99 protein-coding genes, 2 tRNA genes, 1 pseudogene and 1 other annotated feature (1 of these 103 cut by a window edge) are annotated in these 111,814 nt (G+C 68.3%); of the genes and pseudogenes, 47 read left to right on the top strand and 55 right to left on the bottom strand.

What is annotated here, in order from left to right:
* Both queG and C8P69_RS16205 read right to left on the bottom strand, forming a co-directional pair.
* Positions 1-743, bottom strand: the 5' portion of a protein-coding gene (gene queG / locus C8P69_RS16210; RefSeq protein WP_245902094.1) for a tRNA epoxyqueuosine(34) reductase QueG. The gene continues 379 nt to the left of window position 1, outside the view; only the first 743 of its 1,122 coding nucleotides appear in the window; the start codon lies at positions 741-743; its stop codon lies beyond the left edge, outside the window.
* The gene (locus tag C8P69_RS16205) at positions 740-1,432 is read right to left on the bottom strand and encodes a glutathione S-transferase family protein (RefSeq protein ID WP_108178584.1); all 693 of its coding nucleotides are present in this window, start codon (positions 1,430-1,432) and stop codon (positions 740-742) included. Before C8P69_RS16205 ends, queG begins: the two co-directional genes overlap by 4 nt.
* Before the next feature lie 277 nt (positions 1,433-1,709).
* Between C8P69_RS16205 and C8P69_RS16200 the strand changes: the two genes are divergently transcribed.
* Positions 1,710-2,513, top strand: a complete 804-nt coding sequence (locus C8P69_RS16200) for an undecaprenyl-diphosphate phosphatase (protein WP_108178477.1) — start codon at positions 1,710-1,712, stop codon at positions 2,511-2,513.
* A 4-nt stretch (positions 2,514-2,517) separates the two neighbouring features.
* Here C8P69_RS16200 and C8P69_RS16195 read toward each other — a convergent pair whose 3' ends face one another.
* Both C8P69_RS16195 and C8P69_RS16190 read right to left on the bottom strand, forming a co-directional pair.
* Positions 2,518-3,480 carry a complex I NDUFA9 subunit family protein gene (locus C8P69_RS16195; protein ID WP_108178476.1) on the bottom strand — a complete coding sequence of 321 codons (963 nt, stop codon included), beginning with the start codon at positions 3,478-3,480 and terminating at the stop codon, positions 2,518-2,520.
* A gap of 96 nt (positions 3,481-3,576) precedes the next feature.
* Positions 3,577-4,050, bottom strand: coding sequence for a YqaA family protein (locus C8P69_RS16190; RefSeq protein ID WP_108178475.1), 474 nt, complete (start codon positions 4,048-4,050; stop codon positions 3,577-3,579).
* 120 nt (positions 4,051-4,170) lie between these two features.
* On the opposite strand from C8P69_RS16190, the gene C8P69_RS16185 reads away from it, so the two are divergent.
* Positions 4,171-4,521: a MarR family winged helix-turn-helix transcriptional regulator gene (locus C8P69_RS16185; RefSeq protein ID WP_108178474.1), complete on the top strand. Its 351-nt coding sequence runs from the start codon at positions 4,171-4,173 to the stop codon at positions 4,519-4,521.
* Between the two features lie 30 nt (positions 4,522-4,551).
* Positions 4,552-5,424 carry a C40 family peptidase gene (locus tag C8P69_RS16180; protein WP_108178473.1) on the top strand — a complete coding sequence of 291 codons (873 nt, stop codon included), beginning with the start codon at positions 4,552-4,554 and terminating at the stop codon, positions 5,422-5,424.
* Here C8P69_RS16180 and C8P69_RS16175 read toward each other — a convergent pair.
* The 9 genes from C8P69_RS16175 to C8P69_RS16135 all read right to left on the bottom strand — a co-directional run bounded on the left by C8P69_RS16175 (position 5,421) and on the right by C8P69_RS16135 (position 14,674).
* Positions 5,421-6,113, bottom strand: a complete 693-nt coding sequence (locus C8P69_RS16175; protein WP_170118271.1) for a DsbA family protein — start codon at positions 6,111-6,113, stop codon at positions 5,421-5,423. The genes C8P69_RS16180 and C8P69_RS16175 overlap by 4 nt on opposite strands.
* Before the next feature lie 77 nt (positions 6,114-6,190).
* On the bottom strand, positions 6,191-8,284 hold the full coding sequence (locus C8P69_RS16170; RefSeq protein WP_108178471.1) for a methyl-accepting chemotaxis protein: 2,094 nt from the start codon (positions 8,282-8,284) through the stop codon (positions 6,191-6,193).
* 129 nt (positions 8,285-8,413) lie between these two features.
* The gene (locus C8P69_RS16165) at positions 8,414-9,364 is read right to left on the bottom strand and encodes a 2-hydroxyacid dehydrogenase (protein WP_245902078.1); all 951 of its coding nucleotides are present in this window, start codon (positions 9,362-9,364) and stop codon (positions 8,414-8,416) included.
* A gap of 2 nt (positions 9,365-9,366) precedes the next feature.
* Positions 9,367-10,995 (bottom strand): ABC transporter ATP-binding protein, encoded by a 1,629-nt coding sequence (locus C8P69_RS16160; protein WP_108178469.1) that lies wholly within the window; start codon positions 10,993-10,995, stop codon positions 9,367-9,369.
* The gene (locus C8P69_RS16155) at positions 10,992-11,447 is read right to left on the bottom strand and encodes a type II toxin-antitoxin system VapC family toxin (protein WP_108178468.1); all 456 of its coding nucleotides are present in this window, start codon (positions 11,445-11,447) and stop codon (positions 10,992-10,994) included. The genes C8P69_RS16160 and C8P69_RS16155 overlap by 4 nt, the downstream gene beginning before the upstream one ends.
* Positions 11,448-11,666: a hypothetical protein gene (locus C8P69_RS16150; protein WP_108178467.1), complete on the bottom strand. Its 219-nt coding sequence runs from the start codon at positions 11,664-11,666 to the stop codon at positions 11,448-11,450.
* Between the two features lie 20 nt (positions 11,667-11,686).
* Positions 11,687-12,853: an ABC transporter permease gene (locus C8P69_RS16145; RefSeq protein WP_108178466.1), complete on the bottom strand. Its 1,167-nt coding sequence runs from the start codon at positions 12,851-12,853 to the stop codon at positions 11,687-11,689.
* Positions 12,854-12,856: 3 nt separating this feature from the next.
* Positions 12,857-13,951 carry a microcin C ABC transporter permease YejB gene (locus tag C8P69_RS16140; RefSeq protein ID WP_108178465.1) on the bottom strand — a complete coding sequence of 365 codons (1,095 nt, stop codon included), beginning with the start codon at positions 13,949-13,951 and terminating at the stop codon, positions 12,857-12,859.
* Between the two features lie 63 nt (positions 13,952-14,014).
* Complete coding sequence (locus C8P69_RS16135) at positions 14,015-14,674, bottom strand: aspartate/glutamate racemase family protein (RefSeq protein WP_108178464.1); 660 nt, start codon at positions 14,672-14,674, stop codon at positions 14,015-14,017.
* Between the two features lie 71 nt (positions 14,675-14,745).
* Here C8P69_RS16135 and hydA point away from each other — a divergent pair, with 71 nt between their 5' ends.
* The gene (gene hydA / locus C8P69_RS16130; protein WP_108178463.1) at positions 14,746-16,227 is read left to right on the top strand and encodes a dihydropyrimidinase; all 1,482 of its coding nucleotides are present in this window, start codon (positions 14,746-14,748) and stop codon (positions 16,225-16,227) included.
* A gap of 222 nt (positions 16,228-16,449) precedes the next feature.
* Positions 16,450-18,498 (top strand): M3 family metallopeptidase, encoded by a 2,049-nt coding sequence (locus tag C8P69_RS16125; RefSeq protein ID WP_108178462.1) that lies wholly within the window; start codon positions 16,450-16,452, stop codon positions 18,496-18,498.
* Between the two features lie 13 nt (positions 18,499-18,511).
* Here C8P69_RS16125 and C8P69_RS16120 read toward each other — a convergent pair whose 3' ends face one another.
* The gene (locus tag C8P69_RS16120; RefSeq protein WP_170118270.1) at positions 18,512-19,339 is read right to left on the bottom strand and encodes a S1 family peptidase; all 828 of its coding nucleotides are present in this window, start codon (positions 19,337-19,339) and stop codon (positions 18,512-18,514) included.
* Positions 19,340-19,679: 340 nt separating this feature from the next.
* Here C8P69_RS16120 and C8P69_RS16115 point away from each other — a divergent pair, with 340 nt between their 5' ends.
* Both C8P69_RS16115 and C8P69_RS16110 read left to right on the top strand, forming a co-directional pair.
* Entirely contained in the window at positions 19,680-20,345 is a 666-nt protein-coding gene (locus C8P69_RS16115; RefSeq protein ID WP_108178460.1) for a response regulator, read from the top strand.
* Between the two features lie 170 nt (positions 20,346-20,515).
* Positions 20,516-21,490 (top strand): MBL fold metallo-hydrolase, encoded by a 975-nt coding sequence (locus C8P69_RS16110; RefSeq protein WP_245902077.1) that lies wholly within the window; start codon positions 20,516-20,518, stop codon positions 21,488-21,490.
* A gap of 40 nt (positions 21,491-21,530) precedes the next feature.
* Here the strand turns inward: C8P69_RS16110 and ypfJ are convergent, their stop codons facing one another.
* Positions 21,531-22,427: a KPN_02809 family neutral zinc metallopeptidase gene (gene ypfJ, locus C8P69_RS16105; RefSeq protein WP_108178458.1), complete on the bottom strand. Its 897-nt coding sequence runs from the start codon at positions 22,425-22,427 to the stop codon at positions 21,531-21,533.
* Between the two features lie 312 nt (positions 22,428-22,739).
* Between ypfJ and C8P69_RS16100 the strand changes: the two genes are divergently transcribed.
* The 4 genes from C8P69_RS16100 (at position 22,740) to C8P69_RS16085 (ending at position 26,867) form a co-directional block, all read left to right on the top strand.
* Positions 22,740-23,816: a site-specific DNA-methyltransferase gene (locus tag C8P69_RS16100; protein ID WP_108178457.1), complete on the top strand. Its 1,077-nt coding sequence runs from the start codon at positions 22,740-22,742 to the stop codon at positions 23,814-23,816.
* A gap of 101 nt (positions 23,817-23,917) precedes the next feature.
* Entirely contained in the window at positions 23,918-24,916 is a 999-nt protein-coding gene (locus C8P69_RS16095; RefSeq protein ID WP_108178456.1) for an efflux RND transporter periplasmic adaptor subunit, read from the top strand.
* The gene (locus C8P69_RS16090) at positions 24,913-26,148 is read left to right on the top strand and encodes an ABC transporter permease (protein ID WP_108178455.1); all 1,236 of its coding nucleotides are present in this window, start codon (positions 24,913-24,915) and stop codon (positions 26,146-26,148) included. The genes C8P69_RS16095 and C8P69_RS16090 overlap by 4 nt, the downstream gene beginning before the upstream one ends.
* A complete protein-coding gene (locus C8P69_RS16085) occupies positions 26,145-26,867 on the top strand; it encodes an ABC transporter ATP-binding protein (protein WP_108178454.1) in 723 nt (240 codons plus the stop codon). Before C8P69_RS16090 ends, C8P69_RS16085 begins: the two co-directional genes overlap by 4 nt.
* 4 nt (positions 26,868-26,871) lie before the next feature.
* Here C8P69_RS16085 and C8P69_RS16080 read toward each other — a convergent pair whose 3' ends face one another.
* From C8P69_RS16080 to groES, 5 genes are all read right to left on the bottom strand, one after another.
* Positions 26,872-28,428 (bottom strand): TRAP transporter large permease, encoded by a 1,557-nt coding sequence (locus C8P69_RS16080; protein ID WP_170118278.1) that lies wholly within the window; start codon positions 28,426-28,428, stop codon positions 26,872-26,874.
* Positions 28,429-28,442: 14 nt separating this feature from the next.
* Positions 28,443-29,129 (bottom strand): TRAP transporter small permease subunit, encoded by a 687-nt coding sequence (locus tag C8P69_RS16075; RefSeq protein ID WP_342750204.1) that lies wholly within the window; start codon positions 29,127-29,129, stop codon positions 28,443-28,445.
* 97 nt (positions 29,130-29,226) lie between these two features.
* Positions 29,227-30,351, bottom strand: a complete 1,125-nt coding sequence (locus tag C8P69_RS16070; protein WP_108178452.1) for a TRAP transporter substrate-binding protein — start codon at positions 30,349-30,351, stop codon at positions 29,227-29,229.
* A gap of 384 nt (positions 30,352-30,735) precedes the next feature.
* Positions 30,736-32,373: a chaperonin GroEL gene (gene groL / locus C8P69_RS16065; protein WP_108178451.1), complete on the bottom strand. Its 1,638-nt coding sequence runs from the start codon at positions 32,371-32,373 to the stop codon at positions 30,736-30,738.
* Between the two features lie 55 nt (positions 32,374-32,428).
* Complete coding sequence (groES, locus tag C8P69_RS16060; RefSeq protein WP_108178450.1) at positions 32,429-32,719, bottom strand: co-chaperone GroES; 291 nt, start codon at positions 32,717-32,719, stop codon at positions 32,429-32,431.
* Positions 32,720-32,936: 217 nt separating this feature from the next.
* On the opposite strand from groES, the gene C8P69_RS16055 reads away from it, so the two are divergent.
* The 3 genes from C8P69_RS16055 to C8P69_RS16045 all read left to right on the top strand — a co-directional run bounded on the left by C8P69_RS16055 (position 32,937) and on the right by C8P69_RS16045 (position 36,452).
* Positions 32,937-33,440, top strand: coding sequence for a MarR family winged helix-turn-helix transcriptional regulator (locus tag C8P69_RS16055; protein ID WP_108178449.1), 504 nt, complete (start codon positions 32,937-32,939; stop codon positions 33,438-33,440).
* 129 nt (positions 33,441-33,569) lie between these two features.
* Complete coding sequence (locus C8P69_RS16050) at positions 33,570-35,900, top strand: putative bifunctional diguanylate cyclase/phosphodiesterase (RefSeq protein ID WP_108178448.1); 2,331 nt, start codon at positions 33,570-33,572, stop codon at positions 35,898-35,900.
* 66 nt (positions 35,901-35,966) lie between these two features.
* Positions 35,967-36,452 carry a PaaI family thioesterase gene (locus C8P69_RS16045; protein WP_108178447.1) on the top strand — a complete coding sequence of 162 codons (486 nt, stop codon included), beginning with the start codon at positions 35,967-35,969 and terminating at the stop codon, positions 36,450-36,452.
* Positions 36,453-36,593: 141 nt separating this feature from the next.
* On the opposite strand, the gene C8P69_RS16040 is transcribed toward C8P69_RS16045, so the two are convergent.
* From C8P69_RS16040 to C8P69_RS16030, 3 genes are all read right to left on the bottom strand, one after another.
* The gene (locus C8P69_RS16040) at positions 36,594-37,457 is read right to left on the bottom strand and encodes a DMT family transporter (RefSeq protein WP_108178446.1); all 864 of its coding nucleotides are present in this window, start codon (positions 37,455-37,457) and stop codon (positions 36,594-36,596) included.
* Positions 37,454-38,245, bottom strand: a complete 792-nt coding sequence (locus tag C8P69_RS16035; RefSeq protein WP_108178445.1) for a sulfite exporter TauE/SafE family protein — start codon at positions 38,243-38,245, stop codon at positions 37,454-37,456. The genes C8P69_RS16040 and C8P69_RS16035 overlap by 4 nt, the downstream gene beginning before the upstream one ends.
* Before the next feature lie 221 nt (positions 38,246-38,466).
* Entirely contained in the window at positions 38,467-38,799 is a 333-nt protein-coding gene (locus C8P69_RS16030) for a DUF1127 domain-containing protein (RefSeq protein WP_108178444.1), read from the bottom strand.
* A gap of 200 nt (positions 38,800-38,999) precedes the next feature.
* Here C8P69_RS16030 and C8P69_RS16025 point away from each other — a divergent pair, with 200 nt between their 5' ends.
* Complete coding sequence (locus C8P69_RS16025; protein WP_108178443.1) at positions 39,000-39,881, top strand: LysR substrate-binding domain-containing protein; 882 nt, start codon at positions 39,000-39,002, stop codon at positions 39,879-39,881.
* 446 nt (positions 39,882-40,327) lie between these two features.
* On the opposite strand, the gene C8P69_RS16020 is transcribed toward C8P69_RS16025, so the two are convergent.
* Complete coding sequence (locus C8P69_RS16020; RefSeq protein WP_108178442.1) at positions 40,328-41,698, bottom strand: glutamate--cysteine ligase; 1,371 nt, start codon at positions 41,696-41,698, stop codon at positions 40,328-40,330.
* Between the two features lie 263 nt (positions 41,699-41,961).
* On the opposite strand from C8P69_RS16020, the gene C8P69_RS16015 reads away from it, so the two are divergent.
* From C8P69_RS16015 to hisS, 3 genes are read left to right on the top strand one after another with little or no spacing between them, the layout of a single operon-like run.
* Positions 41,962-42,624 (top strand): hypothetical protein, encoded by a 663-nt coding sequence (locus tag C8P69_RS16015; RefSeq protein WP_108178441.1) that lies wholly within the window; start codon positions 41,962-41,964, stop codon positions 42,622-42,624.
* The gene (locus C8P69_RS16010) at positions 42,621-43,343 is read left to right on the top strand and encodes a polysaccharide lyase family protein (protein WP_108178440.1); all 723 of its coding nucleotides are present in this window, start codon (positions 42,621-42,623) and stop codon (positions 43,341-43,343) included. The genes C8P69_RS16015 and C8P69_RS16010 overlap by 4 nt, the downstream gene beginning before the upstream one ends.
* A 33-nt stretch (positions 43,344-43,376) precedes the next feature.
* Positions 43,377-44,861: a histidine--tRNA ligase gene (gene hisS / locus C8P69_RS16005; RefSeq protein WP_108178439.1), complete on the top strand. Its 1,485-nt coding sequence runs from the start codon at positions 43,377-43,379 to the stop codon at positions 44,859-44,861.
* A gap of 187 nt (positions 44,862-45,048) precedes the next feature.
* On the opposite strand, the gene C8P69_RS16000 is transcribed toward hisS, so the two are convergent.
* The 9 genes from C8P69_RS16000 to rpsT form a co-directional block, all read right to left on the bottom strand.
* A complete protein-coding gene (locus C8P69_RS16000) occupies positions 45,049-45,345 on the bottom strand; it encodes a GIY-YIG nuclease family protein (RefSeq protein ID WP_108178438.1) in 297 nt (98 codons plus the stop codon).
* Positions 45,346-45,581: 236 nt separating this feature from the next.
* On the bottom strand, positions 45,582-46,202 hold the full coding sequence (locus C8P69_RS15995) for a trimeric intracellular cation channel family protein (RefSeq protein ID WP_108178437.1): 621 nt from the start codon (positions 46,200-46,202) through the stop codon (positions 45,582-45,584).
* 6 nt (positions 46,203-46,208) lie between these two features.
* Entirely contained in the window at positions 46,209-46,823 is a 615-nt protein-coding gene (grpE, locus tag C8P69_RS15990) for a nucleotide exchange factor GrpE (RefSeq protein ID WP_108178436.1), read from the bottom strand.
* Positions 46,824-46,914: 91 nt separating this feature from the next.
* On the bottom strand, positions 46,915-47,937 hold the full coding sequence (locus tag C8P69_RS15985) for a 2-dehydropantoate 2-reductase (protein ID WP_108178435.1): 1,023 nt from the start codon (positions 47,935-47,937) through the stop codon (positions 46,915-46,917).
* 10 nt (positions 47,938-47,947) lie between these two features.
* Positions 47,948-48,856 carry a bifunctional methylenetetrahydrofolate dehydrogenase/methenyltetrahydrofolate cyclohydrolase FolD gene (folD, locus tag C8P69_RS15980; protein ID WP_108178434.1) on the bottom strand — a complete coding sequence of 303 codons (909 nt, stop codon included), beginning with the start codon at positions 48,854-48,856 and terminating at the stop codon, positions 47,948-47,950.
* 5 nt (positions 48,857-48,861) lie between these two features.
* On the bottom strand, positions 48,862-49,980 hold the full coding sequence (gene dnaN / locus C8P69_RS15975; protein ID WP_108178433.1) for a DNA polymerase III subunit beta: 1,119 nt from the start codon (positions 49,978-49,980) through the stop codon (positions 48,862-48,864).
* 148 nt (positions 49,981-50,128) lie between these two features.
* Positions 50,129-51,532 carry a chromosomal replication initiator protein DnaA gene (gene dnaA / locus C8P69_RS15970; RefSeq protein ID WP_425440764.1) on the bottom strand — a complete coding sequence of 468 codons (1,404 nt, stop codon included), beginning with the start codon at positions 51,530-51,532 and terminating at the stop codon, positions 50,129-50,131.
* A gap of 136 nt (positions 51,533-51,668) precedes the next feature.
* Positions 51,669-52,115 (bottom strand): rhodanese-like domain-containing protein, encoded by a 447-nt coding sequence (locus tag C8P69_RS15965; protein WP_108178431.1) that lies wholly within the window; start codon positions 52,113-52,115, stop codon positions 51,669-51,671.
* Between the two features lie 741 nt (positions 52,116-52,856).
* Complete coding sequence (gene rpsT, locus C8P69_RS15960) at positions 52,857-53,123, bottom strand: 30S ribosomal protein S20 (RefSeq protein WP_108178582.1); 267 nt, start codon at positions 53,121-53,123, stop codon at positions 52,857-52,859.
* 226 nt (positions 53,124-53,349) lie between these two features.
* Between rpsT and C8P69_RS15955 the strand changes: the two genes are divergently transcribed.
* The 5 genes from C8P69_RS15955 to C8P69_RS15935 all read left to right on the top strand — a co-directional run bounded on the left by C8P69_RS15955 (position 53,350) and on the right by C8P69_RS15935 (position 58,599).
* Positions 53,350-54,267 carry a DMT family transporter gene (locus C8P69_RS15955; RefSeq protein WP_170118269.1) on the top strand — a complete coding sequence of 306 codons (918 nt, stop codon included), beginning with the start codon at positions 53,350-53,352 and terminating at the stop codon, positions 54,265-54,267.
* A 526-nt stretch (positions 54,268-54,793) separates the two neighbouring features.
* Positions 54,794-56,362 carry a 2-isopropylmalate synthase gene (locus C8P69_RS15950; RefSeq protein ID WP_108178429.1) on the top strand — a complete coding sequence of 523 codons (1,569 nt, stop codon included), beginning with the start codon at positions 54,794-54,796 and terminating at the stop codon, positions 56,360-56,362.
* Positions 56,363-56,372: 10 nt separating this feature from the next.
* A complete protein-coding gene (locus tag C8P69_RS15945) occupies positions 56,373-57,287 on the top strand; it encodes an ROK family protein (protein WP_108178428.1) in 915 nt (304 codons plus the stop codon).
* Positions 57,288-57,386: 99 nt separating this feature from the next.
* Positions 57,387-57,462 (top strand) — tRNA-Lys (locus C8P69_RS15940).
* Between the two features lie 276 nt (positions 57,463-57,738).
* Positions 57,739-58,599 (top strand): helix-turn-helix transcriptional regulator, encoded by an 861-nt coding sequence (locus tag C8P69_RS15935; protein WP_170118268.1) that lies wholly within the window; start codon positions 57,739-57,741, stop codon positions 58,597-58,599.
* A 16-nt stretch (positions 58,600-58,615) separates the two neighbouring features.
* On the opposite strand, the gene C8P69_RS15930 is transcribed toward C8P69_RS15935, so the two are convergent.
* Entirely contained in the window at positions 58,616-59,395 is a 780-nt protein-coding gene (locus C8P69_RS15930; protein WP_245902076.1) for a DUF1365 domain-containing protein, read from the bottom strand.
* Complete coding sequence (locus C8P69_RS15925; protein ID WP_245902075.1) at positions 59,392-60,735, bottom strand: NAD(P)/FAD-dependent oxidoreductase; 1,344 nt, start codon at positions 60,733-60,735, stop codon at positions 59,392-59,394. The genes C8P69_RS15930 and C8P69_RS15925 overlap by 4 nt, the downstream gene beginning before the upstream one ends.
* A 143-nt stretch (positions 60,736-60,878) precedes the next feature.
* Between C8P69_RS15925 and C8P69_RS15920 the strand changes: the two genes are divergently transcribed.
* Genes C8P69_RS15920 through C8P69_RS15905 form a run of 4 tightly spaced genes read left to right on the top strand, consistent with a single transcriptional unit; the run spans position 60,879 to position 63,970 of the window.
* Complete coding sequence (locus C8P69_RS15920; RefSeq protein ID WP_245902074.1) at positions 60,879-61,499, top strand: sigma-70 family RNA polymerase sigma factor; 621 nt, start codon at positions 60,879-60,881, stop codon at positions 61,497-61,499.
* On the top strand, positions 61,496-62,128 hold the full coding sequence (locus C8P69_RS15915) for a ChrR family anti-sigma-E factor (protein ID WP_108178425.1): 633 nt from the start codon (positions 61,496-61,498) through the stop codon (positions 62,126-62,128). Before C8P69_RS15920 ends, C8P69_RS15915 begins: the two co-directional genes overlap by 4 nt.
* A complete protein-coding gene (locus C8P69_RS15910; RefSeq protein ID WP_245902073.1) occupies positions 62,125-62,934 on the top strand; it encodes a DUF1295 domain-containing protein in 810 nt (269 codons plus the stop codon). Before C8P69_RS15915 ends, C8P69_RS15910 begins: the two co-directional genes overlap by 4 nt.
* Before the next feature lie 4 nt (positions 62,935-62,938).
* Positions 62,939-63,970: an SAM-dependent methyltransferase gene (locus C8P69_RS15905; RefSeq protein ID WP_108178424.1), complete on the top strand. Its 1,032-nt coding sequence runs from the start codon at positions 62,939-62,941 to the stop codon at positions 63,968-63,970.
* A 7-nt stretch (positions 63,971-63,977) separates the two neighbouring features.
* Here the strand turns inward: C8P69_RS15905 and C8P69_RS15900 are convergent, their stop codons facing one another.
* On the bottom strand, positions 63,978-64,391 hold the full coding sequence (locus tag C8P69_RS15900; RefSeq protein ID WP_108178423.1) for a DUF2177 family protein: 414 nt from the start codon (positions 64,389-64,391) through the stop codon (positions 63,978-63,980).
* A 174-nt stretch (positions 64,392-64,565) separates the two neighbouring features.
* Here C8P69_RS15900 and C8P69_RS15895 point away from each other — a divergent pair, with 174 nt between their 5' ends.
* Positions 64,566-67,376: a bifunctional diguanylate cyclase/phosphodiesterase gene (locus tag C8P69_RS15895; RefSeq protein WP_108178422.1), complete on the top strand. Its 2,811-nt coding sequence runs from the start codon at positions 64,566-64,568 to the stop codon at positions 67,374-67,376.
* A gap of 85 nt (positions 67,377-67,461) precedes the next feature.
* Here C8P69_RS15895 and C8P69_RS15890 read toward each other — a convergent pair.
* Both C8P69_RS15890 and secA read right to left on the bottom strand, forming a co-directional pair.
* A tRNA-Ala gene (locus C8P69_RS15890) sits at positions 67,462-67,537 on the bottom strand.
* 112 nt (positions 67,538-67,649) lie between these two features.
* Positions 67,650-70,436, bottom strand: coding sequence for a preprotein translocase subunit SecA (secA, locus tag C8P69_RS15885; RefSeq protein ID WP_108178421.1), 2,787 nt, complete (start codon positions 70,434-70,436; stop codon positions 67,650-67,652).
* 391 nt (positions 70,437-70,827) lie between these two features.
* On the opposite strand from secA, the gene C8P69_RS15880 reads away from it, so the two are divergent.
* The 3 genes from C8P69_RS15880 to C8P69_RS15870 all read left to right on the top strand — a co-directional run bounded on the left by C8P69_RS15880 (position 70,828) and on the right by C8P69_RS15870 (position 74,433).
* Positions 70,828-71,739: a peptidylprolyl isomerase gene (locus C8P69_RS15880; RefSeq protein ID WP_108178420.1), complete on the top strand. Its 912-nt coding sequence runs from the start codon at positions 70,828-70,830 to the stop codon at positions 71,737-71,739.
* 181 nt (positions 71,740-71,920) lie between these two features.
* Positions 71,921-73,312, top strand: a complete 1,392-nt coding sequence (locus tag C8P69_RS15875; RefSeq protein ID WP_245902092.1) for a lipopolysaccharide biosynthesis protein — start codon at positions 71,921-71,923, stop codon at positions 73,310-73,312.
* A complete protein-coding gene (locus C8P69_RS15870; RefSeq protein WP_108178418.1) occupies positions 73,309-74,433 on the top strand; it encodes a GNAT family N-acetyltransferase in 1,125 nt (374 codons plus the stop codon). Before C8P69_RS15875 ends, C8P69_RS15870 begins: the two co-directional genes overlap by 4 nt.
* A gap of 3 nt (positions 74,434-74,436) precedes the next feature.
* Here C8P69_RS15870 and C8P69_RS15865 read toward each other — a convergent pair whose 3' ends face one another.
* A complete protein-coding gene (locus C8P69_RS15865; protein ID WP_108178417.1) occupies positions 74,437-76,053 on the bottom strand; it encodes an AMP-binding protein in 1,617 nt (538 codons plus the stop codon).
* A 105-nt stretch (positions 76,054-76,158) separates the two neighbouring features.
* Positions 76,159-76,599, bottom strand: coding sequence for a DUF4267 domain-containing protein (locus C8P69_RS15860; protein ID WP_108178416.1), 441 nt, complete (start codon positions 76,597-76,599; stop codon positions 76,159-76,161).
* A gap of 96 nt (positions 76,600-76,695) precedes the next feature.
* Here C8P69_RS15860 and C8P69_RS15855 point away from each other — a divergent pair, with 96 nt between their 5' ends.
* Entirely contained in the window at positions 76,696-77,277 is a 582-nt protein-coding gene (locus C8P69_RS15855) for a TetR/AcrR family transcriptional regulator (protein ID WP_108178415.1), read from the top strand.
* A gap of 19 nt (positions 77,278-77,296) precedes the next feature.
* Here the strand turns inward: C8P69_RS15855 and C8P69_RS15850 are convergent, their stop codons facing one another.
* A complete protein-coding gene (locus tag C8P69_RS15850) occupies positions 77,297-79,273 on the bottom strand; it encodes a protein meaA (RefSeq protein WP_108178414.1) in 1,977 nt (658 codons plus the stop codon).
* Positions 79,274-79,359: 86 nt separating this feature from the next.
* Positions 79,360-79,614, bottom strand: a complete 255-nt coding sequence (locus C8P69_RS15845; protein WP_108178413.1) for a GlsB/YeaQ/YmgE family stress response membrane protein — start codon at positions 79,612-79,614, stop codon at positions 79,360-79,362.
* Between the two features lie 290 nt (positions 79,615-79,904).
* On the opposite strand from C8P69_RS15845, the gene ccrA reads away from it, so the two are divergent.
* Complete coding sequence (gene ccrA / locus C8P69_RS15840) at positions 79,905-81,182, top strand: crotonyl-CoA carboxylase/reductase (RefSeq protein WP_108178412.1); 1,278 nt, start codon at positions 79,905-79,907, stop codon at positions 81,180-81,182.
* Between the two features lie 133 nt (positions 81,183-81,315).
* Here ccrA and C8P69_RS15835 read toward each other — a convergent pair whose 3' ends face one another.
* Complete coding sequence (locus tag C8P69_RS15835) at positions 81,316-81,621, bottom strand: DUF1330 domain-containing protein (RefSeq protein WP_108178411.1); 306 nt, start codon at positions 81,619-81,621, stop codon at positions 81,316-81,318.
* 165 nt (positions 81,622-81,786) lie between these two features.
* Between C8P69_RS15835 and C8P69_RS15830 the strand changes: the two genes are divergently transcribed.
* From C8P69_RS15830 to pheT, 6 genes are all read left to right on the top strand, one after another.
* Positions 81,787-82,104: a hypothetical protein gene (locus C8P69_RS15830; protein ID WP_108178410.1), complete on the top strand. Its 318-nt coding sequence runs from the start codon at positions 81,787-81,789 to the stop codon at positions 82,102-82,104.
* Positions 82,105-82,281: 177 nt separating this feature from the next.
* Complete coding sequence (gene rpmI, locus C8P69_RS15825) at positions 82,282-82,482, top strand: 50S ribosomal protein L35 (protein WP_108178409.1); 201 nt, start codon at positions 82,282-82,284, stop codon at positions 82,480-82,482.
* 49 nt (positions 82,483-82,531) lie between these two features.
* Positions 82,532-82,897: a 50S ribosomal protein L20 gene (gene rplT, locus C8P69_RS15820; RefSeq protein ID WP_108178408.1), complete on the top strand. Its 366-nt coding sequence runs from the start codon at positions 82,532-82,534 to the stop codon at positions 82,895-82,897.
* Between the two features lie 111 nt (positions 82,898-83,008).
* A complete protein-coding gene (locus tag C8P69_RS15815) occupies positions 83,009-84,067 on the top strand; it encodes a Rieske 2Fe-2S domain-containing protein (protein WP_108178407.1) in 1,059 nt (352 codons plus the stop codon).
* Between the two features lie 62 nt (positions 84,068-84,129).
* Positions 84,130-85,212, top strand: a complete 1,083-nt coding sequence (gene pheS, locus C8P69_RS15810) for a phenylalanine--tRNA ligase subunit alpha (protein WP_108178406.1) — start codon at positions 84,130-84,132, stop codon at positions 85,210-85,212.
* Between the two features lie 13 nt (positions 85,213-85,225).
* Complete coding sequence (pheT, locus tag C8P69_RS15805) at positions 85,226-87,643, top strand: phenylalanine--tRNA ligase subunit beta (RefSeq protein WP_108178405.1); 2,418 nt, start codon at positions 85,226-85,228, stop codon at positions 87,641-87,643.
* 294 nt (positions 87,644-87,937) lie between these two features.
* On the opposite strand, the gene C8P69_RS15800 is transcribed toward pheT, so the two are convergent.
* Positions 87,938-88,528: an isochorismatase family protein gene (locus C8P69_RS15800; RefSeq protein ID WP_108178404.1), complete on the bottom strand. Its 591-nt coding sequence runs from the start codon at positions 88,526-88,528 to the stop codon at positions 87,938-87,940.
* 158 nt (positions 88,529-88,686) lie between these two features.
* On the opposite strand from C8P69_RS15800, the gene C8P69_RS15795 reads away from it, so the two are divergent.
* Positions 88,687-90,069: a leucyl aminopeptidase family protein gene (locus tag C8P69_RS15795; RefSeq protein WP_108178403.1), complete on the top strand. Its 1,383-nt coding sequence runs from the start codon at positions 88,687-88,689 to the stop codon at positions 90,067-90,069.
* 248 nt (positions 90,070-90,317) lie between these two features.
* Here C8P69_RS15795 and C8P69_RS15790 read toward each other — a convergent pair whose 3' ends face one another.
* From C8P69_RS15790 to C8P69_RS15755, 8 genes are all read right to left on the bottom strand, one after another.
* Positions 90,318-91,958, bottom strand: a complete 1,641-nt coding sequence (locus tag C8P69_RS15790; protein ID WP_108178402.1) for an acyl-CoA synthetase — start codon at positions 91,956-91,958, stop codon at positions 90,318-90,320.
* A 100-nt stretch (positions 91,959-92,058) separates the two neighbouring features.
* Positions 92,059-92,922, bottom strand: a complete 864-nt coding sequence (gene olsB, locus C8P69_RS15785; RefSeq protein WP_245902091.1) for a l-ornithine N(alpha)-acyltransferase — start codon at positions 92,920-92,922, stop codon at positions 92,059-92,061.
* Between the two features lie 214 nt (positions 92,923-93,136).
* Positions 93,137-93,415 (bottom strand): hypothetical protein, encoded by a 279-nt coding sequence (locus C8P69_RS15780; protein WP_108178400.1) that lies wholly within the window; start codon positions 93,413-93,415, stop codon positions 93,137-93,139.
* Between the two features lie 86 nt (positions 93,416-93,501).
* Positions 93,502-95,001: a phosphomannomutase/phosphoglucomutase gene (locus tag C8P69_RS15775; protein ID WP_108178399.1), complete on the bottom strand. Its 1,500-nt coding sequence runs from the start codon at positions 94,999-95,001 to the stop codon at positions 93,502-93,504.
* Between the two features lie 197 nt (positions 95,002-95,198).
* Positions 95,199-96,305 carry a DUF2336 domain-containing protein gene (locus C8P69_RS15770; protein ID WP_108178398.1) on the bottom strand — a complete coding sequence of 369 codons (1,107 nt, stop codon included), beginning with the start codon at positions 96,303-96,305 and terminating at the stop codon, positions 95,199-95,201.
* Positions 96,306-96,461: 156 nt separating this feature from the next.
* The gene (locus tag C8P69_RS15765; protein WP_108178397.1) at positions 96,462-96,683 is read right to left on the bottom strand and encodes a hypothetical protein; all 222 of its coding nucleotides are present in this window, start codon (positions 96,681-96,683) and stop codon (positions 96,462-96,464) included.
* A 97-nt stretch (positions 96,684-96,780) separates the two neighbouring features.
* On the bottom strand, positions 96,781-97,416 hold the full coding sequence (locus C8P69_RS15760) for a response regulator transcription factor (RefSeq protein ID WP_108178396.1): 636 nt from the start codon (positions 97,414-97,416) through the stop codon (positions 96,781-96,783).
* 132 nt (positions 97,417-97,548) lie between these two features.
* Positions 97,549-98,493: a DMT family transporter gene (locus C8P69_RS15755; RefSeq protein WP_108178395.1), complete on the bottom strand. Its 945-nt coding sequence runs from the start codon at positions 98,491-98,493 to the stop codon at positions 97,549-97,551.
* A gap of 184 nt (positions 98,494-98,677) precedes the next feature.
* Here C8P69_RS15755 and C8P69_RS15750 point away from each other — a divergent pair, with 184 nt between their 5' ends.
* The 3 genes from C8P69_RS15750 to C8P69_RS15740 all read left to right on the top strand — a co-directional run bounded on the left by C8P69_RS15750 (position 98,678) and on the right by C8P69_RS15740 (position 101,794).
* Positions 98,678-99,493 carry a chromate resistance protein ChrB domain-containing protein gene (locus C8P69_RS15750; RefSeq protein WP_108178394.1) on the top strand — a complete coding sequence of 272 codons (816 nt, stop codon included), beginning with the start codon at positions 98,678-98,680 and terminating at the stop codon, positions 99,491-99,493.
* A complete protein-coding gene (gene chrA / locus C8P69_RS15745; protein WP_108178393.1) occupies positions 99,490-100,806 on the top strand; it encodes a chromate efflux transporter in 1,317 nt (438 codons plus the stop codon). The genes C8P69_RS15750 and chrA overlap by 4 nt, the downstream gene beginning before the upstream one ends.
* 163 nt (positions 100,807-100,969) lie before the next feature.
* Entirely contained in the window at positions 100,970-101,794 is an 825-nt protein-coding gene (locus C8P69_RS15740) for an SDR family NAD(P)-dependent oxidoreductase (protein ID WP_108178392.1), read from the top strand.
* A gap of 48 nt (positions 101,795-101,842) precedes the next feature.
* On the opposite strand, the gene C8P69_RS15735 is transcribed toward C8P69_RS15740, so the two are convergent.
* Positions 101,843-103,045 (bottom strand): penicillin-binding protein activator, encoded by a 1,203-nt coding sequence (locus C8P69_RS15735; RefSeq protein ID WP_245902072.1) that lies wholly within the window; start codon positions 103,043-103,045, stop codon positions 101,843-101,845.
* 344 nt (positions 103,046-103,389) lie between these two features.
* Between C8P69_RS15735 and rsmI the strand changes: the two genes are divergently transcribed.
* From rsmI to C8P69_RS15715, 4 genes and pseudogenes are all read left to right on the top strand, one after another.
* Positions 103,390-104,301: a 16S rRNA (cytidine(1402)-2'-O)-methyltransferase gene (gene rsmI / locus C8P69_RS15730; protein ID WP_108178577.1), complete on the top strand. Its 912-nt coding sequence runs from the start codon at positions 103,390-103,392 to the stop codon at positions 104,299-104,301.
* A complete protein-coding gene (locus tag C8P69_RS15725; RefSeq protein WP_108178391.1) occupies positions 104,298-104,675 on the top strand; it encodes a YraN family protein in 378 nt (125 codons plus the stop codon). The genes rsmI and C8P69_RS15725 overlap by 4 nt, the downstream gene beginning before the upstream one ends.
* Positions 104,676-104,687: 12 nt before the next feature.
* On the top strand, positions 104,688-105,626 hold the full coding sequence (gene gshB, locus C8P69_RS15720) for a glutathione synthase (RefSeq protein ID WP_108178390.1): 939 nt from the start codon (positions 104,688-104,690) through the stop codon (positions 105,624-105,626).
* A 281-nt stretch (positions 105,627-105,907) separates the two neighbouring features.
* Positions 105,908-106,744, top strand: a pseudogene (locus tag C8P69_RS15715) (YifB family Mg chelatase-like AAA ATPase); the annotation flags it as partial.
* A gap of 523 nt (positions 106,745-107,267) precedes the next feature.
* On the opposite strand, the gene C8P69_RS15710 reads toward C8P69_RS15715, so the two are convergent.
* Both C8P69_RS15710 and C8P69_RS15700 read right to left on the bottom strand, forming a co-directional pair.
* Positions 107,268-108,761, bottom strand: a complete 1,494-nt coding sequence (locus C8P69_RS15710) for a sensor histidine kinase (protein ID WP_170118267.1) — start codon at positions 108,759-108,761, stop codon at positions 107,268-107,270.
* 1,730 nt (positions 108,762-110,491) lie between these two features.
* Positions 110,492-111,720, bottom strand: a protein-coding gene (locus C8P69_RS15700; protein ID WP_108178576.1) for an IS3 family transposase whose coding sequence is annotated in 2 segments (ribosomal slippage) — positions 110,492-111,429 and positions 111,429-111,720 — 1,230 coding nt in all. Because the reading frame shifts where the segments join, the coding sequence is not laid out codon by codon here.
* Positions 111,323-111,439: a sequence feature (AL1L pseudoknot), on the bottom strand. It overlaps the preceding gene by 117 nt.
* Positions 111,721-111,814: the final 94 nt, after the last annotated feature.

The following is a 111,814-nucleotide window of genomic DNA, read 5'->3' as shown; positions in this document are numbered from 1 at the left end:
GCGGCGAGGCAGTCGTCGCAGCCATAGATGCGGTTGCCCATGGCCTTGCGGAATTCGCGGGGGATCGGCCCCTTGTTCTCGATGGTGAGGTAGCTGAGGCAGCGCCGGGCATCGAGCGCATAGGGGCGCGGGAAGGCGGCGGTCGGGCAGATGTCGAGGCAGGCGCTGCAGGAGCCGCAATGGTCGCGCTCGGGCGCATCCGCGGCCATGTCCAGCGTCGTCATGATGGCGCCGAGGAAGAGCCATGAGCCAAAACCGCGGGAGACGAGGTTGGTGTGCTTGCCCTGCCAGCCGAGACCGGCCGCGGCGGCGAGCGGCTTTTCCATCAGGGGTGCGGTGTCGACGAAGACCTTGAGTTCGCAGCCCGTCTCCTCGGCGAGCCAGCGGCCGACCGCCTTCAGCCGCGCCTTGATGACCTCGTGGTAGTCGTCGCCGCGGGCATAGACGGAGATGAGGCCGGCCGTGCGGTCCGACAGGCCGTCGAGGGGGTTCTCGTCCGGCCCGTAATTGACGCCGAGCATGACGAGCGACCGCCCCTCGGGCCAGAGCACGCGCGGGTCGCCGCGACGCGCGGCGGTCTCGGCCATCCAGGCCATGGAGCCGTGATGGCCGGCGGCGATGGCCTCGGCGAGACGAGGGGCGGCGTCAGGGACCGAATCGGGCGTGGTGAAGCCGATGGCGTCGAAGCCCTCGGCGCGGGCGCGCTCGGTGATGGCCGCCTTCAGCGCGGCCGGGTCGCTCAGAAGTCGAGATCGGCGTAGGTCGCGCTCGGCTGCATGCCGACCACGCGGTCGTTCAGCAGCGCCCGGAAGCAGGGGCGCGACTTCACCCGTGCGTACCAGTCCCTCGCCGCCGGTTCTTCGTTCCACGGTACCTCGCCCAGATAGTCGACCACCGACAGATGCGCCGCGGCCGCAAGGTCGGCATAGCTCAGGGCCGCGCCCGCGAGCCAGTCGTTGCGGGCCGCCAGCCAGCCGATATAGGCGAGATGATAGCGGATATTGGCGCGGGCCGCGCGCAGGGCGGCGGTGTTCGGCGCGCCGCCGCCGTGCTCGGCGGGAATGAAGCGCTTGTCGATCTTCTCCTCGACGAGGAGGGAGGAGACCTCTTCGAAGAACTTGCCGTGGAACCAGCGGGTCAGGCGCCGCACCTCGATGCGCGCCACGAGGGCCTCCGGCATGAGGCGGCGGTCCGCGGGCCCGTGATCGGTGTCTTCCAGCCAGGCGGCGACGCCGTCGGCGCCGACGACGGCGACGCTGTCGGCCAGTTCCAGCACCGGCGCCGTGCCTTCCGGGTTCATTCGCAGGAAGTCCTCCTGCCGCTCCCATGGCCTGGCCTCGACGAGATCTGCCTCGACGCCCCGCTCGGCGAGGATCAGCCGGACGAAACGCGAATGCGGGCAGAAGGGTCGGTGATGGAGGATCGGGTTCATGCGCTCCAGGCCGGGTGGACCCGCCTTGGACAGGTCCCAGATGGTTTTTCCATGACGGGAGTGGAGGCGGGTGAATAGCCGCGCGGGCGCGCCGCGACAACCATGCTGTTCGCCTGTCCGTGTTCACGATCCGTCATGGTTGATGAAGGGTGAAGGCCCCGGCCAGCCCCCCTGGCCTCTCCGCAGTTTCCCTGATCATCATGCTTAACCGAACGTGAAGGGAGCCGCGCTTATCTGGCGGGACGGCCGGCCTGCGAGGCGCGCCGCGGAGGATGCGATGGACATCGTCAATCTCGCCAAGGCCCTGGTTCTCGGTGTGGTCGAGGGCGCGACCGAGTTCATTCCGGTCTCCTCCACCGGCCATCTCATCCTCATCGGCCATTTCCTCGGCTTCCAGTCGACAGGCAAGACCTTCGAGGTGCTGATCCAGCTCGGCGCCATCCTCGCCATCCTGCTGGTCTATTTCACCCGCCTGCTCGGCGTGGTGCTGTGCCTTCCCACCGATGCCTGGGCGAGGCGCTTCGTCGCCTCGGTGCTCATCGCCTTCCTGCCGGCGGCCCTGCTCGGCGCGGTGCTGCACAGCCGCATCAAGGCGGTGTTCGAGCGGCCCGACCTCGTCTGCGTGGCGCTGATCCTCGGCGGCATCGTGCTGCTCGTCGTCGACCGGCTGAAGCTCGAGGCGCGCGAGGACAATGCCTTCCGCTTCTCGCCCATGCTGGCCTTGAAGATCGGCCTATGCCAGTGCGCGGCGCTCTTTCCCGGCGTATCGCGCTCGGGCGCGACGATCGTCGGCGCGCTGCTGATGGGCACCACCAAGCGGGCGGCTGCGGAATTCTCGTTCTTCCTCGCCATGCCGACCATGGCGGGCGCCTTCGCCTATGACCTCTACAAGAACTACAAGGTCCTGGACTTCGCGGACGTGTCGACCATCGCCGTCGGCTTCGTCGCCGCCTTCATCTCCGGGCTCTTCGTCGTGCGCTTCCTGCTCGACTATGTCAGCCGGCACGGCTTCGGGCTCTTCGCCGTCTGGCGGATCGTCGTCGGCGCGGCCGGGCTTGCCGGCCTCTATTTCATCGGCTGAGGGATCAGCGCGCCGGTTCGGCGAACTGGCCCTGCTTGCGGAAGCGCCACAGATAGCCCGGGACGATGGCCTCCACCGATTGCGGGTGGATGCCGAGCCCCTCGAGGGTGCGGCCCTCGGCCTTGGCGGCCTCGCTGACCACGTTGTCGGACTTCAGGAGCTCGACCTGGTCCTCGGTCAGCATGGGCTTGGGCAGGAGCTGCAGCAGCTTGGCCTGCAGGCGGGCGAGGCCGAAGGGCAACGGCACCAGCAGGCGGTTGCGCTGGGTGGTCTTCAGCACGAGTTCGAGGAGCTCGCGGAAGCTCTTCACCGCCGGCCCGCCGAGTTCGTAGGTGGCGCCGGGCTTGGTGCGGCCGTCGACGGCGGCCATGACAGCGTCCGCGAGGTCGCCGACGAAGACCGGCTGGAACTTGGTCTCGCCGCCGCCGACCAGCGGCAGGACGGGCGACATCTGCGCCATGGCAGCGAAGCGGTTGAAGAAGTCGTCCTCGGGGCCGAAGACGATGGAGGGCCGCAGGATCACCGCATCGGGAGCGGCCTCGCGCACGGCGGCCTCGCCCGCCGCCTTGGTGCGGGCATAGAGCGCGGCGCTGTCGGCATCGGCGCCGATGGCGGAGATGTGGATGAGGCGGGCCCCGGCCTCAGCTGCCGCGCGGGCGACAGCGGCAGCGCCGCGGGCCTGGACGGAATCGAACTTCTGACGGCCGGTCTCGTAGAGGATGCCGACGCAATTGATGACGATCTCGGCGCCGGCGACGGCCTGGCGAACGGAATCGGGATAGCGCAGGTTCGCCTGCACGGCGTGGATCTGGCCGACAGCGCCGAGCGGCTGCAGGTGGCCGGCAAGATCGGGACGGCGAACCGCGACGCGGATGCGGAAGCCGCGCTTGGCCAGCGCGCGCACGACGTGCCGCCCGACAAATCCCGAACCGCCGAAGACGGTGACGAGCCGGTCGAAGGTCTGCATCGCAATGCCTCTTGCAGTCACGGGGAACGGGCCGTGATTAGTCGATTTCGGGGGGGAGGTACAGGGGCGGGCGCGCAGGGCCGGGCGCCGTTGAGGTCAGCTCCACCAGGCGATCAGGCCGGCGGCCGCGGCCCAGATGGCGGCATAGCGCAGGGTTCGGGCAAGGCCGGTGATGAGCGCCGTCGGCAGGGCGGGATAGCGCGCCATGCCGGCGACGAGGGTGATCGGATCGCCGATCACCGGCATCCAGCAGAGCAGCAGCGTCGCCCAGCCCCAGCGCTGGAACAGGCCGGAGGCGCGCGCGAAGCTTTCGGGAGGCAGACGAAAGCGCCGCATCCAGGCATGGCCGGCCTCGCTGTCGGCGCCGCGGGCGATCTGCGTGCCGATCCACCAACTGGTCATGCCGCCGGCAGTGTTGAAGATCGCGGCCACCAGGAAGAGCGCGAAGGGGCTCGCCGTCCCGGCTGCCAGCAGCGCGACGAAGACCGCTTCCGACCCACCGGGCAGGAGCGTTGCCGCGGTGAAGGCGGCGAGGGCCATGGTGGCGAGGCTGGCGAGGTCTGCGACCAAGGCGGGCTCCGGATTAACCCTCGCCTCATGCCACGCCCTGTCGCGCTTGCACAGGCGGCATGGTGGCCGTTTAATACGGGTCCGTAACGAGTTCCCCAAGCGTCAGCGGTTCGCGTCTCCATGGCCGTCGTGTTGCGCCCGTCTCAGGCGATGAAGCTGATGCACGAGGTGTCGCTCGCCCTCGTGCAGGACGGCGAGGCCGACCTGTCGTCGCGCCAGCTCGCCATCCTCCTGACCATCTATCTCGAGCCGCCGCCCCACCATGTGCGCGACCTTGCCCGCAAGCTCGGCGTGACCAAGCCGGTCATCACTCGCGCCCTGGACAGCATGGGAAAGCTCGACCTCGTCTCCCGCCGCCGCGATGAGAACGACCGCCGCGACGTCGTCATCCAGCGCACGGTGGCCGGCGCGCTTGCCGTCGAGCGGCTCGGCGACCTCGTCGCCGCCAAGGCCGCGGCGCTCCCCCCGTGAGCCGTTAACGGCTTCGTGCTACGAGGCGCCATGACCTTCACGCTGCCGCCCGGCCTCGACCGCCGCCTGACGCCCGCCCGTGCCGACCTCGCCGCCGCGCACCTGCGCGGGCAGGTGGACAGCGCCCGTTTCGTCGAGGGACGGCCGATGCGCACCGGCTTTCCGGTGGTGCCGCTGGCGCCCTCGCGGCTGATGAATGCCGCCCGCGACACCGAGTTCCTGCTCGGCGAGGAGGTCACCATCTTCGACGAGGATGGCGGCTTCGTCTTCGTCCAGTCCGACCGGGACGGCTATGTCGGCTATGCGGTGGCGGGCGCCTTCCGCCCGCGGGCCAAGCCCGCGACGCACCGCGTGGCGGTGATGCGGACCCATCTTTATCCCGGCCCCAGCATCAAGCTGCCGCCGACCTTTGTCCTTCACCGCAACAGCCTGCTCACCATCGAGCGCTTCACCGACGCCTTTGCCGTGACCGACACGGGCGCCCACGTGATCGCCGCGCACCTGAAGCCGGTCGCCGAGGTGGAGCCGGACTTTGTCGCCGTCGCCGAGGACTATCTCGGCTCGCCCTATCTGTGGGCCGGACGCACGAGTTTCGGGCTGGACTGCTCGGGCCTCGTCCAGACCGCCTTCGAGGCCTGCGGCATCGCCGTGCCGCGCGACACCGACATGCAGGAGAAGGCGATCGGCGAGCCCGTCGCCTTCGACGGCGACGTCACCGTCCTCCGCCGCGGCGACCTCATCTTCTGGAAGGGCCATGTCGGCATCGTCTCGGGACCGGACGAACTCCTCCACGCCAACGGCCACCACATGATGGTCGTGAAGGAACCGCTCTCCGGCGCCATCGCGCGGATCCGCGAGAAATCCTATGGCGAGGTCACCAGCGTCAGGCGGCCGGCTGCTTAAGCGCAGACGGGTTTGTCGCAGTCGCGGACGGCGGCGACGATCCGCTCCATGGTCGGGCGGCCGGGCCAGCCGATGACGGCGGTGCCGGCGATGAGCCAAGAGGGCGTCGCGGCGAGATTGGTGGCATTGGCAAGGCGGACAGCGTCGGCGATCACGCGGCCGGTCTCGGGCCGGTCGGCGACCTCCTCGACCTGACCTCGGTCGAGGCCGAGGTCCGCGGCGAGCGCCAGGGCCCGCCGTCCGTCGAAGACGCCACGCATCGCCATCGAGGCGGCGTGGAAGGCACGGGCCTTGTCCTCGCCGCCGAGCTGCTTCACCGCATATTCCACCCGCGCCGCCTGGACCGAGGGCAGGCCAAGGCTGGGGGCGTTGACGAGCGAGACGGCAAGATCCCGGTCGCGCTCGGTCATGCGCTTCACGTCCATCGCGGCGCGGCGGCAGAAGCTGCAGTTGGAATCATAGACCTCGATCAGCGTCAGGTCGGCCTCGCGCGCGCCGAGCAGCACGGCATTGTCGAGCGCCATGATCTCGGTCTGCAGCTCGACGGGAACGCGGAAGTTCTGCACCTCGCGGCCGTCGGGGCCGGCGATCGGATACCAGGCGTCCTGGGCGCCCGCGCCGCGGTTGAACGCGGGCACGACGAGGCCGGAAAGGCCGGCGAGCAGGGCGGTGCGGCGCGAGAGGGTCATGCGGCGTTCCGAAAAGAAAAGCGGCCGCACCATCGTGGAGCGGCCGCCTTCAGGACAATCAAGCCTGCGTGAGGGCGTCAGGCCGCCTTCACCGTTTCGATGAAGCGGGCGACCTCGCGCTGCAGCACCTCGCTGTCGCGGGAGAGCGAGCGGGCGGCGCTCAGCACCTGGCTCGAAGCGGAGCCGGTCTCGGCCGCGCCGGCATTGACGCTGGCGATGTTGCTGGCGACCTCGGCGGTGCCCTGCGCCGCCTCCTGGACGTTGCGGGAGATTTCCTGGGTCGCGGCGCCCTGCTGCTCGACCGCAGCGGCGATGGCGGCTGCGACGCCGGAGATGCGGTCGATGGTCGTGCCGATCTCCTTGATGGCGACCACCGAGTCCTGCGTCGCGGCCTGCATGGCGCCGATCTGGGCGCCGATCTCCTCGGTCGCCTTCGCCGTCTGGGTGGCGAGCTGCTTCACCTCCGAGGCGACGACGGCGAAGCCCTTGCCGGCCTCGCCGGCGCGGGCAGCCTCGATCGTGGCGTTCAGCGCCAGCAGGTTGGTCTGCTCGGCGATGGCGGTGATGAGCTTCACCACGTCGCCGATGCGGGAGGCGGCCTGAGTCAGCTGGGCGATGCGCTGGTCGGCCTTCTCGGCCTGCTGCACCGCTTCCGCCGACATGCGGCTCGACTCGGCGACCTGGCGGCCGATCTCGTGCACCGAACTCGCCATCTCCTCGGCTGCGCCGGCGACCGACTGGACATTGGCGGAGGCCTCCTCGGAGGCCGAGGCGACGACCACCGACTGGGCCTGGGTGTTCTCGGCGGTGCGCGAAAGCAGGGTGGCGGCCGATTCAAGCTCGCCCGAGGCCCGCGAGACCGTCTCGACCACGCCGCCGACGGCGGCCTGGAAGCTGTCGGCGAGCTGCAGCATGGCGGCGCGGCGATCGGCGGCGGCGCGGGCCTCCATGGCGCCCTGCTCGGAGCGCAGGCGCTCGGCCTCGATCATGTTGTCGCGGAAGGTCTGCATGGCGCCGGCCAGCGCCCCGATCTCGTCGCGGCGGGAGACGAAGCGGCTCTCGACGCTGGTGTCGCCATTGGCGAGACGCAGCATCGAATCCTTGATCTCGGTGAGCGGCCCGACGACGCGGCGCGCCATCAGGACGAGGGCGGCGACGGCGAAGGTCAGGGCGAGGGCGAGGGCGCCGAGCTGCAGCATCAGGCTGCGGAAGGCGGTGTCGCGGACGTTCCGCGAATGGCTGCCGGCAACATCGAGGGCGGCGTCGGCGGCGGCGAGGATCGTGCCGAGCTTCGGCACCGCCATCAGCGACCACTGGTTGGCCGTGAAGGCCGGCTGCTGCTTGGTGATCAGCGCGTTCAGCGTGGCGAGCCGGACCTTGGCGAATTCCGCCTCGAGGAAGCCGGAGCGGGCCTTCTGCATGGCCTCGGCGAAGCTCGGCGGCAGGCTGAGGCCGCCGGCGATCGCCTCGACGGAGGCCCAGGACGTCTCCATGCGGGTGACCAGCGTGGTGTAGCCGACGAGCGGGTTCTCCGGCAGCGGCAGCCCCGCGAGCGGGTTCGAGATGAAGACCGACACGTCGCCGGCGGCCTGGCGGGCGTTCCAGGCGTGCTGCTTGATCTCCATGAGCTGGTCGATCAGCGGATCGTCCAGCTTGATCAGGCGGGTGAGGTCGGTGGACAGGCGGTCGAGGAGGTTGATGGCGCCGTCGGTGAGGGTGAAGAACTCCTCGGCGATGCCGGCGCGGCGCTGCGGCCGTGGCTGCGCCATGGCGCGGGCCGTTTCCTCGTGCATCTCGGTCAGGCGCTTGATGGTGCGGTCAAGCTCGGAGACCGCCGCGGCGGCGCCGGGATAGTCGATGGTGCGCAGCGTCGCGAGCGCCGAGCGCAGGGCCGGCATCTCGGCCTCGCGGTGCGGAGCGATGGTCCGCGGCACCGTCGGGTGCACCTCGTCCAGCATCAGGGCGCGGCGGGAATTGGAGCGGTCGACGCGCAGATTGTGCAGCGCCGTGAACATGTGGGTGGTCGTTTCGACCACGGTCGCGGTCTTGTCCGCCTTGCGGTAGCGGTTCCAGGAGTCCCACGCGCCCATGGCGAACTGGCTGATCAATGCCAAGGCGAAGATCGACACAACGGCCTTTACCAGGCCGCTGACGGTAAGACGGTTCAGCACGTGGACACTCCGGAGCCTTCGCAGATGCGATACAACCCTCGGCTGTCGGCGTAAAAAAAGCGCTAAAGGCCTCCCGTCGCGGCGCGAAAAAGCCAGCTGCGACGGCACCTTACGCTTGGTAACGTGACGTCAATAGCCGTGGGCGGGGTCGACGATGTTGACGAGGTCGCCGCCCGCCATGTGGGTCCGGATCTGCTGGGCGACATAGGCGGCAATAGCCGGCGGCGAGGAGATCGCCGAGTTGTGCGGCGTCACCGTCACCTTCGGATGGGTCCAAAGCGGGCTGTCCGCGGGCAGGGGTTCGGTCTGGAAGACATCGAGCACGGCCGCGCCGAGCTGCCCCGAGTCGAGGGCGGCGAGGATGTCAGCCTCGTTCTGCAGGCCGCCGCGGCCGACATTGATGAGGACCGGCCCGCCAATGGCCTCGGCCTTCGGCATCCTGGCGAAGAGCTTGGCGTCGAGGATGCCCGCCGTGTCGGGGGTGAGCGGCATCATCGCGACGAGGATGTCGGATCCGGCCACGATGGCATCGAGGCCGTCGGCGCCATGATGCATCTCCACGCCCTCGACCGCCTTGGGACGGCGGCTCCAGCCGGCCACCTGGAAGCCCATGGTGCGCAGCTTCATGGCGGAGTCCTGGCCGAGCACGCCCATGCCGAGGAGGCCGACGCGGATGTCGCTCGCCTGCGGCTGGTCGCGCAGGTCGATCCACTGCTTCTCGCGCTGGAAGCCGTCATAGACGCGCACCCGGCGCAGGGCCATGAGGCAGTGCATGACGACATATTCCGACATGCGCGTCGTGAGGTCGGGATCGACGACGCGGACCACCGGCACGCCCTCGGGCAGCCGCTTGTCCTTGAACAGGTGATCGACGCCGGCGCCGAGCGAGAAGATGGCGTCGAGCAGCGGCAGGTCGGCAAAGGTGCCCTCGGGCTGCTTCCAGGCGGCGCCATAGCGAACGGCGCGGCGGTCGAAGATCTCGCCGGGGAGGACGACCTTCCAGCCGGGCAGGACAGCCTGGAAACGTTCACGCCAGGGTTCGGGGTCCCAGGAGCCGATACCGAGAAGCAGGGTGGTCACGTCTATGCTCTTTCGCTGGAGACTGGCGCGAGGTCGAAGGCGGCTGCGAACAGCGCCTTGGTGTAGTCGTTCTCGGGCGCCTTGAACACGCGTTCAGCGGGACCCTGCTCCACGACCTTGCCGCCCTTCATGACGATGATGTCGTCGGCCAGCGCCGAGACCACCTTCAGGTCGTGGGAAATGAACAGGTAGGTCAGGTTCCGCTTGGCCTGCAGGTCGCGCAGCAGGTCGACGATCTGCGCCTGGACGATGCGGTCGAGGGCGGAGGTCGGTTCGTCCAGCAGCACGAAGCTCGGCTCGAGGATCATGGCGCGGGCAATGGCGATGCGCTGGCGCTGGCCGCCGGAAAACTCATGCGGATAGCGATGGCGCGTCTCGGGATCGAGGCCGACATCGCTGAGCGCCGCGATCACCCGCGCGTCGCGCTCCTCCTCGGTGAGACCGGGATGGTGGATGGCCAGGCCCTCGGCGACGATCTCCGCCACCGACATGCGCGGCGACAGCGAGCCATAGGGGTCCTGGAAGACCACCTGCATCTGCCGTCGGTTCGGCCGCATGGCCTTGAAGCCGAGGCCCTGGATCGGCCGGCCCATGAAGACGATGGGCCCTTCGGAGGAGATGAGACGAAGGAGGGCAAGGCCGAGCGTCGTCTTGCCGGAGCCGGACTCGCCGACGATGCCGAGCGTGTGGCCCTCGCGGACCGCCACTGAGATGCCGTCCACCGCCTTGATGTGGCCGACCGTCCGGCGGAGCAGGCCGCGCTTCACCGGGAACCAGACCCTGAGATCGTCGGCCTGCATGATGACGGGTGCGGCGGGATCGGCGGCGCGCGTCTCGCGCCGCGGTTCGGCCGCCATGAGGGCGATGGTGTAGGGATCCTGCGGGCGCTCGAAGATGTCCACCACCGGACCCTGTTCGACGATGCGGCCATGGCGCATGACGCAGACGCGGTCGGCGAAGCGGCGGACGATGCCGAGGTCATGGGTGATGAAGAGGATCGCCATGCCGAGTTCGCGCTGGAGATCCTTGAGCAGCGCGAGGATCTGCGCCTGCACGGTCACGTCGAGGGCGGTGGTCGGCTCGTCGGCGATGAGCAGGTCCGGCTCGTTGGCGAGCGCCATGGCGATCATGACGCGCTGGCGCTGTCCCCCCGAGAGCTGGTGCGGATAGGCGTCGAGCCGGCCCTCCGGGTCGGCAATGCCGACGCGGCCGAGCCAGTCCACCGCCTTGGCTCTTGCGGCTTCGGCGGAGAGGCCGCGGTGGAGGATCAGCGGTTCGGCGACCTGCTGCCCGATCGTGTGCAGCGGGTTCAACGAGGTCATCGGCTCCTGGAAGATGATGCTCACCGCATTGCCGCGCACCTTGCGGATGGCGGCATCGTCGGCGGCGATCAGGTCCTCGCCCTTGAAGAGAATGCGGCCCGAGGGGTGCGAGGCGGCCGGGTAGGGCAGAAGCTTCATCACCGAAAGGGCGGAGACGGATTTGCCCGAACCGCTCTCACCCACGATGGCGAGGGTCTCGCCCCGGTGGATGTCGAAGGAGATGCGGTCAACGGCGAGGCTCTCGCGTCCGCCCTGGCGGAAGGCGACGGAGAGGTCCTGGACGGAGAGGAGGGGGGTGTCGGCGGTCATGGAATGGCCGTCAGGAAGCGTTGCAGGTCGGACGGCATGTCGGGATTGAGATAGCTGAGTTGCGGCACCACGGCGAGGCGCGCGTCCGACGACACGAACCAGTCGCAATCGTGGATGGCCGCCGTCGCGAGATGGATCGCGTCCGGCGATTTGAGCGAGGGGTGATGTGCCCTCAGTTCGGCTGCCCGCCTGAGCGTCGGCCTTTCGATCTCGTGGCAGGTCAGCGCCGCGGTCTCGCCCGCGAAGAAACGGTCATAGACGTCCACTAGCGCGTCGTCCCCATTGCGGAGCGGGTGGACAAGGACCTCGCTCCAGGTCAACCAGCTCGTCCTGGCCGTCAGTCGTCCGGTATCGACCAGGTCCCATAGCCGCTCATGGGCAGAGTTCTGCCCGTGGTGGCTTTCCACCAGGCGAATAATGAAATTGGCGTCGAGGTAGATGCTGATCGCCACTCAGATCGGTCCGCCGTCGCGAATGCGCCGCACACGCTCCACGGCTTCCTCGGTCGATTGCACGCGCTTGAAGGTGAGCTTGTCGGTCATCGCCCGGATCCGCTGCGAGGCGGTGAGCACCTCCTGCACGATCTCGACGGGGCGCGAGGGGTCCAGTCCATCCCGCAGATGCGGCGGCAGGTCTGCCACGGACACGATCTTGCGGACAACCTCGTTCATGGCCCAATCCTACCACAGCGTCAGGCGAAGGTCTTGCGGGGGTCGAAGGCGTCGCGGACCGCTTCGCCCACGAAGATGAGCAGCGAGAGCATCACCGCCACCGTGCAGAAGCCGGTCAGCGCCAGCCAGGGCGCCTGCAGGTTCGACTTGCCCTGCTGCAGCAACTCACCGAGCGAGGGCGAGCCGACGGGCAGGCCGAAACCGAGGAAATCCAGAGCCGTCAGCGTCATCACGCTGCCCGAGAGCACGAAGGGCATGAAGGTGATGGTCGCCACCATGGCGTTGGGCAGGAGATGCCGGCGCATGATGGTGCCCGACGAGACGCCGAGTGCCCGCGCGGCATTGACGTATTCGAAGTTGCGGGCGCGCAGGAACTCGGCGCGCACGACGCTCACCAGCGTCACCCAGGAAAAGAGCAGCAGGATGCCGAGCAGGACGAAGAAGCTCGGCGCCAGCACCGAGGAGATGATGAGCAGCAGGTAGAGCGAGGGGATCGCCGTCCAGATCTCGATGAAGCGCTGGAACAGGAGGTCCGTCCAGCCGCCGAAATAGCCCTGCACCGCGCCCGCGGCGATGCCGATCACCGAGGAGATCAGCGTCAGCGCGAGGCCGAAGAGCACGGAGATGCGGAAGCCGTAGATGACGCGGGCGAGCACGTCGCGGCCCTGGTCGTCGGTGCCGAGCCAGTTCCAGTTGCCCATCTCGCAATAGCTGGAGCCGTGGGGCCGCTCGCCGCGGGGCTTGGCGAGCGCCGCCGTGCAATCGGGCAGGCGCTGGCGCTGCGACCAGGTGGGGGCGGAGGGGAAGGGCGTGACGGGATCCTTCACCGTCGAGGAATAGCTGTGGCGGATCAGGGGCCAGATCACGGTCGCGCCCTTCTCGGCGAAATGATCGAGCAGGAAGGGGTCCTTGTAGTCGGCCGGCGTCTCGAACTCGCCGCCGAGTTGGCGCTCGGAATAGGCCTTCACCGCGGGGAAGAAGGACTGGCCCTCAAGGCGGATATAGAGCGGCCGGTCATTGGCGATGAACTCGGCGAAGAGGGTGAGGGTGAAGAGTGCGAGGAAGATCCTCAGGCTCCACAGCCCCCGCCTGTTGGCGCGAAAATTGGCGAGGCGGCGCTGGTTCAGCGGCGACAGGCGCGGTCGCGGCGGGGCCGCTTCGGAGGTGCGCAGGGCGACATCGCTCATGGCTCAGACCTCCCGCGCCTCGAAGTCGATGCGCGGATCGACCCAGGTGTACATGAGGTCGGAGATGAGGTTCACCACCAGGCCGACGAGCGAGAAGATGAAGAGGGTGGCGAAGACGACGGGATAGTCGCGGTTGAGCACGCTCTCGAAGCCGAGGAGGCCGAGGCCGTCGAGGGAAAAGATCGTCTCGATCAGCAGCGATCCCGTGAAGAAGGCATGGACGAAGGCGCCGGGGAAGCCGGCGATGACGATCAGCATGGCGTTGCGGAAGACGTGGCCATAGAGCACCTGGGTCTCGTCCAGGCCCTTGGCGCGGGCGGTCATGACGTACTGCTTGCGGATCTCGTCGAGGAACGAGTTCTTCGTGAGCAGGGTCATCGTCGCGAAGGCGCCCAGCGCCATGGCGGTGATCGGCAAAGCGAGGTGCCAGAGATAGTCGAGGACCTTCTGCCCGAGGCTCATCTCCGACCAGTTGTCCGACCACAGGCCGCGCAAGGGGAACCAGTCGAGGAAGGAGCCGCCGGCGAACAGCACGATGAGCAGGATGGCGAAGAGGAAGCCGGGGATTGCATAGCCGACGACGATGACGGCGGAGGTCCAGACGTCGAAGCGCGAGCCGTCCTTCATCGCCTTGCGGATGCCGAGCGGGATGGAGACGAGGTAGGTCAGCAGCGTCAGCCACAGGCCCAGCGAGATGGAGACCGGCAGCTTCTCGCGGATCAGCTGCAGCACCGAGACATCGCGGAAATAGCTCTTGCCGAAGTCGAAGCGGGCATAGTTCCAGATCATCAGCAGGAAGCGCTCATGCGCCGGCTTGTCGAAGCCGAACTGCTTTTCCAGCTGGGCGATGAACTGCGGATCGAGCCCTTGCGCGCCGCGATAGGACGAGTTGGCCGCCTCCACCGCGCCGGCCTGGGCGGCATCCGCTCCGCCGCCGGAGACGCGCTGCGTCGCCGAGACATCGTTGCCGGTGAGCTGGGCGATGACGCGCTCCACCGGCCCGCCGGGGGCGAACTGCACCACCAGGAAGGAGATCAGCATGATGCCGAGGATGGTCGGCACCATCAGCAGGATGCGCCGGATGATGTAGGTCAGCATGGCGGCAGACTCGTGTGTGGCGAGTCCGCCGTCAATAGCGGGTGCTGTCGCGCCCTCGCGGACTCACCCCACCGCGAGCGTGCCGATGGCCATGGTGACCGCGGCCTGCGTCGGGTCGATCACGGGAATTCCCAGCGCATCCTCCAGGGGCTTCCGGTGCCGCGCCATGCCGGCGCAGCCCATGACGATGGCGCCGGCGCCGTCCAATTCCTTGAGCTCGCGGCCGACGGTGATCATGCGGGCGAGCGTGCCCTCGCCCGAGGCGGTCTCGGCCACCGACATTTCCAGCGGCCGTTCGCCGGCGAGGCGCTCCATCAGGCCCATCTGGCGCAGATAGCGGATGTGGCGGGGAATGGAGCGCGACTTGATGGCGATGACGCCGAAGCGGTCGGCGCGGGCCAGGGCAGTGAGCACGCCGCATTCGGCGATGCCGAAAACGGGGCGGCTCGTCCCCTCGCGGGCGACGAAGAGGCCGGGGTCGGAATAGCAGGCGATGATGAAGGCGTCGGCGTCGTTGGTCGCCTCCACCTTGCGGCGCAGCGGCAGCGTGACGCTTTCCACATGTTCCTGCGTCTCGACACCGAACGGGCCCTCGGTCAGGGTCTCGCAGACGATCTCCGGCCCGTCGGCATAGGTGAGGGGCTTCACCGCCTGGCGCAGGCCCTCGGTGACGGCCTCGTTGGAATTGGGATTGATGACGAGGATACGGGGTCTGCGTGCCATGAGGTACCGTCGCGGGTGAAGCTCGGTCTATTGTCGGGCCTCCATACCCCTGCGTCCAGCCGGAGCACGACATGCCTGCCTCGCCCTTCGACCTCGTCATCCGCGGCGGCACGGTGGGAACCGCCACCGGAAGCTTCACCGCCGATGTCGGCATCCGCGACGGCAAGGTGGCCGCCGTTGGCCTCGGCCTGGGTGAGGGCGCGCGCACGATCGATGCCACGGGCAAGCTGGTGCTCCCCGGCGGCATCGATAGCCATACCCATATCGAGCAGGTCTCGGCGGGCGGGTTGCTCAACGCCGATACGTTCGAGAGCGCCACGACCTCGGCGGCCTTCGGCGGCAATACGACGGTGATTTCCTTTGCCGCGCAGCATCGCGGCAAGGACCTGCGCAAGGTCGTCGACGACTACAGCGTGCTGGCCGAGCGCGGCGCGCTGATCGACTACGCCTTCCACCTCATCGTCGCCAATCCCGACGAGAAGACCATCACCAAGGACCTGCCCGAGCTGATCCGCGAGGGCCACGCCTCCGTGAAGATCTTCATGACCTACGACCTCATCAAGGTCGATGACGAGCCGCTGCTCGACGTGCTGCTCACCGCCCGCGAGAACCGGGCCATGGTCTGCGTCCATGCCGAGAACCACGGCATGATCTCGTGGATGGGCAAGCGCCTCGTCAAGAAGGGCTATGTGGCGCCGAAGTACCACGCCATCAGCCATCCGCGCGGCTCGGAGGCCGAGGCCTTCACCCGGCTCATCGCGCTCTCGGCGCTGATCGACCAGCCGATCATGATCTTCCACGTCTCGACGGCGGAGGGCGCCCAGGTGGTGCGCGACGCGCGGGCCCAGGGGCTGAAGGTCTTCGCCGAGACCTGCCCGCAATATCTCTTCATGACCAAGCACGACCTCGACAAGCCGGGCATGGAGGGCGCGAAGTGGATGTGCTCGCCGCCGCCGCGCGAGGCCGAGGACCAGGACGCGCTGTGGCAGGCGCTTGCCCTCGGCGACCTGCAGACCGTCACCTCCGACCACGCCCCCTATCGCTTCGATGAGACCGGCAAGCTTTCGGCCGGGCCGAACGCCAATTTTAAGACCATTGCCAATGGCCTGCCGGGCCTTGAGGTGCGCCTGCCGCTGCTCTTCGACGCGATGGTGTCGAAAGGCCGGCCGGAATTTGCGGGCCGCGGGCTCGACGCCTTCGTGTCGCTGACCGCGACGCAGCCCGCCTCGATCTACAATCTTCCGGGCAAGGGCCAGATCGCGCCGGGCTATGACGCCGACATCGCGATCTGGGATCCGAAGAAGCAGGTCACCATCACCGACGAACTGATGCACGACCTCACCGGCTACACGCCCTTTGCCGGCCGCAGCGTGACGGGTTGGCCAGAGACGGTGCTGGTGCGCGGCCGCGAGGTGGTCTCCGGCGGCACGCTCGCCGGCAAGCCTGGCGAGGGCCGCTGGCTGAAGCGCACCGGTGGCTGGGCAGCCGAGCCCACGGGCAAGCTGACGGCGGACATGGACCCCAAGCGCAACTTCGGCGCCGAGGTGCTGTGAGGGGGCTCCACGGCTCGCCTGACAAGCGCCCCCTTGCCGCGTCATGCCCGCCCTTGTGGCGGGCATCCACGACTTGACCACTGCCTGTCAGAATTCGTGGATGCCCGGGACAAGCCCGGGCATGACGGACAGGTTGTGCCTTCTGGAGATGAGCTGCGACGAGGATCGCATCGCCGTCACCCCACCCTTGCCGGCCCCGCCTCCGCCCGCCACATTGGCTGCATGACCCAGACCACCGACAATCCCTTCTTCCGCCCCTGGACCACCCCCTTCGGCATCGCGCCCTTCGGCGACATCCGCATCGAGGACTACCGCCCCGCCTTCGAGCGGGCGCTGGCGGACCAGCGTGCCGAGATCGATGCCATCACCGCCAATTCTGAGACGCCGACCTTCGCCAACACGATCGACGCGCTGGAGACGAGCGGCCATGCGCTCGACCGGCTCTGCGGCGTGTTCTTCAACCTTGCGGGCTCGGATGCGACTGATGCCATCCAGGCGATCCAGCGCGAGATGGCGCCGGTCCTCGCCCAGCATGGCAACGCCATCACCCTCGACCACCGGCTCTTCGCCCGGGTGAAGGCGCTGTACGACCAGCGGGACAGCCTCACCCTCACCGGCGAGCAGAAGCGGGTGCTGGAGAAGACCTACAAGAACTTCGTGCGCGGCGGCGCGGCGCTCGATGAGGCCGGCAAGGTGGAGATGCGCCGCATCACCGAGCGGCTCGCGACGCTGGGCACCGCCTTCTCGCAGAACGTGCTCAAGGACGAATCCACCTGGACGCTCGATCTCGCCGAGGCCGATGTCACCGGGCTTCCTGATTTCCTGAAGAATGCGCTCGCGCAGGCCGCAAAGGATCGCGGCCGTGAGGGCTATGTGATGACGCTCGGCCGTTCCATGGTCGAGCCCTTCCTGACCCTCTCCCCCCGCCGCGACCTGCGCGAGACCATCTTCAAGGCCTGGGTGAAGCGCGGCGAGATGGGCGGTGAGAGCGACAACACCGCCATCGTCGCCGAGACCATCAAGCTGCGCGTCGAGCGCGCGAAGCTGCTGGGCTATCCGACCTTCGCCGCGTTCAAGCTCGACGAGACCATGGCGAAGACGCCTGAGGCCGTCCGCGCTCTTCTTGAGAAGGTCTGGAGCCGCGCCGTGGTGCGGGCCGGCGAAGAGCGGCTGGCGCTGGCCGAGGTCGCGCGCGAGGAGGGCATGAACGAGCCTATCCAGCCCTGGGACTGGCGCTACTATGCCGAGAAGGTGCGCCAGCGCCGCTATGCGATCGATGAGGCGGCGCTGAAGCCTTACTTCCAGCTCGACCGTATGATCGAGGCCGCCTTCGACGTTGCGACCCGGCTCTTCGGCGTCACCTTCCGCCGCCGCGAGGACGTGCCCGTCTATCACCCGGATGTGCGGGCCTACGAGATGCTGCGCGACGGCACGCCGGTCGGTCTCTTCCTCGGCGACTACTATGCCCGCTCCACCAAGCGCTCCGGCGCCTGGATGAGCGCCTTCCGCAGCCAGGAGAAGCTCTCCGGAGATGTGCTGCCGATCATCGTCAACGTCATGAACTTCGCCAAGCCGCCGGAGGGAAAGCCGGCGCTGCTCTCCTTCGACGATGCGCGGACTCTCTTCCACGAGTTTGGCCACGGCCTGCACGGTCTCCTGTCAAACGTCACCTATCCGCTGCTCTCCGGCACGTCGGTGGCGCGTGACTTCGTGGAATTCCCCTCGCAGCTCTACGAGCACTGGCTGGAGCGGCCGGAGGTGCTCTCGCGCTTTGCCATCCATGCCGAGACGGGCGAGGCCATGCCGCAGGCGCTCATCGACAAGCTCATTGCCGCGCGCACCTTCAACCAGGGCTTCGCGACGGTCGAATATGTCTCCTCGGCGCTGGTCGACCTCGCCTTCCACTCGCTCTCGGACGCCGACGGCATCGACCCCATCGCCTTCGAGGCGGCCGAGTTGAAGCGCATCGGCATGCCCGACGGCCTCGTCATGCGCCACCGCACGCCGCATTTCGCCCATGTCTTCTCGGGCGACGGCTATTCGGCCGGCTATTACAGCTACATGTGGTCGGAGGTGCTGGACGCCGACGGCTTCGCCGCCTTCGAGGAGACGGGCGATCCCTTCGATCCGAAGCTCGCCCAGCGGCTCGGCGCCTTCGTCTATTCGGCCGGCAACAGCCGCGACCCCATGGAGGCCTATGTGGCCTTCCGTGGCCGCGAGCCCGATCCGGAAGCCCTGCTGGTGAAGCGGGGGCTGGCGACGGCGGCCTGAGCCGCCGTCCGCGTCACTGCCGCATCTCGACCGGCGTGCCGAGCGGGGCGTTCCAGCCGGCCGCCGTCTGGCGGATCCAGGCGACATAGTCGCGCAGCGGCACATAGACCGGCGAGGAGGTGCACTCCCGTCCGGGATCGGTGGTGCCGCCCTTGAGCACACCGACCACCAGGAACCCGCGGCCGGAACGGCGATAGACCGGCCCGCCGGAATCGCCGACGCACATGCCGGGACGCTGCTGGGCGTCCTCGCCGGTGAGGCCGGCGAAGCCGCGCCCGGGCACGCTGGGGCTGGCGGTGCGCATCAGCGCCTCGCGCAGCACGCCGTCGCGGGCGCGCGAGCGCTCGGTCGAGCCGAAGCCGGCGATGAGCAGTTCCTCGCCGGAGCCGCTGCCAAACCAGCCGACGCCCCAGGAGCCCGAGGGCAGCCCGGCCGGCCGGGTGTCCGAGCCGAAGGGACGGGCGACCTGGATCAGGCCGACATCGTCCGAGGCGAAGCCGTGGTTGGGGTCGAAGCCCGGATGGGCGGCGGTGCGCGTCACCGCCACGTTCTGGCGGCGGAAGGAGCGGTCGAGATAGCGGACGCGGTAGCGGCCGCGCGCCGAGACGCAATGGGCGGCGGTGAGCACGAGGTCGGGCCCGACAATGGCGCCGGTGCAGATGCCCTCGGGCGTCTCGATGAGGACGGTTGAGCGGCGGGTACCGTTGGGATCGCGGGCGGGCTCGCCGCGCATCACCGCCTGGGCCTCGCCGAGGCCGGTGAGCGGCAGGAGGAGGGCGGCCGTGAGAGCCGCTGCCGCGAGGCGCCGCGGGGCCACCGGCCCGTCGCCGCGTCGTGTCATGAACCTCTTCGCCATGGAAGCCATCGTCATGAACAACCTCGCTCGATCCCGTCGTCCGACCGCGCCCCCCACACGTCCGGCCTTGCAAGACATCCAGCAGAACGCCGGGTGTCCCGGCTGTCAATCGCCACGGTGGGCCGCGCGCAGGTTTTTCGCGCCACCATCGAACCTCCCCCCTTTGGCCGAGGGCTGCTTGCGACTTTCGGCGCCCGGGCAAGTGATTTTCAGGCAATCGACCCGCGCGGCCTTGTCTTGAGCCCTCCAAGGCGCGACAATTCGCCCGATCGGCGCGATAGAATGCCGACGACAGAGGAAACGGGGGCGGGGCGTGGACACCGCAATGGCTACCTATCGGATCGTCATCGCCGACGATCATCCGCTGTTCCGCGGCGCCTTGCGCGAAGCGGTCTCTGGCCTGCCGCATGCCATGACCATCGCCGAGGCTGGCAGCTTTGCCACCATGTCGGAGATCGTGGGGGCCGACCCGGAGGTCGACCTCGTGCTGCTCGATCTGGCCATGCCGGGCGTGAAGGGCTTCTCCGGCCTGATGTATCTGCGCGCCCAGCATCCGGGCGTGCCGGTGGTGATCGTCTCGGCCACCGAGGACCCGGACGTCATCCGCCGCTGCTTCGAGTTCGGCGCCTCGGGCTTCATCCGCAAGACGCTCGGCATCGACGAGATGCGCCAGGCCATCCAGGTCGTGCTCGACGGCGGCAGCTACGTGCCGCCGGACATCGACCTGTCGCAGAGCCGGGATTCGGAGAGCGCCAAGCTTGCCGCGCGGCTCGCCAGCCTGACGCCGCAGCAGGTGCGGGTGCTGATGATGCTGTCGGAGGGACTGCTCAACAAGCAGATCGCCTATGAACTCTCCGTCTCCGAGGCGACGGTGAAGGCCCATGTCTCGGCGATCCTGACCAAGCTCGGCGTCGACAGCCGCACCCAGGCGGTCATCGCCGCCTCCAAGATCGCCGCCGACGGCTGGCCGGGGCAGGCGCTGAACGGGTGAGGGTGGCTCCCGCGTCTCGCCGATCATGGCGATTTCGCGGATGTCGCCATCCGTCGATCATCAGAGCAGGGGTCGCCAGACGCGCGATTGCCAAGACCAGACAGCCCTTCGCACAATGTGGCGGCTCCGGCGATGCCGGTAGCCCACGACATGAACGACGGGAGGATATGATGGCTGGTCTCCACTCCAGACGCGATACGCTGTCCCTTGGTCTCGGCCTTGGCGCCGCGCTCACCTTGCCGCAGGGACTGGCACTCGCCCGTGCACCCAAGGCCACTGGCCAGGCGCCCTACTACTATCGCTTCCCCTTCGGCGAGGCTCAGGTAACCGTCGTCTCCGATGGCCCGTTGCCACTCGGCGATCCGGGCGAGACGTTTCTCGGCGTGTCAAAGGAGGAGATCCGCGGGATGCTGTCCCGCAACTTTCTCGATCCCGCGAGCGTCACCCTCGAGCAGAACATCCCGGTCGTGAATTTCGGCGAACGGCTGGTCCTGTTCGATACCGGCATGGGCACATCGCAAGCCTTCGGCCCGACAACGGGCCGCCTGACCAAGTCGCTGGAGGAAGCGGGGATACGCCCGGCCGACATCGACGCGATCTGCTGTTCGCACGCCCACATCGACCATGTCGGGGGCATCGTCGGCGCTGATGGCAAGCCGCTCTTTCCCAATGCGGAGGTCTGGCTTGCGCAAGCGGATTTCGATTTCTGGACCGACGAGGGAAAACTCGGCACGCCGCTCAAGGCCTTCGTCGAGCACGCCCGCAAGAACCTGCTGCCGGTCCGCGACCGCATCAAGTTCTTCCGCGACCAGCAGGAGTTCCTGCCGGGAGTCCAGGCGATCGCCGCCCCCGGTCACACCGTCGGGCACACGGTCTTCATGATCGCCTCAGGCGGCAAGCAGTTCTGCTTCATGGGCGACCTGACCCATCACCAGGTGCTGCTGCTGGAGCGGCCGCTGATGGAATTCGCCTATGACAGCGATCCGAAGCAGTCGGCTCAGACACGGGTGCGGCTCCTCACCATGCTCGCCGAGAAGCAACTGCCGGTGATGTCCTATCACTTCCCCTGGCCCGGCTTCGGCCACGTGGCAAAAGCCGGCGACGGCTTCCGCTATTTCGCGGAGCCGATGCGGATGCTCGGCTAAGGACAGAGGGGCGGTGGCGCATCGCCGCCGCCCGACGTCCTCACAGCTGCGGCGCCCGGAACGTGTTGCAGGCGGAGATCTGGCCGCTGCGCAGCCCCGTCATGAACCAGCGCTGGCGCTGGGCCGAGCTGCCGTGGGTGAAGCTGTCGGGCACCACATAGCCCTGCGAGCGGCGCTGCAGCATGTCGTCGCCGATGGCGGCGGCTGTCTGCATGGCGGCGCGGACGTCTGCCTCCTCCAGGCGGATCTGCTGCTGGGTGTGGAAGGCCCAGACGCCGGCGAAACAGTCGGCCTGGAGTTCGACGCGCACCTGCAGGGCATTCGACTCCGCTTCGCTGCTGGCGGCGCGCTGGGCCTGCTGCACCCGCGGTAGCACGCCCATCAGGTTCTGCACGTGATGGCCGACCTCGTGGGCGACGACATAGGCATAGGCGAAGCGGCAGGCGGTGTCGGGGCCGGAGCAGCCGCGGAAGCGGGTCTGCAACTCCTGGAAGAAGGAGGTGTCGAGATAGACCTTCTTGTCGTTGGGGCAATAGAACGGCCCCATCTCCGACTGCGCCGCGCCGCAGCCCGAGCGGGTTCGGGCGTTAAACATGACGAGGCCCGGCGCCTGGTAGCGGCGGCCGGCCTCCTGGAAAATCTTCTGCCAGGCATCCTCGGTGGAGCCGAGGATGGCGGCGACAAAATCGCCCATCTGGTCGGCGGGCCGGCCCTGGCGCTGCGGCGCCTGCTGCTCGATCTGCCGCTGGCTGCCCCGGGTCACGGCGTCATAGCCACCGATGAGGATCGCAGGGTTGATGCCGGTCACATAGGAGATGAGGCCGACGATGATCATGCCGCCGATGCCGATGCCGGCGGGGCCTCCCGGAACCGCACCGCCCCCGCCCCCGCGGCGGTCCTCGATGTTCTCCGAACGGCGCAGATCTTCCCAACGCATGGCACGAAACTCCCTGCCTCCGGCGATCATGACGCCGCGTCACGACAGGTGCAACTCCCGGGCGGGACGCTGGTTTCACACCTCGTTCACCTTTCGCGGGACGCCAAGTTTACCTTTCGGTGACAGAAAAAACCGCAGTTGTCGCCAGTAACTTAAGCATACATTTACCGTGCCGGCTCCAGTCTCGCCTGGCGTTGCGACACCTTAGTTTTGCGTATCGAGTGCCGCCTCATGCCGACGACGAACGGAACTGCCCGATCTGGTGCTCGCGTACGGGCCGTCCGTTCGCCGTCGCTCGTCCCCGACCAGGGGATGGGTCTTGCCGGCCGCATCATCCTCGGCGATTGCATCGCCGCGATGGAGTCCCTGCCGCCGGCCTCGGTGGATCTGGTCTTCGCCGATCCGCCGTACAATCTCCAGCTCCAGGGCGAGCTCCACCGGCCGGACGACAGCCGGGTCGACGCCGTCAACGATGACTGGGACCAGTTCGAGAGCTTCGCCGCCTATGACGCCTTCACCCGCGCCTGGCTCAGCGCCGCGCGGCGCGTCCTGAAGCCGGACGGCTCGCTCTGGGTCATCGGCTCCTACCACAACATTTTCCGCGTCGGCACGGCGCTGCAGGATCTCGGCTTCTGGGTCCTCAACGACGTCATCTGGCGCAAAGCGAACCCGATGCCGAATTTCCGCGGCCGGCGCTTCACCAATGCCCATGAGACGCTGATCTGGGCCTCCCGCGAGGCCAAGGCCCGCTACACCTTCAACTACGAGGCGCTCAAGGCCGGCAACGAGGATGTCCAGGTCCGCTCGGACTGGTTCCTGCCGCTCTGCACCGGCGAGGAGCGCCTCAAGGACGATACGGGCCGCAAGGTCCATCCGACCCAGAAGCCGGAGGCGCTCCTGGCGCGCGTCCTCCTTGCGTCCTCCAAGCCCGGGGACGTCGTCCTCGATCCGTTCTTCGGCTCCGGTACGACCGGGGCCGTTGCCAAGCGCCTCGGCCGCCGGTTCATCGGGATCGAACGCGATCCCGCCTATGCGAGAGCGGCCGAGGCGCGCATTCTTTCCGTGGAGCCGCTGGAGGAGGCCTCGCTGGCTGCCTTCACCACCGCCCGCGAGGCGCCGCGCGTCGCCTTCGCGTCCCTCATCGAGCGTGGCATGATCTCGCCGGGCACGGTGCTGACCGACGAGAAGGGTCGCTACCAGGCGATCGTGCGGGCCGACGGCGCGCTGGTGGCCGGTCCCCAGGTCGGCTCGATCCACAAGATCGGCGCGCTGGTGCAGGGCGCCCAGGCCTGCAACGGCTGGACCTTCTGGCACGTCAACGACAATGGCCGCCTGTCGCCGATCGACGCGCTGCGCGCCCGCATCCGCGAGGAGATGGGCGTCGCCTGACGCTTCTCCCGCGTCGTCGCCGCAGCGCGACATGACGTCGATCAAGGTTGCAGCCTATAAGTCCTGCTAGCTGGCGATGGTCGCGTCGCGAAAGGCTGGCGATGAAGCTGCGCTCCTGGATCATTCTCCTCGTCGGTCTCGCCGCCGCGGGCGGCGCGCTGTGGTGGCGCTACGGTCGCGGGCCGGAGGTGCAGCTGCAGGCGGTCGGCCGCGGCACGGCGGCCGAGATCGTCTATGCGACGGGCGTGGTCGAGCCGGTGCGCTGGGCCAAGATGGCCTCCATGGCGCGGGAGCGCATCGTCGAGCATTGCGCCTGCGAGGGCCGCGCGGTGAAGGAGGGCGACATGCTCGCCCGCCTCGACGACCGCGAGGTGCGCGCCAATCTCGCGGAGCAACAGGCTCGCCAGGCGCTGGCCCAGCGCGAGGTCGACCGGGTGAGCCAGCTGCTGCAGCGCGGCGTCGCCACCCAGCAGGCCTATGACAAGGCCATCGCCGATCTTGCCCAGATCCGCGCCCTCATCGCCGCCACGACGGAGCGGCTCGGCAATTACCAGATCCTCGCGCCGCGCGCCGGCATCGTGCTGCGGCAGGACGGCGAGGTCGGCGAGATCGCCGATGTCGGCCAGATCCTCTTCCGGGTCGGCGACCCGCGGCCGCTGCAGGTCACCGCCGACGTCGCCGAGGAGGACATCCCGCGCGTGCGGGTGGGGCAGGCGGTGCTCTTGCGCACCGACGCCTTCAAGGACCGGGCGCTCGAGGGCCAGGTGCATGACATCACGCCGATGGGCGACACGACGACCAAGACCTTCCGCATCCGCATCGCGCTGCCCGACGACACGCCGCTGCATTTCGGCATGTCGGTGGAGGCGAACATCATCGCGCGCGAGGCGAGGAACGTGCTGCTGGTGCCGAACGAGGCCGTGGTGGGCGGCGCCGTCTTCACGGTGGTGAACGGGCGGATCGCCCGCAAGCCGGTGGAGGCGGGCATCCGCGGCACCCGGTTGACCGAGATCCGCTCGGGACTCGGCGAGGGCGAGCGCATCGCCGTTCCCGCCGAGGCGCGCTGGCGCGGCGGCGAACATGTGCGCGTCGCGCCGTGAACCTTGTCCTCGACATCGCCTGGACGCATATCGCCGCCCGCCTCCGGCAGACGGTGGTGGCGGTGGCGGGCGTCGCCATCGGCGTCGGTTTCTCCATCATGATGGCGGCGCTGATGCAGGGCTCGCAGGAGGATTTCGTCCGCACCCTCGTCAACGCCATGCCGCATGTGTCGATCAACGACGAGCGGCGCGAACCGCCGCGCCAGCCGGCCGAGGAAGCCTTCGACGCGGCGCAGATCCGCGGGCTGACGCCGGCAACGCGCCGGCGCGGGATCAACAACCCCATCGCCACCATTGCCGCGCTGGAGAGCTGGGTGCCCGGCGCGGTGACGCCCTCGGTCCAGGCCCGCGGCATCCTGCGCTACGGCGGCAAGGACGTCGCCTCGGTCATCGTCGGCATCGACCCGCAGCGCGAGCCGCGCGTCTCGCAGCTCGTCACCCAGATGAAGCAGGGCTCCATGCCCGCGCTCTACCGCGCCACCAATGCCATCATCCTCGGCGATCGCCTCGCCGAGAAGCTCGGCGCCCGCATCGGCTCGAACATCTCGATGTCCGCCGGCACCGGCAAGGTGATGACCGGCCAGGTCGTCGGCATCTTCCGCTCCGGCGTGCGCACGGTGGACGAGGGCACGTCCTATGTCCTCATCAAGACCGCGCAGGTGCTGGCCGAGCAGACCGGCCTCATCAATGAGATCCGCATCCGCCTGAATGACCCCATGGCCTCGCGCGCCGTGGCGGACCGCATCATCGCCGATACCGGGCTCAAGACCGTGTCCTGGCAGGAGGCCAACGAGGACCTCATGTCCGCCTTCGTCATCCGCAACATCATCATGTACACGGTGGTCGGCGCGATCCTGCTGGTGGCCTCCTTCGGCACCTACAACATCATCTCGACCATCACCTTCGAGAAGAGCCGCGACATCGCCATCATGAAGTCGCTGGGCCTCAGCCAGTCGACGGTCCGGCGCATCTTCATCCTCGAGGGCCTCGCCATCGGCCTTGCCGGCGCGCTCGGCGGCGCGGTGCTCGGCTTCGCGCTGACCCAGGCCATGCTGACGGTGGAGATCCGCACCGGCTTCACCGATTCCACCCACCTGCCGCTCGTGGTGGCGCCGCTGCACTACCTCATCGCCGGCGGGGTGGCGCTCGCCTCCTCGGCCATCGCCGGCTATTTCCCCGCCCGCAAGGCGGCGCGCCTCCACCCCGTCGAGATCATCCGGGGGGCGACATGAGCCGCACCATCATCGAGGCGCGCAAGGCGACCCGCATCCTCGAGGGCATCGTGCCGGTGACGCTGGTCGCTGACATCGACCTTGCCATCGGCGAGCGCGAGTTCGTCGCCATCACCGGCCCCTCGGGCTCCGGCAAGTCGAGCCTGCTCTACCTCCTCGGCCTCCTCGACGTGCCGACCTCCGGCGCCGTGCTGGTCGAGGGCCGCGACACCACCGATTTCGACGACACCGAACGGGCCGCGGCGCGGCTCGCCACGCTCGGCTTCATCTTCCAGTTCCACTTCCTGCTGCCGGAATTCACCACGACGCAGAACGTCATGCTGCCGATGCGGGCTCTCGGCAAACTGTCGATGCGGGAGATGAAGGAGCGGGCCGAGGGACTGCTCGCCTCGCTCGGGCTGGGCGATCATCTCGCCAAGCGCCCGGACCAGCTCTCCGGCGGCCAGCGCCAGCGCGTGGCGGTGGCCCGGGCGCTCGCCAATGACCCGCCGGTGATCCTCGCCGACGAGCCGACGGGGAGCCTCGATTCCAAGTCCTCGGAGCAGGTGTTCCAGATCCTGCGCGATCTCGTCGACAGGGATGGGCGCACCGTGGTCGCCGTCACCCATGCCATGGAACTTGCCGACCGCATGGACCGGCGCGTTCACCTCGTCGACGGGCGCATCGTCTCGGATGTGAGGCAGGCGCCCGCCGCAGGTGTTCCGGCGACGGGCGCTTGAGGCCTCAGCGGTAGAGCACGCTCGGCAGCCAGAGGGCGATGCCGGGGAAGGTGTAGACCACCACCATGCAGGCGACGACGATGACGATGAACGGCATCACGCCCGAGAAGATCTGGTTGATCGTCACGTGCGGCGGCGCCACGCCCTTCAGGTAGAAGGGCGCCATGGCCACGGGGGGCGACAGGAACGACGTCTGGATGTTCAGGGCGATGAGGATGCCGAAGAACAGCGGGTCGATCTTGAACGTCTCCAGGAGCGGCAGGAAGATCGGCACGAAGATCACGATGATCTCGGTCCATTCCAGCGGCCAGCCCAGCACGAAGATGATCACCTGCGCCAGGATCATGAACATGGTCGGCGACAGGTTCAGCATGGCCACGAAGGCCTTGATCGGCTCGTGACCGCCGAGGATGGCGAAGATCGACGAGAAGATGAAGGAGCCGACGAAGAGCCAGCAGACCATGGCCGAGGTGCGGGCGGTGAGGAACACCGATTCCTTCAGCTTGTCGAAGCTGATGGATTTGTAGGCCGCCGCCAGGATCACCGAGCCGAGGGCGCCGACCGCCGCCGCTTCCGTCGGCGTCGCGATGCCGAAGAAGATGGCGCCGAGCACCGAGAGGATCAGCATGGTCAGCGGGAAGAAGCTGCGGGCCAGTTCCTTAAACACCGCCTTGCCGAGGATCAGCAGCAGCACGAAGCCGATGGCGCCGGCGCCGAGGATGACGTGGGGCAGCTTGTCGGGGACCGAATAGTCGATCTCGCGCAGCGGCATGCCGGCCGGCGTCGTCAGGATGCGGATCATGTTGAGCATCCACTCGAGGCCGTAGATGACCGCATAGGCCACCGGGACCGTCAGCAACACGATGACCACGTACTTCACCAGGGACATCTTGTCCTTGTCGAAGTCGAAGCCGAGCGGCATCCGCTGTTCCTTCGGCAGCTTGGGCGCCAGCGACGGGTTCAGCATGCAGCGGATGATCACATAGACCATGTAGAGGCTGGCGAGCAGCAGGCCCGGCAGGAAGGCGCCGGCATAGAGCTTCGGCACCGAGACGCCGGCTGTGGCGCCGTAGAGGATGAGCATGACGCTCGGCGGGATGAGGATGCCAAGGCAGCCGCCGGCGCAGACCACGCCCGCCGAGAGCTTCTCGTCATAGCCGGCGCGCAACATGGCCGGGAAGGCGAGAAGGCCCATCAGCGTCACCACCGCGCCGACGATGCCGGTGGCCGTGGCGAAGATGGTGCAGGTGACGAGGGTGGTGACGGCGAGCGAGCCGGGCAGGCCGCCGATGGCGAGCTGCACCGAGTTGAACAGCCTGTCGAGGATGTTCGCCCGCTCGATGATGTAGCCCATGAAGATGAAGAGCGGGATGGCGACCAGCACGTCGTTGGTCATCACCGAATAGGTGCGCTGGACCACGAGGGCGAAGACGATGTCGCCCTGGGCCATGTAGCCGAACATCACGCCAAGGGCCATCAGCGTGAAGGCGATGGGGAAGCCGAGCATGATGAAGACGACGAACAGGACGAGCATCAGCACGCCCAGTTCGGGATTTCCGATGGTGAGACCGAACATCAGGCGGCTCCCTTTGCCTTGGCCGCCTCGGCCTGTTCCAGAATGATCTTCTCGGTTTCCTCCACGTCGTGGAGGCGCTGCGGCCACTCGCCGGTGCGCAGGCAGAGCACGCAGCGCACCACTTCCGACGCGCCCTGGATCACCATGAGCCCGCCGACCAGCGGAATGAGCGACTTGAACGGGAAGACGTAAGGCCCGTTCGGCGAGTTCGCCGAGCGCTCGAAGATGAACCAGGAGAAGTTCGCGAAGGTGAAGCCGGCGTAGCAGATCGCGAGGATGCCGGGGAAGAAGAAGACGAAATAGAGGACGAGGTCGAGCCGCGCCTGGGTGACCGGCTTCCACTCGCGATAGAGGAAGTCACCGCGCACATGGCCGTTGCGGGCGAGCGCATAGGGGCCGGCCAGCAGGAAGAGCACGCCGTAGAGCATGTAGCTCACGTCGAAGGCCCAACTCGTCGGCGACTGCAGGATGTAGCGGGCGAAGACCTCGTAGCAGATGGCCAACGTCAGGGCGACGATGGCCCAGGCTCCGGCCTTGCCGATGAAGGTCGAGACCTCGTCGACCGACAGGAGCAGCGCCATCAGGCGGTCCTTGGTCGTGCGGCGGAACATCACCACGAGGATGGCGGCGATGGTCAACGCATAGGCGCCGAGCAGCAGCGAGAGAAACAGCGGATTTGGCGCCATGTGAAATGTCCAGGCACGTCACGACAAAGGCGGCCGTAGCCGCCGTGAAACATGAGAAGGCGGCGGGGGTACCGCCGCCTTCCCGTGTCGGATGGGATCAGGAGCCGCCGAAGAAGTGCGTGTAGGACATCTCACGCGACGGCGTGTTGATCCGCTCGTAGCCGACGGTGCGCTGGGCCCAGGCACGCTGGCTGTCGATGACCTTCTTGAAGAAGGGGTTCTCGGCCGACAGGCGGGCGACGACCTTGTCCCAGGCCTCGAGCTGCGCCTTGAGGATCGAGTCCGGCGTCTTGATGACGTTGACGCCACGGGCGCGCAGGGCGGCGAGGTCCTTGGAGTAGCGGTCGAGCGCCTTCCAGTACATGTCGGAGGAGGCGGACTCGGCGGCGAACTTGATGATCGCCTTCTGCTCGGCGCTCATCGCGTCGAACTTGCTCTTGTTGAAGATCACCTCGAAGGCCTCGGCCGACTGGTGATAGCTCTGCAGCATGTAGGTCTTAGAGACGTCCGGGAAGCCGAGGATCGAGTCCGAGGTCGGGTTGTTGAACTCGGCGCCGTCGATCAGGCCGCGCTCCAGCGCCGGGACGATCTCACCGCCGGCGAGGATGGTGACGGCGGAGCCGAGCTCGTTGAAGAGGTCGGCGGCAAGGCCCACGGTGCGGTACTTCAGGCCGCGCAGGTCGCTGGCCTGGGTCAGCTCGCGCTTGAACCAGCCGAGCGGCTGGCAGGGCATCGGGCCGGTGAGGAAGCCGACGACGTTGACGCGGGTGATCTGGGTCAGCAGCTCGTTGTAGAGGTCGTAGCCGCCGCCATAGTTCATCCAGGCGAGGAAGTTGTGGGCGTCCCAGCCATAGGCGGGCGGGGTGCCGAACAGCGAATAGGCCTTGTTCTTGCCGAACCAGTAGGCGGTGACGCCGTGGCCGCCGTCGAGGATGCCGGCATGGACGGCGTCCTGCAGCTGGAAGGCGGGAACGACGGCGCCGGAGGCGAGCACCTCAAGGCGCAGGCGGCCGCCGGACAGGGCGTTCACGCGCGCGGCGTAGTCGTTGCAGAATTCGTGGAAGATGTCGCGCTGCGGCCAGGTCGACTGGAAGCGCAGGGTCATGGTCTGCGCGTTCGACACGGCCGGGGCGGCCACGGTGGCCGCGGCGGTGGCGCCGGCGAGGGCAAGAAAGCGACGGCGATCGGACTTCGGCTGAGCCGAAGCTGTTCCTTCTGTCATGGACGTCTCCTCTGGCGACGGGGGCAGGCCCGTTCAGGCTCATTGTCGCTGCGATCTACAGTGGATCACGTACCCCGAAGGTCAAGGGGAGGAGATGCCGCAGGGGCGCTGAATCTGTGCCTTCCGGGCACAGGACTTGTGCAGTTTCGTTACGGAAAGGGTTTGCGCGTTCACTTGGGTGACGCTGAGTCAGGGTCGGAATAAACGAAAAGGGGCGCCTCGCGGCGCCCCTTCCGTGACTGAGACTGGTTGGCTGGATCAGAAGTCCATGCCGCCCGCGCGCCGGGCTTGCCCGGCTCGCGCCACTTGAAGGCATGGGGCGGGCCAAACGAAAAGGGGCGCCTCGCGGCGCCCCTTCCGTAGTCACGAAGCCTGGTGGCTGGATCAGAAGTCCATGCCGCCCATGCCACCGCCCGGCATGGCCGGAGCGGGCGAGTCCTTCTTCGGGGTCTCGGCGATCATGGCACCGGTGGTGATGAGCAGCGAGGACACCGAAGCGGCGTTCTGCAGGGCGGTGCGGACGACCTTCATCGGGTCGACGATGCCGGCCTCGAACATGTCCACGTACTCTTCGGTCTGGGCGTTGAAGCCGAAGGTGGCGGACTTGCTCTCCAGCACCTTGCCGACAACGATCGAGCCCTCGACACCGGCGTTCTCGGCGATCTGGCGGATCGGAGCCTCGATGGCCTTCAGGACGATGTTGATGCCAGCCTGGACGTCGGCATTGTCCGACTTCAGCTTGGCGACAGCGACCTTGGCACGCAGGAGGGCGATGCCACCACCGGGGACGATGCCCTCGAGGACGGCAGCGCGGGTCGCGTTGAGAGCGTCATCAACGCGGTCCTTCTTCTCCTTCACCTCGACCTCGGTCGAGCCGCCGACCTTGATCACGGCGACGCCACCGGCGAGCTTCGCCAGGCGCTCCTGGAGCTTCTCGCGGTCGTAGTCCGAGGTCGTCTCCTCGATCTGCGCCTTGATCTGGCCGATGCGGGCCTCGATGTCCTTCTTCTTGCCGGCGCCGTCGACGACCGTGGTCTTCTCCTTCTCGATCAGCACCTTCTTGGCGCGGCCGAGCATGGCGAGGGTCACGTTCTCCAGCTTGATGCCGAGGTCTTCGGAGATGACCTGGCCACCGGTGAGGATGGCGATGTCCTCCAGCATGGCCTTGCGGCGATCGCCGAAGCCCGGAGCCTTCACGGCGGCAACCTTGAGGCCGCCACGCAGCTTGTTGACGACGAGGGTCGCGAGAGCCTCACCCTCGACGTCCTCGGCGACGATGATCAGCGGCTTGCCGGTCTGCACCACGGCCTCGAGGACCGGGAGCATCGCCTGGAGGCCGGCGAGCTTCTTCTCGTGGATGAGGATGTAGGCGTCCTCGAGATCCGCGATCATCTTGTCGGCGTTGGTGATGAAGTAGGGCGAGAGGTAGCCGCGGTCGAACTGCATGCCCTCGACGATGTCCACCTCGGTGTCCAGCGACTTGGCTTCCTCGACGGTGATGACACCCTCGTTGCCGACCTTCTGCATGGCGTTGGCGATCATCTCGCCGATCAGAGCGTCGCCGTTGGCGGAGATGGTGCCGACCTGGGCAACCTCGGCCGAGGACTTCACCTTCTTGGCCGACTTCTCGAGGGCCTTCACGACCTCGAGCACGGCGATGTCGACGCCACGCTTCAGGTCCATCGGGTTCATGCCGGCGGCAACGAACTTGGCGCCTTCCTTCACGATGGCCTGGGCGAGCACGGTGGCGGTGGTGGTGCCGTCGCCGCCGAGGTCGTTGGTCTTGGAGGCGACCTCACGGACCATCTGGGCGCCCATGTTCTCGAACTTGTCGGCAAGCTCGATCTCCTTGGCGACGGTGACGCCGTCCTTGGTGATGCGCGGGGCGCCGAAGCTCTTCTCGATGACGACGTTGCGACCCTTCGGGCCCAGCGTGACCTTCACGGCCTCAGCGAGGATGTCGACGCCGCGCAGCATCTTCTCGCGCGCGTCCTGGCCGAATTTCACGTCCTTGGCAGCCATTGTGGCTTACTCCTGTCGGAATGGATGGAATGGGGTGGCGGAGGAGCGGTGCGGCTTACTTGCCGATCACGCCCATGATGTCGCTCTCCTTCATGATGAGGAGGTCGACACCGTCGATCTTGACCTCGGTGCCGGACCACTTGCCGAACAGCACCTTGTCGCCCTTCTTCACGTCGAGCGGGACGAGCTTGCCGGCCTCGTCGCGGCCGCCCGGGCCAACCGCCAGGATTTCACCCTCCTGCGGCTTCTCCTTGGCGGTGTCCGGGATGATGATGCCACCCTTGGTCTTCTCTTCGCTCTCGAGGCGACGGACGACCACGCGGTCGTGCAGCGGACGGAACTTCATGGATCAGGTCCCTGGCAGTGCGGCTCTTGGGCCGCTGGAAATCGATACGACCCCGGGGGCCGTTGCTGTTAGCACTCAACCGAAGTGACTGCTAACGGCTGGCGCAGGAGATAATCGGCCGCCCGGAGAGAGTCAAGAATTGGCGCCGGCATGGTAAACGGCGGCGGGCTCCCCATATCGCCTTGACGCGCCCGCCATTGCACCGGATCGTGACACCATGACGTCACCGACCATCCCCTCGGCCGAAACGGCGCCGCCCGCCGCCGGCGGGCTGCCCGATCCCGCGACCCTGCAGCGCATCGGTCGCTCCTGCATCTGCTACCAGACGCGGATGACGGCCCATGCGGTGACGCGCGCCTATAACCGGGCGCTCGCGCCGCTCGGGCTCGAGGTGACGCAGTTCAACATCCTCATCTGCCTTGCGGGGGCCAGCAGCAACTCGGTCACCGCGCTGTCCGAGGCTCTCGCCCTCGACCGCACCACGATGACGCGCAACCTCAAGCGCCTCGAACAGGCCGGCCTCGTCGGCATGACCTCCGGCCAGGGCCGCGCCGTCCGTCCGGCCCTGACCGAGGCGGGCGGGGCGCTGCTCGCCGCCGCGGTCCCGCTGTGGGAGGCCGCCCATGGGCGGATGGAGGCGGCCGTCGGCGAGGAGGTCTGGACCCGGACCCGCGAGGGCCTCCGTGCCATCCGCCGCAGCGTTAAGACCTGCCCGCTCTGAGCGGTAGCGGGGTGTTAAGGCTCCCGGGCTTCGGCCCGGCCGTCCTCGCCCTGCCGGGACGCGTTTCGTTCAAATCGTTCGAGTTTATTTAGATTCGCGGCGCTACCAGCACACGGTGACGGAGGTGTCATGGTGAGGCCGGCCCCCAGCGTTGAGACGACCGAGCGACGGATCGCCGCGGACGCGGTTGCGACCGCCGATCTCGCCGGCCGCGTCCGGGCCGCGCAGATCCACGCCGTCACGCGCTTCGCGCCGCTCACCATGCTCGCCAACCTCATCAATGCAGGCGTGGTGCTGTGGGTCGTCACCGGCGACACGCATATTGGCCTTGTCGGCGGCTGGGCGGCTGCGGTGGTGCTCATGGTAGCCGCCACCACCCTCGGCTGGCTGCGCACGAGGGGCCGGCAACCCCGCTCGACCGCCTCGCCGCGCGCCATCCGCCACGCCACCGTCCATGCCGCGCTGCTGGCCATGCTCTGGGCGGCGGTGCCGCTCCTGTGGTTTGGCCGCCTGCCCATCGAGGACCAGCTGGTCATCGCCTGCCTGATGACCGGCATGATCTGCGCCGGCGGGTTTGCGCTGTCGACGGTGGCGCCCGCCGCCCATGTCTATGTCGGCATCCTCACCCTCGGCTCGGTGCTCGGCCTCCTCCAATCCGACAACAGCTTCGTCGGCGCGCTGGTGGCGCTGATCGTCGCCTATTCCCTCATCGTCGTTCAGAGCGTGTCGGGCTATTCGCGGCTCTTCGCCGAACGCTTCGTCGCCGAGGCGCGGCTCAAGGATCGCGGCGAGATCATCGAGCTCCTGCTCAACGATTTCGAGGAAAACGCCTCCGACTGGCTGTTCGAAACCGGTCCTGACTTCGCCATCACCAGCCATTCGCCGCGTTTCGCCGTGGCCGCGGGCCTTGCCGGGCAGTCCCTTGTCGGCCGCCGCATCGCGGATCTGCTGGCGCCCGAGGGCCGGGAGGCGCTGGCGCAGCGCCTGGCCGCCGCCGAGCCCTTCCGCGACATGGAGGTGCGGGTCGAGACGCCGGATGGTCCGCGCTGGTGGTCCCTGACGGCCAAGCCGGTGCTCGCCGATGACGGCCGGCCGGGGTCCTGGCGCGGCGTCGGGTCCGATGTCTCGGACCGGCGGCTCGCCGGCGACAAGGTCGCGTGGATGGCCAGGACCGATCTGCTCACCGGCCTGCCGAACCGCACCCATTTCCGCGATCTCGCCGCCGCCAAGCTCGCCCAGGCGCGTGCCGAGGACAGCGGCTTCGCCATCGGCTTCCTCGACCTCGACCATTTCAAGAGCATCAACGACACGCTGGGCCACCCCGTCGGCGACGCCCTGCTCACCGCCGTCTCCCACGACCTGTCGCAACTGGCCGGGCCCGACGTGGTCTTCGGCCGTGTCGGCGGCGACGAGTTCGGCCTGATCGTCACCCGCTTTTCCGACCGGCAGGCGGTCTTCGCCCTCGCCGACGCGGTCATCGCCGCAGTCAGCCGGTCGCGCTCCATCGATGGGGCGCGGCTGACGGTCGGCACCAGCGTCGGCCTGGCCTTCGGCACGACGGAGACGATCGACGACCTCATCCGCAACGCCGATCTTGCCCTCTATCGCGCCAAGGACCAGGGGCGCGGCAAGTCGATGGTCTTCGACGATGCGATGCATCGGGAGGCCGAGGAGCGCCGCCGCCTGCAGGAAGACCTGCGCACGGCGTTGGACGATGGCGAATTGCGCCTCGTCTACCAGCCGATCGTCGATCTCGACCATGGCGGGGTGATCGCCTTCGAGGCGCTGATGCGCTGGCAGCATCCCGAGCGCGGCCTGCTGTCGCCGGGCCTGTTCATTCCCATCGCGGAGGAGAGCGGCCTCATCGACGCCATCGGCGGATGGGCGCTGCGGCAGGCCTGTCGCGACGCCGCGGACTGGCCGCGCCATCTCGGCGTCGCCGTCAACCTGTCACCGGCCCAGTTCGGCCAGGCGGGGGTGCTCGCCCATGTGACCCATGCCCTGGCGGAGAGCCATCTCGCCCCCCATCGGCTGGAACTGGAGATCACCGAGGCGCTGTTCATGGCGCGGCATGGCAATAACGAGCGTTTCCTGAACGACCTTCACGCCCTCGGCGTGCGGCTGGCCCTCGATGATTTCGGCACGGGCTTCTCCTCGCTCGGCTATCTCACGCGCTTCCCGATCCAGAAGCTGAAGATCGACCGGTCCTTCGTCCACGGCCGGGCGGACGATGATGGTCGCCGCGCCGTGGTCGAGGCCATTGTCGGCATTGCCCATAGCCTCGGCCTCGTCACGACGGCCGAGGGGATCGAAACGGCGGAAGACCTCGCCTGGGTCACCGCGCTCGGCTGCAGCCAGGGCCAGGGCTACCATGTCGCCGAGCCGATGCCCGCCGCAGCCATCCCGGCCTTCCTCGCCGATTTCCAGCCTGCCTCCCGGGTGGCCTGCCCGGCCCTCTGACCTTCGGCGCGTTGACCGCTGAGTGCGTGCCTCCTATCGTGCATATACACGAAAGAGGAGCCCCCGATGTCCATCCGCTACGGCGTTGTTCCCACGGCCGAGGCCACCAGCGTCGACGGGATCGACTTCCTGCGCGCCATGCTGGACCAGCGCCACCCGGCGCCGCCCATCGCCCAGTCGATGGGCTTCATCCTCACCGAGGTCGAGCCGGGGAGGGCGGTGTTCGAGGGCACGCCGACGGCGGCCTTCTTCAATCCGCTCGGCACGGTCCATGGCGGCTGGACCGCGACGATCCTCGATTCCGCGCTCGGCTGCTGCGTCCACACGCTCATCAAGGCGGGGCAGGGCTACACGACGGTCGAGATGAAGGTGAACTATGTCCGCGCCCTGATGCCCGAGACGGGCCCCGTGCGCTGCGAGGGCACGGTCATCCATGCCGGCAGCCGCATCGCGACGTCGGAAGCGCGTCTCGTCGACGGCAAGGGACGGCTCATCGCCCACGGCACCGAAACCTGCATGATCTTCGAGGCGCGGGTTCCGGCCGGGGGCTGAGACGTCGCCGCTGCCGCTGCACGACGCTTCCGTCATGCCCGGGCTTGTCCCGGGCATCCACGACTTCCCTTGATCGCGCGGAGTTCAAGTCGTGGATGCCCGCCACAGGGGCGGGCATGACGCGGTGGGGGCGGCGCGCCCTCAGCGCCGCATGGCCATGAGGCAGGCGAGGATGATGAGCGCCGCGCCCGCGAAGGTGGTCCAGGCCGGCACTTCCGCGAAGACGAGGTAGCCGAGCCCCGCGCTCCAGACGAGCGCGGTATATTCCAGCACGCCGAGCGGCCCGGCATTGGCGTGCTTGAAAGCCCAGGCCATGCAGAGGTGCCCGGCGAGGCCGAAAGCGCCGATGCCGAGGAAAATCACCCAGGACCTCAGCTCCGGCGCCTCCCAGACCGCATAGGCGAAGGGCGCGATGATCAGCAGCGGAAAGAGGTTCTGGAACAGGATGATGAGGCCGAAGGGATCGGTCTGCGCGCGCTTTCTCAGCAGCACGAGGTTCGCCGCATAGGTCAGCGCCGAGGCCACGGCAGCGGCGATGCCGAGGACCCGGACCAGGTCGAATTCCCCACCGCCGACCTTGCCGGCGACGATCACCGCCATGCCGATGAAGCCGACGAGGATGGCGACGAGTACGGCGCGCTGGATCGCCTCCTTCAGGATCAGCGAGGCGAGCAGCGCCAGGAACAGCGGCGACAGGAAGGACAGCGTGATCGCCTCGGCCAGCGGCAGCACGGCGAGGGCATAGAAGAACAGGAAGGCGGTGATGGTGACCAGCACCCCGCGCAGCAGATGGGCGCGCAGCATCGGCGCGGTCGGCGCGGAGGGGCGCGTCCACAGGAAGAAGGCGATGGCCCAGGGCATGCCGCAGGCGTAGCGCATCAGCACGATCTGCGCCGTCGGGTGGGCGGTCGCCACACCCTTGATCATGGCGTCCATGACCGAGAGAAGGAAGATGCCGAGCCCCGCCACGAGGAAGGGGGCATAGCGGTGCTGGGCGAAGGTCATGCGATCCAGAGGGCGCGAAGCGCGTCGACGAGGAGTTTCGTGCCGGCGAGCCCGACGAGGACGTAGCACAGGGTGAAGAGGCGCTCGCGCGGCAGCCGGTCATGGAGCCAGCGGCCGATCAGAACGCCGAAGGGTACGATGGGGGCGAGGACCAGCGCCTTGACGAAGACGGCGGGCTCGTCGAGCCCCGAATAGACGTAGCCCGGCAGCTTCACGAGGTTGCCGATGGTGAAGATGATCACCGTGGTGGCGGCGAACTCGGTCTTGGTGAGGCCGCGGCGCAGCAGGTAGAGCGCCATGGGCGGCCCCCCGGCATGGGCGACATAGGTGGTGAAGCCGGCACCCGCGCCGGCGAGGGCGGCGAAGCCCGGCATGACCGGAATTGTCGCGGCCGTCGCGCCGCGCCTGGCGAAATGGTGGATCGTGAAGGCGAGGGTGATGAGCGCGATGACAAGCGCCACCCAGCGGCGGTCGACCCATTCGAAGGTGAGGAAGCCGAGGAAGAGGCCGGCAAGGAAGCCCGGCATGATCCAGGTGAGGTCCGGCTTCGACCAGGCGGTGCGCGGGAAGGAGCCGAGCGCGAAGAAATCCATGAAGGCGACCAGCAGCGCCGTGACGATGGCGGCCTGGATCGGATCCATCACCAGCGCCAGCAGCGGGATCCCGAGGAGGGCGAGGCCGCCGCCGAAGGCGCCCTTGCCCAGGGCCATGAGAAAGGTCGCCACTGCGCCCACGGCGTAGAAGCTCCAGTCGGCAGGAAGGGCGGCGGTCAGGGATGCGAGGGTCACGGGTCTCGGCTCGGGGGCGCGCCGGTCTAGCCCAGCGGGCCGCTCTCGCCTAGGGCGAGACAGGCAGTGCCCTCCCGCAAAGACAGAGGAGCCGCCGCGGGGCACGCGACGGCTGGTCTCCTGGAAGAAAGAGGAGCCGCCGCGGGGCACGCGACGGCTCCAGGGGGTCCAGCGACGCGAGCGAGGGGACGGCGGGTCGCTGGACGGATGGGAGGTCAGTCTCACATGCAGGGCACGGAGCGCGGCAGCGCGGCGTCGACATCCGGCACCAGTGACGGGCCGGTGACGGCGCGGGCGAAGCGCCGCCGGCCTTCGCGCTCGGCAACCCGGGCGGCGAGCGCCGTGGTCGGATCGCCGAAATAGCCCGTGGCCGAGGCATCGCGCAGGTCGGAGCGCGTCAGGCCGAGATCGGACAGGGTGCGGTCATCCATCTCGCAGAGTTCGGCATAGCCGCGGCGCGCCTCGTTCCACGTACGGAGCGACTTGGCCTGATTGCGGACCACGGCGACCACCGACAGGACGGCGGAAGAAAGCGTGACAGCGAACATCGGCATGGGGGTCTCTCCTACGGTTCGGACGCGGCACGCCTGTCCCGACGCCCGCACCGGAGGGTGCGAGCGGCCGGGGATCTCACCCGGGCCGCGGGGTCATGTGCCGATGAAGGCATCATGCCATTGGCCGATTGATCATTGAAGCGAATGTTTTTAATGTAGGTCATCAGAATTGATGATGCGACCGTCCGAGGGGGATACCGGTGGCCGTCCTGCTTGATATCGACCAGCTGCGCACATTCATGGCCATAGCCGACACGGGCAGCTTCACCCGCGCCGCCGACGTGGTCTTCAAGACGCAGTCCGCCGTCTCCATGCAGATGAAGCGGCTGGAGGAGCGCATCGGCAAGCCGCTCTTCGAGCGCGACGGCCGCGCCTCGCGCCTCACGGAGGATGGCGAGCGGCTGCTCGACTATGCCCGCCGCATCGTGAAGCTCAACATGGAGGCCGTCTCCGCCTTCGCGACCGCCGAGCTCACCGGCCGCGTCCGCCTCGGCGTGCCTGACGATTATGCTGACCGCTACCTCCCTGAGATCCTCGCCCGCTTCTCGCGCTCCAACCCGCGGGCGGAGGTGACGGTCATCTGCGAGCCGTCATCCATGCTTGCCGAGCGCATCCAGTCGAACGAGCTCGACATCGCCATCATCACCCACACGCCGCAGAAGGGCCCGGCGCTGGTCTTCCGCCGCGAGCAGCTGCTGTGGGTCGGCTCGGCGCGCTCCTCCGTCCATTGCGACGACCCCATCCCGCTCGCCGTCGGGCGCCCGACCTGCGACTGGCGCCGCGCCGCGACCGAGCGGCTGGAGGCGGCGGGCCGCGCCTATCGCATCCTCTATGCGAGCTGGAATGCGGCGGCGGTCGGCGCTGCGGTGATGGCAGGCCTCGCCGTGTCCGTTCTGCCGGAATCGGCGCTGCGGCCGGGGATGCGGGTGTTGCAGCCGACGGACGGCTTCCCGGCGCTGCCCTCGGTCAGCGTCGCGCTGCTGCGCAATCCGCACGAGATGTCCCAGCTCGCCGAGGCGCTCGCCGACCACGTCGTGTCGAGCCTCGACAACCTGACGGAGCATGCCCAGGCGGCGGAGTGACGCCGGTTCGGCGCGGCTCCGACAGCCGGATGGAACACGCCCTCATCGCGTCATGGTCGGGCTTGTCCCGGCCATCCACGACTTGAACACTGGTCCTCGAAGAGAATTCGTGGATGCCCGGCACAAGGCCGGGCATGACGGTCGGTGGTTCTTGTGCTCCGTGGTGACAACACCACCCGTCACCCCCGGCCGAGCGCAGCGAGGGGAAGGGGGTCCAGGAGCCAAGGCTAAGACCCTCTGGTCCAAAGGATCGCGGTAGCGCCCTCCGGTTAAGCGCCGCCGCCCTGGATCCCCTTCCCCTCGCTGCGCTCGGCCGGGGATGACGGTGAGAGGTTCGGGAGAGAGGCCGGCCGGGGATGACGACGAGAGGTGCGAGAGAGGCAGGCCGGGCGTGACGGACGGAGGCTCAGGCGCGTCCCACCCCAACGGCCGCGCCGCCCGTCGCCTCAATAGGCCTGTTCTTCAAACACCCGGTCGATCTGGCCCTGCCACGGCCCGAGATATTTCTCGATCAGCGCCTCGGCCGCGGTGCGGCCCTCGTCGACGATGGCCTGGATGGGGTCGAGATAACGCGTCTCGTCGCAGCCGTTCATGTCGAGCCGGTCGCGGCGGCGCAGGCCCGTCCGGGCGAGGGTGAGCATCTGCCGGGCGAGTTCGTGCACGGTGATGCCGCGGATCTCCGCCTTGAAGCCGAGCTTCGGCACGTCGTCGCGCAGCTTCTGCCGCTCCTCCGCCGTCCAGTCCTTGACGAGGTCGTAGGCCGCATCCAGCACGCCGTCGTCATAGAGCAGGCCGACGAAGAGGGCCGGGAGCGCCACGATGCGCGACAGCGGGCCGGAATCGGCGCCGCGCATCTCCAGGTAGCGCTTCAGCCGCACCTCCGGGAAGATCGTGCCGACATGGTTCACCCAGTCGGAGAGCACGGCGCGCTCGCCGGGCGCGGCGGGGTTCTTTCCCGCCAGCAGGTCGCGGAACGAGGAGCCGGCGACGTCGACATAGGTGTCGCCGCGCTTGATGAAATACATCGGCACGTCGAGGGCGTAGTCGACATAGCGCTCGAATCCCATGCCATCCTCGAAGGCGAAGGGCAGCATGCCGGCGCGCTGGTTGTCGGTGTCCATCCAGACCGCCGAGCGGAAGGACAGGTAGCCGTTGAGCTTGCCTTCGGTGAAGGGCGAATTGGCGAAGATGGCGGTGGCCACCGGCTGCCAGGCGAGCGACACCCGCAGCTTCTTGACCATGTCGGCCTCGGACGAGAAGTCGAGGTTCGCCTGCACCGTCGAGGTCCGGTACATCATGTCGAGGCCGAGCGTGCCGACCTTCGGCATGTAGCGGGTCATGATCTGGTAGCGCGACTTCGGCATGATCGGCGTCTCGGCGCGCGACCATTTCGGGCTCATGCCGAGGCCGAGGAAGCCGATGCCGAGCGGCTCAGCGATTTCCCGGACCTGTGCGAAATGCGCGTGCGCCTCGGCGCAGGTCTGGTGGATCGTGTCGAGCGGCGCGCCCGACAGCTCGAACTGGCCGCCCGGCTCCAGCGAGATGGCGCCGCCGCCGGTGACATCGGCGAGGCCGATGATCTTGCCGTCGTCCTCGATGGGCTCCCAGCCGAGCAGGCCTTCCATGCCCTTCAGCAGCGCCTCGATGCCGCGCGGGCCCTCATAGGGCACCGGGGCGTGGGTATCCCGGTAGAAGCCGAACTTCTCGTGCTCGGTGCCGACGCGGAACCTGTCCTTCGGCTTCACGCCCTTCTCGATCCAGGCGACGAGTTCGTCGCGGGATTCGATGGGCGTCATGTCGACAGTATCGCGAGCCATGCAGGGGTCCTGATGCGGATGCGAAGGCGGGGCGGGAGAAAAGCACGACGGCCCCCGCCTCGGATAGACCCGCACATAGCGATCATCCTGCGGTTTCGGAAGACCAGCCGCCCCATGGCGGCCACCCTGCGGACACAATCCTGTCACCCCGGGCGCGGTTTCACCCCTCAGCCTGGAGGCGTTCGGTCGCTGCCCGGCACCGCCGGCAGCGGTCGCGGCCGTGATATCCTGACCGCCGATTCGACCGGAGGAGCCTCGTCCCCATGAATCCCGTTGTGGTGCGTTCCCCCCTGCCGCTCGCCACCCTGATCCTCTTCAGCTGCCTCGCCGCGGGCCCTGCTGCCGCGCAGACGCAGCAGGTGACGCCGGTACAGCAGGCGCCGGACCGCGTGGCGCCGCCGCCGGTTGGCCCCACCCCCACCGATATCTCCGCCGAGACGCGCCGGGCGCAGGAGGCCGCATCCGCCGGCCGCTCGGTCGAGGCCCTCGACGCGCTGGACGAGGCGGCCATCGCCGTCTCCGAGAAGATGCCGCTCACCATCCGCCGCGCCACCTTCGTGGCCGAGGAGCCGCAGGGCTACGGCGTCTTCAACCCGCGCGATTCCACCAGCTTCGAGGCGAGCCAGCCGCTGCTCGTCTATGCCGAGCTGGCAGGCCAGGGCTGGCGGCGCTCGGGTGACATCTTCCGCACCGACATCGTCCTCGATTTCGAGCTGCGACGGGCGGATGGCCAGTCGCTGGTGGCGCAGCAGGCCTTCAACACCATCGCCACGGCCAGCCGGCGTCGGAACCGCGAGTTCTTTCTCTACGTGACCTATTCCTTCTCCGGCCTCGAGCCCGGCGACTATGTCGTGCGCACGACGGTGCGCGACCGGGTCGGCGCCAAGCAGACCGCCTTCGATCTGGCCTTCGCGGTCCGCCGGTGAGGGCAGCGCTTGTCGTCCTCGCGCTGCTCGCCAGCAGCGGGGCCGGGGCGCAGGACTTCCCCGGTTTCACGCGGGCCGTTGCGGCTGGCGCCCATCCGGCGATGGAGGTGCTGCAGCCCCATCCGGTCAGGCTGCCGGGCTTTCCCACGACACGGATCGAGCTGCGCGCCGGGGATTGCGGGCCGCCATGTCCCGCCGACACGGAGCGGGCGGAGCTTCAGGAGAGCGGGCCGGGCCTCGCGCCGGGTGCGCCAGTTTTCACCGCCCTGTCGCTCTTCATTCCGCGCGGCACGCTGGCGACCCCGGATCTCACCGTCACGCTCGCCCGGCTGATGCAGGGCGAGACGGTCGTGCTCGCCGTCGAATGGCGGCCGGGTGGGCTCTTCGCCACCGGCCCGGCACTCGGCGAGGATCGGCTGATCGTCCCCGAGACCAGCCTCGCGCAGCGCTGGCACGACATCCTCATCGACCAGCTCTGGTCGGCCGGGCCCGACGGGCGCCTGGCGCTCTGGGTCAACGGCCAGCGCGTCGTCCAGCGCACCGGCCCCAATGCCGCGGCGGGTGCGGCGGTCCGGCTCGCCTATGGCCTGTCGCGGCGGCCGGTCTCGGCCTTCACGGCCCGCACGGGCACCCGTCCGCCCACCCAGGTCGTCTATTTCGCCGCCGTACGCCGCGACGCCGACCGCGGGCAGGTCGACATCGACCTGAGGGTGCGCTAGCACACCGGCCTCACATCCTGCCGGAAGAGTTCCATGTCCGAGACCCCGAAGAAGAAGCCCGGCGCGCTCGCCCGCCTGCCGCGCGGCTTCGTCGACCGTGACGCGGCCGAGATCGCCGGCGTCAACGCCATGCTGGACACGATCCGCAAGGTCTATGAGCTCTACGGTTTCGAGGCGGTGGAAACGCCGGCCATCGAGTTCACCGATGCGCTCGGCAAGTTCCTGCCCGACCAGGACCGGCCGAACGAGGGCGTCTTCTCCTTCCAGGACGACGACGAACAGTGGCTGTCGCTCCGCTACGACCTCACCGCACCGCTCGCCCGCTATGTCGCCGAGCACTTCGACGCGCTGCCGAAGCCCTATCGCAGCTATCGCGCCGGCTATGTCTTCCGCAACGAGAAGCCGGGGCCGGGCCGCTTCCGCCAGTTCATGCAGTTCGACGCCGACACGGTGGGCTCCGCCTCGCCGGCGGCGGATGCCGAGATCTGCATGATGGCGGCCGACACGATGGAGCGGCTTGGCATCGCCCGCGGCGACTACGTGGTGAAGGTCAACAACCGCAAGGTTCTCGACGGCGTGCTGGAGGCCATCGGCCTCGGCGGCGAGGAGAATGCCGGCCGCCGTCTGACGGTGCTGCGCGCCATCGATAAGCTCGACAAGTTCGGCCCCGAGGGCGTGAAGCTGCTGCTCGGCGCGGGCCGCAAGGACGAGAGCGGCGACTTCACCAAGGGCGCCGGGCTGGATGATCAGGCGATTGCCCGCGTGCTGGCTTTCACCGCCGCGAAGGGCTCGGACGGCGCCGCGACCATTGCCAATCTGCGCGCTGTCGTCGCCGGCATCGCCCGTGGCGAGGAGGGCGTCGGCGAACTCGCCGACATGGCGACCCTGTTCGATGCAGCCGGCTACGGATCCCGCATCGTCATCGATCCCTCCGTCGTCCGCGGTCTCGAGTACTACACCGGCCCCGTCTACGAGGTGGAACTGACCTTCCCCGTCACCAACGAGGATGGCCAGGTCGTGCGCTTCGGTTCGGTCGCCGGCGGCGGGCGCTATGACGGGCTGGTCGCCCGCTTCCGCGGCGAGGAGGTGCCGGCCACCGGCTTCTCCATCGGCGTGTCGCGCCTCGCGGCGGCGCTGAAGTCGCTCGGCAAGCTCGGCGCCGAGAAGCCGGTCGGCCCCGTCGTCGTCCTCGTCATGGACCGCGACCAGATCGCGGAATATCAGGCGATGGTCTCCGAGCTGCGCGCGGCCGGCATCCGCGCCGAAATGTATCTCGGCTCGTCGGGCATGAAGGCGCAGATGAAATATGCCGACCGGCGCAACGCCCCGGCCGTGATCATCCAGGGCTCGAACGAGCGCGAGGCCGGCGAGGTGATGATCAAGGACCTCGTCGCCGGCGCCGAGGCTGCCAAGACCATCACCGACAATGCCGAATGGCGCGCCGCCCGGCCCGCCCAGTTCGCGGCCAAGCGCGGCGAGCTGGTCGAGAAGATCCGCGAGTTGCTCGCCGGGCGGTGAGGGGGCGGTTTGGCGCCCATCGTCGCGTCTCGTCCCAAGGAATTCGTGGATGCCCGGGACAAGCCCGGGCATGACGGATGGAGGTTCCGGAGACAGCCCGCTTCCGGCGTTTAACTGCCCTTTCCGCGTCATGCCCGGGCTTGTCCCGGGCATCCACGACTTTGGAGCGATCCGGTCCGGAGCCGTGTCAGACAAGATCGTCGTAGAGGTCCCGCCAGTCCGGATTGCTCTCGTGGATCAGCCGCACCTTCCAGGCGCGCGGCCAGCGCTTGATGCTGCGCTCCCGCTGGATGGCATCACGGATGTCATCGTAGCGCTCCATCCAGACCAGCAGCTTCAGTCCGTAGTGTTTGGTGAAGCCCTCATAGGCACCCGTGCGGTGCTCGTGGCCGCGGCGCGCGATGTCGTTCGTCACGCCAGTGTAGAGGACGCCGTCGCGCCGATTGGTGATGATGTAGACCCAGCCGCCGCGCGCCCGCTCCATCGGAGCCTCCGTGACCGCGGCGATTGAAGCAAGTCGTGGATGCCCGGGACAAGCCCGGGCATGACGGGTGGTGGTTCAGGAGACTGACCGCTTCCGGCTTATCGCCGCCCTCTCCGCGTCATGCCCGGGCTTGTGCCGGGCATCCACGACTTCATTCAACAGGCAACAGGCGCAGCTCTCGAACCTGCCGAAACCCTAGCCGACCAGCGTCGCGCTGTCAAGGACAATAATCCTAATCACCCGTCCCGCCGGCCATAGGTCGGCAGCGACCAGTTGCCCCGGATCGCCAGGGCCCGGATGACGAAGGTCGTGGTGAAACCCGCGAGGTCATCCAGTTCCGGCGAGACCCAGCGGTTCACCGCGACGAAGGCCAGGGCGCCGGCCAGCGAGGCCGTGACATAGACGTCCCGCCGCAAGGCCAGCGGCACGTCGCCGGCGAGTATGTCGCGGATGATGCCGCCGAAGGTGGCGGTGACGACGCCGAGCAGAACGGCGGAGATTGCCGGCGCGCCGGCATCCAGCGCCCGGGCGGCGCCGGTGGCGGTGAACAGCGCAAGGCCGACCGCGTCGGCCCAGAGGATGGCCCGCGCCCGGTCCTCCCGCTCGAACAGGTCGGCGGTGAAGAAGGCGGCGAGCGCGACGGCCGCGCAGATCACCACCGCCGTCGGGTCGATGATCCAGGTGACCGGGCGGATGCCGAGGAGCACGTCGCGCAGCGTGCCGCCGCCGATGCCGGTGACGGTGCCGAGCAGCGCGAAGCCGAAGGGGTCCATTTGCTTGCGGGCCGCGACCAGCGCTCCGGTCAGCGCGAAGACCGCGATTCCTGCCCATTCGAGCCAGGGCAGGAGCCCGGTCATGCCGGATCAGGCCTCGTCGGAGGCGGCGGGCTGGGGCGCCGCCTTCGGCCCACCGGTGGAGACGCCGACCAGGGCCGGGCGCAGCACGCGCTCGCCGATGACGAAGCCGGCCTGGACCGTCTGCACGACGGTGCCCTTGGGCAGCTCGGCATTCGGCACCTCGAACATGGCCTGGTGCAGGTTCGGGTCGAACTTCTGGCCGTCCGGCTCGATCTTCTTCACGCCGTGCTTCTCGAGGGTTTTCAGAAGCTCGCGCTCGGTGAGGTCGATGCCCTCGACGAATGCCTTGAGTGGGCCCTCGGCCGGGCGGGCCTCGGCGGGAAGCGTCTCGAAGGCGCGGCGCATGTTGTCGGCGACGTTCAGCATGTCGCGGGCAAAGGAGGTGACGCCGTAGGTGCGGGCGTCCGCCACCTCGCGCTCGGTGCGCTTCCTGAGGTTCTCCATCTCCGCCAGCGTGCGGAGCATGCGGTCCTTCATGTCGCGCGCCTCGGCCTGGGCGGCGGCGAGCAGCGCCGGGCCGGCATCCATCAGGGAGGCCTCGGCCTCGGGGGCGGCGGCGTCGGCGGTTCCGGTGGCCTCGTCGATCGGCACTTCGTCGTGCCCGTTGGTCGGGTTGGTCATGGCAATGCGCCTCGGGTGGAAAAGGTTGGCCCGGATATCGAACCTGCCGACGACAAAATCAAGGCTGCGCGATCAAGGCTGGGTGGTGATGTCAGGCCATGCCGAGGGCTTTGACGAGATCGGCGCCGGAAAGGCGGGTGCCGGGACCCGCGGCTTCGATGAGCCGGATCATGGCGGCGTTGAGCGGCGCGGTCCCGCCGTGGGCGGTGGCAAGGCGGAGGACGGCGCCGCAGAGGTCGTCGATCTCGGTCGGCCGGCCGGCGGCGAGGTCATCGGCCATGGAGGAGCGGGCCGTTGGGCCGATGGTGAGCATCGAGGCGGCGATGCGGGAGAAGAGGAAGGTCGGCAGCCTCAGGATGGTCGGGATGAGGGCAGGGGGCGCAGCGCCGACCTTCGCCGGACGGATCCCGGCGGCCTTCATCGCCGCCAGCGCCTCGTCCTGCAGCGCGGCGAGGACGCGGCGATAGGCGCGGTCCATCAGTTCGCCCTGCAGCGGCAGGCCGGACAGCGCATTGACGGGGTTGTTGAGGTTGAGGAGCAGCTTGCCCCATTGCACCGACGCCATGTCGGCGGAGAGGGTGAGCGGCAGGCCCGCCGCGGCGAAGGCAGGAAGCGCCGCGCGGGTCGCGGCATGGTCCGCGGCGTGGAGGTCGCCGGAGGTGGTGCGGCGGACGAGGAGCCGGCCATCGGGCCCGGCATCCAGCGTCACGTTGAAGGGCACCATGCCGGCAAGCGCCACGAGATGCGGCGCGGCCGCGGCGATGCGGGCGGGATTGTCGATGCCGTTCTGCAGCGACAGGACGGGCGTGCCGGCGGGAAAGGCTGCGCCGATGGCTGCCGCCGCCTCGGCAGTGCCGCCGGACTTGGTGCAGAGCAGGATGAGGTTGCCCGCGGGACCGGCGACCTCGGCCGGGGTCTCGACCACGGTGAGGGCGGCCGGCCGGAGCACCGCCTCGGTGCCGTCGAGATCGGCGAGGCCGAGGCCGTGGGTCCTCAGCGCCGCCGCCCGCTCGCCGCGGGCGACGAAGACGACCTCGGCTCCGCCGAGTGCCAGCTTTCCGCCGATGTAGCAGCCGATGGCCCCCGCTCCGACCACAACGAAGCGCTGGGCCATCGCGGTGTCCTCAGGCGCCGAAGCGCGGCCGGGCGAGGCCCTCGCGCAGATGCGCTGCGGTCACGGTGTTCGCCATCAGCAGCGCGATGGTCATGGGGCCGACGCCGCCGGGCACCGGCGTGATGGCCGAGGCGACGGCGGCGGCTTCCGCATAGGCGACATCGCCGACGAGTCGCGTCTTGCCCTCGCCCTTCTCCGGCGCGGGGATGCGGTTGATGCCGACATCGATCACCACGGCGCCGGGCTTCACCCAATCGCCGCGGACCATCTCGGGCCGCCCCACCGCCGCGACCAGCACATCGGCCTGCCTGCAGAGGGCGGCAAGGTCCGCGGTGCGGGAATGGGCGATGGTGACGGTCGCGTCGCGCTGCAGCAGCAGCTGGGCGATCGGCTTGCCGACGATGTTGGACCGGCCGACGACCACGGCATGCTTGCCGGCAAGCGAGGGGCCGAGGACGCTTTCGATGAGGATCATCGAGCCGGCGGGGGTGCAGGGCACCAGCGCCCGGTCGGTGGCGCCGGAGCCGAGCAGGCCGACATTGACGGGGTGGAAGCCGTCGACGTCCTTGGCGGGGTCGATGGCGGTCAGCACCGTCTCGGCATCGATGTCCTTCGGCAGCGGCAGCTGGACGAGGATGCCGTCAATGCCCGGATCGGCATTGACCCGGGCGACCAGCGCCAGCAGGTCGGCCTGGCTGGTGGTCACGGGCAGCGTGTGCTGCTCGGAGCGGAAGCCGGCGGCCTCGGCCTCGCGGCCCTTGTTGCGGACATAGACCTGGCTTGCCGGGTCCTCGCCGACGAGCACGACGGCGAGACCGGGCGGGCGGCCCTTGGTGGCGCGGAAGGCGTCGACACGCGCCTTGACCTCGGCGAGGACGGCGGCAGCCGCGGCCTTGCCGTCGATGATGCGGGCGGTCACTGGCGTCAGACCCGCATCGGCATGAGGACGTAGAGCGCGCCGGGGCCGGCGGGGTCATGAATCAGCGTCGGCGAGCCGGGATCGGCCAGCTTCAGCTCCACCGTGTCGCCGTCGATCTGGCCGGTGATGTCGAGGAGGTAGCGGGAGTTGAAGCCGATATCGAGGCCGTCGGCCTCATAGGAGACCTCGAGCTCCTCGGTCGCGCTGCCCGAATCCGGGTTGGTCACCGACAGGGTCAGGCGGCCGTCATTGGCCGAGAGCTTCACGGCGCGGCCGCGCTCCGACGACACGGTCGAGACGCGGTCGACCGCGGCGGCGAATTCGCCCTTCTCGACGGTGAGGATCTTGTCGTTGGCCTGCGGGATGACGCGGGCATAGTCGGGGAAGGTGCCGTCGATCAACTTGGAGGTGAGCACGGTCTCGCCGAAGCGGAAGCGGATCTTGGCGGTGGAGAGCTCGACCGTCACCGAGGCGTCGGGCGAGTCGGCGAGGCGCTGCACTTCGGCGACCGTCTTGCGCGGCACGATGACGCCCGGCATGCCGGCCGCCCCCGCCGGGGCCTCGAACTCGACCTGGGCGAGGCGATGGCCGTCGGTGGCGACAGCGCGCAACAGGCTCTGGCCGGCCTTCTCCACCACATGCAGGAAGATGCCGTTCAGATAGTAGCGCGTCTCCTCGGTGGAGATGGCGAACTGGGTCTTGTCGATGAGCCGCTTCAGGTGGCCTGCGGGCAGGCTGAAGGAATGGCTCATCTCGCCGGCAGCGATGTCGGGGAAGTCGCTCTCGGGGATCGTCTGGAGGGTGAAGCGCGACCGCCCGGCTTTGACGGCCAAGGTGCCCTTGTCGCCGACCATCTCGAGCTGGATCTGCGAGCCGTCCGGCAGCTTGCGGACGATGTCGTAGATCATGTGCGCCGGCACGGTGGTACCGCCGGCCGCGCCCACCTCGGCGGGGAGCGTCTCCACTACCTCGATGTCGAGGTCGGTCGCCTTGAGGCGCAGCGAGGTGCCGTCCGCCTTCATCAGCACGTTCGACAGGACGGGGATCGTGTTGCGGCGCTCAACCACACGGTGGACATGCCCGAGGGACTTCAGGAGCTGGGCCCGTTCGACGGTGACCTTCATCCATGCTGCTCCGATCGACGGGGGCGCCGGGCTGTCCGGCACCCCGAAAACAAGGGGCGTCAGTCAACCCCGCGGCGCAGCATGATGCAAGCGGAAGGCCAGTCCCGGCCGCCCTATCCACGCCTTTCCTGTCGAAAAGGGCCGCGGGTCAGTCGTTGAGACGCCGCTTCAGCACCTCGACCTCCTCGCAGAGCGCGGGATCCTGGCCGACGAGGCCCTCGATCTTGCGCACGGCGTGCAGGACGGTGGTGTGGTCGCGGCCGCCGAAGCGCCGGCCGATCTCGGGCAGCGAGCGCAGCGTCATGGTCTTGGCCAGATACATGGCGATCTGGCGCGGCCGGACGACAGTGGCGGTGCGGCGCGAGGAGAGGATGTCGGAGCGGCTGACATTGTAGTGCTGCGCAACGATCTTCTGGATGTCCTCGATCTTCACGCGCTTCGGCTCGACGACGCGGACGAGGTCGCGGATGGAGCGCTCGGCCATCTCCACCGTCACCGGCTGGCTGGTCAGGCGGTTGGTGGCGATGAGCCGGTTGAAGGCGCCATCGAGGTCACGGCCGTTCTGGGTGACGTTCTTGGCGACATAGGTCATCACCGCCGGCGGCACGTCGAAGCCGGGATGGGCGAGCTTCGCCTGGGCGAGCTTCTGCTTGAGGATGTCGAAGCGCAGGTTCTCGTCCAGCGCGCCGATCTCGACCGTGAGGCCGCCGGCAAGGCGCGAGCGCACCCGCTCGTCGAGGTTCTCGAGGTCGGAGGGCGGCCGGTCGCCGGCGACGACGATCTGCCGGCCGGCATCGATCAGGGCGTTCAGCGTGTGGCAGAACTCGGCCTGGGTCTGCTTGCCCTGCAGGAACTGCAGGTCGTCGATGATCAGGAGGTCGATGTTGCGCAGCGCCTCCTTGAAGGCGATGGCGGTCTGGTTCTTCAGCGCCGCGACGAAGCCGAAGGTGAACTTCTCGGCGGTGAGATAGAGCACGCGGCGGCCGCCGGCCTGCGCCATGCCGGCGACGGCATGGAGAAGGTGCGTCTTGCCGAGGCCGACGCCGGCATGGATGTAGAGCGGGTTGAACAGCACGGCGTCGGTCGGGCGGGCCTGGGCCACCTGCAGGGCGGCGGCACGGGCGAGGGTGTTCGAGCGGCCCTGGATGAAGGTGTCGAAGGTCAGGCGCGGGTCGAGCGGCGAGCCGCCGAGCGTGTTCTGCACGGAGGAGAGCTGCGGGGCCTCGGCGCGGCCGGCGGCGGGAGCAGCGGCCGGACGCGGCGTCTCTTCGACCGGGCGGGGACGGACCACGGCGCGGGCGCTGGCGGCGGTGCGCACGGCGACGTCGATGGAGACGGGGCGGTCGGCCTCCTCGCTCCAGCGGGCGATGATGCGGTCCTTGTAGTGGTGGTCGATCCAGCTCTTCAGGAAGCGGGTCGGCACCGACAGGCGCACGGCGTCGCCCTGGGCGGCCTCGATCTCGATGCTCTTGAACCAGCTGGAGAACACGTCCTCGCCGAGCTCGGCACGCAGCCGGCGGCTGACGCGCTCCCAAATGGCTCCCGCACGCATGGAATCGCTCATGGTGTCGGTCGCATCCTCAGTGATTTCACGGACGGTGTCGTGAGTGGCAAACACGATGGTCCCCCATCTGGTCCGGCTGGACGAAATTAACGCGGTGATGAACGGATCGAAGACGGAAGCGGCGTCAGCTCTGGCGCCAGGGAAGGCCCTCGGCCTTCCAGCCTGATGACCCGCCCCTGTGCCCCCTGTCATCGGGGGGGCCCTCGAAGCCTCCCGCCACATTGAAGCAGGCGGTGAAGCCGGCCTCGGCCATGGCGATGGCCGCGGCCTTGGAACGAATGCCGGAACGGCACAGGAAATAGAGCGGCGCATCCTTGGCCACGCCGCGGGCGGCGAGCGAGGCTGCCAGGGTCGAGACGAAGTCCGGGTTGACGGTCATCGCGGGAAAAACCTGCCATTCGAGACGGAGGGCCTCACGGCCAAGGCCGGTGAGGTCGGGCGAGCCGACATAGGCCCATTCGGCGGTCGTTCGAACGTCGATCAGCTGCGCGGCGGAGTCCGTCCGCAGATGATCGAGGCAGTCTTTTGGCGATCGGTCCCCAGCATAATTCGCCCCCTGCGCATGCGACATCGCTCATCCACACGGCCGTCAAGCGGCCGCGCGCCTCAGTTGTCAAACCCAATGTTCAACTCGCAAGGTTGCTCCAGGCACCGTCCAAGGACGACACCCTGAAGACTTTGTTCTCCGGCTTCACCCCCCGATACTGCGACCGCTTGGGGACTGATCTTGCCTCGACTGAGGCAAAACAGTCCCTGGCCTGCGACTGCAAGCGCGGATCGTCAGCTCTTCCAATGAAGCCCGAGGTGGCCCCCCCGAGTGATGAAAGTGATACACAGCGCACCCGGACCCGGCAACGGATTTCGATTAAGAAATGGTTAAGGGCGCGCGCTTGACTCCCTCTGCGATTTCGGGTTCGGCGGGGACGTTTTTCAAGCCTCTGATGAATCGTCAAATTTTGATCGGGCCTGAGAAAGTGCCTTGGCCCGTGGCGGAATTTTGGGGCGGCGACTTGCCGCAGCGTCATGCCGGGTGCCGCAAGCGTTTCGCCACCGTAACGGGCGTCCCCCGGCTAAGCTTCTGATTCACGGGGGCTTTTCCGAAGCGACCTTTAGCCGGTTCAGCGCACCCTCCGTGCCACGTCATGTGGGCCGACAAAATTTTTGGGTTGACGCCTCTCTGTTGCTCATCCGCAACAGTTCCCCACGGGGTCATCCAGATACCGGCGCGCCAACAGCAAAAAGCCCGGCGCGAGGCCGGGCTTGGAGCGGTCGATCGGGGCCGGCGGCGGGAGCCGCCAGGCGGGCTGCCTGATCAGGCGCCGATCTTGGCGATGCGGTGGGCGAGGCGCGACACCTTGCGCGAGGCGGTGTTGCGATGCAGGACGCCCTTCTGAGCGGCGCGGATGATTTCCGGCTGCGCCGCCTGGAAGGCAGCGGCGGCGGCGGCCTTGTCGCCCGAGGCGATCGCCTCTTCCACCTTGCGGAGGAAGGTGCGCATGCGCGAGCGGCGAGCCTGGTTCACAGCGGTGCGCCGCGCGATCACGCGGGCGGCCTTCTTCGCGGAAGCCGTATTGGCCATAGGTCTTGTCCCGGCGGCTGGCCCCGGAGACCTCGGGGCGCAAGAAAACGAGAGCGGCGGCACGGGGCCGCCACGGAGGGGTCCCTATAGTCTCGGACCATTCCGGCGTCAACGGGAAATGGGGCGGGCCCTGCGTTTTTCGCGGGGGACCGGCGGTCGCCTTGGCCTTAGAACATCAGGCCCGGCGCCGCGCCGCCTCCCAGAGCCTGCCCTCGAGCCGAGCCCCATGACAGCGCCTTCCTCCTCCGCCGCAGCCGCCCGCCCCCAGGGCCGCTTCATCCTCGTCGTGCTCTGGATGGCCGGAACGCTGCTGTCCTTCTCGGCCATCGCCGTCTCGATCCGCGCCCTGCATGGCACGCTGACGCTGTTCGAGATCCTGGCGCTGCGCAATGTCGGCGGGCTGATCATCCTCGCCGCGATCATGGTGCTCGCTCCCGATCCGGGGCAGCGCATCCGGCCGGCCCAGCCGCTCATTCATGCGGTGCGCAATTCCATCCACTTCGTCGCGCAGGCGCTGTGGGCCTATGGGCTCACCGTCCTCCCCCTCGCCACCGTCTTCGCGATCGAGTTCACCACGCCGACCTGGGTCGCCATCTTCGCCGTCTTCTTCCTCGGCGAGCGGATGACGCTGCCGCGGGTCACGGCACTCGTCCTTGGCTTCGTCGGCGTGCTCGTCATCCTGCGGCCGGGCTTCGACAGTTTCCGGCCCGAGGCGCTGGTCGTCGCGCTGGCGGCGGTGGGCTTCGGCGTGCAGCAGACCACGACGAAGTTTCTCACCGGCACCAATTCCACCTGGACCATCATGTTCTGGATGAACGTCATCCAGCTGCCGCTGAACCTGGCCGCCAATGCCGTCATCGGCGAGCCCGTCTGGTTCGCGCCGAAACTGGATCCCGCGCAGTGGCTGCCGCTTGCCGCCATCATGGTCTGCGGCTTCACGGCGCATTACTGCCTCACCAATGCCTTCCGGCATGGCGATGCCATCGTGGTCACGCCGATCGACTTCCTGCGCGTGCCGCTGATCGGCCTCATCGGCTGGCTGATGTACAGCGAGCGGCCGGACATCGCGGTCCTGATCGGCGCGGCGATCGTGGTGGCGGGGGTGCTGATCAACATCTACGCGGAATCCCGCCCGCGCCCGTGAGTCCCTATCGCGAGGATTTTCGTCCTTGCGATGTCCCGCGTCGGGACCTCACCATTAACCAGACTGGGCATTCAGGCTGACAGAACTGGCAGGCCCCTCGCGGCCGAGGGTGGCGAGACCTGCCCATTTCCGCGCGGACATGACGGCAACATCGCGGTGTCCGCGATTCGGACATGGTCCGTTCGCTGGAAGGTCCGAGGGTTAACGCCGGCTCTGCCGTTCGGCCCCTCCCGGACTTCCTGCTTGCGCTGGTCCCCCCGGATCGGTTAGGCAAGACCAACGGCGGCGTCATGCCGCGTTTGTCGAGGGACCCCCGTGCCGATCGTCCGTGCGCCCGCACCGATCAGCCTTCGCGCGCTTCGCGCCACCCCCTCGCTTTCCCTCCTTCTGCTTATGCGCCCCTGAGCACCGGCAGGGCCGATCGGCCTTGGCGCTCAGGGGATCACGAAACCGCAGCCCGCAACCCGGGGGTCTGTGACGTGAGGCGCTGAGACGCCGCCGCGGCCCCGCAGCAAGGACAAGACCCATGACCAGCACGAGCGTTTCCGAGAAGGACCGCGTCGTCATTTTCGACACCACCCTGCGCGACGGCGAGCAGTGCCCCGGCGCCACCATGACGCTGGAGGAGAAGCTCCAGGTCGCCGATCTCCTGGACGAGATGGGCGTCGACATCATCGAGGCCGGCTTCCCCATCGCCTCCAACGGCGATTTCGAGGCCGTCGCCGCCATCGCCGCCCGGGTGAAGAACGCCGTTGTCTGCGGCCTCTCCCGCGCCGGCGCCGCGGACATCGACCGGGCGGGCGAAGCCATCCGCCATGCCAAGCGCCCGCGCATCCACACCTTCATCTCCACCTCGCCGGTGCACATGAAGTACAAGCTCCAGAAGAGCGAGGAGCAGGTTCTGGAGATGGTGGTCAACCAGGTCACCCGCGCCCGCAATCTCGTCGGCGACGTGGAGTGGTCGGCCGAGGACGGCACCCGCACCGAGCACGACTTCCTGTGCCGCTGCGTCGAGGCCGCCATCAAGGCCGGCGCCACCACCATCAACATCCCGGACACGGTCGGCTACACGGCCCCGCAGGAGTACCGCGCCCTGTTCGAGATGGTGCGCAACCGCGTGCCGAACGCGGACAAGGCCATCTTCTCGGTCCATTGCCATAACGACCTCGGCATGGCCGTGGCCAACACCATTGCCGGCGTGCAGGGTGGCGCGCGTCAGATCGAGTGCACGATCAACGGCATCGGCGAGCGGGCGGGCAATGCGGCGCTGGAGGAGATCGTCATGGCGATCAAGACCCGCAACGACATCTTCCCCTATGAGACCAACATCGACACGAGGATGCTGACCCGGGCCTCGAAGCTCGTCTCGACCGTCACCTCGTTCCCGGTGCAGTACAACAAGGCCATCGTCGGCCGTAACGCCTTCGCCCATGAGAGCGGCATCCACCAGGACGGCATGCTGAAGAACACCCAGACCTACGAGATCATGACGCCCGACACGGTCGGCGTGAAATCGACCTCGCTGGTCATGGGCAAGCATTCGGGGCGCAACGCCTTCCGCGACAAGCTGAAGAACCTCGGCTACTCGCTGTCGGACAACCAGCTGGAGGACGCCTTCGTCCGCTTCAAGGAGCTCGCCGACCGCAAGAAGGTGATCTACGACGAGGACATCGAGGCGCTGGTGGACGAGAAGCTGGCCAACAGCCAGGACCGCATGAAGGTCATCTCGCTGCTGGTCGTCGCCGGCACGCTCGGCCCGCAGGCCGCGACTCTGACGCTGGATCTCGACGGCATGCACAAGACCGTGCAGGCCACCGGCAACGGTCCCGTCGATGCCGTCTTCAACGCCATCAAGGCCATCGTGCCCCATGAGGCGGTGCTGGAACTCTACCAGGTCCATGCCGTTACCCAGGGAACGGATGCGCAGGCGGAGGTTTCGGTGCGGCTGCAGGCGGAGGGCAACACCTTTACGGGCAAGGGCGCCGACCCGGACACGCTGGTGTCCTCGGCCAAGGCCTATCTCTCGGCCCTCAACAAGCTGACCGCCAAGCAGCAGCGCCTCCATCCCCAGCACGCCACCGTCGCGGCTGAGTAAGCGGACGGGCATGCGCATCGGCGTCGACCTCGGCGGCACGAAGATCGAGGTCCTCGCCCTGGGCGACCGGGGCGAGGAGCTGCTTAGGCGGCGGGTGCCGACGCCGCGGCATGACTACGACGCCATCATCGCCGCCATTGCCGCGCTGGTGAGGGGCGTCGAGGCCGATCTCGGCGTCACCGGCACGGTCGGCGTCGGCATTCCCGGCTCGATCTCGCCGGCGACCGGCCTCGTCAAGAACGCCAACACCACCGTCCTCATCGGCCACCCGCTCGACCGGGATCTCGCCGGCGCGCTAGGCCGCGAGGTGCGGCTGGAGAACGACGCCAATTGCTTCGCCCTGTCGGAGGCCGTGGATGGCGCCGCCGCAGGCGCTGGCATCGTCTTCGGCCTCATCATCGGCACAGGCGCGGGCTCGGGCATCGTCATCGACGGCCAGGTCCTGCGCGGCCGCCATCTCATCGGCGGCGAGTTCGGCCATAATCCGCTGCCCTGGCCGAGCGTTGCCGAGGTGGAGGAGGCCCCGGCCTGCTATTGCGGCCAGCGAGGATGTCTCGAGACCTGGGTGTCCGGCACCGGCTTTGCCGATGACTATCGGCGCGCCACCGGTCTTGCCGTTGCTGCGCCTGACATCGCCGCCGCAGCCGCCTCGGGTGATCCCGCCTCGCGCGCGGCCTACGAGCGCTATGTCTCGCGTCTGGCGCGGGGTCTCGCGCAGGTGGTCAATCTCATCGACCCGGATGTCATCGTGGTCGGCGGCGGCATGAGCAATGTCGCCTCGCTCTATGACGACTTGGCCCCGGCCATGCGGCCCTACGTCTTCTCCGACAGCTGCACCACGCCCATCGTCAAGGCGCGTTATGGCGACTCCTCCGGGGTGCGCGGCGCGGCCTGGCTCTGGCCTCCCGGTAACCCTGTCGCGTGAGGGGCGCAGCCACGCGCAAAAAAGCGTCACGGCGTTCTGGACACCGCCCCCCACCTCTGCTAGTGACCCGGCTCCCGCGGGCGACGCCCTCCGGGACGTGGGTGATTAGCTCAGTTGGTAGAGCAGCTGACTCTTAATCAGCGGGTCGAAGGTTCGAGTCCTTCATCACCCACCAAACCTCCTCCTCCTCTCATGACGATGACGCCGACAGGCGATGGCGACCGCGGTCTGCCGCGCTGACGGCTTGCGCCGTATCGCAGCGGGCGACGCGCCCTGGTCATGGCCATGTCAGCCGCGCCCGACACACAGCCCGCCGAGAGGCTTGTCAACCGGCGACCCGGGCTCCATTTGGCCGCCGATGCGGCCATACGCCATCCGCCGCGCTCCATTGACGGGTTGCCCCGCCTATGTGCCAATACCGATGGTTGATTCGATTGGGTCTTTTTCCACCATGATCCTGAAGCCGCTCAACGGAAAAAGCGGTGGACGGCTCGATCATACGATTGCTGCAGCCTGGCCAGGCTTCGCGGTTCATTCCAGCCGCCGCAAGACAGATTACAGCATCAATTATACGAGCCGCCCCGAGCACTACATCGCCCTTCACCACTTCGTGCGTCGCGATGGCGAGACACGGATCGAAGGCGGCCCCGTTTCTCCGCTCACCGACCTGCGGGGCAAGCTGACGCAGATCCCTGCGGGCTATGAGGCCACGGGCTGGACGGTGGGGCCGGAGAATGACGGCCGGGTCACCATGATGTTCTTCGATCCGGCGCGGCTCTCGGAGGACCTTGGCCGGCTCTACGAGAGCTCGCCCATCCAGCCGAAGCTCTATTTCGAGGATCCGGACGTCTCCGACGCGCTGATGCGCCTCGACCGGCTGCTGCAGGAGGGCGAGGACCTCGCCGATCTCTATGCCGAGTCCATCGGCCTGTTCATCGCCGCGCGCCTGCTCGATCTCACGCGGCGCGACCAGGAGACGGAGCGGCCAGGCCTCACCTCGAAGTCGCGCATGGCACTTCTGGATGATTATCTGCGCAGCAATATAGGCCGCCAGATTTCCATCGAGGACCTGGCGAACCTCGCCGGCCTGTCGCGCTTCCACCTCATCCGGTCGTTCCGCGACGCTTTCGGCGTGACGCCCTACCAGTACCTGTTGCGGCTGCGCATGACCGAGGCCCGCCGCCTGCTGCTCTCGACCAATCTCCCCGTGGCGCAGATCGCGACCCGCGTCGGCTTCTCGTCCAGCACGCAGTTCGTGAAGATGTTCCGCTCGATGGAGGGCGTGACGCCGGGCAGCCTGCGCCAGCGCTGACCGTTCTCGTCGCCGCTCAGGGCGCCTGCCGGCCGACGGTCACATCCGCTGCGGCAGGGCCCGGATGGCGGATCAGCGGGATGCGCTTGGCCACCAGAAGCAGGGCGTGCCAGTGGATGGCGAGCGTCACCCGCAGGGTCAGCAGCGGGTGCGTGACGAGCAGCTTCAACAGGTTGCGGTCGGTCAGGGGTCGGCGCTCGCCCGACAGCGAGGCGTAGACCATCGGCCCGGCCGAATCCTTGGCAGCGATGTGAACGGCGACGTCGTCCCCGGGCGGCTGCAGGCGGAAGCGGTAGCTCATGTCGCGCGTCAGGAAGGGCGAGACGTGGAAGGCCTTGGCGCTGTCCTGCACGATGGGGCGCGAGGCGCCCTCGGCGGGGATCAGGTAGGAATGGATCTCGCCGAAGGTGTTGTGCACCTCGTAGATCGTCGCCGCCAGAGAGCCATCGACGCGATGGCAGAAGAAGACGCTCAGCGGGTTGAAGGCATAGCCGAGGATGCGCGGCATGGTCAGGAGGCGGATCGGGCCGCCTGACGTGTCGATGCCCGCTGCGGCGAGGCGCTCCTCGATCTGCGGCCGCAATGGCCGCCCGGACCGGTCGCCATAATCGGCGGTGCGGAAGGAGAAGACATTGGCGCGATCACGCGAGAACAGCCGCAGCCTTGCGTCCAGCGCGTCGATCTCGTCGAGGTCCAGCAGCACCCAGAAGACACGGTAGGCGAGGGCATGGGGCCGCGGCCGGGTGCGGCGGTGCATCACCCGGCCGACATAGAGGGCTGATGCCCCGGTGCTCACGCCGCCTCCGTCAGCGGTGCGGTCTCGGCGGGGAGCACGATGCGGCCGGACTCATCGGCGACCGTCCAGGGCCGGCGGACGCCGCCCAGGTCCTCGGCGACGGCAAGACCGGCCTGCAGGCCGTCCTCGTGGAAGCCGGCGCCGAAATGGGCGCCGCAGAACCACGTCCGCCGCACGCCCTGCAGCGACCAGAGCCGCTGCTGCGCGGCGATGGCGGCCGAGTCGAAGAGCGGATGCTCGTACATTTCCTCGCGCAGGACGGTGCCCTCGCGCGGCGCCTTGGGCGGGTTGAGCGTCACGAAGAACTGCCGGTCCTGCGGCAGGTGCTGCAGCCGGTTCATCCAGTAGGTGACGGCGCAGGGACCATCCTGGGCGGCACGCTCACCGATGTGGTTCCAGCTCGACCAGGCGGCGCGGCGGCGCGGCATCAGCCCCTCGTCGGTGTGGAGCACGGTGAGGTTACGGCTGTAGCGGAAGGCGCCGAGGAGATCGCGCTCCTCCGCCGTCGGCTCGGCCAGCATGGCCAGCGCCTCCTTGGCATGGGTGGCGATCACCACTTGGTCGAAGGGGCGGCTCCAGCCCTGCTCGCCGTCGAGAATGACGCCATCGGCGGTGCGGCGAATTCGCGCGATGGGCATGCCGGAGCAGATCTCGCCGGTGAAGTCCTCGCGAAGCGCCTTCACGTAGGAGCGGCTGCCGCCGACGACCGTGCGCCAGGCGGGACGGCCCGAGAGCTTCAGCAGGCCGTGGTTGTTGTGAAAGCGGATGAAGGCGCTCGCCGGATAGGACAGGATTTCGGCGCAGGGGGCCGACCAGATGGCGCCGGCCATGGGCAGCAGGTGGTCGTCGCGGAAGGCGCGGCCGTAGCGGCCGGCATCGAGATAGTCGCCGAGGGAGATCGAGTGCGAGCGCAGTTCGGCCGCGTCCCGCGTGGCGCTGCGATAGAAGCGCAGGAGGTCCTGCAGCATCGACCAGAAGCGCGGGCTGACGATGTTGCGGCGCTGGGCGAAGAGCCCGCCGAGGCTGGTGCCGGAATATTCGAGCCGGCCGCCGTCGAGGGACACGGCGAAGGACATCTCGGTGGCGTGGGACGCGACGCCGAGATGCTCGAGCATTGCGCAGAAGTTCGGATAGGTCGCCTCGTTGAAGACGATGAAGCCGGTGTCGACCGCGACCGGTCGGCCGTCGGCGCCGGGGACCTCGACCGTGTTGGCGTGGCCGCCGAGCCGGTCGTCGCGCTCATAGAGGGTCACGTCATGGGCCCGGGAGAGGAGCCAGGCGGCGGAGAGACCGGAAATGCCGCTCCCCACCACGGCGATACGCTGACGTTGTCGGGCCATCGGACGCATGCAACTGCCTTTTCTCGCGGGAAGGATAGTGGTCTTACGCCCGGGCCGCGGTGACGGTTCAGCCTTCGATGGATCGGTCGGTTCCTTCACCCTGTCCACTGATCCGATGTCGATGGTACCGCGTAAAGGGGGACATGTCGGGTGCTCTTGCGATACACACTGATTTGTCGGCGCCGCGTTTCCGCGGCCCGCACAGACGTGCCGGTGCTGCCTTGGTTGATGCGAACGCTCTGATCCAGTCGATTGCCCAATCGTCCGATCGGCAAGCCTTCGTCAAACTCTTCGACCATTTCGCGCCGCGGGTGAAAGCACTGCTCATCCGTCAGGGCACTCCGCCGGACCTCGCCGAGGAACTGGCGCAGGAAACCCTGCTGATGGTCTGGCGCAAGGCCGCCCTCTTCGATCCGTCGCGGGCCGGTGCGTCGACGTGGATTGCGGCGATTGCCCGCAACCTGCGCATCGACGCGGCCCGCCGTGAGAAGCGGTCGCGGCTGCCTGAGGTCTTCGACATCATTCAGGGCGAGGAGCCCGAACAGCCGGACCAGGTCCTTTCGGGAAGCGAGCGCGACTCTCGTGTCCGGGCGGCCCTCACCAATTTGTCCCCCGATCAGCTCAGAGTCGTTCAGTTGGCTTTCATGGAAGGTCTCAGTCATCAGGACGTGGCGAAACGCCTGTCCATCCCACTTGGAACCGTCAAATCGCGGCTGCGGCTCGCCATGGCGCGGCTGCGCGGCGTGCTGGAGGATCTGCGATGACCGCTTCTCATCGTCCGTCCGAGGAGACGCTGGCCGCCTTCGCCGCCGGCACGCTCGACGAGGGCCTGGCCCTCGTGGTCGCCGCCCATCTCGAGGTCAGCCCGGAGAGCCGGCGCGACCTCATCGAGATCGAGGCCGTCAACGGCGCCCTCCTCGACATGATCGAGCCCGAGGCGATGGATGCCGACGGCGAGACGCTGCTGCGCGGCCTGCCCACCCGGATCACCGAGCGCGCCGCTGCGCCGGTCGCTCCGCATGACGCGGCGGGCCTGAAGGTGCTCGCGCCCTACGAGCTCGGCCGCTGGCAGACGGTGGGCCGTGGCGTGGCGTTGCGCCGGGTGAATGTTCCCGGCTCCGATGCCCGGGTCTTCATGTTGCGCGCCCAGCCGGGCACGCGCCTTCCCGCCCATCGCCATACCGGCGCGGAGTGGACGACCATCGTCGCCGGCGCCTACCAGCACGAATATGGCCGCTACGCCGCCGGCGATTTCGACGAGGCCGACGAGCGCCACGCTCATACGCCGGTTGTCGACGCGCATGAGGGCTGCACCTGCATCGTCGCGCTCACCGGCAATGTCCGGTTCGAGGGCTTCTTCGGCCGCCTGCTCCAGCCCCTCGTGCGGTTGTGACCCTCTGGGGCCTGGCGGCGGCGATCGCCGTCATGGCCATCGCCATGAGTGCGATCATGGCGGGGGCCTGGGCGATCGAGCGGCGTAGCGGCAATTCCGGCTGGGTCGACGTCACCTGGACCTTCGGCGTCGGCCTCACCGGCGCCCTCGCCGTGGCGCTGCCCTTCGGCGCCGGCCCGTTGGAGCGTCGCCTTCTCGTGGCCGCCATGGCCATAGCCTGGGCCCTGCGCCTCGGGCTCCACATTGCCGGTCGCACCCGCGGCATCACCGATGATGCCCGCTACGCCAAGCTGCGGCAGGACTGGGGCGACCAGGCCTCCTACCAGATGTTCCGCTTCCTGCAGATCCAGGCCGGGGCCAGCGTGCCCCTGGTCCTCGGCATCGTGCTCGCGGCGAACCGGCCCGGCCCGCTCGGCTGGCAGGATCTTCTGGGTCTTGCCGTCTTCGCCGCCGGCTGGATCGGTGGTGGCCTCGCCGACCGCCAGCTTGCCGCATTCATCCGCGACCCCAACAAGAAGGGGCCGATTTGCGATGTCGGGCTCTGGGCCTGGTCGCGGCATCCGAACTATTTCTTCGAATGCGTGCTCTGGGCTTCCTATGCGGTCATGGCGCTGTCGTTCTCCGGCTATCCGCTCGGATGGCTGGCGCTCGGCGCACCCGCCTTCATGACGCTGCTGCTCACCCGCGTCTCCGGCATCCCGCCGCTGGAGGAGCACATGCTGCGCAAGCATGGCGCGGCCTTTGCCGCCTACCAGGCGCGCACCAGCGCCTTCATCCCGCTGCCGCCCCGTTCTGCGAAAGGTTGATTGCATGTCCCTCGTCGCCGGCCTCATCGCCTGGGGCGAACGCACGCCCGTTCCCGATGTGCTGACCCGCGCGATGATCGCCTGGCTGGTGGGCCGGACCGACCGGAACCTCGCCACCCAGGGCGCAGCGGACGACAAGGCCTTCGCCGCCGGCATGGACGCATTCCCGGTGGCGATCCACACCGATGCCGCCAATGCCCAGCACTATGAGGTGCCCGCGGCCTTCTTCCTGCGCACGCTGGGTCCGAAGCGGAAATATTCCTGCTGCTTCTACGATGGTCCGGCCACGAGCCTCGCCGAGGCCGAGGTCAAGGCGCTCGACCTGACCATGGACCATGCCGGCCTCGCCGACGGGCAGCGCATCCTGGAACTCGGCTGCGGCTGGGGATCCCTGTCGCTGACCATGGCGGCGCGCTATCCCGGCGCCACCATCACCGCCGTGTCGAACTCGCATTCGCAGCGCGCCTTCATCGAGGGCGAGGCGGCCAGGCTTGGCCTGACGAACCTGACGATCGTCACCTCCGACATGAACGACTTCGCGCCCGAGGGGCAGTTCGACCGGATCGTCTCGGTCGAGATGTTCGAGCACATGGCCAATTGGCGGGCCCTGCTCACGCGGGTGCGGTCCTGGCTCAAGGCCGACGGGCGGCTGTTCATCCACGTCTTCACCCATCGCACCGGCTCCTACCGCTTCGATGCGGCGGACAAGACCGACTGGATCGCCCAGCACTTCTTCACCGGTGGCCTGATGCCGGGCCATGGCCTCATCCGCCAGTTCCCCGATCTCTTCACCGTCGAGGACGAGTGGCGGTGGAGCGGCGAGCACTATCGCCGCACGGCCGAGGACTGGCTGGCGCTGTTCGACGCCCGATTGGCCGAAATCGACCCGATCCTCACGCAGGTCTATGGCGCCGAGAATCTCGCGCTGTGGCGCCGGCGGTGGCGGCTGTTCTTCCTGGCGACCAGCGGCCTGTTCGGCCATGCGGGAGGCGACAGCTGGGGCGTCAGCCACTACCGCCTGAAGCCCGCGGCCTGATTGCGCCTCAGATCCAGCCCCAACCAGCGATGAGCCGCAGCCAGCCATAGGCGCCGGCGGCGACAATGGCCGTTGCCACCGTGCCGTAGAGCACGTCGACGACGGTCAGCGTCGCCGTCCAGGCGCGCAGGGTCGCATAGTTCGTCAGGTCGTAGGTGGCATAGGCGAGCAGGCCGAGAAAGCCGCCATTGACCAGCGCCATGACGACCCCGCCGCCGGTCAAGGCCGGTATGACCGCGAAGTGCACCACGCCGAGGGGAAAGAGGAAATAGAAGGCGAGGGCGGGCAGCCAGCGCAGGTTCTCCAGCAGCAGGTCGCCGAGGGTCGGCCGGTAGAGAATGCGCGCCATGTTCGACAGCCAGACGGCGTCGAGGACGCCGAAGATGACCAGCGCCGCCAGATAGCCCCACAGGAAGGTCATCGTCCCTCTCGCAATTGACTGCGTCCCTTACGCGCGAGCAGGGCCTGCGGTTCAAAACCGGCCGGTCCCGTCTGCTTCAGCGCGCATTTACCCTGTCGCGTTCTTCCGTAACGGCAATTCGTCCCTGTTAAACCCGTCCGCCGTAGTCAGGGGGTGACGGAGGCGCATTCCCCCATGTACCGCGTTTTGACCTGCCTTGCCTTTGAGCATGACTGGATCCTGGTCGGCCTTGCCGCCGCGATCTGCCTCACCGCCACCTATGCCGTGACCGATATCGGCTGGCACGCGCGCCAGGCGGAGGGACGCAACCGCACCGGCTGGATCCTCGCCGCCGGCGGCGCGGCCGGCTTCGGCGTCTGGGCCACCCATTTCGTCGCCATGCTGGCCTATGATCCGGGCGTGGTGCTCGGCTACGACACCGCGCTGACCATCGTCTCGCTGGTGATCGCTGTGGCAACCGGCACGGCCGGTATTGCGCTGGCCATCCTCCGGCCGTCGCTGGCCGGCACGGTGGCCGGCGGCATCGTCTTCGGCGGCGGCGTCGCGGCCATGCACTATACCGGCATGGCCTCGGTGCAGATCCCGGGCCGGCTGGTCTGGTCGGGCGGCCATGTGGCCGCGTCCATCCTGCTCGGGGCCACGCTTGCCGCGGCGGCCTTCGTGGTGGCGCGCCGGCGCAGCGACATTGTCGGGCGGCTCCAGGGTGCGGCGATGCTCACCCTCGCCATCTGCTCCCTGCATTTCACCGGCATGGGCGCCATCACCGTGGTGCCGGATCCGGCGCAGCCCATGTCGGCCGCCGCCATTCCCTCGCAGACGCTCGCCCTCGGCGTCGCCGGCTCGGCCTTCCTCGTCCTGTGCTTTGCCCTCTTCAGCACGCTCATGTCGCGGCGTAGCCGTGCCGCGCGCCGGCAGAGCGAGCAGATGTTCCGCATCCTCGTCGAGGGCGTCACCGACTATGCGCTCTACATGCTGACGCCCGACGGCCACGTCGCCAACTGGAACGAGGGGGCGCGCCGGGCCAAAGGCTACGAGGCTGCCGAGATCGTCGGCCGGCACTTCTCCTGCTTCTATCCCGAGGCGGACCGCGTGGCCGGTCTGCCCGGCCTCGCGCTCGACACGGCCATCGCGCAGGGGCGGTTCGAGCAGGAGGGCTGGCGCCTGCGCAAGGATGGCTCGCGTTTCTGGGCCCATGTCGTCATCGACGCCATTCGCAACGAGGCGGGCGGTCTCGTCGGCTTCGCCAAGATCACGCGCGACATCACCGATCGGAAGTCATGGGAGGACGACCTCAGGGAGACCTCCCGCCGGCTCGACCTCGCCCTGTCGAACATGTCCCAGGGCCTGCTGCTCTTCGACGCCGAGGGCCGTCTCATCCTGTTCAACCGCCAGCTCGCGACGATCTTCCCCTGGGCGACCGGTGTCTGCGCGCCCGGCCAGAGCTTCCTCGATGTCTGCCGTCTGGCTTGCCCGGATGAGGCCATGGCCCGTGACCTCGCCGAGCGGCATCTCGCGGTGATCGCCCGGGGCCGCCCGGAGACCATGGTGGAGACGCTGGGCGAGGGCCGCATCATCGCCCTGGCGCACCGCCCCATCGGCGACGGCTCCTGGGTGACGACCTGCGAGGACGTGACGGAGCGACGGCGCTCCGAGGCGCGCATCGCCCATCTCGCCCGCCACGATGCGCTGACCGGCCTGCCGAACCGCACGAGCTTCAACGAGGCGCTCGCCAGCGCCCTCGCGTCGCGGATGCCGGACGAGCAGGTCGCGGTCCTCGGCATCGACCTCGACCGGTTCAAGGAGATAAACGACCAGCGCGGCCATGCCGTCGGCGACGAGGTGCTGCGCATCCTCGCCGGCAGGCTCTCGGCCGCCCTCGGCGAGCGTGAGATGGTGGCCCGCTTCGGCGGGGACGAGTTTGCCGCGGTCAAGCGCTTCCAGGATCCGGAAGAGCTGAACGACTTCCTGCAGCGGCTGGAGGAGGCGCTGACGGCCCCCCTCTCCGTCGACGAGGCGGAGATCACGCCCGGGGCCAGCATCGGCATCGCCCTCCATCCGGAGGACGGCGCCACCGGCGACCAGCTCGTCAACAATGCCGACCTCGCCATGTATCGCGCCAAGGCGACGATCGGCCAGACCGTCGCCTTCTATGAGGCGCGCATGGACGAGCAGGTGCGCGAGCGCCGCGCCCTGACCAAGGAGCTGTGGCAGGCCCTGGCGAGCGAGGGCTTCCGCCTGCACTACCAGGTGCAGAAGGCCGTCGCGACCGGGGAGGTGACGGGCTACGAGGTGCTGCTGCGCTGGACGCATCCGGAGCGCGGGGCGATCTCGCCGGCCGAGTTCATCCCGCTGGCGGAGAGCTGCGGGGCCATCGTGCCGCTGGGCGAATGGGTGCTGCGCACCGCCTGCCGCGAGGCCGCGTCGTGGACCGTACCGCACCGCATCGCCGTCAATCTCTCGCCGCTGCAGCTTGGCCACGGCGACCTCGTGGAGATGGTCCGGTCCATCCTCGCCGAGACCGGCCTGGTGCCGGAGCGGCTGGAGCTCGAGATCACCGAGTCGTCCATCGTCGCCGACAAGGAGCGGGCGCTGGAGATGCTGCGCGCCCTCAAGGCGCTCGGCGTCACCGTGGCCATCGATGATTTCGGCACCGGCTATTCCTCGCTGGAGACGCTGCGGTCCTTCCCCTTCGACAAGATCAAGCTGGACCGGTCCTTTATGACCGAGGTGGAGACGAGCCCGCAGGCCAAGGCCATCATCCGCGCCATCCTGGCGCTTGGCCGCAGCCTCGAGATCCCGGTCCTCGCGGAGGGCGTCGAGACCTGCCAGCAGCTCGACCTGCTGCAGCGGGAGGGCTGCGACGAGGCGCAGGGCTATCTGCTCGGGCGTCCGGCCGCTGTGGTCGAGGCGGTGGCCACCACGATGGCCGCCCCTAGCCTGGTGCCGGAGGCTGCCGCCAGCTTGCCCGATCGGGCGGTCGCCTGACATGGCTCGAAGGGCCGGCGGCACAATCCGTCGCCGGCGCCATGCAGCGCGTTCGGAGGTCAGGGATGTCAGAGATTGTGCGGGCTGGTGGAGCTAGGGGGATTCGAACCCCCGACCTCTGCAGTGCGATTGCAGCGCTCTCCCATCTGAGCTACAGCCCCGCCCGCGAGCGCGCCTTTTAGGCTGCGCCGATCATCCGGTCAAGGCGCTCCGCGCGTCATCCGCGGGAAAGCCGACCGCAGGAACGGGCGCCGCGAACGGCGCCCGCAACACTCAGACATACTGCCCGTGGCAGTGCTTGTACTTCTTGCCCGAACCGCAGGGGCAGGGGTCGTTGCGGCCGACCTTGCCCCAGGTGGAGGGGTCCCGCGGATTGCGCTCGGCGCCGCCATCGGCCGCAGTCGCCTGGAAGGTGCCGCCGGAGGCCGCACCGAGCTGGGCGAACTCGTCGATGCCCGTGGTCGGGTCGATGTGATGGGCGCTCATTGGCGGCAGGTCCGGCATGGGCGGCGGCTCCTGCAGCTCGACCAGGGCGAGTTGCTGGGTCGTCATCTCTCGCAGCCGCGCCATCAGCACCTCGAAGAGCTGGAAGGCCTCGGACTTGAACTCGTTGAGCGGGTCGCGCTGGGCATAGCCGCGCAGGCCGACGACCTGGCGCAGGTGGTCCAGCTGGACGATGTGCTCGCGCCACAGATGGTCGAGCACCTGCATCACCACCGCCTTCTCGATCTGGCGCATGATGTCCGGGCCGAAGCGGGCGGCCTTGGAGGCCATCATCTCGTCCGCCGTCTTGGTGATGCGCTCGATCACCTCCTCGTCGGCAATGCCCTCTTCCTTCGCCCAGTCGGGGATCGGCAGGTCGAGGTTGAGGACGCGGTAGATCTCGTCCTTCAGCGTCGCCGTGTCCCACTGCTCGGCATAGGCGTCGGGCGGGATATGGGCATGGACCAGCGTCTCGATGACGCCATGGCGCATGTCCTCCACCATGTCGGAGAGGTCCTGCTGGCTCATCAGGTCGATGCGCTGCTCGAAGATCACCTTGCGCTGGTCGTTGGCGACATCGTCGTATTTGAGCACGTTCTTGCGCAGGTCGAAGTTGCGGGCCTCGACCTTCTGCTGCGCCTTTTCCAGCGCCCGGTTGATCCAGGGATGGACGATGGCCTCGCCCTCCTTGAGGCCCAGCTTGGTGAGCATCCCCTCCATGCGGTCGGACCCGAAGATGCGCATCAGGTCGTCCTGCAGGGACAGGTAGAACTTGGAGCGGCCGGGGTCGCCCTGGCGGCCGGAACGGCCGCGCAGCTGGTTGTCGATGCGGCGGCTCTCGTGGCGCTCGGTGCCGATGATGTAGAGGCCGCCGGCGGCAAGCGCGCGCTGCTTCAGCTCAGCCACCTGCTCGCGGATGGCCTTGGCCTTGGCGTCCTTCTCGGGGCCGTCCTCCAGGTCGGCGAGCTCGACCTTGATCCGCATGTCGGCATTGCCGCCGAGCTGGATGTCGGTGCCGCGGCCGGCCATGTTGGTGGCAATGGTGATGGCGCCGGGAACGCCCGCCTGGGAGACGATGAAGGCCTCCTGCTCGTGATAGCGGGCATTGAGGACGGCGAAGACCTTCTCGGCGGCCGAGCCCTGGTCGCCGTCATAGAGCGGGGCGAAGGCCTGCGGGTCCTCGAGGTCGACCTGCTTGAAGCCGGCGGCCTTTAGCATCTCGGCCAGCGTCTCGGACTTCTCGATGGAGGTGGTGCCGACGAGCACCGGCTGGCCCTTGGCGCGGGCGGCCTCCACCTCGACGATGATGGCGTTGTACTTGTCCTGGACGGTCTTGTAGACCTCGTCGTCCTCGTCGATGCGGGCGATGCCGCGGTTGGTCGGGATCTCCACGACCTGCAGCTTGTAGATGTCGAGGAACTCGTCCGCCTCGGTCAGCGCCGTGCCGGTCATGCCGCCGAGCTTGCCGTACATGCGGAAGTAGTTCTGGAAGGTGATGGAGGCGAGCGTCTGGTTCTCGGGCTGGACCTGGACGCGCTCCTTGGCCTCCAGCGCCTGGTGCAGGCCTTCCGAGTAGCGGCGGCCCGGCATCATGCGGCCGGTGAATTCGTCGATGATGACCACCTCGCCATTGCGGACGATGTAGTCCTTGTCGCGCTGGAACAGCTTGTGGGCCTTCAGCGCCTGGTTGACGTGGTGCACGGTCGAGACGTTCTCGACGTCATAGAGGTCGCCCTTGACGTAGCCGGCCTCGACGAGGGCGCGCTCCATCTTCTCGTTGCCGGTCTCGGTGAGGGCCGCGGTGCGCTGCTTCTCGTCGACCTCGTAGTCACCCTTGTCCAGCATCGGGATGAAGCGGTCGATGGTGGCGTAGAAGTCCGAGCGGTCGTCGAGCGGGCCGGAAATGATGAGCGGCGTGCGCGCCTCGTCGATGAGGATGGAGTCGACCTCGTCGACGATGGCATAGGCGTGACCGCGCTGGACCATCTCCTCGACGGAGTACTTCATGTTGTCGCGCAGGTAGTCGAAGCCATACTCGTTGTTGGTGCCGTAGGTGATGTCGCAGGCATAGGCCTCGCGGCGCTGCTGGTCGTCCAGGCCGTGGACGATGACGCCGGTGGTCATGCCAAGGAAGCCATAGACCTTGCCCATCCACTCGGCGTCGCGCTTGGCGAGATAGTCGTTGACGGTGACGACATGGACGCCCTTGCCGGCCAGAGCGTTGAGATAGACAGCGAGGGTGGCGACGAGGGTCTTGCCCTCGCCGGTCTTCATCTCGGCGATGGCGCCCTCGTGAAGCACGATGCCGCCGATCATCTGGACGTCGTAATGGCGCTGGCCCAGGACGCGCTTGGCCGCCTCGCGCACGGTGGCGAAAGCCGGGACGAGCAGGTCGTCGAGGCTCTTGCCGGCGGCGATCTGGGCGCGAAACTCGTCGGTCCGGGCCCGAAGGGCCTCGTCGGAGAGCTTCTCGAGCTCTGGCTCGAGGGCGGCGATCGCCTGGATACGGGGGCGGTAGCCCTTCACGCGACGGTCGTTGCCGTTGCCGAAGATCCTGCGGGCGAGCGCGGCGAGCATGAGGTGTCCTTCGCTTGGGGCGCGGTGAGCGGAGCCTGTCGAACCGGTTGGTCGTCCCAACCGTTCCGATGGTTCACTCCAGCGTCCGGCCCCGAGAGGGCGGGCGAGGGCGCCAGCGCGCCCCGTTCCGGGATCCCGGTGGGATGCCGTCGGCGCGCACGGAACGGACCGCGGCACACGACAACTCGGGACAGATATGGACGGTGCCGAGGGTTGTCAATTCGGCCCGAAACGGGCATTGCTGCGACAACCGGCGGGTCATGTCCCGCGCCGGCGCGGCGCCTCATGCGGGCGACCGTCGCAGGGCCACCTTCAAAGCGCCACAGGCTGGCGCTCCCATGACCGGGATCGTCCCCCGGACCCTTCTGCCACCCACAAGGCCGACCTCACGATGACAGCCCGCCTTCTCCTCTCCGCCGCCATGATGACCCTGGCGCTCGCCGCTCCCGCCCTGGCCCAGGCGCCGGCGCCCGCCGCTCCGGCGGCGCCCGCCCCGGCGCTGACCACTCCGGCCGATGGCATCCTCGCCCGCGTCCAGGGCGTCGAGATCCGCCAGGCCGACCTCGATGCGGCCGAGGAGGACATTGGCGGCCAGGCGACGGCGCAGATGAGCCCCGAGCAGAAGCGCGACTATCTGCTGTCCTTCGTCATCGACCTGACGCTGGCCGCCAAGGCCGCTGAGCAGCGCAACGTCCAGAACGGCCCGGATTTCGCGCGCAAGCTCACCTATTACCGCAACAAGCTGCTGGTCGAGACGTTGCTCAACGACGAGACGCGCACCCGCGTCACCGAGGCGGAGATGCGCAAGATCTATGACGAGCAGCGTGCCCGCATCACTCCTGAGGAAGAGGTCCGCGCCCGCCACATCCTTGTGGAGACCGAGGACGAGGCCAAGGCACTGATCGCCCAGATCCGCGGCGGCGCCAATTTCGAGACCATCGCGCGCGAGAAGTCCAAGGACCCGGGCGGCCAGCGCAACGGCGGCGATCTCGGCTTCTTCACCAAGGCGCAGATGGTGCCGGAATTCGCCGAGGCCGCCTTCGCCATGCAGCCGGGCCAGCTCTCTACCGCTCCGGTGAAGAGCCAGTTCGGCTGGCACATCATCAAGGTGGAGGAGCGCCGCCAGCGCGAGATCCCGAGCTTCGAGCAGGTGCGCGGCCAGATCGAGGATTTCCTCACCCGTCGCGTCCAGGCCGATCTCGTCCAGCGCCTGCGGTCCGAGGCGCAGGTCCAGCGCTTCGTCGCCCCGCTGCAGCCCCAGGCCCCGGCCCCGGGCGCCGCGCCGGCCACGCCGCGTCCCTGATCGCATCGACAGGCATTTCCAGGAGGGCCGGTCCCCGCGACCGGCCCTTCGTCGTTTCCACGGTCTGTTTCTGTTCGTTTCCGGCAGCCATACCGTTTCTTAAGCGCGCAGAGGCTATCACCGTCGCGGTGGACGCTCCGGCAGGGGCCGGCGCCCCGCGGGAGACCGCCTCGTGTCGGTGATGGGTTCCGAGGAAGCGCAGATGGGGCGCGGCGCCAAAACGCTGCTGTCCCCGGCCGGCGTCGCCGGACGCATCAAGGCCTTCCTCGGCGACAAATCCGACCAGTCCGTGGCCCAGCGCATGGCGGGCGCGGCCTTCGTCATCCGTGTCCTCTCCGCCGGCATCGCCTATGTCAGCCAGGTGCTCATGGCCCGCTGGATGGGCGGGTCGGAGTTCGGCACCTATGTCTCGGTCTGGGTCTGGGTGCTGCTGATCGGCCATTTCGCCAATGCCGGCCTCGCCTCGGCCGCCCAGCGCTTCCTGCCGGCCTATGCCGAAACCGGCGACGAGGCGGGCCTGCGCGGGTTCATTTCCGGGGCCCGCCGTCTCGGCTTCCTCATCGCCACCGCCGTCGCCGTCATCGGCCTCGCCGTCCTCTGGCAGTTCGGCGCCTGGCTCTCCGGCGACATGGTCATGCCGCTGGCGCTCGCGGCGCTCTGCCTGCCGATGTTCGTGCTGACCGACATCCAGGACGGCATCGCCCGCTCCTATAACTGGACCGACCTCGCACTCGGACCGCCCTATCTGATCCGCCCGGTGATCCTGCTCGCCACCATGGCGGGCGCCCATGTGGCGGGCTTCCCGACCAATGCGGTTGCCGCGATGGCCTGCGCCGTCGTCGCCACCTGGCTCGCCGCCGCCGCGCAGTTCCTGCTGCTCAACCGCCGCCTCGGCCGCGAGGTCGCGCCCGGTCCGAGCCGGATCGAGCCGCTCACCTGGCTCCGGACCAGCCTGCCGATCTTCCTCGTCGAGACCTTCTATCTCGCCCTCACCTACACCGACGTGGTGCTGCTGAAGCAGCTCGCGGGGCCAGAGGAGGTCGCGGTCTACTGGGCGGCGGTGAAGACGCTCGCCCTCGTCGCCTTCATCTATTTCGCGGTCGCGGCCGCCGCCGCGCACCGGTTCAGCGAGTATCACGTCGCCGGTGACCGGGAGAAGCTGGCGGATTTCCTGCGCGCCTCCATCCGCTGGACCTTCTTCCCCTCGCTCGCCGCCACCGTCGTCATCCTGGCGCTGGGCAAGCCCTTCCTGATGATGTTCGGGCCCGACTTCGTCGCCGGCTATCCCGCCATGTTCGTCGTCTCCATCGGCCTCCTTGCCCGCGCGGCTGTAGGCCCCGTGGAGCGGCTGCTGACAATGTCCGGCCACCAGACCGCCTGCGCGCTCATCTACGCGCTGGCCTTCGGCACCGCGGTGGTGCTGTGCTTCGTGCTCATCCCGCCGCTCGGCATGATGGGCGCCGCGATCGCCACGGCCACTGCCCTGACGCTGGAATCGATCCTGCTGCTGTGGATCACCACGGCGCGGCTCGGCCTCTCCCTCGGGTTCTGGTCCAGGCCGGCTACCGCATGACCATGCTGGACACGCGCCTCGCACCGACGGTCTCGCCGCCGCTGCAGCCGGAAGCCGGCCCCTCCGGCATGGGCGCGGTCGCCCTCCACTGGGTTCCGGCGACGGACTGGGACGCGATCCAGGCCGACTGGCGGCGCCTCGCCGCGAGCGGCGAGGGGCCCGTCTTCCTCGCGCCCGCCTTTGCGCTTGCCGCCCGCACCATCGATCCTCGGGACCTTGGCGCCTTCGTCGTGACGCGCGACGGCGCCTGGATCGGCCTTGTCGCCGGGCGCTTCGGGCTCCGCGGCTCTCTCTTCTCGCTCTGGACCCACCCTTACGCGCCCTCCGGCGGGATGATGACCCGTCCCGGCGAAGCCGCGACCGTGATGGGCGCCGTCATGGTCGACCTGGCGCGCCGCGGTGTTGCGGCCCTCCACTGGCCGATGGCCGATGATGCGACCTGGAGCGCGGCGGCTCCGGCGCTGGCCGGCCGTGCCGTCGCCGTCCTCGACAGCCACCGCCGCGCCGTCCTGATCACGAACGCCCCGCCGCTGTCCAAGGATCACCGGCGCCTTGCCCGGCGGCTTGCCGAGACGGGCCGCCTTGAGACCGTGTCCACCGCAACCGGCCATGACATCGATAAGGTGCTCGATGCCTATCTCGCGCTGGAAGCCGAGGGCTGGAAAGGCCGCGCCGGCACCGCCATGGCGGGGAATCCGGTCACGGCCAGCTTCTTCCGGGCTGCCGTCGGCGGCCTCGCCCGGGCCGGGCAGGCGCGCATCGACCTCATGCTCTGCGACGACAGGCCGATCGCGGCGGGCGTCGTGCTGCGGTCCGGTGTGCGCGCCTGGTACTGGAAGACAGCCTATGACGAGGCCTTCGCGCGCTACTCGCCGGGCCTCCTGCTCTCCCATGCCATCGGCGAGGCGACCCTCGCCGAACCGGGCATCGCGCTGGTCGATTCCTGTGCCGTTCAGGGCCATCCGATGATCGACCGCATCTGGCCGGAGCGCATGGCGATCACCAGCCGCCTCGTCGCCGTGCAGGACGGATCGCCGGGCTGGCGCTTTCATGCGGTGGTCGCGCTGAAACGCGGCCTGATCGACGCCAAGGCGCGCGCCAAGCGCCTCCTGAAGCGCTGAGGCTCAGGCGCGGTCGCGCAGCAGACGCCGGATCACCTTGCCCGTGGTGGTCATCGGCAACTCGTCGATGAACTCCACCTCGCGCGGATAGGAATGGGCGGACATGCGCGTCCGCACGAAGTCGCGGATGTCGCCGGCGAGCTCCGCGGAAGGCTCGATGCCGCTCTTCAGCACGACGAAGGCCTTGACGATCTCGGTGCGCAGCTCGTCGGGCTTGCCCACGGCAGCAGCGAGCGAGACGGCGGGATGCTTCAGCAGCGTGTCCTCGATCTCGCCGGGACCGATGCGGTAGCCCGCCGAGGTGATGACGTCGTCGTCGCGGCCGACGAAGTGGATATAGCCGTCATCGTCGGCGTGGCCCTGGTCGCCGGTGGTCATCCAGTCGCCGATGAACTTGTCGCGCGTCGCCTCCGGCCGCCCCCAGTACTCCAGGAACATCACCGGGTCGGGCCGGCGCACGGCGATCTGGCCGGTCTCGCCGGGATTGCAGACCGAGCCATCGGCGCGGATCACCGCCACGCCATGGCCGGGCACCGGCTTGCCGATGGCGCCTGCGCGCGAGACGCCGAGCGCACCAGAGGAGGCGAGGACGAGGTTGCACTCGGTCTGGCCGTAGAACTCGTTGATCGTGAGCCCCAGCGCCTCGCGGCCCCAGTCATAGGTCGGCGCGCCGAGGGCCTCGCCGCCGGAGGCGAGGGTGCGCAGCTTCAGGTCGTGGCGTGCACGCGGATTGTCGACCGAACGCAGCATGCGCAGGGCAGTGGGCGGCACGAAGGCGTTGCGCACCTCCATCTCGGCCATCAGCGCAAAGGCCTCGTCGGCGTCGAACTTCTCGAACTTCCGCGCGACGACCGGCACGCCGAAATGCAGGGCAGGGAGGAGGATGTTGAGGAGGCCGCCCGCCCAGGCCCAGTCGGCTGGCGTCCACATGCGGTCGCCCGGCTGCGGGAAGCCGTCATGGGGCATCTGCACGCCCGGCAGATGGCCGAGCAGGACGCGGTGGGCATGCAGCGCGCCCTTGGGCTGGCCGGTCGTGCCGGAGGTGTAGATCATCAGCGCCGGGTCGTCCGCCGCCGTATCCACGGGCGTGAAGGCCGGCGAGGCCTTCTCCAGGGCCGCATAGAAATCATCGACGCCATCGGCGCCGCCGTCCACCGAGAGCATGACGGAGAGCTCGCCGAGCTGGTCGCGGATCTGCGCGACCTTGGCGACCCCCTCGGAATTGGTGACGAGGGCCCGCGCGCCTGAATTGCCGAGGCGATAGGCCAGCGCATCGATGCCGAACAGGGCGGCGAGCGGCACGGCAATGGCGCCCATCTTGTAGATGGCGATGTGGGTGATGGCGGCCGCCGCCCCTTGCGCCAGCACCAGCGCGACACGGTCGCCGCGCTTGATCCCGCGCGCGGCGAGGACATTGGCGAGGCGGTTCGAGGCTTCTTCCAGCCGGCCATAGGTGACCGGCTCCACCCGCCCGTCCGGCTTCTTCCAGAGGATGGCCACGCGATCCGGCTCGGCTGTCGCCCAGCGGGTGCAGACATCGGTGCCGATATTGTAGCGGTCCGGCACGGCCCAGCGGAACGCGCGGACCAGGGCATCGTAATCGCTGTGGGGAGGCAACATGGCGGGCACTCTCACGGGGGCCGTTTTGCTACTCCACCGGGCGCTTGCGGTCGAGTCAGCCCTCCGTCGGGGCGCATCGGCGGGCGCTAGGCCCGCCGTTCCGGATCAGGCGCCCGTCACCCGACGCCGGTGCAGGCGCCAGAGCAGGATGGCACCAAGGCCCAGCCAGACGACATAGGCGGCGTGGCGGAAGAGGATGGGCCCGGGACCGGTCTGGCCGATGATGAGCGCCATGTCGAAGAAGGGCAGGGTGGCGCCGATGCCGAACATCAGCCCCAGCGCCGCGACATTGCCCAGCGCGGCGAAGGTAATGGCGAGAATGCCGAGCAGCATGGTGCGGCTGCCATAGACCTGGACCCAGAGCGCGTCGGTGACGCCCAGTGCGGGGAGGCCGAAGCCGCCCGACGTGGTCAAGGGGATCGCCATGGCCCGCAGGCCCAGGACGACGAAGGCGAGGCCGGACAGGGCGGCGAAGATGAGGGCCGGCTCGCGCCAGAAGGGGCGGGCGGTCGGGCTCTGGGCTGACGGCATGGGAGCGTCGGTCATCGGGGTGTCTCCTCTCGTGGGGCATGAACCACTATAAATAACGATCGCTATCTTTCAAGAGAAAAGATAACGATCGCTCTCGATGGAGGATTGGCCATGCGGATGACCGATGAGCAGAAGGCTGCGGCGCGGGCGGTGATCGTCACGGCGGCCGGTCGACGGTTCCGCGTCGATGGCATGGCCGGGGTCGGGATCGATGCGCTTGCCCGCGAAGCCGGGCAGACCTCGGGTGCGATCTATGCCCATTTCGCCTCGAAGGCGGCGGTCTTCGCCGCGGTGGTCGATGCGGGGCTGGTCCGGTTGCGCGCGGGCATGGACCGCTGTCGGGCGGCAGGGACGGGCTGGGCGAGGGTCTTCGCGCGGCAATATCTCTCCGCGCCGCATCGCGACCAGATCGCCGAGGGCTGCCTGTTGCCGAGCCTCAGCGCGGATGTCGCCCGCGGTGGCGCGGAACTGCGCGCCGACTATGCCGCGGCCCTCGACACTGCCATCGCGACGCTTGCCGAGGGTTGTCCGGGCGCGACGCCTGAGGAGCGGCGGGCGCAGGCGATCCAGGTCCTGGTGCTGGGCGCGGGAGGCCTTCTCCTGTCCCGCGCCGTGCCGCCGGGAACCCTCGCGGATGAGATCCTTGCGGCGGCGGATCAGGCGGCCGGGACGCTGCTGGGCCCCGTCGCCTGAGCCTCACGCTGCCTAAGCCTTACGCTGCCTGCTTGGCTCCGTCGCCGACGATGCGGACGATGTCCGCCATGATGGCGTTGAGCTGGAAGTCCTTCGGCGTATAGACCGCCGCGACGCCGGCGCCGCGCAGCACCGTCTCATCCTCGGGCGGGATGATGCCGCCGACGATGACCGGCACGTCGTCCAGCCCTTCCGCGCGCATCCGCTCCATCACCTCGGTGACGAGCGGGATGTGGCTGCCGGAGAGGATCGACAGGCCGACGACATGGACGCCCTCCTCGAGCGCGGCGTTGACGATCTCGGCGGGGGTCAGGCGGATGCCCTCGTAGACCACCTCCATGCCGCAGTCGCGGGCGCGCACGGCGATCTGCTCGGCGCCGTTGGAATGGCCGTCGAGGCCCGGTTTGCCGACGAGGAACTTCAGGCGGCGGCCGAGGGCACGCGAGACCTTCTCCACCTCGTCGCGGATGGGGGCAAGGTCGCCGGTCTCGGCGCGGGCGGCGCGGCCGACACCGGTCGGGGCCCGGTACTCGCCGAAGACCTCGCGCAGCACCTGGCCCCATTCGCCGGTGGTGACGCCGGCCTTTGCGGCGGCGATGGAGGGCTCCATGACGTTGCGGCCTTCCTGCGCGGCGGCGCGCAGGTCGGCGAGCGCCTTCTCGACGGCCTTGGCGTCCCGGGCGGCGCGCCAGGCCTTGAGACTCTCGACCTGGGCAGCCTCGACGGCGGGATCCACGACCATGATCGAGCCTTCGCCGGTGGTGAGCGGGGAGGGTTCGGTCTCGGTGAAGCGGTTGACGCCGATCACCACCTGTTCGCCGCTCTCGATGGATTCGAGCCGGCGCGTGTTGCTCTCGACGAGCTTCGATTTCATGTAGGGCACGGCGGCAATCGCCCCGCCCATCTCGCCGATGCGCTGCATCTCGGCGCTGGCCTCGGCCTTGAGCTCAGCCACCTTGGCAGCGACGACCGGGTTGCCGTCGAAGAGATCACCGAATTCGAGCAGGTCGGTCTCATAGGCGAGGATTTGCTGCAGGCGCAGCGACCATTGCTGGTCCCAGGCGCGCGGCAGGCCGAGCGCCTCGTTCCAGGCCGGCAGCTGCAGGGCGCGGCAGCGCGCCTTTTTGGAGATGGTCACCGCCAGCGCCTCGATAAGGATGCGGTAGACGTTGTTCTCGGGCTGCTGCTCGGTGAGGCCGAGCGAGTTCACCTGCACGCCGTAGCGGAAGAGCTTGTGCTTGGGGTCGGTGACGCCATAGCGGGTCTCGACCAGCTCCTCCCAGAGCTCGACGAAGGCGCGCATCTTGCACATCTCGGTGACGAACCGCATGCCGGCGTTCACGAAGAAGGAGATGTGGCCCACCACCTCGCCGAAGCCGCCCTCGGGCACCTCGCCGGAGGCTTTCACCGTGTCGAGGATGGCGATGGCATTGGCCAGCGAGAAGGCAAGCTCCTGGACCGGCGTCGCCCCGGCCTCCTGCAGGTGGTAGGAGCAGACGTTCATCGGGTTCCACTTCGGCATCTCGGCCGTCGTGAACAGGATCGTGTCCTTGGTGAGCCGGAGCGAGGGCTCGGGCGGGAACACATAGGTTCCGCGCGAGAGATATTCCTTCAGGATGTCGTTCTGCGTCGTTCCCGAAAGCTTGGCCCGCGGTGCGCCGGTTTCATCCGCCACCGCCACATAGAGCGCCAGTAGCCATGCGGCGCAGGCATTGATGGTCATGGAGGTGTTCATCTCGGCGAGCGGGATGCCGTCGAACAGCGTCCGCATGTCGCCGAGATGGGAGACGGGCACGCCGACCTTGCCGACCTCGCCGCGGGCGAGGACATGGTCGGCGTCGTAGCCGGTCTGGGTCGGCAGGTCGAAGGCGACGGAGAGGCCCGTCTGGCCCTTGGCGAGATTGGTGCGGTAGAGGGCGTTCGACTTGGCCGCCGTGGAATGACCCGCATAGGTGCGGATCAGCCAGGGTTTGTCGCGCTTGTCGTTGCTGCGCACTGTCGCCTCCCGAGCGGTTATTTCCCTTATTCTCGTCCGGGCTGCGAATTATTGCAATGCAGCGAAAGGCGGGCTCCGACGGTCCGTCACGCCCTTCGGATCACTCCCACCACGACGAGCAGGATCACCGCCCCGAGCGTGGCGCTGATGATGGCCGAGACAAGGCCGCTGCCGAGCGACACGCCGAGGCGGGGAAAGAGCCAGGTGGCGATGAGCGCGCCGAGAATGCCGATGACGATGTTGCCGATGAGGCCGAAGCCGAAGCCCTTGACGATGAGGCCGGCGAGCCAGCCGGCGACGGCGCCGACGATGATGAGGACGAAAAGGCTTTCGATGGGCATGGATCCGGTCCTTTGGACGCGAAGCGGGGCGGCACCCCTCCGGCGCCGCATCTGTACCGCTGCGTTCGCCTCAACGCGCCAGATGGCGTCGGGGTCCCGGCCGGAACGGTAAAATCTGCACCGCGCTGCCGCTCTCCGGTCTTCTCCGCAGGTCGCCGCCTCCGCCGAAAGTTGGTAGTTTGCCCCCTTGGCGCGAGGGTGTTTCGCACTTGCGCAAGAATGCTGCACTGCACATACTCGCCCCTCCAAGCGCCCCGGAAGAGAAGGCGCCCGACCCCGAGGTAACACCAATGGCAGCCGCTGCTCCCACTCCCCAGTCGCGTCCCGTGAAGGATCTCTACGAGTTCGGCGAGGTCCCGCCGCTCGGCCACGTGCCGGCGCAGATGTACGCCTGGGCCATCCGCAAGGACCGCCACGGACCGCCGGAGCAGTCCTTCAAGGTGGAAGTGGTCCCGACCTGGGAGCTCGGCGAGGACGAGGTCCTGCTCTACGTCATGGCCGGCGGCGTCAACTACAACGGCATCTGGGCGGGCCTCGGCCAGCCGATCTCGCCGCTCGACGGCCACAAGCATCCCTTCCATATCGCCGGCTCCGACGCGGCCGGCGTCGTCTGGGCGGTGGGCTCGAAGGTGAAGCGCTGGAAGGTCGGCGACGAGGTCATCGTCCACTGCAACCAGGATGACGGCGACGACGAGGAGTGCAACGGCGGCGACCCGATGTTCTCCACCAGCCAGCGCATCTGGGGCTACGAGACGCCGGACGGCGCCTTCGCCCAGTTCTGCCGGGTGCAGTCGCGCCAGCTCATGGAAAAGCCCAAGCACCTGCCCTGGGAAGAGGCCGCCTGCTACACGCTGACGCTGGCCACCACCTACCGCATGCTCTTCGGCCACCCGCCGCACACGCTGAAGCCCGGCGACAACGTGCTGGTCTGGGGCGCCTCGGGCGGTCTCGGCGTCTTCGCCGTGCAGCTCGTCGCGGCGGCCGGCGCCAATGCCATCGGCATCATCTCGGACGAGACCAAGCGCGACTATGTCATGCAGCTGGGCGCCAAGGGCGTCATCAACCGCAAGGACTTCGCCTGCTGGGGCCAGATGCCCACCGTCGGCACCGACGAGTACAACACCTGGCTGAAGGAGGCCCGCCGCTTCGGGAAGGCGATCTGGGACATCACCGGCAAGAAGGACGTCGACATTGTCTTCGAGCATCCGGGCGAGGCGACCTTCCCGGTGTCCTGCCTCGTGGCCAAGCGCGGCGGCATGATCGTCTTCTGCGCCGGCACCTCCGGCTTCAACATCACCTTCGACGCCCGCTATGTCTGGATGCGGCAGAAGCGCGTGCAGGGCTCGCACTTCGCCCATCTGAAGCAGGCCGCCGCCGCCAACCAGTTCGTCGTGGACCGGCGCGTCGATCCCTGCATGAGCGAGCTCTTCCCCTGGGACAAGATCCCGGCGGCCCATGCGCTGATGCTCGCCAACAAGCACGCGCCCGGCAACATGGCGGTGCTGGTCAACTCGCCGAAGCCCGGCCTGCGCACGCTCGATGACGTCATCGAGGCGACGGGGGGCTGAGGTTTCGTCCGGCGCCATCGCCGTCATGCCCGGCCCTGTGCCGGGCATCCACGACTTTGCTTCAGACGGCGGTGTTCACGTCGTGGATGGCCGGGAAGCCCGGCCATGACGGTGTGGCGGCTGTGGCGCGCGATCAGCCGGGCTGCGGCCCGTCGTAGCCCTCGATGACGATGGCATCCATCTCGGCACCGCCCTTCTGCTCGGCGCGGGCGGCCTGGTATTCCGGGGAGTGCCAGCAGGCGACCGCCTGTTCGTAGCTCGGAAACTCGATGACGACGTTGCGCGAGCGGCTCGTGCCGACCAGCGTCTCGAACTTGCCGCCGCGCACGACGAAGCGGCCGCCGAACTTGGCGAAGGCGATGCCGTTCTTGGCGACGTAGTTCTTGTAGGATTCCGTGTCGTGGACATCGACGCGGGCGATCCAGTAGCCCTTGGCCATGGGTGTTCCTCCTTCTTGGGGGCGCCACCATTCGATGGGTCGCCCTTTGATGGCAAGAGGGGATGGCCTGTCGCGGCTTGAAGCGGTCCTGCTTGATGGGAACAGTGATCCGGTCGCCCGGTTTGGTCGTCATGGGGTCATGGCCCTGAACGCCCGGAGGCAGCCATGTCGATGTCAGTGCTACCGAAGCTGCTGAGGTTCCTCCTCGTCCATGCGGCGATCGGCTTTGCCATTGCCGGGCTCTTCGTCATGGCCCTCGTCGGCTTCGACATTGGCGGCTTCGGCTCGCTGGTCGGCCGCTCCTCCGTCGCGCCGCTGGCGCTCGGCGTGCTGACCGCCTTCCTCGGCCTCACCTTCGCCAGCGTTCAGATGGGCGTGGCGATCATGCTCCTGCCGAAGGACCACGAGGATGGCCGCGGCGGCGGCACGGGACGTCCGGCGGCGCTCGTTCCGGTCCGCATCGGGGCCGTGCCGAGGCGCTGAACGCCCCACCTCTTGTTTCGCCCGCCCTTCTCCTGTATAGGCCCGGCTCTTCGGATCGCCCGGCTGATCAAGGGCTGCCGTGGCGATCCCGAAAGCTCATTCTCGAGCCTTCAGAGGTGTTGGCCCTCCCTGCCAAGGGGAAGGCTAAGGCGCCTCGCAACGATACAAGAGAGCCAAATGCCCAAGATGAAGACGAAGTCGGGCGCCAAAAAGCGCTTCAAGATCACGGCGACCGGCAAGGTGATGTACACCCAGTCCGGCAAGCGCCACGGCATGATCAAGCGGTCCAACAAGCAAATCCGCGAGCATCGCGGCACCACTGCCCTGTTCGAGACCGATGCCTACAACGTCAAGCGGTACTTCCTGCCGAACGGCTGATCGACCCGTTTCGCGAAGAACCTCCACGAGATTGTAAGAGAGATCAGCCATGGCCCGCGTCAAAAGGGGCGTCACGTCCCACGCCAAGCATAAGAAGGTCCTGAAGGCCGCCTCCGGCTTCCGGGGTCGCCGCAAGAACACCATCCGCGCCGCAAAGGCTGCCGTCGACAAGTCGATGCAGTACGCGACGCGTGACCGTCGCAACAAGAAGCGCAACTACCGCGCCCTGTGGATCCAGCGCATCAACGCTGCTGTCCGCGAGCACGGCCTGACCTATTCGCGCTTCATCGCCGGCCTCATCGGCGCCGGCATCGCCGTCGACCGCAAGGTCCTCTCCGACCTCGCCATCACGGCGCCGGAGGGTTTTGCGGCCCTGGTCGAAAAGGCCAAGGGATCGCTGCCGGCGAACGCCTGATCCTCCTCTCGGGGATCACGACATCAAAGCCCGCGCGACCCTCCCCGGGGGGTGGCGCGGGCTTTGTCCTTTCACGGACTGAAGCGACGCTTTCGTGCGCACGGTGAGGACATGCAGGGACTGACGGCCGAGATCATCAAGGGGCTCTGGTACGTGGCGCTGCCGGGCCGCGACCTCAAAGCCGGCGCGATGACGGCGAAGACGCTGCTCGGCGAGCCGATGCTGTTCGGCCGCACCGCCTCGGGCGAGGTCTTCGCGCTGCGCGATGCCTGCCCGCATCGCGGCATTCCGCTGCGCTATGGCACCTTCGACGGCACCTCTGTCCAGTGCTGCTACCACGGCTGGCGCTTCGACAAGACGGGCACCTGCGTGGAGATCCCGTCGCTGCGCGAGGGCCAGCAGATGGACCTCTCGAAGATCTGCACGCCCTCCTACCCCTGCGTCGAGAGCCAGGGCCTCGTCTGGGTCTTCGTGCCGCGCGCCGGCGAGACGCCGGCCGAGGCGGGCTATCCCGCGCCGCCGCTGATGCCCGATTTCGACGCGGGCGAGGCGCCGCGCTTCCACTGCATGCTGCCCTTCCACTGCTCGATGGACCATGCCGCCTTCGGGCTCATGGACCCGACCCACGCGGCCTATGTCCACACCTCCTGGTGGTTCAAGAAGGGCGCCAAGAAGCTCCGGCCGAAGGAGAAGGTCTTCGCGCCCTCCGAGCTCGGCTGGTCGATGGTGCGCCACGAACTTCCCCCCCAGAACATCGCCTACAAGATCCTCGGCACCCCGGTGACCACCGAGATCAGCTACATGCTGCCGGGCCTTCGGATCGAGAACATCCGCGGCTCGAAGATGCAGGCGACAGGGCTCACCGCCATCACGCCCGTCAACGAGGGCGAGACCGAGGTGCACCAGTTCTTCTGGGTCTCCGCCGGCTGGCTCTCGGCGGCGAAGCCCCTGGTCGAGCATCTCATGCGCGTCTTCCTCGACCAGGACCGCGTCGTGGTGATCCGCCAGCGCGAGGGCCTCGTCCATGATCCCAAGCTCATGCTCATCAACGATGCCGATACCCAGGCGCGCTGGTGGATGCGGGTGAAGGACGCCTTCGTGAAGGCGCAGGCCGACGGCAAGCCCTTCGAAAATCCCATCCAGCCGATGACGCTCCGCTGGCGCAGCTGAGGCGCTTGACCGCGCCCCCGCCAGCCGCCAAACGACACCAGCCCGATAGCCCGTGTGACCCGATGACCGATCTTTCCACGCTCGAAAACGACCTGATGGCCCAGATCGCGGCATCCGCCGACGAGGCCGCGCTGGAGGCGGTGCGCGTCGCCGCCCTCGGCAAGAAGGGCTCGATCTCCGCCCTGCTCGCGACCCTCGGCCAGATGGCCCCGGAGGAGCGCAAGACCGCCGGCGCCGCCATCAACCAGGTGAAGGACCGCGTCACGGAAGCGCTGACCGCCCGGCGCGACGTGCTGAAGGCCGCGGCCCTCGATGCGCGGCTTGCCGCCGAGACGATCGACGTGACGCTGCCCGTGCGCGAGAGCCCGACCGAGGCGGGGCGCATCCACCCGATCAGCCAGGTGATGGATGAGCTCACTGCCATCTTCGCCGATATGGGCTTCGCCATCGCCGAAGGCCCGGATATCGAGACGGACGACTACAATTTCACCAAGCTGAACTTCCCCGAGGGCCATCCGGCCCGCGAGATGCACGACACGTTCTTCTTCAACCCGAAGGCGGATGGCGAGCGCCTGCTGCTGCGCACCCACACCTCGCCGGTGCAGGTCCGCACCATGCTGTCGAAGAAGCCGCCCATCCGCGTCATCTGCCCGGGCCGCACCTATCGCTGCGACAGCGACCAGACCCACACGCCGATGTTCCACCAGGTCGAGGGCCTGGTCATCGACAAGGGCAGCCACATCGGCCACCTCAAGTGGATCCTCGAGGAGTTCTGCAAGGCCTTCTTCGAGGTCGACAGCGTGAAGATGCGCTTCCGCCCCTCCTTCTTCCCCTTCACCGAACCGTCGATGGAGGTGGACATCCAGTGCAACCGCCAGGGCGGCGAGGTGCGCTTCGGCGAAGGCGAGGACTGGCTGGAGATCCTCGGCTGCGGGATGGTCCATCCCAACGTCATCCGCAATTGCGGGCTCGATCCCGACATCTACCAGGGGTTCGCCTGGGGCATGGGGATCGATCGCATCGCCATGCTGAAATACGGCATCAACGACCTCCGCCAGTTCTTCGAGGCCGACGTGCGCTGGCTGAGCCATTACGGCTTCCGCCCGCTCGACCTGCCGACGCTGGCCGGCGGCCTGTCGAGCTGAGGGGAGACATCCGATGAAGTTCACGCTCTCCTGGCTCAAGGACCATCTCGAGACCGAGGCCTCCCTCGCCGAGATCACCGAGACGCTCACCCGCATCGGCCTCGAGGTCGAGGCGGTGGATGATCCCGGCGCGAAGCTCGCCGCCTTCACCATCGCCTATGTCGTCTCGGCCGAGCAGCACCCGAACGCCGACCGCCTGCGCGTCTGCATGGTGGATACGGGCGAGGGCGCCCCGGTGCAGGTCGTCTGCGGCGCGCCGAATGCCCGCACCGGCATGAAGTCGGTCTTCTCGCCGCCCGGCACCTACATTCCCGGCAAGGACATCACGCTGGGGGTCGGCACGATCCGGGGCGTCGAGAGCCGCGGCATGCTCTGCTCGGCGGCCGAGCTGCAGATCTCCGAGGACCATGACGGCATCATCGACCTGCCGGCCGATGCGCCGGTCGGCGCCCGCTATGTCGACTGGGCCCACCTCTCCGATCCGGTCATCGAGATCAACCTGACGCCGAACCGTCCGGACTGCACCTCGATCCACGGCATTGCCCGCGACCTCGCGGCGGCCGGCCTCGGCAAGCTCAAGACCGACGTGGTCCAGCCGGTGAAGGGCGCCTTCCCGAACCCGCAGAAGGTCTCGCTCGCCTTCGCCCAGGGCGAGGAGAAGTACTGCCCGGCCTTCGCGCTGCGCCTGGTGCGCGGCGTCAAGAACGGCCCGTCGCCGGAATGGATGCAGCGGCGCCTCAAGGCCATCGGCCTTCGCCCGATCAATGCCCTCGTCGATGTCACCAATTACGTGACCTTCGACCGCGGCCGCCCGCTCCACGTCTTCGACGCCAAGAAGGTGAAGGGCACGCTGGTCGTCCGCCGCTCGCAGGCGGGCGAGACCGTGCTCGGCCTTGACGGCCGCGTCTATGGCTTCACCGGCAACGAGACCGTCATCGCCGATGACAATGGCGTCGAGAGCATTGCCGGCGTCATGGGCGGCGAGCATTCCGGCTGCGACGAGGGCACCACCGACGTGCTGATCGAGTCGGCGCTGTGGGACCCGATGGACATCGCCCGCACCGGCCGCAGCCTCGGCATCGTCACCGATGCGCGCTATCGCTTCGAGCGCGGCGTCGATCCGAACTTCACGCTGTCGGGCGTCGAGCTGGCCACCCGCCTCGTCATGGACATGTGCGGCGGCGTGCCCTCCGAGGTGACGCTCGAGGGCGCCATTCCCGATACCGGCTTCGTCATCAACTTCCCGCTGAACGAGACCAAGCGCCTCACCGGCCTCGAGGTCTCCGATCGGGAGCAGAAGCGCATCCTCGAGCATCTCGGCTTCGACGTCTCCGGCAATGGCCCGATGATCAAGGTCTCGCCGCCCTCGTGGCGGCCGGACGTGCATGGCAAGGCCGACATCGCCGAAGAGGTGATGCGCATTGCCGGCGTCGACCGCGTGCCCTCCACCCCGCTCGACCGCGGCGGAACGGTGCCGAAGCCGGTGCTGACCCTCATCCAGAAGCGCACGCGCATCGCCAAGCGCACCCTTGCCAGCCGCGGCATGGTCGAGGCGGTGACCTGGAGCTTCATCTCGAAGGCGCAGGCGGAGCTCTTCGGCGGCGGCCAGCCGGCGCTGGCGCTCGCCAATCCCATCGCCTCCGATCTCTCGGACATGCGGCCGACCCTGCTCGTCGGCCTTGCCACCGCCGCCCAGCGCAATGCCGATCGCGGCTATGGCGACGTGGCGCTGTTCGAGGTCGGCCAGGTGTTCAAGGGCGACCGCCCCGAGGACCAGTTCATTGCCGCCACGGGCCTGCGCCGTGGCCTTGCCAAGCCCGCTGGCGCCGGTCGCCACTGGCAGGGTTCGGCTGCGGCTGACGTCTACGACATCAAGGCTGATGCGATGGCGGTGCTCGCCGCCGCCGGCGCGCCGATGGCCGGCATCCAGGTGGTGCAGGGCGGTCCGGCCTGGTTCCATCCCGGCCGCTCCGGCACGTTCCAGATGGGTCCGCAGACGGTGTTCGGCGCCTTCGGCGAGCTGCATCCGCGGGTGCTCGAGGCGCTCGACGTGAAGGGCCCGGTGCTCGCCTTCGAGCTCATCCTTGACAAGCTGCCGCCGCCCAAGGCGCGCCCGACCCGGGCGAAGCCGCAGCTCGTCCTGTCGCCCTTCCAGCCGGTGGAACGCGACTTCGCCTTCCTGGTCGACCGGACGGTGAAGGCCGGCGATCTCGTCAAGGCGGCGCAGGGCGTGGACAAGCAGCTCATCACCGGCGTGCAGGTCTTCGACGTCTACGAGGGCAAGGGCATCGACGAGGCGAAGAAGTCGGTCGGCATCGCGGTGACGCTGCAGCCGAAGGACAAGACGCTGACCGATGCCGAGATCGACGCGGTGGCCGCGAAGATCGTCGCCGAGGTGACCAAGAAGACCGGCGGCACGCTGCGGGCGTGAGGTCAGGTGCTTCGGCTTCACCTCTCCCCGGCGGGGAGAGGTCGGCGCGCAGCGCCCGCTGAACTGGGCTTGCACGTCGCAAGTGCGTCCTTCGAGGCTCGTCCGGGACGATGCTGTCGCATCGCCCGGATTCGCACCTCAGGATGAGGATGTGGGAGACTTGCAGTCCGGCCGGTTCAAGGCCAACTGCTCCCTTGAGTATGCCTGCGGCCTGCCAACCTCCACCTCCCTCATCCTGAGGTGCGAGCGCAGCGAGCCTCGAAGGACGCACTTCGGTGATGCAGCCCTTCGCCCTCAGACGATCTCGCTTACTGTGAACACGCCGGCGAACCGGTCCGCCAGCGCGGCGAGTTCGGCCGTGTGCAGGCTCGCCGCATCGATGACGCCGCCGCCGGGCTTCGGCAAGTCGCGTGTGGCGCAGGCATCCGCGGCAATCGCCGCGGCATAGCCGAGGTCGAGGGCGGCGCGCGCCGTCGACGACACGCACATATGGGTCATGAAACCGGCGAAGATCAGCGTCGGGCCGGGCGGACCCACCAACTCCTGCAGGTTGGTGCCGGAGAACGAGTTCGGCCGCGGCTTCTCCACCACGGCCTCTCCGGCCACGGGCGCGACCGCGTCGACGATGGCGCCGCGATGGGCCTCGCGGTCGAAGAGCGAGCCCTTGCCACCCTTGTGGGCGACGTGGACGACCTTGGCGCCGGCCGCCCGGGCGCGGGCCAGCAGGTCGGCCGCCTTCTGCACCGCCGGCGCAGCTCCGGGGAGGGCGATGGGGCCTTCCAGATATTCGTTCTGGATGTCGATGAGGACGAGGATGGACTCGGCAAGTTTCGGCGGCTGGGGCGAGCGTCCGGCGAGCTCGAGCAGGGTTTTCGGCGCGGTCATGGCTTTGCCTCGGGCAGCGGAGAGGGGCGCGCATCAAAGGCGCTCGACGCACCGGCGTAAACCGCGGCGCGAGCGGGGGCCTCATGCGTGGTACGCGCGGGGTGACAGGGCGGTGTCGCAGGCCTAGCGTGGCCGCCTCGCTGCGGCACAGGATCCCCATGCACCCGCTTCTTCGCCCCTCCGGCACGGCCGGCGCCACCTCCGTGACCTTCGTCACGCCCAAGACCTTTGCCGCGGTGAAGGCCCGGCTGAGGCCCGCGCAGCAGACCTTCCTGGAGGCGACGGGCTTCGAGCCGAAGTCCGGCCGTACGGCCATCCTTCCCGACGCCAAGGGCGCGGTGGGTGCGGTGCTGTTCGGCATCGAGCCGGAGGACGCGCGCCATCGCGATCCGCTGCTCGTCGGCAAGCTGCCCGGCCAGCTTCCGGCCGGCCTCTACCACTTCGCCAACGACCCCGGCGACCTGACCCGCGCCGCCTTTGCCTGGATCGCCGGGCAATACCGCTTCTCCCGCTACAAGAAGGGGTCGGCGAAGGAGGTGCTGCTCGTCGTGCCCTCCGGCGTCGACGGCGAGGCGGTGACGCAGGCCGCCGAGGCGACGACCATCGCGCGCGACCTCATCAACACGCCGGCCAACGACCTCGGCCCGGCGGAGCTCGAGACCGCGATCCGCGACCTCGCCAAGCGCCACCGCGCCAAGGTGACCGCCATCGTCGGCGATGATCTCCTCAAGCAGAACTTCCCGATGATCCATGCGGTGGGCGCTGCCTCGCCGCGGGCGCCGCGCCTCGTCGACCTCGTCTGGGGCAACGAGAAGCATCCGAAGGTGACGCTGGTCGGCAAGGGGGTCTGCTTCGACACGGGCGGGCTCGACCTCAAGCCCTCCTCCTCCATGCTGCTGATGAAGAAGGACATGGGCGGCGCGGCGGCGGCCATCGGCCTCGCGCATATGATCATGGCGGCGCGCCTTCCCGTCCGGCTGCGGCTTCTTGTGCCGGCTGTGGAGAATGCCGTTGCCGGCAACGCGTTTCGTCCGGGCGATGTCTTCCCGACCCGCAAGGGCCTCACCGTCGAGATCGGCAACACCGATGCCGAAGGGCGGCTCATCCTCTGCGATGCGCTGACCCTCGCCGACGAGGAGGCACCGGTGATCCTTGCCGATTTCGCCACGCTCACGGGCGCGGCGCGGGTGGCGCTCGGGCCGGACCTGCCGCCGGTCTATACCCATGACGACGCGTTGGCCGCAGAGCTCGCCGCGGCGGGAATGGCGGTGGGCGATCCGGTCTGGCGGCTGCCGCTCTGGCAGCCCTATGCGAGCGGCCTCGACAGCAAGGTCGCCGACATGAACAACGTCACGACCGGCGGCTTTGCGGGCTCGATCACGGCGGCGCTCTATCTCGCCCGCTTCGTCGAGAAGGCGGGAAGCTGGCTGCATGCCGATGTCTTCGGCTGGGTGCCGTCGGAGAAGCCCGGGCGGCCGCAGGGCGGCGAGATGCAGGCGGCGCGGGCGCTGTTCGAGGTGCTGAAAAGCCGGTTCGGGTGAGCACCAGAGAAGAATAGCCTCACCCGCACCCTCCTCGCGCTGCGCGTAGGGAGGTTGATCCCTCTCCCCTCGTGGGAGAGGGTGCCCGCGTGAGCGGGCGACACGCGCCCCCTCATCCGGCGCCTGACGGCGCCACCTTCTCCCACGAGGGGAGAAGGAGCGCGGAACCGGCCTCCGCAGGCACACCCCCAGCTCCCCCGCCGCGAGGAGGTGAAGGGGCGCCGGGCCGAGCCACTCCGCCCGCCGCCTCACCCCTCCGCGCTGACGGTCCCCTTCTCGATCAGCATCTCGCGGATGAGCTTCTTCGGCACCTTGCCGTAGCCGGATTTCGGCAGCTCGTCCCAGACCACGACCTGCCTGGGCATCTTGTAGCGCGCGAGCTTGCCGTCGAGGTGCCTGAGGATGTCTCCCTCCGCAACCGACGCCCCCGGCCGCGCCACGAGCACGGCGATGCCGGCCTCGCCCCAGCGGCGGTCGGGCACGCCGAGCACCGCCACCTCCGCCACCGCAGGATGGGTGAGGATCACCTCCTCGATCTCGCGCGGATAGACGTTGGAGCCGCCGGATATGTACATGTCGGAGGCCCGGCCGGTGATGTAGACATAGCCCTCCTCATCGCGGTGGCCGAGGTCCCCTGTGCGGAAGAAGCCGTCGCGGAAGGACTTGGCGTTGGCCTCGGGATTGTCGAAATAGCCGGCAAAGACCGCGGGCCCGGCGACGCAGATCTCGCCGGTCTCGAAGGGCGGCAGCTCGCGCCCCGCATCGTCGAGGATCCGCACGTCCATCGCCGTGCGCGGGAAGCCGCAGGTGCCGATGCGGCCCTGCACAGCGTCGTCGGCATCGTGCTCGCGCGGCGGGAAGACGGTGATGTTACCGGTCACTTCGCCTAGGCCGAAATACTGGACGATGCATTTGCCCAGCACCTTCAGCGCCGCCTGCTGGTCGGCGCGGTACATGGGCGAGCCGGCATAGATGACGTGGCGCAGCGAGGAATGGTCGAAGCGCCCCGCCGCCTCGTGGGAGGCGAGCATGGTGAGGATGGTCGGCACGGTGAAGAGGTTCGTGACCCGATGCTCCTCGATCAGCCGGAATGCCTCCTCGCAGTCGAGCCGCTCGGAAGCGAGCAGCACGGTGCGGGCGCCGCGCGCGACCTGGGTGAGCTGGTGGATGCCGGCGCCGTGTGACAGCGGCGCGACGACCAGCGAGGCATCGTGCTCCGAGGTGCCGGGAACGAGGTCGGCGAGGTGATTGGTCACCACGAAGCCCATCTGGCCATGGGTGAGCACGGCGGCCTTCGGCCGGCCGGTGGTGCCGGAGGTGAAGAAGAACCAGCAGGGATCGTCATACTCGACAGGCGCGGAGCGGACGGGGGGCAGGGCGCTGCCCTCGGCCACCAGCGCCTCCCAGTCGCAATCCGCGAAGGTGGCCGGGCCGATCGACACGGTGAGGACGAGGTCGGCATCCTCCGCCTTCACGGCGCTCGCATGGTCGGGAAAGACGCTCTCGCAAAGCATGGCCTTGGCCCGCGAGGCCCGGGCGATATAGGCGACCTCCTGCGGGGTGTTGCGGAAGTTGGTGGGCACCCAGACCGCGCCCAGCGTCCAGACCGCGAACATGGCCTCGAACATGGCATTGCCGTTGCGCGCCTGGCAGAGGACGCGGTCGCCCTTGGCGACGCCGCGGGCGGCAAGGGCCGTCGCTGCGGCGGTGACCCGCGCCGCCATGGCCCTCCAGGACCAGGTTTCGCCGCGCCAGACGAGGCCTGGATGATCCGGCAGGCGGCGGGCCGTGCCGTGCAGCAGGTCGGCGAGGTTCATCACCCGCCGGCTCATGGGGGCGGGCACGAGGGTGCCGTCGGCGGCGAGGTGCGGGCCGAGCGTCGATGTCATGGCAGGCGTTTCCTGGCAGGCGTTTCTATTCCGTCTTTTGCGGAACGATAGCACCGGCCCGGCGGCTTTCACCCCCGCCGCTCGGCAGGCCCCGCCTGCGTCAGGCGGCGTGGCGGTCGGCGGTGGCGCCGAAATGGCCGATATAGCGCGGGCTGATGGCGCTCACCGGCAGCACCACCAGCACATCGGTGGTGTTGAACTGGCGGTCCACCACGGCGCCATCGCCGATATAGGCGCCGAGGCGCAGATAGCCCTTCACCAGGGGGGGAAGGGCATGCAGCGCCTTCTTCATGTCGATGGCCTCGGCCGACAGGCGACCCATCTCGACATGGCGAGAGGGCAGGGCGCGCGCCGCCCATTCGGCGGGGGCCCTGGCATTGTGATGGAGGAAGGAGAGTTCCAGCGACAGCGCGCGGGGATCGGTGCCCTCGAGGCTGGCGCAGCCGAACATCACGTCGATGCGGTGGGCGAGGACATAGGTCCAGATGCCGTGCCAGAGCAGTTCCACCGTCCGCTTGTTGCGGTAGGGCGGGAGCACGCAGGAGCGGCCGAGCTCGAGGAAGCGCTTGCCGCGATGGCGGGCGAGAAGGCCAGAAATGTCGAACTCGCTGGCGGTGTAGAAGCCGCCATTGCGGTCCGCCACGTCCTGGCGGAGCAGGCGGTAGGTGCCGACGATGGCGGGGCGCGGGGCGCCCAGCGGGGGGCGCTCGGTCACGGCGTGGTCGATGACGACGAGGTGGTCGCAGATGGCGTCGAAGGCGTCGATGTCACGGCGGGCAAGGCGCGACGGCCCGTCGGCGATGGCCTTCATCTCCTCGTAGAAGACGTGCCAGCGCAGCTTCTGGGCGCGGCGCACCTCCGCGGCATTGGCGGCGAGGCGCACTTCCAGGCTGCCGATCCGCCCGAGTGTCCGCGGCAGGACCACGCCGCCGGCGCGCGGGGCGATGCCGCCATAGGCGCGCATGATCGGGATGATCTTGCGACCCTGGTCGGCCCAGACGGAGGGGCGGAAATGATTGGCGAGGCTGGTGCTGGCCCGGGTGACGGGTTCGAGCATGGTGGGTCTCCGGGCCGGACCCTAGCCGAATCGGCCGGTCTAGCGTGAGGAGACGACGTGCCGCATGCCCCCGACGATGGGATGACGGAGAGACGACGAATCCGTGACTGGCGACGGGTGCTTAGTCGGCAATCTTCAGCTGCGGTGCCTTGGCCGAGGCATCGTCCATCGCCTTGCGGGCCTCGCCGAGGGCGAAGAGATAGGCGTTGGTGGCGTCCATCACCCGGTTGGAGGCCTCGGCGAGCTCGGCGAGCACCTTGGACTTCTGGGCGTCCGAGATCGCGCTGACGCGGACCGCGTTGCCGAAGGAGGCGAAGCCGCCTGTCAGCTGCCGGAGGATCTCCAGCTCGGACAGGCCGTTCGGACGCTGCATGTTCTGGCTGACGGAAACAAGCTTCACGAAAGACCCCCTCGGTCGTTCCGTGAAGCTGTCATGCGATGGTTAACGCCCGGTAAATCCTTACCCTGCGTGTGGGCCCTGCGGCCTCAGATCGTCTGGTTGTAGGCGCCGACCTCGGGGTTCTCGCGCAGCACCGTGTCGACGGCCTTGAACATGTCGCGCATGCGCTGCTCGGAGACCGGGCTCTCCACCACCACGACAAGCTCGGGCTTGTTCGAGGAGGCGCGGACGAGACCCCAGGTGCCGTCGGGCGTGCCGATGCGCACGCCGTTGACGGTGACCAGCGAGGTGATCGGCGAACCGGCGACGGTCTCGCCCGCTGCCTTCATCGCCTCGAAGCGCTTCACCACGCGATCGACCACCTCGTACTTCACCTCATCGGCGCATTTCGGCGCCATGGTCGGCGAGCCCCAGGTCTTCGGCACCTCGGCATAGAGCTCGGCCATGGACTTGGTCGGATTGCGGTCGAGCATGTCGATCACCGCGATGGCGGTGACGAGGCCGTCGTCATAGCCACGGCCGACCGGCGCGTTGAAGAAGAAGTGGCCGGATTTCTCGAAGCCGGCGAGGGCGTTGAGGTCACGCACCCGGCGCTTGATGTAGGAATGGCCGGTCTTCCAGTAGTCGGTCTTGGCGCCGAGGCGCTTCAGCTCCGGATCGGCGTCGAACAGGCCGGTGGACTTCACGTCGACGACGAACTGCGAGGGGCCGTGCACCTTGCAGAGGTCGCGGGCGAGCATCACGCCGATCTTGTCGGCGAAGATCTCCTCGCCGTGGTTGTCGACGACGCCGCAGCGGTCGCCGTCTCCGTCGAAGCCCAGCGCCACGTCCGCACCATGCTCCTTTACGGCATCGGACATGGCATGAAGCATCTTCATGTCTTCGGGGTTCGGATTGTAGCGCGGGAAGGAATGGTCGAGCTCCGCGTCGAGCGGGATCACCTCGACGCCGAGCTTCTCGAGGATCTGCGGCGCGAAGGCACCGGCCGTGCCGTTGCCGCAGGCGGCGATGACGCGCAGCTTGCGGGTGACCTTCGGCCGGTTGGTGAGATCGCGGATGTAGCGCTGGGCAAAGTCCTCGACGAAGAGGTAGGAGCCGCCGCCGACGAGGTCGAAATCGGCCTCCAGCACGATCTTCTTCAGCGCGCCCATCTCGTCGGGGCCGAAGGTGACGGGGCGCTGGGCGCCCATCTTCACGCCGGTCCAGCCATTGTCGTTGTGGCTGGCGGTGACCATGGCGACGCAGGGCACGTCCAGCTCGAACTGGGCGAAATAGGCCATGGGCGACATGGCGAGGCCAATGTCGCGCACCTTGCAGCCGGCGGCCATCAGGCCGGTGACCAGCGCCATCTTGATCGAGGCGGAATAGCCGCGGAAATCATGGCCGACGACGATCTCGCGCTTCACGCCCATGCGGCCGATCAGCGTGCCGAGGCCCATGCCGACGGCCTGCACGCCCATGAGGTTCAGCTCCTCGCCGAAGAACCACCGCGCATCGTACTCGCGGAAGCCGGTGGGCTTCACCATGGGCAGGGATTCATAGGCAGCGGTGTTCGGCTTCAGGCTGGCGAGCGGCTTCGGGAACATGCGGGCTGAGCCTCTGTCGTCGTTGTCTGTCGTCGTTGACTGGCGTCGCCGACGTGGATCCTGGCGGAAGGTCGCGGCCGCCTTATACCGCTGGGCCCGCGATCTGACCATGCGGCCGCGCGCGCCACGGCTCGAGGGAATGCCACGACTGCGATGAACCGCCGATGAGCGGATCGGGTTCCCGGCGACCTGTCGCCTCAGGCCGCGACAGAACCGGAGGCGCCGGCTGTCATCCGCACCTTCAGGAAGCGCATGGCCCGCTGGGCGGCGGCCTGGTCGACGGCCTCGTATTCGGCGGCGGTGATGGTCTGGGCCGGGCCGCGGCGCTTGCGGGCCCGCAGTTCCAGGGCGCGCGATAGGGTCTGGTGGGACAGCTCGAGCGAGCGTGCCGCCAGGACGACCGTGTTGAGGTCGCCTGCCGCGAGCTGCTGGAACATGAAATTGCGGTCGAAGCGCAGGAAATGGGCGAGGATCTGGGCAAGGTCGAGCAGGCGCCCGCCGTCGAGGATCGGCCGCAGCGCGTCGTCGAGCGAGACCGTCCCGGCGGCGACCGCGGCGATGACGCGCTCGGTGCTGCTCATATTGGCGCGGCGGCGGCGCAGTTCCTCGAGAATGAGCGCGTGGGCGCGCGCCTTCAGGGCATTGGCCGGGCCTTCGCCCGTCTCGCTGCCCTCGCCCGAGAGGCGGGCGCAGATCATGGTCTCCAGCTCGTCGATGACGGCGGGAGGCAGGTCGCCACGATCCGCGAGGCACAGGCAGAGGTCCTCGTCGGTGCGGGCCCGCGCCACCATCCGCGTCATGCCCGCCGCGGAGACCTCGGCGCCGGTATTGGTGGAGATGGTGCGCAGCACGCGATTGCTGCCGCGGTCGATCAGCACGTCGGTCACGCGCGAGGAGAGGAAGGCGCGCGTGGCGATCGCCTGGAGGTGGTCGTCTCCGGTGGTCTCGGCAAGGGTGATGATGTCGGTTTCGGTGAGGACCGGCGAATGGGCGAGGATCGGCCGGGCGACGGCGATATCCTCGTCCGCGGCGAGAGAGAGCGCGAGATCGCGCGGCACGCGGGCCTGCGGGGCGAGGCTTTCGGTCACCTGCGGGCGCTGCTCGGGGTTGAGCTTGCGCATCACCGTGGTGACGATCTCGGTGAAGAGATATTCCTCGGCGAGGGTCGGGCTGATGGTCCGCGAGAGATAGAGATCCGCCACGCCGCGCAGCAGGGCGAGGCGCCGCTCGCCATCCTTTTCGAAGCCAAGGCGCCCCAACTGGTGGATCAGGCTCGGCGCTTCGGCTTCGGTCGGCATGGTCATGGGTCGGTCCCGGCAAGTCGGCTTGGGATGGTCGCCCCCGGAGGTCCGGGGCACGAGGCATCCTGTATGCCGACAATTCTCTGCAAATTTGCTGTTTGCCCCGCCGCCGGGCTGGTTAACGCGCGGCAGGCTTAACGCGTCGTCACCGAAAGGCCGTCACGTGGCCTCGAGCGGTGGGGCGAGCGTGTGGCGGGCGAGAACCCAGGGGGCCTCGTCCATGGTCATCACGCGCATCTCGCCGACGGCCGCGAAGAGCTGCCTGAGATAGTCCTCGATGGCGACGAGGGCGCCGGCTTCGGTGCGCAGGGTCAGCCGGTCGGTTGCCACTTCCAGGATGCCGCCGAGCCAGCGGGCATAGATGCGGGGTGGATGCGGCATGGGGGCCTCGGCGCGGACGACGCGGGCAGGGGCGCTGCCGGGGTGCGGCTGCGTCGGCGAAAGGCACTCGGGAAGTCGAAGGCCGCTTCGGTGCGCCTCAGCGGGCGTCGAAGCGGCGCTCGTCGTAGATGACGCGAACGAGGTCGGCCGCGTTGCGCGCGCCGAGCTTTTCCATGATGCGGGCCCGGTGCACCTCGATGGTGCGCGGGCTGATGCCGAGGCTGCGGCCGGCCTCCTTGTTGGAAGCGCCGCGGACGAGTTCCTGCAGCACGTCGCGCTCCCGCGGGGTGAGCAGGCTCGCGCCGCCCGGGCCGAGCGCCGAGATCGGGTCCATCCGCTCGGCGTGGCGGCGGGCATGTTTGGCGATGGCGCGGCTGACCTGGTCGAGGATGCCCTCGGAGGAGAGCGGCTTCTCCGCAAGGTCGGCGGCACCGGCCTGGATGACGGCCACGGCCATGGGAATGTCCGCCCGTCCCGACATCATCACCACGGGTCCGTCGAAGCGGCGCGTGGCGATCTGCTGGAGGACGTCCAGGCCGTTCGTCCCGGGGAGGCAGAAATCGAGGAGGATGGCGTCGGGATGGCGCTGTTGCAGCGCCATGAGAAAGGCCGTCGCATCGGAGAACCCGGTCACGCGATAGCCAGCCTGTTCAAAGATCAGGGACAGGCAATCCCTGACAGCGGGATCGTCGTCGACGACGAAGAGGTCTGCACTTCTGGCGTCCGTGCGCATGACCGCTTTACCCCCGCGGCTGCCTCTCGCCGGGCGTTCTGGCCGCGACGTCAGGGCAAGTGTCAGCCGGGCCGCGGCGCGTCCCTATGCGACAAATTGACGCAGCGTAAGATTCGGGTGATCCAGTCGCGCTCAGGCCCGCGCCAGGGTGCGCTCGCGGTAGAGCAGGTAGAGGCCCGAGGCGATGACGATGGCGGCCCCGGCAAGGGTGTTGGCGGCCGGCACCTGGGCGAAGACCAGCCAGCCCAGCGACACCATCCAGACGATCTGCGTGTAGATGAAGGGCGCCAGAACGCCGGCCGGGGCATAGCCGTGGGCGGTGATCAGCAGCCAGTGGCCAAAGGCGCCGAAGAAGCCGATCGCCACCATGCCCGCGACGACCATCAGGCTCGGCGGCGTGGTCCAGACGAGCGGCACCAGGGCCGTCGCCACCACGGCGCCAAAGGCGACGGAGTAGATGGAGGTGGTGGCGGCGGAGTCGTGGCCCGCCAGCATGCGGGTGAGCAGGTTATAGACCGCGTAGCAGCAGGCGCCGGTCATGGAGAGCAGCATGGCCCAGTGGACCTCGCCGCTCCACGGCCGGGTGACGACGAGCACCCCGAGGAAGCCGACGATCACCGCCGCCCAGCGCCGTGGGCCGATCCATTCGCCGAGGAAGGGGCCGGAGAGGATCGCGACGATGAAGGGCGTCGCGAACATGATCGAGACGGTCTGGTCGAGCTGCAGGAACTGCAGGGCGATGAAGTTCAGGGCGGTGGATCCAAAGAGAAGGGCGGAACGGATGGCCTGGATCCACGGCCGGCGCGTCACCAGCACGCCGGGAATGCGCACGGGATTGAAGATGATCAGGATCATCACCAGCGCCGTGGTGTAGCGCGTCCAGACGACCTGCATCGGGTCCATGTAGGCCCCCAGCCATTTGGCGAGGGCGTCGAGGCAGGCGAAGCAGGCGAGGGCGGCGCACATCAGGCCGATGCCCTTCAGGCGGGCGCGCGCCGCCAGCGCCGCGGCCGGGACCGCAACGACGTCGTTCGCGGCCGGCTGCGCCGATCCGCCGATCCCTGTTTCGCTGGACATCGGGCACCTCTAGCCGATTTGGCGCGGGGCCGGACCCGTCCCCCCGCATGGGAGCCGTGCGGGGCCTTGCAACGGTGCCCGGCTGCGGCATAGTGGAGACACGGGGCCGGCGGCGGTCGCCCCGTGAGGCGCCTGCGGGCGACCCAAGCACCGCCTCCTGACCGCATGGCGGCGGAGGCATCGCATGGCGAGTTCACCCTTCTTCATCTCCCCCGACGAACTGGCTGGTCGCCTCGGCTCGCCCGACGGCCCGCAGATCATCGACGTCAGGGCCGCCGAGGTCAGGGCCGTGCAGCCGGACCTGCCGTCCGCCCGATGGGTCGCCGATTCCTCCGGCGCAGCGGTCGCCGCCGTCATCGATCCGGCCCGGCCGGTGGTCATATCCTGCAAGGCGGGGCTGAACCGCAGCCAGCGCACGGCGGCAGATCTGCGCGCGATGGGCATTCCTGCCCGTGTGCTCAGCGGCGGCTCGCTCGCCTTCGCAGCGGCTGGCCATCCCGTGATCCCGAGGGCCGCCGTCGATGCCTGGGGCGGCCCGGGGAGAGCCTGGGTAACGCGCCGCGGCCCGAAGATCGACCGGGTCGCCTGTCCCTGGCTCATCACCCGTTTCCTCGATCCGGCGGCGCGCTTCCTCTTCACCGATGCGGATCAGGTGCTGGCGGTCGCGGCCGATATCGGCGGCACCGCTTTCGACACGCCCGGCGCGCCGATCGAGCATGACGGGCCGCGCTGTTCCTTCGACACGCTTCTGGAGGCCATCGGCCTCGCCGGCTTTGCTCCGCTCGCGGATCTCGCCGTGCTGGTGCGTGCGGCCGATACGAATGATCTCACGCTCAGCCGGGAGGCGGCAGGCTATCTCGCCGTCTCGCTCGGCCTGTCGGCCCTTGCCGGCGAGGATGATCACGCCATGCTGCGTCATGGTTTTGTCGTGCTCGATGGGCTTTACGCGTGGATCACACGGGCCCGGACCGAAACCCACAGCTGGACGCACCGCGCATGACCGTCATCGATACTCCCCGCCAGGAGGCTCCCGCCGTTCCCTTCTCGGAAGCGCTCGCGGTCTGGCTGAAGGTGGGCTTCCTCTCCTTCGGCGGGGCCGCCGGCCAGATCGCCATGCTCCACACGATCATCGTGGAGGAGAAGAAATGGCTCGACGAGAAGCGGTTCCTGCACGCCCTCAACTATTGCACGCTGCTGCCGGGCCCCGAGGCCCAGCAGCTCGCAACCTATGTCGGCTGGCTGCTGCATGGCGTGCGCGGCGGGCTCACGGCGGGCCTCTTGTTCGTCCTGCCGGGCGCGCTGGTGGTGCTCGGCCTGTCGATGCTCTACGTCACCGCCCGCGGCCTACCGGTGGTCGACGGCATCTTCTTCGGCATCAAGGCGGCGGTGCTGGTGATCGTGGTGCAGGCGGTCATCAAGATGGCCAAGCGCGTCGGCGATGCCACGGCGCTGAAGCTGGTGATGGCCGGCTCCTTCCTCGCCATCCTGCTGCTGCAGGCGCCCTATCCGCTGGTGGTCCTCGCGGCCGCTCTCACCGGCGCCCTCATCGCGCCGCCGCCGCCCGCAGGGGCGCCGCCACCCGCCCCGGCGGCCGGGCGCTGGTCGCGCCTTGGCCGCGACCTTGTCGTCTGGGGCGCCGTCTGGTGGGCGCCGGTGGCGATCGCCGCCCTGCTGCTCGGTGGCGGCCACATCCTCACCCAGCTCGGCCTGTTCTTCTCGAAGCTCGCGGTGCTGACCTTCGGCGGGGCCTATGCCCTGCTGGTCTGGCTCGCCCAGGCGGCGGTGGAGCAGAAGGGCTGGCTCAGCGCCGCTGAAATGGCGGACGGGCTCGGCCTTGCCGAGACCAAACCGGGGCCGACCATTCTCGTCACCCAGTTCGTCGGTTTCCTTGCGGCCTACCGGCTGCCCGCGCCCTTCGACGCCATGACCGCCGGCATCATCGGCGCCGCGCTGACCACCTGGGTGACCTTCGCGCCGTCCTTCCTGTTCATCTTCGCCGGCGCGCCCTTCGTCGAGGACCTGCGCCATAACCGTCGCCTCGCCGGCGCGCTGACCGGGATCACCGCGGCGGTGGTGGGCGTGATCCTCTATCTCGCCCTGTGGTTCGGCCTGCACGTGTTCTTCGGGCAGGTCGGCAGCCTGTCGTTCGGACCGGTCTCGGTGCCGACCGTGACGCTCGCCGCGCTCGACTGGAAGGCCGCCGTGCTGGCGGCCATCGCCTTCCTCCTCGCCTTCCGGCTGAAGGTCGGCCTCATCACGCTGATCGGCGTGATGGCGGCGCTGGGGGTGGCCGTGAAGCTGACGCTGGGCTGAGCATACAACTTACCGGTGTCCTGATACGTTGCCGGCTGCTCTGGGGGCGTGAAGATCAACCCGTGGGAGGCCTGCCGGCTCGTTCGCGCCGGGGGGTCGTCAACCGATGGTCGGCGGTGCCCGGTTCCGGATGTCCCGCGACGAGGATTGCTGGAGGACAGGCATGGCAACGGCAGCACAGCGGGCCGCATTCATCACCGGCGGAGGATCCGGGATCGGACGCGCCCTGGCCAGGGCCCTGGCCGCGCGCGGCACCGCGGTCTGTGTGGCCGACACCAACGACGCGGCCGCGCAGGCCGTGGCGGGCGAATGCGGCGCCGATGCGAGCAGCGTGGCGCTCGATGTCCGCGATGCCGAGGCGGTGAAGAGACAGGTCGAGGATTTTGCCGCCAGGCATGGCCGCCTGGACTACATGTTCAACAATGCCGGCATCGGCCTCGCAGGCGAGGCGGATGAGATCCCGCTGGAGGGGTGGCAGCGCATCATCGACGTCAATGTCTATGGCGTTCTCCATGGGGTGCTGGCGGCCTACCCGATCATGTCCGCCCAGGGCTTCGGCCATATCGTCAATACGGCGTCGCTGGCCGGCCTTGGGCCCGCCCCCCTGTTCGCGCCCTATGCGCTCACCAAACACGCCGTGGTGGGCCTCAGCACCAGCTTGCGCATCGAGGCCGCGGCGCGCGGCGTGAGGGTGAGCGTGGTGTGCCCTGCGGCCGTGGAAACGCCGCTGCTGGATTCACAGAACCCCGGCGATCTCGGCATTGGCTGGGCCCCCGACGCGCGACGCTTCCTCACCGCGCTCGCCGGCCCGCCCTATCCCGTCGAGAGTTGCGCGCATGACATTCTCATCGCGCTGGAGCGAAACAGGCCGGTGATCGTCCTGCCCGGCAGGGCGCGGCTGGCGTGGAGGCTCGGGCGCCTGTTTCCGGGCCTGGTGGAAAAGATCGGCTTGTCGGCCGTGGCGACCGAGCGGCGTTCACGGCGCTAGGCGCGCAAACATCCGCAACCGCGGCCCATCAAGGCTGCGCCTGCGGGATCACGACCCGCCGGCGAAGCTCCGCGGCGCCGGGCTGACCACGCGGCCGCCGGCCTGGATGACGGCAAGGCCGCGCTGCGGCGTGCCGTCGGCACGGAAGCGGAAGAGGCCGTCGACGCCGTTGAAGCCGGAGGAATTGGTCAGCACCGTCTCGGAGAAGCGCTGCGAGCCCTGCGTGCGCACGAGCGCGGCGATGAGCGAGACCGAATCATAGGTCAGCGAGGCGATGCGCGCCGGATCCTGGTTGAAGCGGGCGCGGTAACGACCGGCGAAGCTCTGGAAGCCCGCCTCGTCGGGGGCCGCATAGAGCGCGCTCGGGGCGGCCTGGGCGGCGGCGCGGTTGCCGACCCAGGGGCCGACGCCGAGGATCTGCACGCGGCGGGTGTCGATGCCGGCGGTCGAGAGCGCGCGCACCGCGGCGCCGTCGTAAGGATCGGGGACGAAGATGGCGTCGATCTGGCCGGCAATGCCGGAGAGCTTGCTCGCCGCGGCGTTCACGCCATTCGGATCCAACGGGAAGGTCTCGATGGCGACGACGCGGCCGCCGGAGCGGCTCACCGCCTCCTGGAAGGCGCCCTGCACGACCTGGCCGAAGGCCGAGTCGGGGACGAAGGCCGCATAGGAGCGCTTGCCGCTCTGGGCGGCGTGCTGGACGATGCGGTCCACCGTGTTCTGCGGCGTGAAGCTCATCAGGTAGACGCCGCGTGTGGCGACGCTGGTATCGGTGGAATAGGCGATGATCGGCTTGCCGGCCGGGCGCGCCACGGCGGCCGCGCCACGCACGGATTCGGCCAGAAGCGGCCCGAGGATGAGCTCGGCGCCCTCCTGGATGGCGGCCTGGGCAGCCGCCTGGGCGCCGGCGGCCGTGCCGCCGTCATCCTTGACGAGAATGGTGACGTCCGGTCCCTGGAACTCGGCGATCGCCATTTCGGCGGCATTGCGGAGTACTGTGGCAGTGTTGCCGGCGGCGCCGCCGGCCGACAGCGGCAGCAGCAGCGCGATGCGCACGGAGCCCGTGCCGATGGTGGAGCCGGCATCGGTCGGCGCCGCAGGCGTCGCGCCGGGAATGGGGCCGCTGGCCGTGGGACCGCCGAGATTGGTGCCCGAACAGGCCGCGAGCAGAAGCGTCGCCGCGCCGATGAGCGCGCCGCGCAGGGACACTGCGCCAGCGGCCGTGCCGCCGCCCGTCATCGATGTCGCCATGTCCGAAGGCCTCCGCATGCCCATGATCGTCCGCCCCGCCACCGGAATAGCCGTGAGCCGGGCCAAAGGTCAAACCGCAAGCGCGGCAATTGCGTGGCGCTTCGGCCACAGCCGTCCCCATGTGCGACTGTCCGGCCTGCCGAAGACCGAAGGATGGCGTGACGGCGGCAGGGGTGACGGAGGGCGCGGCCAGGGCAGCGGCACCCGCCTTTCCGGCGCGCTGGCGCGCCTTGCCCGGCCTGGCGTGGCGGGAGTTGCTTCGATTCCATCCGGGCTCGCGGGACCCGGTTCCAGCCGACCGCATGGACGCCCATCCGCCCGCAGCCTAGACTGTGCGCCACATCATGACCGCATCAACCGACCATCCGGCCTCCGGGCGCTCCTATCATCTCGGCGGCACCCGCTTCGAGGCCCGGCCGCTGCCGCCGGGCCTGCACATCGTCGCGACCCCGATCGGCAACCTCCGGGACATCACCCTGCGCGCCATCGAGACGCTGGCGGCCGCGACCGTGGTCGCCTGCGAGGACAGCCGGGTGACGCGGCGGCTGGTGGAGCATTTCGGCCTCGCGGCGCGGCTGGTGCCCTATCACGAGCACAATGCCGCGGAGATGCGGCCCAAACTGCTGGCGCGGCTTGCGGCGGGCGAATCGGTGGCGCTGGTGTCGGATGCCGGAACGCCGCTCATCTCCGATCCCGGCTACAAGCTGGTGGAAGCGGCGCGCGCCGATGGCCATGCGGTCGTGCCGGTGCCGGGCCCCTCGGCGGTCATGGCGGCGCTGGTCGCCGCCGGCCTTCCCACCGACGCCTTCTTCTTCGCGGGGTTCCTGCCGGTGAAGACGGCGGGCCGCCGGGCGCGGGCGCGGGCGCTCGCGGCGGTGCCGGGCTCGCTGGTCTTCTTCGAGACCGGCCCGCGCCTTGCCGCTTGCCTTAACGATCTTGCCGCCGAGCTCGGCGATCGCGAGGCGGCGGTGTGCCGCGAGCTCACCAAGGCGCATGAGGAGGTGCGGCGCGGACCGCTCGCCGAGCTCGCCGCTCACTACCAGGGGGATGCCGAAACGCGCGGCGAGATCGTGCTCGTCATCGCGCCGCCGGGCGAGGCGCCGCCCCCGGATGCCGCCGACCTCGATGCCCTGCTGCGCCGGGCGCTGGCCGGCCAGTCCATGAAGGATGCTGCCACGGCGGTGGCCGAGGCGACGGGGCTGGCGCGGCGCGACGTCTACCAGCGGGCCCTCGCCCTGACGCGGGAGGGCGAGTGAGGCGCGAGGCCGATCCGCGCCGCACCGCCGCGGTGGCGCGCGGCCGCGTCGCCGAGGGCTTCGCCATGCTGCTGCTCCTCGCCAAGGGCTATCGCATCCTCGCCCGCCGCTGGCGCGGCGCCGGGGCCGAGATCGACATCATCGCCCGGCGCGGCGACGTGGTGGTCTTCGTCGAGGTCAAGGCCCGCGCCTCCATGGATCTTGCGGAACTCGCGCTCGCCGCGCCCCAGCGTCGCCGGATCACCGCTGCGGCCGATGCCTATCTGGCGCGACACCCGCACCAGGCCCGTGGTCATAGGCGCTACGACATGATCCTGGTATCGCAGGGCGGCTGGCCTCGCCATATAGAGGGCGCGTTCGATGCCGACGTCTGAAAGGAATGCCTCATGAGCCTCAAGGTCGCCATCCAGACCGACCCGCTGGCCTCCATCAAGATCCGGGGGGATTCCGGCTTTGCGCTGATGCTGGAGGCTCAGGCGCGCGGCCATGCGCTGCACTATTACCACCCCGATTCGCTCGCCATGCGCGACGGCGAGCCGACGGCCCACGTCCATCCCGTCACGGTCCGCGACGTCGAGGGCGACCATTTCACCCTCGGCGAGGGCGCGCGCCAGCGCCTCGACGCCTTCGACGTGATCCTGATGCGGCAGGATCCGCCCTTCGACCTGCACTACATCACCGCGACGCACTTCCTCGAGCGCGTCCACCCGCGCACGCTCGTCGTGAACGACCCCACCAGCGTGCGCAACGCGCCGGAGAAGATCTTCGTCACCCGCTTCCCCCAGCTCATGCCGAAGACGCTGGTGACGCGCGACTTCGACGCCATCCGCGCCTTCCGCAAGGAGGTCGGCGACATCGTGATGAAGCCGCTCTACGGCCATGGCGGCGCCGGCGTCTTCCGCATCCGCGAGGGTGACGAGAATTTCGGCTCCTTCCTCGACACTTTCGCGGCGCTGACCCGCGAACCCTGGGTGATCCAGCACTACCTTCCCGCCGTGCGCGACGGCGACAAGCGCATCATCCTCGTCGACGGCGTCTTCGCCGGCGCCGTCAACCGCGTTCCCGCCGCCGACGACCTCCGCTCCAACATGGTCCGCGGCGGCGCTGCCGAGACCACCATGCTGACCCCGCGCGAGCGCGAGATCTGCGAGACCATCGGGCCCGACCTCAAGGCCCAGGGCATCATCCTCGCCGGCATCGACGTGATCGGCGGCAATCTCACCGAGATCAACGTCACGGCCCCGACCGGCATCCGCGCCATCCGCCGCCTGGGTGGCCCGGACATCGCCGCGACCGTCTGGGAGGCGATCGAGCGCCGCCGCTGAGGGCGGCACGCCGGGCATTCCGCTCCACGCCAGCGTCATCGGCTCTCCAGGCGGTCGCTTCGGAGAATCGATCGACGCTTGTCCTTGACGTCCCGCGCAATACGCCGCCCGCGCGGTGTCTTGATCGCAGCCGCCCGGAGAAATTCGTCTTTCCGCTGATCGCTCCCTCTGTCAGCTGTCCGATGCCCCAAGTCTGATCAGAACAAAAAAGAAACACCATTCGGATGTTCCCTTATTGTTCTTGCAACCGAAACGTGCATGATGGTGCGCGGAGGTGGCAGATGGTGCAGCGTGTGGCGACCGTCGCATTCGAGGGGATCGAGGCCAAGGCCGTCGATGTCCAGGTCCATGTCCTCTCGGGCCAGATCGTCTTCAACATCGTCGGCCTGCCGGACAAGGCCGTCAGCGAGGCGCGCGAGCGCGTGCGGTCCGCACTGGTGGCCTCGGGCCTCGCCCTGCCGGGCAAGCGCATCACGGTGAACCTCGCACCGGCCGACCTGCCGAAGGAAGGCTCGCATTTCGATCTGCCCATCGCCCTCGGGCTCATGGCGGCCATCGGCGCCATTCCGTCCGATGCGCTGGCGGGCTTTGTCGTCCTCGGCGAGCTCGCGCTCGATGGCCGCATCACACCGGTCGCCGGGGTTCTGCCGGCCGCCATGGCCGCCAACGCCCTCGGCCTCGGTGTCATCTGCCCGGCGGCCTGCGGGCCGGAAGCGGCCTGGGCGGGCGAGGATGTCGAGGTGCTGGCGCCGGACAGCCTCGTGCAACTCGCCAACCATTTCCGCGGCACGCAGGTCCTGTCGCGGCCGAAACCGGGCATCCGCACGGCCGATGCACCGCTGGCGGACCTGCGCGACATCAAGGGGCAGGAGAGCGCGAAGCGTGCGCTGGAGATCGCGGCTGCCGGCGGCCATGCGCTCCTGATGAACGGCCCGCCGGGCTCGGGAAAGTCCATGCTGGCGAGCCGCATGCCCTCGATCCTGCCGCCACTAACGCCGGCCGAGCTGCTCGAGGTCTCGATGATCCATTCGGTGGCTGGCGAACTCGAGGGTGGGCAGCTGACGACGCGCCGCCCCTTCCGCAATCCGCATCATTCCGCCTCCATGGCCGCCCTCGTTGAGAAATTACACTGTAACTGAGACATTGCAACTTAAGTGAGACAGTTGACATCTACCATCGTTAATTATCAATGTGTTACGGGTATTTTGAGTGAGTTTTTGGGGTCAGTTTTGAGAAGACGACAAAATCGCGTTGGGACATCAGGCGTCGTTCGTCAATCGGCTAGTGCCAGCAATCAGGGTGGCTCCAATACACACCGCCGCAGCTACACCGACATCAAATGACGAACGCGAGTGTGTTCGACCGAACAGGTTCTTTCGCCGAAGATCCCGAACGCGTTTGCTCGCTGAGCAGGGCCTTCCGATTGAGGGCAACGACTCGGTTCCGCAAGCTCGGCCGCCTCGTTCGGGAGGCAAACCCGGCTACCCAGAAAGTGCAGTAGCTGCGGCGAGGTGGTGTGGAGCTGCGCTAAGACCGATCGCCAAGTCTGGACCACCCGGGCCTATGGCCCGCGCCAGCAGTGGGCTTTCGTTCCTGCCTCAGCGCAGCAGGCAAAGCCATGTAGTTGTCGTCGGGCGGCGGTCATTTGCGATCTTGCGGATAGAGAGCGATGTCGACGCGCTTTAGCGGCATAGTCAGAGTCCACAAGACGCCTGAGCGAGCGAACTCCAGCACGCCTTTGCCCCCAAGCCCTCGGGGTACCAGAGTTTCGACCATCAGGCGGCCGAAGCCTTGTTGAGTGGGCGCCGCCACTGGTGGGCCTCCGGTCTCCTCCCAGCGAAGCTTGAGTTCTGGGCCATCGATCGAAGGACTGACTGACCAGGTCAAACGAACCCTTCCTGCAGTAGCAGACAGGGCACCATGCTTCAGCGAGTTTGTTGTAAGCTCGTGAAAAGCCAATGCGAAGTTTTGCACCTGAGAGCTATCTAGTCCCACTTCCGGCCCGTCGATACTCACCCGCGTGGTGAAGCTCTCCTTTCCGACGAGGGGAGCGATAACGGCTTCGGCAATTGAGCCAAGGCTTGCCGATTGCCACTGTTCTCGCACCAGTTGATCGTGACCGCGTGACAGGGCCAGAACACGCTCCGAAAAATCTGTGGTGAATTCGGTGATGGACTTCGCCCGGCGGGCCGTCTGCGACATGATACTGTTGACGACCGCGAATACATTTTTAACGCGGTGGACCATCTCGTGCATCACGAGCCGCAACTGCTCCTCAGCCCTTTTGCGCGCCGTCACATCGATCGCTACGCACATGACGCCCTGACCGAGCCCTTGCGCCAGCGGTTCAACGCGCAAATCGTACCAATGGGCGCCGGATGGCATCGTCACCATTACTTCAGCCTCCTGGCGGCGACCTGAACGCATTGCCTCGTTCTTCACTGCTGCGGCCTGGGTGGCGGCTGGCAGTGGCAGGACCTCGACTTCATTGCGCCCGACGATCTCGGTTTCCGCCAGTTCCGTGGGAGCGTTGTAGATCCAGACGTAGCGCAGCTCTGAATCCTGCTCGAACACGGTGATGCCGGAGTTTGCGAGGGCCAGCTCAAACCGCTGGTTTAGCCTTGTCAGCTGTTCGGTACGTTCTGCTACTTTGCCTTCGAGCGAGGCCTGAGCCTCGCGAAGCTGCGCCAGGGCGTCGTTCTTGGCATTGACCTCGGACCGCAACGCCTCATTGGCGCGCTCAAGGTCCGCCGGGGACGGAAGCGCCAGCAGTCCTGGCATCAGCTGCCAAATCAGCCCAGCCGTGGCCAGAGATATGATGGCTGTGGCCACCTTAATGAGGCCCTGGAGCCCATAGAACGGCCACCATAAGGTCAACAGGTTGGCGACATGGGTCACGGCGCATGCGATGATGAAGGCTGCAAAAAGGGTGGCGATGCCGAAGTGCTCTCGGCGAAGATCGTGCCGTCGCTTTCGCAGAAAATAGACAATCGCGGCAGGGATTAGGAAATAGGCTAGAGCCGTGAATGCATCGCCAAAAGCGTGCATGGCAACCAGATCGGGCCGCCAAAGAAGGCAGTAGCCGTGAGGGATGAACGAAGCCGCGCCGAAGAGATAAAGGAGAACGCTTTCCATCATCACCTCCTGGAGGTCACTGGCAGTCACCAACATCCATGGATGCCGGCAACGTCAAAAGACACAGCCCCCGATGCTGAAGCCGAGACGTATCTCAGTTCACCGTAGCTGTACCGTGTCGATCAGCCGCATCTTGTCGGTTATCAGGCTGCGCGCGTTCAAAAAGAATGACGCACTGCCGGTAGGTTCTTCCGAGTTGTAAGACTTGGACGCCTCTCCCACCCGCTCGGCTGGCGTGGCGGGCTTTCACTGACGAAAAGGTACCAATCCTTTCGAAGTCTTTGCCCCTTCCGCCTGTCAAAATGGGGACTAACATGACGGGGCAAAGGACGAATGAGACCTGCCGCGGTCACTGTGATTGTCACTGCGAGATCGGCCTTTTGATTACCCCTGACCGGCACTCGGCCTCCGTCACTGGATGGCCGGCAAGCTCCAGAGGATCAGGCAGGCCAGCGCCACCAGCGTGACGGGGACTACAACGAGTTGCCAAGGCATCGTGCGGCTCAGAACCTCTCCATCGATGTTGGATGACCATTGTCATTTATCCAAGCCTGTTTCCTTGTTCAGGCGATCACGAACAAGCCACGCCGGGGCCCCAAACGATCGACAAGGGGGAGTTCAAGGCCATTGCTGACACAGCCTGTTGAGGGGACGTTTGCGCGCTTAGGACGTGTCTTTCCTGCTGGTTCAGCCCCTTTGGCTTACTTTGCTCGTCTTGCTGATAACGTTGCATGATCTGTTGCACCGCGGCCCGCCAACAGTGCTTTGACGCTTCGGGCGAGGACGCGGTTTCGGGGGATTGCGATTTCTAAGGATCTCCAAACGGCGAGTAGGAGAGGCGACCATTGCGGTCCATTTCTTTGCCTTGGCTGGCTGCGGGTGCCGACGCGCTGGTCCATGGCGTGTCAGCAGAGACGCCAGACCTTCGGTGACCGCATTGACTCTGCCGCACCAGCGTTGGGATATGTTCTCGTTTTGTTCTAATCGCGAGGGGTCGCGTATGAGTAGAGTTCGCTATCATGCCGTAGTGGCATTCGGGGTCGTTCGTGACGGCGACCTGGCACCGGTTGCTGAGGAGGCTGCCTCTTCCCCACAAGCAGCAATTCTCATCGCACGAAGGCTCGCGCGGAACCATGCAGGGGCCGTTGCTTTCAGTCGCACCATGGACATCGGGAGAGGACGCTACGGCCCGGCAACGGTTCACGTTATTGAAGGGCTTATTCCTGGCGACCTTGAGCGAATGTTTGGTCTGAGGGCCGAGAGGAAATCGCGAGAGACAACCGCCAGCCCTCTTCGTATCCCGTCCGCCCTTCGTCATCCCGTCGCTGAACGTGGTCGAGTTTTGCGTACTGTAAGCTTGGGGCCATGAAGTTCCGGGTGATTGCTACCCTGCTTTGGTTCCGGGTGATTGCTACCCTGCTTTGAAAGTTTCCCGAGCTTCGAACATTCCGCAAGGTGATGTTGGGTCCAGTATCGCTGCGAAGGCCGGACAGAACGGGAAAGGGGCGTTCGATTGGAGCTGCGCCTGCTTTCAGCTGGCGCACGATGTCGCCGCTTCCGACGTGACCGCAACGCTGCGACGACGACGTGCTGCGAGCCCTCGCAGGATGTTGTGAGCCTACGGGCTCAACGCTGGGCGATGAGGGATGGTGATGTATCGTTCACCCACAATCACCGCTGACCCCAGTGGCTGAACCGCCCCGGTTTTGCCGGAGGCCGATTGTCGTAAGTTATGCGGCCATCGCTGTCTCTGCCAACGAGGCGTAGTAGCGTTCCTCAGCTTCGGCCGGCGGGATGTTACCGATGGGGTCGGGGAGGCGGCGGTTGTTGAACCAGTCGACCCAGGTGAGCGTCGCGAACTCGACCGCCTCGAAGCTCCGCCAAGGGCCGCGACGATGGATGAGCTCGGCTTTGTAGAGCCCGTTGATGGTCTCGGCGAGCGCGTTGTCGTAACTGTCGCCGACACTGCCAACGGAGGGTTCAATGCCAGCCTCTGCCAGGCGCTCGGTATAGCGGATGCTGACGTATTGCGATCCGCGGTCGCTATGGTGGACGAGCCCAGTTTTGCGGGCTGGCCTTCGCTCATGGAGGGCCTGCTCGAGCGCGTCTAGAACGAAGCTGGCATGGGCAGTCCGGCTGACCCGCCATCCCACGATGCGGCGGGCATAGGCATCGATCACAAAAGCCACATAAACGAAACCAGACCACGTCGAGACGTAGGTGAAGTGCGAGAGCCACAGACGATCCGGCGCTGGGGCATGGAACACGCGGTTGACGTGATCGAGTGGACAAGGGGCGGCCTTGTCCTGGATGGTCGTTCGAGCCGGCTTGCCGCGGATGATGCCTTGCAGACCCAGCTCGCGCATGAGCCGTTCCACGGTGCAGCGTCCAACGTCGACGCCCTCCCGCATCAACTGTCGCCAAACCTTGCGCACACCATAGACCTCGAAGTTCCGGGCGAAGACCCGGGCGAACTCTGAGCGCAGCACCTCGTCCCACTGAGCCCGACCAGACCGCCGAGCGGGATCGCGGCGCTGGGCGCGATGTGCGTAGTACGTCGACGGGGCGATCGGCAGGAACTTGCAGATCGGCTCGACCCCATAGACGTCGCGATGATCGTCGATGAAGGCGATCATCGTTTGAACGGGCGGTCGAGCTCCGCCTGGGCGTAATAAGCAGATGCCTTGCGCAGGATCTCGTTGGCCTGACGCAGCTCGCGGTTCTCCCGTTCGAGCGCCTTCAGCTTCTCCGCGACGTCGGAGGGAAAGCCAGCGCGCTTCCCGCCATCGATCTCCGCCCGCTTGACCCACTCCAGGAGCGTGGGGGTCGAGCAGCCGATCTTGGCGGCGATCGAGGCACAGGCGACCCAGCGCGAGGAGTGCTCGCCCTCCTGGTCGAGCACCAGCCCCACCGCCCGCTCGCGGACCTCAGGTGAAAACTTGTTCGTCGTCTTGCTCATCATGGCTCCATCCTACTTAGAAGTTGGAGCCTCCTGTCTAAGGCCGATGGGCTATTGAGGATCTGCGGCTGGTACCCCGCGAGCCTCCTGGGCG

Source organism: Phreatobacter oligotrophus (genome assembly GCF_003046185.1).
Taxonomy (GTDB): Bacteria; Pseudomonadota; Alphaproteobacteria; order Rhizobiales; family Phreatobacteraceae; genus Phreatobacter; species Phreatobacter oligotrophus.
Note: the sequence above shows the minus strand (reverse complement) of the source record. Positions and strands in the feature narration are given on the sequence as shown.

Excerpts from the sequence above, each read along its gene's own strand:
- C8P69_RS16205 (WP_108178584.1), bottom strand. The coding sequence starts at position 1,432 with ATGAACCCGATCCTCCATCACCGACCCTTCTGCCCGCATTCGCGTTTC.
- C8P69_RS16200 (WP_108178477.1), top strand. The coding sequence starts at position 1,710 with ATGGACATCGTCAATCTCGCCAAGGCCCTGGTTCTCGGTGTGGTCGAG.
- C8P69_RS16195 (WP_108178476.1), bottom strand. The coding sequence starts at position 3,480 with ATGCAGACCTTCGACCGGCTCGTCACCGTCTTCGGCGGTTCGGGATTT.
- C8P69_RS16185 (WP_108178474.1), top strand. The coding sequence starts at position 4,171 with ATGGCCGTCGTGTTGCGCCCGTCTCAGGCGATGAAGCTGATGCACGAG.
- C8P69_RS16180 (WP_108178473.1), top strand. The coding sequence starts at position 4,552 with ATGACCTTCACGCTGCCGCCCGGCCTCGACCGCCGCCTGACGCCCGCC.
- C8P69_RS16175 (WP_170118271.1), bottom strand. The coding sequence starts at position 6,113 with ATGACCCTCTCGCGCCGCACCGCCCTGCTCGCCGGCCTTTCCGGCCTC.
- C8P69_RS16160 (WP_108178469.1), bottom strand. The coding sequence starts at position 10,995 with ATGACCGCCGACACCCCCCTCCTCTCCGTCCAGGACCTCTCCGTCGCC.
- C8P69_RS16150 (WP_108178467.1), bottom strand. The coding sequence starts at position 11,666 with ATGAACGAGGTTGTCCGCAAGATCGTGTCCGTGGCAGACCTGCCGCCG.
- C8P69_RS16145 (WP_108178466.1), bottom strand. The coding sequence starts at position 12,853 with ATGAGCGATGTCGCCCTGCGCACCTCCGAAGCGGCCCCGCCGCGACCG.
- C8P69_RS16140 (WP_108178465.1), bottom strand. The coding sequence starts at position 13,951 with ATGCTGACCTACATCATCCGGCGCATCCTGCTGATGGTGCCGACCATC.
- C8P69_RS16135 (WP_108178464.1), bottom strand. The coding sequence starts at position 14,674 with ATGGCACGCAGACCCCGTATCCTCGTCATCAATCCCAATTCCAACGAG.
- hydA (WP_108178463.1), top strand. The coding sequence starts at position 14,746 with ATGCCTGCCTCGCCCTTCGACCTCGTCATCCGCGGCGGCACGGTGGGA.
- C8P69_RS16125 (WP_108178462.1), top strand. The coding sequence starts at position 16,450 with ATGACCCAGACCACCGACAATCCCTTCTTCCGCCCCTGGACCACCCCC.
- C8P69_RS16120 (WP_170118270.1), bottom strand. The coding sequence starts at position 19,339 with ATGACACGACGCGGCGACGGGCCGGTGGCCCCGCGGCGCCTCGCGGCA.
- C8P69_RS16115 (WP_108178460.1), top strand. The coding sequence starts at position 19,680 with ATGGCTACCTATCGGATCGTCATCGCCGACGATCATCCGCTGTTCCGC.
- C8P69_RS16110 (WP_245902077.1), top strand. The coding sequence starts at position 20,516 with ATGGCTGGTCTCCACTCCAGACGCGATACGCTGTCCCTTGGTCTCGGC.
- ypfJ (WP_108178458.1), bottom strand. The coding sequence starts at position 22,427 with ATGCGTTGGGAAGATCTGCGCCGTTCGGAGAACATCGAGGACCGCCGC.
- C8P69_RS16100 (WP_108178457.1), top strand. The coding sequence starts at position 22,740 with ATGGGTCTTGCCGGCCGCATCATCCTCGGCGATTGCATCGCCGCGATG.
- C8P69_RS16095 (WP_108178456.1), top strand. The coding sequence starts at position 23,918 with ATGAAGCTGCGCTCCTGGATCATTCTCCTCGTCGGTCTCGCCGCCGCG.
- C8P69_RS16085 (WP_108178454.1), top strand. The coding sequence starts at position 26,145 with ATGAGCCGCACCATCATCGAGGCGCGCAAGGCGACCCGCATCCTCGAG.
- C8P69_RS16075 (WP_342750204.1), bottom strand. The coding sequence starts at position 29,129 with ATGGCGCCAAATCCGCTGTTTCTCTCGCTGCTGCTCGGCGCCTATGCG.
- C8P69_RS16070 (WP_108178452.1), bottom strand. The coding sequence starts at position 30,351 with ATGACAGAAGGAACAGCTTCGGCTCAGCCGAAGTCCGATCGCCGTCGC.
- groL (WP_108178451.1), bottom strand. The coding sequence starts at position 32,373 with ATGGCTGCCAAGGACGTGAAATTCGGCCAGGACGCGCGCGAGAAGATG.
- groES (WP_108178450.1), bottom strand. The coding sequence starts at position 32,719 with ATGAAGTTCCGTCCGCTGCACGACCGCGTGGTCGTCCGTCGCCTCGAG.
- C8P69_RS16055 (WP_108178449.1), top strand. The coding sequence starts at position 32,937 with ATGACGTCACCGACCATCCCCTCGGCCGAAACGGCGCCGCCCGCCGCC.
- C8P69_RS16050 (WP_108178448.1), top strand. The coding sequence starts at position 33,570 with ATGGTGAGGCCGGCCCCCAGCGTTGAGACGACCGAGCGACGGATCGCC.
- C8P69_RS16045 (WP_108178447.1), top strand. The coding sequence starts at position 35,967 with ATGTCCATCCGCTACGGCGTTGTTCCCACGGCCGAGGCCACCAGCGTC.
- C8P69_RS16040 (WP_108178446.1), bottom strand. The coding sequence starts at position 37,457 with ATGACCTTCGCCCAGCACCGCTATGCCCCCTTCCTCGTGGCGGGGCTC.
- C8P69_RS16030 (WP_108178444.1), bottom strand. The coding sequence starts at position 38,799 with ATGCCGATGTTCGCTGTCACGCTTTCTTCCGCCGTCCTGTCGGTGGTC.
- C8P69_RS16020 (WP_108178442.1), bottom strand. The coding sequence starts at position 41,698 with ATGGCTCGCGATACTGTCGACATGACGCCCATCGAATCCCGCGACGAA.
- C8P69_RS16015 (WP_108178441.1), top strand. The coding sequence starts at position 41,962 with ATGAATCCCGTTGTGGTGCGTTCCCCCCTGCCGCTCGCCACCCTGATC.
- hisS (WP_108178439.1), top strand. The coding sequence starts at position 43,377 with ATGTCCGAGACCCCGAAGAAGAAGCCCGGCGCGCTCGCCCGCCTGCCG.
- C8P69_RS16000 (WP_108178438.1), bottom strand. The coding sequence starts at position 45,345 with ATGGAGCGGGCGCGCGGCGGCTGGGTCTACATCATCACCAATCGGCGC.
- C8P69_RS15995 (WP_108178437.1), bottom strand. The coding sequence starts at position 46,202 with ATGACCGGGCTCCTGCCCTGGCTCGAATGGGCAGGAATCGCGGTCTTC.
- grpE (WP_108178436.1), bottom strand. The coding sequence starts at position 46,823 with ATGACCAACCCGACCAACGGGCACGACGAAGTGCCGATCGACGAGGCC.
- C8P69_RS15985 (WP_108178435.1), bottom strand. The coding sequence starts at position 47,937 with ATGGCCCAGCGCTTCGTTGTGGTCGGAGCGGGGGCCATCGGCTGCTAC.
- dnaN (WP_108178433.1), bottom strand. The coding sequence starts at position 49,980 with ATGAAGGTCACCGTCGAACGGGCCCAGCTCCTGAAGTCCCTCGGGCAT.
- dnaA (WP_425440764.1), bottom strand. The coding sequence starts at position 51,532 with ATGCGTGCGGGAGCCATTTGGGAGCGCGTCAGCCGCCGGCTGCGTGCC.
- C8P69_RS15965 (WP_108178431.1), bottom strand. The coding sequence starts at position 52,115 with ATGTCGCATGCGCAGGGGGCGAATTATGCTGGGGACCGATCGCCAAAA.
- rpsT (WP_108178582.1), bottom strand. The coding sequence starts at position 53,123 with ATGGCCAATACGGCTTCCGCGAAGAAGGCCGCCCGCGTGATCGCGCGG.
- C8P69_RS15955 (WP_170118269.1), top strand. The coding sequence starts at position 53,350 with ATGACAGCGCCTTCCTCCTCCGCCGCAGCCGCCCGCCCCCAGGGCCGC.
- C8P69_RS15950 (WP_108178429.1), top strand. The coding sequence starts at position 54,794 with ATGACCAGCACGAGCGTTTCCGAGAAGGACCGCGTCGTCATTTTCGAC.
- C8P69_RS15945 (WP_108178428.1), top strand. The coding sequence starts at position 56,373 with ATGCGCATCGGCGTCGACCTCGGCGGCACGAAGATCGAGGTCCTCGCC.
- C8P69_RS15935 (WP_170118268.1), top strand. The coding sequence starts at position 57,739 with ATGATCCTGAAGCCGCTCAACGGAAAAAGCGGTGGACGGCTCGATCAT.
- C8P69_RS15925 (WP_245902075.1), bottom strand. The coding sequence starts at position 60,735 with ATGGCCCGACAACGTCAGCGTATCGCCGTGGTGGGGAGCGGCATTTCC.
- C8P69_RS15920 (WP_245902074.1), top strand. The coding sequence starts at position 60,879 with ATGTCGGGTGCTCTTGCGATACACACTGATTTGTCGGCGCCGCGTTTC.
- C8P69_RS15915 (WP_108178425.1), top strand. The coding sequence starts at position 61,496 with ATGACCGCTTCTCATCGTCCGTCCGAGGAGACGCTGGCCGCCTTCGCC.
- C8P69_RS15905 (WP_108178424.1), top strand. The coding sequence starts at position 62,939 with ATGTCCCTCGTCGCCGGCCTCATCGCCTGGGGCGAACGCACGCCCGTT.
- C8P69_RS15900 (WP_108178423.1), bottom strand. The coding sequence starts at position 64,391 with ATGACCTTCCTGTGGGGCTATCTGGCGGCGCTGGTCATCTTCGGCGTC.
- C8P69_RS15895 (WP_108178422.1), top strand. The coding sequence starts at position 64,566 with ATGTACCGCGTTTTGACCTGCCTTGCCTTTGAGCATGACTGGATCCTG.
- secA (WP_108178421.1), bottom strand. The coding sequence starts at position 70,436 with ATGCTCGCCGCGCTCGCCCGCAGGATCTTCGGCAACGGCAACGACCGT.
- C8P69_RS15880 (WP_108178420.1), top strand. The coding sequence starts at position 70,828 with ATGACAGCCCGCCTTCTCCTCTCCGCCGCCATGATGACCCTGGCGCTC.
- C8P69_RS15875 (WP_245902092.1), top strand. The coding sequence starts at position 71,921 with ATGGGTTCCGAGGAAGCGCAGATGGGGCGCGGCGCCAAAACGCTGCTG.
- C8P69_RS15870 (WP_108178418.1), top strand. The coding sequence starts at position 73,309 with ATGACCATGCTGGACACGCGCCTCGCACCGACGGTCTCGCCGCCGCTG.
- C8P69_RS15865 (WP_108178417.1), bottom strand. The coding sequence starts at position 76,053 with ATGTTGCCTCCCCACAGCGATTACGATGCCCTGGTCCGCGCGTTCCGC.
- C8P69_RS15860 (WP_108178416.1), bottom strand. The coding sequence starts at position 76,599 with ATGACCGACGCTCCCATGCCGTCAGCCCAGAGCCCGACCGCCCGCCCC.
- C8P69_RS15855 (WP_108178415.1), top strand. The coding sequence starts at position 76,696 with ATGCGGATGACCGATGAGCAGAAGGCTGCGGCGCGGGCGGTGATCGTC.
- C8P69_RS15845 (WP_108178413.1), bottom strand. The coding sequence starts at position 79,614 with ATGCCCATCGAAAGCCTTTTCGTCCTCATCATCGTCGGCGCCGTCGCC.
- ccrA (WP_108178412.1), top strand. The coding sequence starts at position 79,905 with ATGGCAGCCGCTGCTCCCACTCCCCAGTCGCGTCCCGTGAAGGATCTC.
- C8P69_RS15835 (WP_108178411.1), bottom strand. The coding sequence starts at position 81,621 with ATGGCCAAGGGCTACTGGATCGCCCGCGTCGATGTCCACGACACGGAA.
- C8P69_RS15830 (WP_108178410.1), top strand. The coding sequence starts at position 81,787 with ATGTCGATGTCAGTGCTACCGAAGCTGCTGAGGTTCCTCCTCGTCCAT.
- rpmI (WP_108178409.1), top strand. The coding sequence starts at position 82,282 with ATGCCCAAGATGAAGACGAAGTCGGGCGCCAAAAAGCGCTTCAAGATC.
- rplT (WP_108178408.1), top strand. The coding sequence starts at position 82,532 with ATGGCCCGCGTCAAAAGGGGCGTCACGTCCCACGCCAAGCATAAGAAG.
- C8P69_RS15815 (WP_108178407.1), top strand. The coding sequence starts at position 83,009 with ATGCAGGGACTGACGGCCGAGATCATCAAGGGGCTCTGGTACGTGGCG.
- pheS (WP_108178406.1), top strand. The coding sequence starts at position 84,130 with ATGACCGATCTTTCCACGCTCGAAAACGACCTGATGGCCCAGATCGCG.
- pheT (WP_108178405.1), top strand. The coding sequence starts at position 85,226 with ATGAAGTTCACGCTCTCCTGGCTCAAGGACCATCTCGAGACCGAGGCC.
- C8P69_RS15800 (WP_108178404.1), bottom strand. The coding sequence starts at position 88,528 with ATGACCGCGCCGAAAACCCTGCTCGAGCTCGCCGGACGCTCGCCCCAG.
- C8P69_RS15795 (WP_108178403.1), top strand. The coding sequence starts at position 88,687 with ATGCACCCGCTTCTTCGCCCCTCCGGCACGGCCGGCGCCACCTCCGTG.
- C8P69_RS15790 (WP_108178402.1), bottom strand. The coding sequence starts at position 91,958 with ATGACATCGACGCTCGGCCCGCACCTCGCCGCCGACGGCACCCTCGTG.
- olsB (WP_245902091.1), bottom strand. The coding sequence starts at position 92,922 with ATGCGCGCCTATGGCGGCATCGCCCCGCGCGCCGGCGGCGTGGTCCTG.
- C8P69_RS15775 (WP_108178399.1), bottom strand. The coding sequence starts at position 95,001 with ATGTTCCCGAAGCCGCTCGCCAGCCTGAAGCCGAACACCGCTGCCTAT.
- C8P69_RS15770 (WP_108178398.1), bottom strand. The coding sequence starts at position 96,305 with ATGACCATGCCGACCGAAGCCGAAGCGCCGAGCCTGATCCACCAGTTG.
- C8P69_RS15765 (WP_108178397.1), bottom strand. The coding sequence starts at position 96,683 with ATGCCGCATCCACCCCGCATCTATGCCCGCTGGCTCGGCGGCATCCTG.
- C8P69_RS15760 (WP_108178396.1), bottom strand. The coding sequence starts at position 97,416 with ATGCGCACGGACGCCAGAAGTGCAGACCTCTTCGTCGTCGACGACGAT.
- C8P69_RS15755 (WP_108178395.1), bottom strand. The coding sequence starts at position 98,493 with ATGTCCAGCGAAACAGGGATCGGCGGATCGGCGCAGCCGGCCGCGAAC.
- C8P69_RS15750 (WP_108178394.1), top strand. The coding sequence starts at position 98,678 with ATGGCGAGTTCACCCTTCTTCATCTCCCCCGACGAACTGGCTGGTCGC.
- chrA (WP_108178393.1), top strand. The coding sequence starts at position 99,490 with ATGACCGTCATCGATACTCCCCGCCAGGAGGCTCCCGCCGTTCCCTTC.
- C8P69_RS15740 (WP_108178392.1), top strand. The coding sequence starts at position 100,970 with ATGGCAACGGCAGCACAGCGGGCCGCATTCATCACCGGCGGAGGATCC.
- C8P69_RS15735 (WP_245902072.1), bottom strand. The coding sequence starts at position 103,045 with ATGGCGACATCGATGACGGGCGGCGGCACGGCCGCTGGCGCAGTGTCC.
- rsmI (WP_108178577.1), top strand. The coding sequence starts at position 103,390 with ATGACCGCATCAACCGACCATCCGGCCTCCGGGCGCTCCTATCATCTC.
- gshB (WP_108178390.1), top strand. The coding sequence starts at position 104,688 with ATGAGCCTCAAGGTCGCCATCCAGACCGACCCGCTGGCCTCCATCAAG.
- C8P69_RS15710 (WP_170118267.1), bottom strand. The coding sequence starts at position 108,761 with ATGGAAAGCGTTCTCCTTTATCTCTTCGGCGCGGCTTCGTTCATCCCT.